This is a genomic window from Wolbachia endosymbiont (group B) of Philonthus cognatus (assembly GCF_947179345.1).
Lineage (GTDB): Bacteria > Pseudomonadota > Alphaproteobacteria > Rickettsiales > Anaplasmataceae > Wolbachia.
Window position 1 is genome coordinate 980,415 of sequence record NZ_CAMXBG010000002.1, and the last position, 115,343, is coordinate 1,095,757.

The 115,343-nt window shown below is 34.4% G+C and carries 91 protein-coding genes and 6 pseudogenes (1 of these 97 only partly in view); 56 read left to right on the forward strand and 41 right to left on the reverse strand.

All coding sequences use genetic code 11. The features are described 5' to 3' along the window. Positions 1-282 precede the first annotated feature (282 nt). From ONG78_RS07970 to ltrA (ONG78_RS06530), 4 genes and pseudogenes are all read right to left on the reverse strand, one after another. Positions 283-528: pseudogene (locus ONG78_RS07970) on the reverse strand (PD-(D/E)XK nuclease family transposase); the annotation flags it as partial. A gap of 180 nt (positions 529-708) precedes the next feature. Next, the gene (locus ONG78_RS06520) at positions 709-3,171 is read right to left on the reverse strand and encodes a TomO hydrophobic C-terminal domain-containing protein (protein ID WP_264377972.1); all 2,463 of its coding nucleotides are present in this window, start codon (positions 3,169-3,171) and stop codon (positions 709-711) included. A gap of 241 nt (positions 3,172-3,412) precedes the next feature. Continuing rightward, a complete protein-coding gene (locus ONG78_RS06525; RefSeq protein ID WP_264377973.1) occupies positions 3,413-3,574 on the reverse strand; it encodes a hypothetical protein in 162 nt (53 codons plus the stop codon). Positions 3,575-3,582: 8 nt separating this feature from the next. Further along, a complete protein-coding gene (gene ltrA, locus ONG78_RS06530) occupies positions 3,583-4,992 on the reverse strand; it encodes a group II intron reverse transcriptase/maturase (RefSeq protein WP_264377598.1) in 1,410 nt (469 codons plus the stop codon). A gap of 996 nt (positions 4,993-5,988) precedes the next feature. Between ltrA (ONG78_RS06530) and ltrA (ONG78_RS06535) the strand changes: the two genes are divergently transcribed. Both ltrA (ONG78_RS06535) and ONG78_RS06540 read left to right on the forward strand, forming a co-directional pair. Beyond that, entirely contained in the window at positions 5,989-7,572 is a 1,584-nt protein-coding gene (gene ltrA, locus ONG78_RS06535) for a group II intron reverse transcriptase/maturase (RefSeq protein ID WP_264377797.1), read from the forward strand. A 550-nt stretch (positions 7,573-8,122) separates the two neighbouring features. Further along, positions 8,123-16,768 (forward strand): ankyrin repeat domain-containing protein, encoded by an 8,646-nt coding sequence (locus ONG78_RS06540; protein ID WP_264377974.1) that lies wholly within the window; start codon positions 8,123-8,125, stop codon positions 16,766-16,768. A gap of 337 nt (positions 16,769-17,105) precedes the next feature. Here ONG78_RS06540 and ONG78_RS06545 read toward each other — a convergent pair whose 3' ends face one another. Continuing rightward, positions 17,106-18,047 carry an Rpn family recombination-promoting nuclease/putative transposase gene (locus ONG78_RS06545; RefSeq protein WP_264377799.1) on the reverse strand — a complete coding sequence of 314 codons (942 nt, stop codon included), beginning with the start codon at positions 18,045-18,047 and terminating at the stop codon, positions 17,106-17,108. Between the two features lie 113 nt (positions 18,048-18,160). On the opposite strand from ONG78_RS06545, the gene wmk reads away from it, so the two are divergent. Then, positions 18,161-19,069, forward strand: a complete 909-nt coding sequence (gene wmk, locus ONG78_RS06550) for a WO male-killing family protein Wmk (RefSeq protein ID WP_264377800.1) — start codon at positions 18,161-18,163, stop codon at positions 19,067-19,069. Between the two features lie 187 nt (positions 19,070-19,256). Continuing rightward, positions 19,257-19,952 (forward strand): JAB domain-containing protein, encoded by a 696-nt coding sequence (locus ONG78_RS06555; protein ID WP_264377801.1) that lies wholly within the window; start codon positions 19,257-19,259, stop codon positions 19,950-19,952. A gap of 44 nt (positions 19,953-19,996) precedes the next feature. Here ONG78_RS06555 and ONG78_RS06560 read toward each other — a convergent pair whose 3' ends face one another. Next, positions 19,997-21,235 (reverse strand): IS256 family transposase, encoded by a 1,239-nt coding sequence (locus ONG78_RS06560; RefSeq protein ID WP_019078875.1) that lies wholly within the window; start codon positions 21,233-21,235, stop codon positions 19,997-19,999. Between the two features lie 105 nt (positions 21,236-21,340). Beyond that, entirely contained in the window at positions 21,341-22,750 is a 1,410-nt protein-coding gene (ltrA, locus tag ONG78_RS06565) for a group II intron reverse transcriptase/maturase (protein WP_264377598.1), read from the reverse strand. A 510-nt stretch (positions 22,751-23,260) separates the two neighbouring features. Here ltrA (ONG78_RS06565) and ONG78_RS06570 point away from each other — a divergent pair. The 17 genes and pseudogenes from ONG78_RS06570 to ONG78_RS06650 form a co-directional block, all read left to right on the forward strand. After that, positions 23,261-24,259, forward strand: a pseudogene (locus ONG78_RS06570) (DNA-methyltransferase); the annotation flags it as partial. Beyond that, positions 24,247-24,723, forward strand: a complete 477-nt coding sequence (locus ONG78_RS06575) for a hypothetical protein (RefSeq protein ID WP_264377802.1) — start codon at positions 24,247-24,249, stop codon at positions 24,721-24,723. The pseudogene ONG78_RS06570 and the gene ONG78_RS06575, both read left to right, overlap by 13 nt. 2 nt (positions 24,724-24,725) lie before the next feature. Next, positions 24,726-26,186, forward strand: coding sequence for an ankyrin repeat domain-containing protein (locus ONG78_RS06580; RefSeq protein WP_264377803.1), 1,461 nt, complete (start codon positions 24,726-24,728; stop codon positions 26,184-26,186). Beyond that, positions 26,183-28,021 (forward strand): phage terminase large subunit family protein, encoded by a 1,839-nt coding sequence (locus ONG78_RS06585; protein ID WP_264378069.1) that lies wholly within the window; start codon positions 26,183-26,185, stop codon positions 28,019-28,021. The genes ONG78_RS06580 and ONG78_RS06585 overlap by 4 nt, the downstream gene beginning before the upstream one ends. Then, entirely contained in the window at positions 28,011-28,226 is a 216-nt protein-coding gene (locus ONG78_RS06590) for a gpW family protein (protein ID WP_253309294.1), read from the forward strand. The genes ONG78_RS06585 and ONG78_RS06590 overlap by 11 nt, the downstream gene beginning before the upstream one ends. Positions 28,227-28,252: 26 nt before the next feature. Then, the gene (locus ONG78_RS06595) at positions 28,253-29,284 is read left to right on the forward strand and encodes a PDDEXK nuclease domain-containing protein (protein WP_253309293.1); all 1,032 of its coding nucleotides are present in this window, start codon (positions 28,253-28,255) and stop codon (positions 29,282-29,284) included. After that, positions 29,284-30,702, forward strand: a complete 1,419-nt coding sequence (locus ONG78_RS06600; protein WP_264377804.1) for a phage portal protein — start codon at positions 29,284-29,286, stop codon at positions 30,700-30,702. The genes ONG78_RS06595 and ONG78_RS06600 overlap by 1 nt, the downstream gene beginning before the upstream one ends. Next, positions 30,699-31,736, forward strand: coding sequence for a S49 family peptidase (locus ONG78_RS06605; RefSeq protein ID WP_264377805.1), 1,038 nt, complete (start codon positions 30,699-30,701; stop codon positions 31,734-31,736). Before ONG78_RS06600 ends, ONG78_RS06605 begins: the two co-directional genes overlap by 4 nt. Before the next feature lie 67 nt (positions 31,737-31,803). After that, the gene (locus tag ONG78_RS06610) at positions 31,804-32,175 is read left to right on the forward strand and encodes a head decoration protein (protein ID WP_264377806.1); all 372 of its coding nucleotides are present in this window, start codon (positions 31,804-31,806) and stop codon (positions 32,173-32,175) included. A 32-nt stretch (positions 32,176-32,207) separates the two neighbouring features. Next, the gene (locus ONG78_RS06615; RefSeq protein WP_264377807.1) at positions 32,208-33,212 is read left to right on the forward strand and encodes a major capsid protein; all 1,005 of its coding nucleotides are present in this window, start codon (positions 32,208-32,210) and stop codon (positions 33,210-33,212) included. Beyond that, the gene (locus tag ONG78_RS06620) at positions 33,212-33,523 is read left to right on the forward strand and encodes a head-tail joining protein (protein ID WP_264377808.1); all 312 of its coding nucleotides are present in this window, start codon (positions 33,212-33,214) and stop codon (positions 33,521-33,523) included. Before ONG78_RS06615 ends, ONG78_RS06620 begins: the two co-directional genes overlap by 1 nt. Beyond that, a complete protein-coding gene (locus ONG78_RS06625; RefSeq protein WP_405197778.1) occupies positions 33,520-34,029 on the forward strand; it encodes a phage tail protein in 510 nt (169 codons plus the stop codon). Before ONG78_RS06620 ends, ONG78_RS06625 begins: the two co-directional genes overlap by 4 nt. Next, positions 34,026-34,502, forward strand: coding sequence for a hypothetical protein (locus ONG78_RS06630; protein ID WP_264377809.1), 477 nt, complete (start codon positions 34,026-34,028; stop codon positions 34,500-34,502). The genes ONG78_RS06625 and ONG78_RS06630 overlap by 4 nt, the downstream gene beginning before the upstream one ends. After that, complete coding sequence (locus tag ONG78_RS06635) at positions 34,489-34,953, forward strand: phage baseplate assembly protein V (protein WP_264377810.1); 465 nt, start codon at positions 34,489-34,491, stop codon at positions 34,951-34,953. The genes ONG78_RS06630 and ONG78_RS06635 overlap by 14 nt, the downstream gene beginning before the upstream one ends. Next, the gene (locus ONG78_RS06640) at positions 34,950-35,204 is read left to right on the forward strand and encodes a PAAR domain-containing protein (protein WP_264377811.1); all 255 of its coding nucleotides are present in this window, start codon (positions 34,950-34,952) and stop codon (positions 35,202-35,204) included. The genes ONG78_RS06635 and ONG78_RS06640 overlap by 4 nt, the downstream gene beginning before the upstream one ends. 2 nt (positions 35,205-35,206) lie before the next feature. Next, positions 35,207-35,542 (forward strand): GPW/gp25 family protein, encoded by a 336-nt coding sequence (locus tag ONG78_RS06645; protein WP_264377812.1) that lies wholly within the window; start codon positions 35,207-35,209, stop codon positions 35,540-35,542. A 2-nt stretch (positions 35,543-35,544) separates the two neighbouring features. After that, complete coding sequence (locus ONG78_RS06650; protein WP_264377813.1) at positions 35,545-36,345, forward strand: baseplate assembly protein; 801 nt, start codon at positions 35,545-35,547, stop codon at positions 36,343-36,345. Here ONG78_RS06650 and ONG78_RS08050 read toward each other — a convergent pair. After that, a complete protein-coding gene (locus tag ONG78_RS08050) occupies positions 36,326-36,550 on the reverse strand; it encodes an HU family DNA-binding protein (protein ID WP_405197779.1) in 225 nt (74 codons plus the stop codon). The two genes, ONG78_RS06650 and ONG78_RS08050, sit on opposite strands and share 20 nt — an antisense overlap. A gap of 90 nt (positions 36,551-36,640) precedes the next feature. On the opposite strand from ONG78_RS08050, the gene ONG78_RS06655 reads away from it, so the two are divergent. From ONG78_RS06655 to ONG78_RS06690, 8 genes and pseudogenes are all read left to right on the forward strand, one after another. Then, the gene (locus ONG78_RS06655; RefSeq protein WP_264377814.1) at positions 36,641-37,807 is read left to right on the forward strand and encodes a phage tail protein; all 1,167 of its coding nucleotides are present in this window, start codon (positions 36,641-36,643) and stop codon (positions 37,805-37,807) included. Positions 37,808-37,975: 168 nt separating this feature from the next. Beyond that, positions 37,976-38,716, forward strand: a pseudogene (locus ONG78_RS06660) (ankyrin repeat domain-containing protein). Positions 38,717-38,777: 61 nt separating this feature from the next. After that, positions 38,778-39,350, forward strand: coding sequence for an ankyrin repeat domain-containing protein (locus ONG78_RS06665; RefSeq protein ID WP_264377815.1), 573 nt, complete (start codon positions 38,778-38,780; stop codon positions 39,348-39,350). A gap of 184 nt (positions 39,351-39,534) precedes the next feature. Then, the gene (locus ONG78_RS06670; RefSeq protein ID WP_264377816.1) at positions 39,535-39,693 is read left to right on the forward strand and encodes a hypothetical protein; all 159 of its coding nucleotides are present in this window, start codon (positions 39,535-39,537) and stop codon (positions 39,691-39,693) included. A 65-nt stretch (positions 39,694-39,758) separates the two neighbouring features. Further along, the gene (locus ONG78_RS06675) at positions 39,759-40,115 is read left to right on the forward strand and encodes an ankyrin repeat domain-containing protein (protein ID WP_264377817.1); all 357 of its coding nucleotides are present in this window, start codon (positions 39,759-39,761) and stop codon (positions 40,113-40,115) included. 44 nt (positions 40,116-40,159) lie between these two features. Further along, complete coding sequence (locus ONG78_RS06680; protein ID WP_264377818.1) at positions 40,160-40,591, forward strand: DUF2924 domain-containing protein; 432 nt, start codon at positions 40,160-40,162, stop codon at positions 40,589-40,591. A 9-nt stretch (positions 40,592-40,600) separates the two neighbouring features. Beyond that, positions 40,601-42,094, forward strand: a complete 1,494-nt coding sequence (locus ONG78_RS06685) for a recombinase family protein (RefSeq protein WP_264377819.1) — start codon at positions 40,601-40,603, stop codon at positions 42,092-42,094. A gap of 64 nt (positions 42,095-42,158) precedes the next feature. Then, positions 42,159-43,562 carry a WD_0033/WD_0034 family tandem repeat-containing protein gene (locus ONG78_RS06690; RefSeq protein WP_264377820.1) on the forward strand — a complete coding sequence of 468 codons (1,404 nt, stop codon included), beginning with the start codon at positions 42,159-42,161 and terminating at the stop codon, positions 43,560-43,562. 109 nt (positions 43,563-43,671) lie between these two features. Here the strand turns inward: ONG78_RS06690 and ONG78_RS06695 are convergent, their stop codons facing one another. Continuing rightward, on the reverse strand, positions 43,672-46,800 hold the full coding sequence (locus tag ONG78_RS06695) for a host RNA manipulator TomO (RefSeq protein ID WP_264377821.1): 3,129 nt from the start codon (positions 46,798-46,800) through the stop codon (positions 43,672-43,674). Next, positions 46,776-46,979: a hypothetical protein gene (locus ONG78_RS06700; RefSeq protein WP_264377822.1), complete on the reverse strand. Its 204-nt coding sequence runs from the start codon at positions 46,977-46,979 to the stop codon at positions 46,776-46,778. The genes ONG78_RS06695 and ONG78_RS06700 overlap by 25 nt, the downstream gene beginning before the upstream one ends. A 501-nt stretch (positions 46,980-47,480) precedes the next feature. On the opposite strand from ONG78_RS06700, the gene ONG78_RS06705 reads away from it, so the two are divergent. Beyond that, positions 47,481-48,425, forward strand: coding sequence for an IS110 family RNA-guided transposase (locus tag ONG78_RS06705; protein ID WP_264377456.1), 945 nt, complete (start codon positions 47,481-47,483; stop codon positions 48,423-48,425). A gap of 278 nt (positions 48,426-48,703) precedes the next feature. Here the strand turns inward: ONG78_RS06705 and ONG78_RS06710 are convergent, their stop codons facing one another. After that, positions 48,704-49,990, reverse strand: a complete 1,287-nt coding sequence (locus ONG78_RS06710) for a Na+/H+ antiporter NhaC family protein (protein WP_211908158.1) — start codon at positions 49,988-49,990, stop codon at positions 48,704-48,706. Positions 49,991-50,163: 173 nt separating this feature from the next. Between ONG78_RS06710 and ONG78_RS06715 the strand changes: the two genes are divergently transcribed. Both ONG78_RS06715 and ONG78_RS06720 read left to right on the forward strand, forming a co-directional pair. Next, entirely contained in the window at positions 50,164-52,542 is a 2,379-nt protein-coding gene (locus ONG78_RS06715) for an ankyrin repeat domain-containing protein (RefSeq protein WP_264374676.1), read from the forward strand. A 108-nt stretch (positions 52,543-52,650) separates the two neighbouring features. After that, positions 52,651-53,574, forward strand: coding sequence for an RluA family pseudouridine synthase (locus ONG78_RS06720; protein ID WP_264378076.1), 924 nt, complete (start codon positions 52,651-52,653; stop codon positions 53,572-53,574). Positions 53,575-53,581: 7 nt separating this feature from the next. Here the strand turns inward: ONG78_RS06720 and ONG78_RS06725 are convergent, their stop codons facing one another. Both ONG78_RS06725 and aspS read right to left on the reverse strand, forming a co-directional pair. Then, positions 53,582-54,844 carry an MFS transporter gene (locus ONG78_RS06725; RefSeq protein ID WP_264377975.1) on the reverse strand — a complete coding sequence of 421 codons (1,263 nt, stop codon included), beginning with the start codon at positions 54,842-54,844 and terminating at the stop codon, positions 53,582-53,584. Between the two features lie 35 nt (positions 54,845-54,879). After that, the gene (gene aspS / locus ONG78_RS06730) at positions 54,880-56,682 is read right to left on the reverse strand and encodes an aspartate--tRNA ligase (protein ID WP_264377976.1); all 1,803 of its coding nucleotides are present in this window, start codon (positions 56,680-56,682) and stop codon (positions 54,880-54,882) included. A 133-nt stretch (positions 56,683-56,815) separates the two neighbouring features. Here aspS and ONG78_RS06735 point away from each other — a divergent pair, with 133 nt between their 5' ends. Further along, positions 56,816-58,192: an ankyrin repeat domain-containing protein gene (locus ONG78_RS06735; protein WP_264377977.1), complete on the forward strand. Its 1,377-nt coding sequence runs from the start codon at positions 56,816-56,818 to the stop codon at positions 58,190-58,192. A gap of 61 nt (positions 58,193-58,253) precedes the next feature. On the opposite strand, the gene mutS is transcribed toward ONG78_RS06735, so the two are convergent. Continuing rightward, positions 58,254-60,764 (reverse strand): DNA mismatch repair protein MutS, encoded by a 2,511-nt coding sequence (gene mutS / locus ONG78_RS06740; protein WP_264378077.1) that lies wholly within the window; start codon positions 60,762-60,764, stop codon positions 58,254-58,256. A gap of 113 nt (positions 60,765-60,877) precedes the next feature. On the opposite strand from mutS, the gene ONG78_RS06745 reads away from it, so the two are divergent. Then, positions 60,878-63,409, forward strand: a complete 2,532-nt coding sequence (locus tag ONG78_RS06745) for an ankyrin repeat domain-containing protein (RefSeq protein WP_264377978.1) — start codon at positions 60,878-60,880, stop codon at positions 63,407-63,409. 50 nt (positions 63,410-63,459) lie between these two features. On the opposite strand, the gene ONG78_RS06750 is transcribed toward ONG78_RS06745, so the two are convergent. Next, on the reverse strand, positions 63,460-65,532 hold the full coding sequence (locus tag ONG78_RS06750; protein ID WP_458694728.1) for a heme lyase CcmF/NrfE family subunit: 2,073 nt from the start codon (positions 65,530-65,532) through the stop codon (positions 63,460-63,462). Positions 65,533-65,687: 155 nt separating this feature from the next. Between ONG78_RS06750 and ONG78_RS06755 the strand changes: the two genes are divergently transcribed. After that, entirely contained in the window at positions 65,688-66,947 is a 1,260-nt protein-coding gene (locus tag ONG78_RS06755; RefSeq protein ID WP_264376491.1) for a hypothetical protein, read from the forward strand. Positions 66,948-67,160: 213 nt separating this feature from the next. Here ONG78_RS06755 and radC read toward each other — a convergent pair whose 3' ends face one another. Continuing rightward, positions 67,161-67,841, reverse strand: a complete 681-nt coding sequence (gene radC, locus ONG78_RS06760; protein ID WP_264377980.1) for a RadC family protein — start codon at positions 67,839-67,841, stop codon at positions 67,161-67,163. A 551-nt stretch (positions 67,842-68,392) separates the two neighbouring features. Between radC and ONG78_RS06765 the strand changes: the two genes are divergently transcribed. Further along, a complete protein-coding gene (locus ONG78_RS06765; protein WP_264374668.1) occupies positions 68,393-69,499 on the forward strand; it encodes a D-alanyl-D-alanine carboxypeptidase family protein in 1,107 nt (368 codons plus the stop codon). Between the two features lie 32 nt (positions 69,500-69,531). Here ONG78_RS06765 and ONG78_RS06770 read toward each other — a convergent pair whose 3' ends face one another. From ONG78_RS06770 to ONG78_RS06800, 7 genes and pseudogenes are all read right to left on the reverse strand, one after another. Then, positions 69,532-70,872, reverse strand: a complete 1,341-nt coding sequence (locus ONG78_RS06770; RefSeq protein WP_264374667.1) for a DNA recombination protein RmuC — start codon at positions 70,870-70,872, stop codon at positions 69,532-69,534. A 273-nt stretch (positions 70,873-71,145) separates the two neighbouring features. Continuing rightward, positions 71,146-71,625 (reverse strand): annotated as a pseudogene (locus ONG78_RS06775) (porin); the annotation flags it as partial. Between the two features lie 220 nt (positions 71,626-71,845). Further along, positions 71,846-72,790, reverse strand: coding sequence for an IS110 family RNA-guided transposase (locus ONG78_RS06780; protein ID WP_264377456.1), 945 nt, complete (start codon positions 72,788-72,790; stop codon positions 71,846-71,848). Between the two features lie 222 nt (positions 72,791-73,012). Continuing rightward, positions 73,013-73,696: pseudogene (locus tag ONG78_RS06785) on the reverse strand (porin); the annotation flags it as partial. Between the two features lie 100 nt (positions 73,697-73,796). Further along, complete coding sequence (locus ONG78_RS06790; RefSeq protein WP_264377981.1) at positions 73,797-74,588, reverse strand: hypothetical protein; 792 nt, start codon at positions 74,586-74,588, stop codon at positions 73,797-73,799. A 184-nt stretch (positions 74,589-74,772) separates the two neighbouring features. Beyond that, positions 74,773-75,444 carry a hypothetical protein gene (locus tag ONG78_RS06795; RefSeq protein WP_264376493.1) on the reverse strand — a complete coding sequence of 224 codons (672 nt, stop codon included), beginning with the start codon at positions 75,442-75,444 and terminating at the stop codon, positions 74,773-74,775. A 173-nt stretch (positions 75,445-75,617) separates the two neighbouring features. Then, positions 75,618-75,836, reverse strand: a complete 219-nt coding sequence (locus ONG78_RS06800; protein ID WP_264377982.1) for a hypothetical protein — start codon at positions 75,834-75,836, stop codon at positions 75,618-75,620. 186 nt (positions 75,837-76,022) lie between these two features. Here ONG78_RS06800 and secA point away from each other — a divergent pair, with 186 nt between their 5' ends. Further along, a complete protein-coding gene (secA, locus tag ONG78_RS06805; RefSeq protein WP_264377983.1) occupies positions 76,023-78,674 on the forward strand; it encodes a preprotein translocase subunit SecA in 2,652 nt (883 codons plus the stop codon). 177 nt (positions 78,675-78,851) lie between these two features. On the opposite strand, the gene ONG78_RS06810 is transcribed toward secA, so the two are convergent. The 4 genes from ONG78_RS06810 to dprA form a co-directional block, all read right to left on the reverse strand. Further along, entirely contained in the window at positions 78,852-79,097 is a 246-nt protein-coding gene (locus tag ONG78_RS06810) for a transposase (protein ID WP_264376495.1), read from the reverse strand. A gap of 274 nt (positions 79,098-79,371) precedes the next feature. Then, positions 79,372-79,569, reverse strand: coding sequence for an IS630 transposase-related protein (locus ONG78_RS08055; RefSeq protein ID WP_264375904.1), 198 nt, complete (start codon positions 79,567-79,569; stop codon positions 79,372-79,374). A 159-nt stretch (positions 79,570-79,728) separates the two neighbouring features. Next, positions 79,729-79,869: a hypothetical protein gene (locus tag ONG78_RS06815; protein ID WP_264374660.1), complete on the reverse strand. Its 141-nt coding sequence runs from the start codon at positions 79,867-79,869 to the stop codon at positions 79,729-79,731. Positions 79,870-80,123: 254 nt separating this feature from the next. Further along, positions 80,124-81,200 carry a DNA-processing protein DprA gene (gene dprA, locus ONG78_RS06820; protein WP_264377984.1) on the reverse strand — a complete coding sequence of 359 codons (1,077 nt, stop codon included), beginning with the start codon at positions 81,198-81,200 and terminating at the stop codon, positions 80,124-80,126. 61 nt (positions 81,201-81,261) lie between these two features. Between dprA and ONG78_RS06825 the strand changes: the two genes are divergently transcribed. Continuing rightward, entirely contained in the window at positions 81,262-81,636 is a 375-nt protein-coding gene (locus ONG78_RS06825; RefSeq protein ID WP_010405211.1) for a ferredoxin family protein, read from the forward strand. 32 nt (positions 81,637-81,668) lie between these two features. On the opposite strand, the gene ONG78_RS06830 is transcribed toward ONG78_RS06825, so the two are convergent. Then, positions 81,669-81,935: a hypothetical protein gene (locus ONG78_RS06830; protein WP_264377985.1), complete on the reverse strand. Its 267-nt coding sequence runs from the start codon at positions 81,933-81,935 to the stop codon at positions 81,669-81,671. 160 nt (positions 81,936-82,095) lie between these two features. After that, positions 82,096-82,419 (reverse strand): hypothetical protein, encoded by a 324-nt coding sequence (locus tag ONG78_RS06835; protein WP_264377986.1) that lies wholly within the window; start codon positions 82,417-82,419, stop codon positions 82,096-82,098. Positions 82,420-82,868: 449 nt separating this feature from the next. Between ONG78_RS06835 and ONG78_RS06840 the strand changes: the two genes are divergently transcribed. The 3 genes and pseudogenes from ONG78_RS06840 to ONG78_RS06850 all read left to right on the forward strand — a co-directional run bounded on the left by ONG78_RS06840 (position 82,869) and on the right by ONG78_RS06850 (position 85,754). Then, on the forward strand, positions 82,869-83,822 hold the full coding sequence (locus ONG78_RS06840; RefSeq protein ID WP_264374657.1) for a D-alanine--D-alanine ligase: 954 nt from the start codon (positions 82,869-82,871) through the stop codon (positions 83,820-83,822). Next, positions 83,803-84,561, forward strand: coding sequence for a cell division protein FtsQ/DivIB (locus ONG78_RS06845; protein WP_264374656.1), 759 nt, complete (start codon positions 83,803-83,805; stop codon positions 84,559-84,561). The genes ONG78_RS06840 and ONG78_RS06845 overlap by 20 nt, the downstream gene beginning before the upstream one ends. A 226-nt stretch (positions 84,562-84,787) precedes the next feature. Further along, positions 84,788-85,754: pseudogene (locus ONG78_RS06850) on the forward strand (IS256 family transposase). Between the two features lie 77 nt (positions 85,755-85,831). Here the strand turns inward: ONG78_RS06850 and ligA are convergent. Beyond that, on the reverse strand, positions 85,832-87,787 hold the full coding sequence (ligA, locus tag ONG78_RS06855; RefSeq protein WP_264377987.1) for an NAD-dependent DNA ligase LigA: 1,956 nt from the start codon (positions 87,785-87,787) through the stop codon (positions 85,832-85,834). Positions 87,788-87,943: 156 nt separating this feature from the next. On the opposite strand from ligA, the gene ONG78_RS06860 reads away from it, so the two are divergent. Further along, positions 87,944-88,810: a hypothetical protein gene (locus ONG78_RS06860; protein WP_264377988.1), complete on the forward strand. Its 867-nt coding sequence runs from the start codon at positions 87,944-87,946 to the stop codon at positions 88,808-88,810. A 542-nt stretch (positions 88,811-89,352) separates the two neighbouring features. On the opposite strand, the gene pyrE is transcribed toward ONG78_RS06860, so the two are convergent. After that, the gene (gene pyrE, locus ONG78_RS06865; protein ID WP_264374923.1) at positions 89,353-89,943 is read right to left on the reverse strand and encodes an orotate phosphoribosyltransferase; all 591 of its coding nucleotides are present in this window, start codon (positions 89,941-89,943) and stop codon (positions 89,353-89,355) included. Next, positions 89,940-91,124 (reverse strand): dicarboxylate/amino acid:cation symporter, encoded by a 1,185-nt coding sequence (locus ONG78_RS06870; protein WP_010402120.1) that lies wholly within the window; start codon positions 91,122-91,124, stop codon positions 89,940-89,942. The genes pyrE and ONG78_RS06870 overlap by 4 nt, the downstream gene beginning before the upstream one ends. A 120-nt stretch (positions 91,125-91,244) precedes the next feature. Between ONG78_RS06870 and ONG78_RS06875 the strand changes: the two genes are divergently transcribed. Further along, positions 91,245-91,715 (forward strand): hypothetical protein, encoded by a 471-nt coding sequence (locus ONG78_RS06875; protein ID WP_264374924.1) that lies wholly within the window; start codon positions 91,245-91,247, stop codon positions 91,713-91,715. 82 nt (positions 91,716-91,797) lie between these two features. On the opposite strand, the gene murB is transcribed toward ONG78_RS06875, so the two are convergent. Both murB and hemC read right to left on the reverse strand, forming a co-directional pair. Then, on the reverse strand, positions 91,798-92,682 hold the full coding sequence (gene murB, locus ONG78_RS06880; RefSeq protein ID WP_264374925.1) for a UDP-N-acetylmuramate dehydrogenase: 885 nt from the start codon (positions 92,680-92,682) through the stop codon (positions 91,798-91,800). Further along, entirely contained in the window at positions 92,673-93,551 is an 879-nt protein-coding gene (gene hemC, locus ONG78_RS06885; protein ID WP_064085264.1) for a hydroxymethylbilane synthase, read from the reverse strand. The genes murB and hemC overlap by 10 nt, the downstream gene beginning before the upstream one ends. A gap of 119 nt (positions 93,552-93,670) precedes the next feature. Between hemC and ONG78_RS06890 the strand changes: the two genes are divergently transcribed. Both ONG78_RS06890 and secD read left to right on the forward strand, forming a co-directional pair. Continuing rightward, positions 93,671-94,045 carry a hypothetical protein gene (locus tag ONG78_RS06890; RefSeq protein ID WP_264374926.1) on the forward strand — a complete coding sequence of 125 codons (375 nt, stop codon included), beginning with the start codon at positions 93,671-93,673 and terminating at the stop codon, positions 94,043-94,045. A gap of 72 nt (positions 94,046-94,117) precedes the next feature. Then, positions 94,118-95,632: a protein translocase subunit SecD gene (gene secD / locus ONG78_RS06895; RefSeq protein ID WP_264377989.1), complete on the forward strand. Its 1,515-nt coding sequence runs from the start codon at positions 94,118-94,120 to the stop codon at positions 95,630-95,632. 279 nt (positions 95,633-95,911) lie between these two features. On the opposite strand, the gene ONG78_RS06900 is transcribed toward secD, so the two are convergent. The 3 genes from ONG78_RS06900 to ONG78_RS06910 form a co-directional block, all read right to left on the reverse strand. After that, the gene (locus ONG78_RS06900) at positions 95,912-96,826 is read right to left on the reverse strand and encodes an outer membrane protein (protein WP_264374928.1); all 915 of its coding nucleotides are present in this window, start codon (positions 96,824-96,826) and stop codon (positions 95,912-95,914) included. 59 nt (positions 96,827-96,885) lie between these two features. Further along, on the reverse strand, positions 96,886-98,112 hold the full coding sequence (gene mtaB, locus ONG78_RS06905) for a tRNA (N(6)-L-threonylcarbamoyladenosine(37)-C(2))-methylthiotransferase MtaB (RefSeq protein ID WP_264377990.1): 1,227 nt from the start codon (positions 98,110-98,112) through the stop codon (positions 96,886-96,888). Between the two features lie 219 nt (positions 98,113-98,331). Then, complete coding sequence (locus ONG78_RS06910; protein ID WP_264377991.1) at positions 98,332-98,886, reverse strand: hypothetical protein; 555 nt, start codon at positions 98,884-98,886, stop codon at positions 98,332-98,334. Between the two features lie 363 nt (positions 98,887-99,249). Here ONG78_RS06910 and ONG78_RS06915 point away from each other — a divergent pair, with 363 nt between their 5' ends. After that, positions 99,250-99,498 carry a hypothetical protein gene (locus ONG78_RS06915; protein ID WP_007301923.1) on the forward strand — a complete coding sequence of 83 codons (249 nt, stop codon included), beginning with the start codon at positions 99,250-99,252 and terminating at the stop codon, positions 99,496-99,498. 372 nt (positions 99,499-99,870) lie between these two features. Here ONG78_RS06915 and ONG78_RS06920 read toward each other — a convergent pair whose 3' ends face one another. Further along, the gene (locus ONG78_RS06920; protein WP_264377992.1) at positions 99,871-100,839 is read right to left on the reverse strand and encodes a hypothetical protein; all 969 of its coding nucleotides are present in this window, start codon (positions 100,837-100,839) and stop codon (positions 99,871-99,873) included. Between the two features lie 144 nt (positions 100,840-100,983). Here ONG78_RS06920 and recG point away from each other — a divergent pair, with 144 nt between their 5' ends. Together recG and ONG78_RS06930 are read left to right on the forward strand one after the other, a co-directional pair. Next, on the forward strand, positions 100,984-103,023 hold the full coding sequence (gene recG / locus ONG78_RS06925; protein ID WP_319606851.1) for an ATP-dependent DNA helicase RecG: 2,040 nt from the start codon (positions 100,984-100,986) through the stop codon (positions 103,021-103,023). Between the two features lie 331 nt (positions 103,024-103,354). After that, on the forward strand, positions 103,355-103,543 hold the full coding sequence (locus ONG78_RS06930) for a hypothetical protein (RefSeq protein ID WP_264377994.1): 189 nt from the start codon (positions 103,355-103,357) through the stop codon (positions 103,541-103,543). Between the two features lie 212 nt (positions 103,544-103,755). Here the strand turns inward: ONG78_RS06930 and ykgO are convergent, their stop codons facing one another. Continuing rightward, the gene (ykgO, locus tag ONG78_RS06935; RefSeq protein WP_006015378.1) at positions 103,756-103,884 is read right to left on the reverse strand and encodes a type B 50S ribosomal protein L36; all 129 of its coding nucleotides are present in this window, start codon (positions 103,882-103,884) and stop codon (positions 103,756-103,758) included. Positions 103,885-103,953: 69 nt separating this feature from the next. Further along, positions 103,954-104,772 carry a pyruvate, water dikinase regulatory protein gene (locus ONG78_RS06940; protein WP_264375245.1) on the reverse strand — a complete coding sequence of 273 codons (819 nt, stop codon included), beginning with the start codon at positions 104,770-104,772 and terminating at the stop codon, positions 103,954-103,956. Between the two features lie 142 nt (positions 104,773-104,914). Between ONG78_RS06940 and ccmC the strand changes: the two genes are divergently transcribed. From ccmC to ONG78_RS06965, 5 genes are all read left to right on the forward strand, one after another. After that, complete coding sequence (gene ccmC, locus ONG78_RS06945) at positions 104,915-105,625, forward strand: heme ABC transporter permease CcmC (protein WP_264377995.1); 711 nt, start codon at positions 104,915-104,917, stop codon at positions 105,623-105,625. A gap of 300 nt (positions 105,626-105,925) precedes the next feature. Further along, positions 105,926-106,522, forward strand: a complete 597-nt coding sequence (locus tag ONG78_RS06950) for a hypothetical protein (protein ID WP_264377996.1) — start codon at positions 105,926-105,928, stop codon at positions 106,520-106,522. Between the two features lie 580 nt (positions 106,523-107,102). After that, the gene (locus tag ONG78_RS06955; RefSeq protein ID WP_264377997.1) at positions 107,103-108,563 is read left to right on the forward strand and encodes a type II secretion system protein GspD; all 1,461 of its coding nucleotides are present in this window, start codon (positions 107,103-107,105) and stop codon (positions 108,561-108,563) included. 227 nt (positions 108,564-108,790) lie between these two features. Beyond that, the gene (guaA, locus tag ONG78_RS06960; protein ID WP_264377998.1) at positions 108,791-110,353 is read left to right on the forward strand and encodes a glutamine-hydrolyzing GMP synthase; all 1,563 of its coding nucleotides are present in this window, start codon (positions 108,791-108,793) and stop codon (positions 110,351-110,353) included. 271 nt (positions 110,354-110,624) lie between these two features. Continuing rightward, positions 110,625-111,530, forward strand: coding sequence for an ankyrin repeat domain-containing protein (locus ONG78_RS06965; protein WP_264377999.1), 906 nt, complete (start codon positions 110,625-110,627; stop codon positions 111,528-111,530). A 232-nt stretch (positions 111,531-111,762) separates the two neighbouring features. On the opposite strand, the gene ONG78_RS06970 is transcribed toward ONG78_RS06965, so the two are convergent. Then, positions 111,763-112,455, reverse strand: a complete 693-nt coding sequence (locus ONG78_RS06970; protein ID WP_264378000.1) for a TerC family protein — start codon at positions 112,453-112,455, stop codon at positions 111,763-111,765. A 282-nt stretch (positions 112,456-112,737) separates the two neighbouring features. On the opposite strand from ONG78_RS06970, the gene ONG78_RS06975 reads away from it, so the two are divergent. From ONG78_RS06975 to lepA, 3 genes are all read left to right on the forward strand, one after another. After that, positions 112,738-114,114, forward strand: coding sequence for a malonyl-CoA decarboxylase (locus tag ONG78_RS06975; protein WP_264378001.1), 1,377 nt, complete (start codon positions 112,738-112,740; stop codon positions 114,112-114,114). A 277-nt stretch (positions 114,115-114,391) separates the two neighbouring features. After that, on the forward strand, positions 114,392-115,252 hold the full coding sequence (locus ONG78_RS06980) for a hypothetical protein (RefSeq protein ID WP_264378002.1): 861 nt from the start codon (positions 114,392-114,394) through the stop codon (positions 115,250-115,252). 81 nt (positions 115,253-115,333) lie between these two features. Then, on the forward strand, positions 115,334-115,343 hold the 5' end (the start) of the coding sequence (gene lepA, locus ONG78_RS06985) for a translation elongation factor 4 (RefSeq protein ID WP_213863771.1). It continues 1,787 nt past the right edge of the window; the window shows 10 of its 1,797 coding nt (coding positions 1-10); the start codon lies at positions 115,334-115,336; its stop codon lies beyond the right edge, outside the window.

The following is a 115,343-nucleotide window of genomic DNA, read 5'->3' on the forward strand; positions in this document are numbered from 1 at the left end:
ACGATACTTATGAAGCTTCACTTACGTTCACCATACCACTAGCCTAGCCCTCCAACCACATGATGCTTGTAGTTTATGCTCCTCTCACGATTGAGCATCTTCTTTTTCAAGAGGAGGTTCATTGTCCGCATCTCTTGGCACCAACCGGTTGACCGATTCGCACTGATGCGTAGACTCAGATGGCAAAACATCTGGTTTAATAAGTTTTAGAATCCTTTCAGTTTCTTTCTGAATGAATTCCTCTCCTTTTAAACAATATGACCGAAGACTTTCAGGTCGCACCATTTCGATGACAAATCTATTAACAATAGAATCTTTGCAAAGGACATCAACAATACTTTGTTTATCAGAGGCAATCTCAGGGTCCATGATAGTGCTTAAGAATTCAATTTCTTTTATTTCATTACTTCCAGAAAATCCTAAGATATCGTTCAAAAAGTGGATAAGAATATTTTTATTTTTTTCCGTTCCAAAGATACGACGAAAAGCTATATCATTGCGTGCATCAAGAAATTTAGAAATGGCCATAGTACTCAGAGAAAAATTAATAATTATACACTATTCTGCACAAATATTCAATATTTTTACGTCTAAAACCGTATTTGTTAAGCTTCAAATATAAAGAGTGACTTTTATGGAGTGGAATGTTAGGTAAGCAATTTCAAAAGAGTTTCTCTTTGCCACTCCAGTTCATTTAAGCGTAAGCCTCTAAACAATAGTATGTTCCTCATTAGTTACAAATTCTTCGACATTGCTATTTTCAAGTGAATTTGAAGGCCTATCATAATAGGATACGATTGCAGCAGCAATTAGACAACAAACTCCAACTGCTATTCCTACCGCTAACATTCCTGAGTAAACTGCAATAGCTATCCCTGAAACAATTCCAGCTATTGCTAATGTGAAAGCACATACAGTAGGCAGTTTATTTTTTTCTTTACTTCGTGGAGCATCATTATTTAAATTACTCGGCTGTTGATTATTATTTTGAATACCATTTGTTTGATCTGTTGCTACAACTGAAGTTTCTGAGTGTAATCTTCCTAAAACTAACGGTGTGTTATTTTCCTCTAGAAAAATTGACTCATTAACATCTTTAGATTTTTCATCTGTGTCGCTCTCTCTAATAGTTGCACGACTTTCATTATCATCTTCTGCATCAAAAAACTCATCATCACTGTTCTCATCAATTTGAGCTTCCGTTTCTCTTGTAATATTCTCTTGCTGATTAGATGGCTCTTGTGCAAAATCTTTCATTTCTTTTACCCCTGACAGTCCATTGATGATAAGTTTGTATTCATCCTTATTTGGTATAAGTCCATAGTAATTCGGTAAATCATCTTGAATATGTTCATAAAAATATTTATTTATCTCTGCTAAAATTTTTTGCCGTTCAAGGGTAATTTCTTCAGGATTATCAATATTTACATTGCATATAGCAAAATCTTCAAGAGCTTCTTTCAATTCTGGATGAGATTCCGCATGTTGAACTAGATTCTTAGCCAAATCTTCCAGAAATGGTTTAATGTTCTCTTCTGTAATAACATTTTTCTGTGCTTCTAGTTTTTGTTCTTCTTCTAAATAGCGATCATATTGATCCACGATCTCAGAGCTAATTTCGTTTATACTAATCATAATTTGACTCCATATACCTGGTGTACAAGCACTTTCATTTTCACCATATGTTGTTGACGCTACATATATTTGTTTTAGAAGAACGAACTCTTTTTGCTCTCTCCAGATCTTTTCTATATCTAAGTCACTGATTTCTTTAAACAACTCATCTACTTTTTTACCGTCATCTATAACATTTAATAATCCATGTAGTTCTTCTTTATTAAACTGTTCTTTATCGAGGATTACGCTATTTCCAAGTTTTTCTTTTACCTTAGATGATTTGTTCTTTACCAAATCTGGATTTTGTTCCATAAGAGTGACTAGCAACTCCTTTTTTTCTTCCAGTGGAACGGAAAAATTATCAATAAGTAGTTTTATATAACCTATAGATTCAGGTATAGTAATCTTTGCATCATCTCTCGTATAATCATATTGTAATGGTTCTGTAGGGTGTCCTAGGTCATATTCACCAAATTGATTTTTCCTTAAGTATTTAGTGTTTAATGCATCTTTAGCTTTGTCGATTACAGTTTTTATAAACTCTTTGTCATTTGGTACAGGATTATCACCTAATGTTTTCTCCATCACACTTCTTTTTTCACTGTCAGTTGAACTGAGAAACTTTAGTCTTATTGGATCATTCTGATATTGTTCAAGTAGTTCTATACTTTCTACGTAAGAAGTCGCTGCTTGCTTTAACTGTTCTTCACTGGCTTCCGTGGATTCAACCAATTTTTTAGTAAAAAACTTTATCCGCTTACTTACTGAACCTCTATGAACAGATTGACGGTCTCGTGCAATGTGCCAGTCATCTCTTCTTTGTTCAGGTATCATACCACGTTTAAAGAAAAAGTTTTGCATTTCAAGGTCGTCGTTATAGAAATGAGATAGTGTGTGTCCTTGCTCATTTCTTGAATTAATTAGAAAAGGATATTTATCATAGTCATCGAGCAAAACCTCTATTCCCCCTTTATAACCATGTTGTGCAAGATCAAAAAACAAACTCCTTATAGTGCTTTCATCTAGCTTGGGAACATTACTCTTAGATTTTGCTCTTGCTTGAGACCATGATTTTTTCAGACGTTTACAAAAATCCATAGGTTCGTTATTAAATTCTGTACGAGTAATTTTATCTATGAATTCGCAGTATTTCTCAGATTCGGCTAAAGCTTTTGCTTCTTCGTTACCAATCTTATTGAGACTTAAATCAAGTTGAGCAAGGTTTGTAAGATTACTATCAGCTAAAGCTTTTGCTCCTTTCACACAAATAATATTGGCACTTAAATCAAGTTTAGTAAGGTTTGTAAGATTACTCTTAGCGAAAGCTTCTACTCCTTCGTTACCAATATTATTGCCACTTAAATTAAGTTGAGTAAGGTTTGTAAGATTAACATCAGCTAAAGCTTTTGCTCCTTTGTTACCAATCATACACCAAATGAGAGAAAGTTCTGTAATATTTTTGTTCTCTTGCAAAAAGCTTATCAAATTATTGATATCTACTTGTTCACTAAAAACATATAATATGTTGCCTTTAACATACTCACTGAAATCCATTTTTATCCTACTAATGTTATTTAATTAACAATTATAATAAATGTTCTTAACAATCGTCAACTTTATGAATATATTAACTGAACTATATTATAGTTTGCAGAAAATACTGGATTCTATAGCGTTACAACAAATTTAATCATTTACTCTTTTAAAAGATGCAAGAAAAATGCCTACCTTTGTGAGAACACATTGCGTAAAAATAGGGTTGTGTAAACAAAAATGCAAAACTGTTGCAACAAAGCTAGGCAAGCCATTTCGTATATAGATATGGATAAAATGGGCTAATATGGCTAGTTTTAGCGTGTAATAAAATCACCATATAAAAAGTTCGTATGGTACAAATGGGTAGGGTCGAGAACTGGCGCGCCTCTTTAGGGTTTGGTGGCTGATCCATTATTTTCATGTTGGTCCTCAATCCAAAATTCCCATGTTTACGTTTCCAATTCCCGCCTCATCAAACGCAGCATGCGGATTTCCCGCACTACGCTTTCCTAGTAGATTCTTACCAAAGTTTATAACATATTGTGCTGGTAAGGCTTTCGGAACGTAATATCTTATTCTATAGTCCGAATATAGACCAAGGGTCTCATATATACATTCGCTACTCCACCTTTCCCAACCAAATCCTTTTGCTTTTCTGGCTTGCATCATATTGCGTCTTGTTTTCTTCTCTACCCACTGTTTAACGTAGCTGAAGCTTCGACTTGAGTTTCCTATTCTAAAGTAGTTTACCCACCCTCTCAATATTGGATTGATGATCTGAATCACTCTCCTTATTGGTTGCGATTTATAGTTACTGAATACCTTCTTCAACTTTTGAAGTAGGCTTGTTCGTGTTTTCATCTGTGGTGTTATCTGTACTCTCCACTTTCCTTGTTTTGTAATTTTCTTTCGAAAGTCAAATCCTAGAAAGCCGAATGTTTCTCCTCTCTTTAGATTGGCAATTTTTGTCTTTTCTTCATTTACACTTACTTCTAGTTTTGCTAATTCTTCTTGTAACCTTTTGTACACTAATTTCTCGAGCCATTCCCATCTCTGGTGCCCATCTATCAGTATCACTAAATCGTCTGCCCATCTGGCGTATTCTATACGTTGATATTTTTCTTCCCTGGTCACCTCTTTTGCTCTCTCTAGCATTTTGTCTACCTCATTGAGGTATATATTGCTCAACAACGGTGAGATCGGCGACCCTTGCGCTATTCCTCGTTTTCCTCCTACCTTAAGGATTAGCTTGATCAAGTGCATGATTTCTTTATCATTTATTCTCTTGGCAATTTTCTCCATGAGAATATGATGTCGTACGTTATCAAAATAGGATTTCAGGTCTACATCAATACATTTTGTATTGCCTTTGATTGCTGCTTTCGCTACTCTGCTTACTGCTTCATGCGCTTTTCTCTTGGGTCTATATCCATATGATCCGTCCTGAAAGTCAGATTCATATATCGGTTCAATTATTAGCTTTAGTGCACTTTGCACTATTCTATCCCGGATGCAGGGTATGTTCAACGTTCTGAGTTTTCCCCCAACTTTTGGTATTTCCTTTCTCCGGTTCCTATTTGGGCTATAGGTTTTGGTTATTAGTTCATGTCTTATTTGCTGAAGATACTTTTCTAAGCCTTCTGCCTCTATCGATTTGAATGTTACCCCATCAATTCCTGGTGCCCCATTGCTTTTCTTTGTTAGCTTATATGCTTCTTCTAGTGTCTCCATCTTGCAGACGTGTACATAGATTCCCCAGAATCGCCATTCCGGTTCTGCTTTCGCTTTGATATATATCTTTCTTCTCAGGTCTTGTAATTTTATTGGCATTTTTGTCATTTTTACCTTTACCTTCCTTTTGTTAAAAGATCTCTACTAGTAGGGTGCCTTTGCTCCATGGGCGTTACCCCACTTCTTCGCTACTACACACCCATCCGCCACCCTTTCATCTTCGGTTCATTTCCTGTTTTCCAGTTATAGAACCTACCACTCCAAGGTTTTTCTCCTTGGGATGAGGAGGGTTTCTCCAGTTGCTTTATATGTCCTTATTACCATGCTGCCACTATCACCCCGCTAAAGTAGGTATGCTGTATCATTCGTGTTTCAGCCTCCTATATTGCTTTCGCCCTGGTTCAGTGGGCTCGGCCTTTAGTACTTAGAGTTTTTCCGGGGCCACCCATGTGTTCGTTTTCACTGCGGCCTGGTAATTCGCCATTATCCTACGATAACGTTGTCGGTAGGCTTCAACATTTTGGTTTCCCTCCACATTGCTACCCTAGCTACAGGACTCCGACTTTTATCCTGGTGGGTCTGACTCCCACTGAACATCTTCACCTTCTCTGGACACACTAGACCATAAGATCCCAAAACAAACTCTTCTCGTGCGACCCGAAAGTCATGAAATCGTGATGGTTAAATTCCATCCGCCCTAACATCGGGTTGAAAGCATAATCCACACTTTAGAAAAGTGGCGACTTTCTAGGGTGCAAGCATGGATTAAAAAGGGGTAATATTAAACTTTGTAATAAATCCCCCTAAGAAAGTTAGATATGGTTACGAAAGGAACTTATGTCTGAATTGTCGTTATTCGTGATATGCGAAATAAAGTTGATACGCATAAACCAAAAGGTACGGAGGAATGAATAATTGGAATGAGAAGGTCTAATTAAGATGTTTTCAATCTCCCGGCAAATAGTAAGAACCTAAGTCTAACGTGAAACGATTTCATGGAACGGAGTAACCACATGGAAGCTCTTATTATCCTTTGTTTAAAAAGGATAACTAAGAAGGTGGCCCACTGAATGCTTCTATGTGGAGGGATTGTTTAAGAAGCTAATGCCTAAAGTAATATTTGGGATATGCAGACGTAAACACTGTAGTTTGGAAGGTAAAGTTGTGAATAGTAGTGAATATGTTATGAGCCAACAAAATGTTAGGTATGAATGGAATGAAACTCCCTGGCGTAAGCTGGAGAAATCTTCATTTAAGCTACAAAAACGAATTTACCGAGCTTCTAAATGTAATGATATCAAGAAGATGCATAAACTTCAGAGATTATTACTAAAATCAACAAGTGCAAGAATGCTCGCTGTTAGGAGGGTAACTCAGGATAACAGAGGGAAAAAGACTGCAGGTATTGATGGAAAGTCTAATCTTAATAAAAAGGAAAGATTGCTATTAGCAAATTCTTTAAATATAAGAGAAAAGGCAAAGCCATCAAGAAGGGTATGGATCCCAAAATCTGGTAGGCCATCGGAGTATCGCCCGCTCGGTATTTCTACAATAGCAGATAGAGCAAAGCAAACACTTGTCAAAATGGCACTAGAACCGGAATGGGAAGCAAAGTTTGAGCCTAACACTTACGGTTTTAGATCTGGTAGATCGTGTCATGATGCAATAGCAGCTATATTTATCGCACTTGGTCAGAAAACAGCATTTATATTGGATGCTGATATTTCCGGATGCTTTGATAATATTAAACATTCTGCACTGCTCGAAAAACTTAATACCACACCAACTCTAAAGAGAATTATAAAAGGATGGTTGAAAGCAGGCATTATGAAAGATAAAAAGTTTAATCCCACTAAACGTGGCACAATTCAAGGTGGAACAATTTCTCCATTACTTGCATGTGTAGCACTATATGGACTAGAACAAAATATCAAAGAAGAACTTAAGGAAGAACTTTTCCAATATGCGAAAAAGAAATATGGTAGAGTATCTCGCAAACAGGCACAAAATTCAGTTAGTGTAATTACGTACGCCGATGATTTTGTGGTTTTACACGAGAGCGAAGAACTTGTCTTGAAGGCAAAGGTTCTAATCGAAAAATGGCTAAAACCCGTCGGATTAGAATTAAAGTCATCAAAGACAAGAATTGCACATACACTAAAATCCCTAAATGGGGAAAAGCCAGGATTTGATTTTCTTGGATTTTCAATAAGGCATTATCAAACACGTCAAAATAAGAGTGGTTACAAGTTATTGATTAAACCAAGTCGTAAATCTATAAGCCAACACTTGTTATCTATTAAACATAAGCTTAAAGAGTTGCGAGCAGCACCACAAGAAGCTGTAATAAAAGAACTTAATCCAATAATAAGGGGTTGGAGCCAATATTACACCTCTGTAGTCTCAAGTAAAGTCTTTAACTTACTAGACTACTCTATGCATAACAAACTTTGGAAATGGGCTGTCTATAGACACCATGACAAAAGAAGGTGTTGGGTCAAAAGAAAATACTTTAAAAAGTATGGTAGCGACAATTGGAGGTATATGGTAAGTAACAAGCTATATCTTATTAGACATAGGGATCATGCTATTAAACGATATATCAAAGTAAATGGAAATAGGTCTCCGTATGATGGAGATTGGCCATACTGGGGGAATCGTTTAAGTAAACTACCAGATCACGAGTAATAAAATTACTGAAGTTACAGCAAGGTAAATGTAATTATTGTTATCTTTGGTTTAGGTTTAACACATGTACATCATCAAGATTGCAATAATAACATGAAAAATCTATCCTTGCTTCATAAGCACTGCCACGATCAATTACATGGAAGTATGCATACCAAATTAGAGAGAAGCCGGATGATGGGAAACTATCAAGTCCGGTTTTGAAGTCGAGTGGGGAGAGGTGACTTTCTCCACTTAGATAACACGCTAGCTGGTTTTTGGTGCTGGAAATGGCTATATTATTTAAGTTCTTAATAAAATATATTGTCAAATTAGCGCTAATCCATTCGAAAATCGTAAAGAAAATCAGAGTAAATTTATAGCAGAAATAAAATCTAAAAACAAAATGGGCAAGCTTTGTCACAGCACTGGAAGCCCAAAACTGTAAATAAAGCAGCCTAAAAATAAAATACCAAAATATGCATTATAACTTGCTTTGCCGATCTTGACTAATTACTATATGAGAAGCTTGATATAGTTAGATTTTTATGTAAAACAAGCGGGGGTTTTTATGCTGAAGGTAGAACACCAAATAGATTATTCAAAAAAAGAAGGGGTGAATTCACAGGTCGTTAAGCCACTGGAGGAAGAACAGCGTATAAGACAAGTTAAAAGATCTTCTCAATATAGCCAGGAGCAAGATTTACAGCAGCAACTTGATAGTAGGCCTAGCTTAAAGCGCTTTAAACGTTCAGATGATAACTTAAAGTTACCAAAGAATTTTAAGGTAGGACAAGCGATTGCAGATGGAAACTGTTTCTTTGATTCGTTTAGACAAGGACTAGAACAACAATTAGGAATAAAAGTTACCGTTAAACAACTGCGGCAACATTGTAAAGAGTTTGCACAAAATAATCCACCAGAATGGTTCATAAATGCTATTGCTAACAGTCATGATAATAATGGTGTGGTGCGTAAGGAAACTCCAGATTCTTATACAGGAAATATTCTAAATAGCAATAGATGGGGTGATCCTGAAGTTGAAGGTAGAATACTTTGTGAAAAATATAGAGTAAAGCTACATGTTATTGAGAAGCATAATGTAGATGGAGAAGAGGTACGTACAGATCAAATCATAGATAGTGAAAGTTCTAAGCCTGTAAATAGTATGAATTATAATGAAGAAAATACTATACACGTAGTAAACGGAGGTAATGCACATTTTGAACCAGTACTTAATAAAGCAAAAATAAGAAATGCAATCCAGCAAGAAAATCATCTATCTTCTTCTTATAATTACCAGCCTGTTGATTCTATTAATAATAGAGCTGATTCTTCTCAACCAGGAATTCCTAGTCAACAAACTTCCCTTGATAGTCAACCCAATCAGCCAAACATTGATAATCAAAGAAAATCTTACGTGTCACAAGTTAATACCAATAGTCATGAAAATATAGAATTAAATAGATTTTTACTGCTGTCATCTAGGGAATCATTCGAGAATGAGTATCAGAAACTTCATACTAAAAATGAAAAAATTATTCATTATGATACAGAGAGGAAGAAGTATTATTATATTAATAATCAAGGAAAAGTTGACATAGATGTAAAAGACATTGGTTATAAAAAAAGAAAAAATCTTTATCTTCAAACTTTAAGTGAGCTTGAAAAAACGATACAAGCAGGAGATATTAATAGATTAAGAAATTTAAGTAAATTAATTAGCTTCATACATGGAATAGAAGATAAGACATTGATAAAAACATTTTATAATGATGACAGTAACCCAATTAGAAATACCAATTTGATCATTTTAGCATGTAAATATAATCAGCCTAAATTGCTTGATTATCTGCTCAATCAATCTCAAATTTTACATTATTTATCTAGTGAAGGCCATATAAAACAAGTTGATATGAAGAAGACAGCATTCTATCACGCTATGTGTTCTGGTGATGTTAAATTGCTTGAAATGCTTTACGATTACTGGTCTGGTGACCTTCATTGGTTAGGACATAAAACAAGATATGATGAAAGTCATGTAGTTGAAAATTTAAAAGTATTGAATCAATTACTAATTAATGCTCGTGATGATTATGAGAAACAATTAGAGATTAGAAAAGGATTACCTCAACAAATGTTAGTTGATATTTACAGTATAATTAAATTTAATTCTTTTCAAATTGAGCTATATAGTGAACTTAGCAAGTTAAGAGCTAATAGTAAGATTGGTACCACGGATCCTTCTGAGGCTATCACTAGAAAACATGAGATTGAAGCTATAAAAAACATGATTCTTACTATTTTCCGTGTGTATGAAAAATATTCAAATGAAGACGAGGCTAGGTTACGAAAATCTTCACTTAAAGATGAAGCAGGAATAAAAGAGCTTTTGCTAGATAAAAGCACATTATACTCGAAATACATGTTATACACAATGTATGAATTATACTTTCGCAAACTAGATTTTAACGTATCCTTACTAATTTTAGATAATTTATACTTGCTAAAGCAAAGGTTAAAAATGCCAGGTAGGTCATATCAAAAAATAGAATCTAAGCTATACCATTTTATTTATCACGTTAGTGAGGGTTGGGGCTTTTACTTACCTAAGAGAAGAGAAAAATTAACAAGTATAGATATAGGGCTTCATAAAGGTTTTTTTGTTGGTGTAAAATCAACTATTGATCAAGACAGATTAGGTTATAGTGCAGTAATATATCTCGAAAAAAGAGATTTTCAAAAATGCTTATATAAATTTAAAGATGAGCTTGAGAAGACTAGTATTATAGATAATATCAGAGAAAAAGTAACTAAGATGCCTGATGAGGAAACGAACAGTTTGACGCTGTTGCCATATATGAGAGATGATTTTTCTCTTAAGAAAATTTTATATTATATGAAAGAACTATCATCAGTAGACTTAAAAATGGAAAAGGAATTTGGTCAGTTAATTATTGAGAGAATTTTGCAAGTAATTGGAGAATTTCTTAAGAGTACTGATGAATCTCTTCATTTATCACCTGCTACAGAAGCGTTACTTCAAGTAGAAATACCTATAGAAACAATTAGACAGCTAAAAAGCTTAAGAGATTTGTTATCTCATGTGGATAAAGGACAATTACTCACAAGGATAGAGATTGAAAAAAACAAAGGTGATATTTTTGATAAAGTTCATGAGGACTTACAGAAAATAAAAAAAGGAATTAATGAAGTTATTAAGATTCATAAACCGAGAGTAGATAAGGCATTAATTCAAAAAGGGATAGATCTTCTAAATGAAAGGATTAAGGAAATGCCTGAAGAAGTACGGAAGCCTGAGGTGCTTATTTATTCTAGCATGGTAGGAGATATAATAAATAATTATGGTTATTTTTTTAAGATGTTTCAGGATGGTTTTTTCAGGCGCACTTGGAGTCACACTGGTCTTTCAATGCAACTTCTGAAAGAAGTTACGTTAATCTCGGTTAATCAAAACATGCTGGTAAAAAAAAGAGAGAGTGCTAGGAAAAGTATTAACGGTATTATGATGAGTAAGTTTACACAATATATCAAAACTATACAACACATACTACAACGTATTGACAATCATAATAACAATTGGGATCATATTAAAGGTTTGTTACTTCAATTAAAAGTTAACATTAGTACACTGGATTATCCCAACGAAGAAGATGTAAATAAAATCAGGAAGGAATTGAAGGGTGGTGACATAACGTTGGAGAATAAGGAAGGAACCTTATCACCTATAAGGGAAAAATTGAAGCTAGTTGGAGATTTAAAGCCGCAGTGGAACTTTATTAAAAGATTACTAGAGTTTATAGTGAAAGAGGTTGATTTTTTTGATTCTAACCCTCTTGAAATAAAAGGTAGTTACTATACAGGTTATTTTGAACATAGCATTATTAACAGTTTCCCTAGCAAAGAAGGGGTGAGGAGTATTAATCTCCTCTTGGAAATGATAGAGGGAGAGTTGTATAGAAATGGTCATAGTCATAGTGTACCTCCAAAAACTGTATTATTACTTGAAAGCGATGAATTTAAAGGAATAAAAGAGTTAGAAAATATGCTAAATAAGAATAACTATGTCACTAAAGAGGAAAAAGATATTGTATTAAATAATATTTCCGCTGAAAAAAAAGAGGTTGGTTCTGCAAAATTAAGATTGATTAGCCATTATAATAAGAAAGTTACCTTGGAAAGAGATGAATACGAAAGGTTAGTCAATATATTGGAGATCAAAAAACAAAGTAAAGGGGAATTAAAATCTGGTTATAGTGATACAGAAAATTTTATAAGTCATCAGAGTGTAGTAAAAGACTCCCATAGTAATTATGAAAGCCTATTACAGAAGCTAAATGAAAATGTTCCTATTGATAGAAAAGATCACACAAAATTTGTTACATCACTTAAACTGAATAATAAATCAGAAAAAATACTGTTGAACCTAGTTATTGGAGAAAAGCGAGATCCTAAGCTTCTTGAGTGTTTAAGTAATAGGGTAACTCTATTAAAAAAAGTTTTATTAAACACGAATGAGACACCAAAAAATCAACTAGTATTACGCTACATGCATGACAAAAAGTTTCGAGCACTAGTAGAATTACTTCTTATTGATTTAATGAATATTTTGAAAGAAAGTAAGCAAAAGAAATCACTGAATAAAATTTCTAAGTTGCTGGCCGAGATTAATTTGCGTAATATCTTAGAGCATGGTAATCCCTTGCTTGAGATAGTTGGTAATGTATTAGATTCAAATGATTTACCAACAGAACTAATCTCTAAGGCTTTAACATTTACTGAGGATGAAAAATCAATTAATGCTCTTTGTGCATTAATCGGAGAGGATATAGATCCTGTTAAAATTAAAAACAATCAGATAGATATGCTGAGTCAAGAGCGGCAGAATTTAGTTAATGAATTAAAAAAAGCCAATAAGTGGCAGGATTATTTAAAGCTCATTCCCACAGATTATCAGCAACAGAGCCAGCAAGGAGGGAGCAAAGTATTGAATCAAGTTGATGATCAAAAAGCAAAAGATGAGGGATTACTTAAGGCTGTAAAAGAAAAAGATGCCAGTGGTACTCGAAATTTTATTGATCAAGGAGCAAACGTTAATTTTATTGATGGTCATGGTAAGGCATCTATGCACTATGCTGCTATGAGTGGTAACAAAGAAATAATTGAAGTGCTACTAAAAAATAATGCTAATATAAATATTGCTGATAAAAAAGATGGCAGAAGTCCGTTACACTATGCTGCTATGAATGGTCACGAAGAAGCAGTGAAAATTCTACTGGTAAAAGGTGCCAATATACGCATTACTGATAAAGATGATAGGGGACCATTATACTATGCTAATCAACGTAAACATGAAGATATTTTTTTTCTACTTGCTCGTGATTTAACTGTACAAGTTGGTTACTCTCTAAAAGAATGTTTACCAGGCTCAAGTCATAGGAAGAAAAGAAACGCTGAAAATGAATGTTTATTTACGTGGGAAGATGTAGATGAGTTTAACGAAGAAAAAGATGAAATAAGAGATCTCAGTAAGATTAATATAGATAGTAAGAAGTTCATTCGTTATCTTGAAAATCTACCAGAGGAAAAACGTTCTCAGCTTATTCAATTAGCAAGTGAGGTTAAAATTGGAGGTAATTCTCAAGGCCTTGTGAGTAAGCTTATCAGTAATCAAAAAGTTATGAGTCATCTGAGTAGAGTTGGAAGAATCTCAGGCATGACTATGCATGGCATGATGGCTAAAAATGTATTAGCTGACTTTTTAAATGGAGATTATCAAGGTGTAGCAATTAATGTTGGTTTTATAGCAGGTGGTCAAGGATTTGCTAAAGTTGCTGAAGCTGCATCTCTCAAAGGGCTTAAATTAGCTTCAGAAGGAAAGTTATTACTTGGTAGATCTTTAAGAGCAGCATCTCCTTTCCTTGCTCGTGGCACTTCTGCCTTTGTTGTCTATGACCTAGTAAATCAGGTAAAAGCATTTAAAAATGGTACTGAAGAAGCATTGGTTGGCGTAGTAGGAGATAGTATTTACTTAGGTGTTGATGCTGCAGAGATTGGTATAGAAATTGCTGAAGCTTTTGAGGTATTAGAAGGAGTATCATCTATTACTGGACCTATAGGAGCTACAATTGGCGCTGTAGTATTTGTTGGTACTGATATTTACATGGCAGTAAAAAGAGTTGATAAAATTGACCAGATTATTCATCTTAAGGGAAATGAAAGATTTATTGAAGGGTTGCGTGCATTTATTGGTATGCAACCTGAAAAACATATAGAAGAGTTAATAGAAGAAAAACAACTTTATAATCAATTAGTTAAACAAGGACTTGAGTATTTAAAACAACATAGTGATATTCAAAGCTATGTCTTTCCTACTGGTAAGTCGGTTGTAGATTCTTGTCGTAAAGTATCATATAAAACAAGTATATGTGACAGCGGTGGATTGGGAGGTAGATGTTTAAAAACACGTACAGTTACACGTTATGCTGAGGAATGTACAACCAAGTTTGAGGTAGATTTAGACAATACAGTACAGCTTGATAGAAAAAGAACTGATATAAAATGGAGCAGAGCAAAGCCAGATAATCCAAGTGGTGGAGAATTGTTTTGTTTACCTCGAGGAAATCATGAACGTGTTCCAAGTTATGGATCTTATTTATGTGAAAATGCAATTGGTTTATCTACTAAAACAGGGAATCATACTCTCATTAACTTGGGAGAAGGTACAGATCATGCAAAAGGATTTATAGATAGTCCGAATATCTTTGTAGTGAATAATGGATCTAAAAGATATTTCGGTGGTAATAAAGACGATATATTTATTTTACAGGGAAGCTCTATAACAGGATATTTTTATGGAGAAGGTGGAGTGAACACTTTAGATCTTACATCATTTGCTCCAGAAAAAGAATCTATAGATGTAAAATTACATATAGGACAGGTTGAAGATTATTATCGAAAAAACTTTTTTGGAATGAGTGGAATAAATAAGTTCTTAGGTAGAAAAGCTAAAGCAGATCAAGTGTTTATTACATGCGATAGTGATACTAGTGATATTAAGTTTGTAGATGGCCAAAGTGGTAGTGAAGGATTTGTAGATCACATAAACATACATGACAAGGATTGCGCTTATGAGATGCAAATAGTGGTAAGGCCTAATACCGTTATATACAATCGAGCATTGAAAGGAGATTTTCACTATATTGTACCATATGCACTTGGTAGCGCTAAAGTTGATTTCATTTATACTGCTGAAGCATTGAACTTAAATAATACTTTTGCATTTGAGTATGAGCCTGCTCAGATAAAAAATGTCGACGTGAGAAATATAAATGTACTAAATAAGACTTCACATATAATCACGTTCAATTTTTCACCAATGTCAGACAAGGAATTTAATATAACAATCTCTGGTGCATCTAATCCTTCTTATAGACTAGGTAATAATACTGAAATAAAAGTAGGAAATAGGGGCAACCTGTATATGCTTGAGAACATTAATAAATCAGTTGATGAAATTATAAAGGATTACTTAGTTGTAGCAAATCGACTAAATAGAATGTCATTCTTTATACAATCACTATTAAGCAATGAAACTGTTGCAATAGGAAGTGGAAATTACGAGGTAATACATAATAATCCACTACAAAAGAGTCACTTAGTGGGCAATGGTGGTGAAAATGTATATGTGATTGATTCTAAAAGGTTTGAAATTCCTCTACCTGAAGTGGTTATTTATGACCTTGATGTAGAAAGTTCAGTAGATACAATTGACTTGAAAAATTTAGTACAACAAGCAAAAGGTAAGTTCTCAAATAGTTTTGAATTACAAGTTCTAAAATCTGCAAATGATTTGTTATTAAAAGCAACAGTAACTGAAGTAAAGCCAACTGAAGATTTGCCTGTCAATAAAATAATAAAACATGAGTATTTTACTGTGAGATTAAAAGATGGGATTAATTGGTATAACAAGACTCATGTGATTATGGACAATGTTCCTATGAGAATTAACCTTGATAACAATGAGTGGAGTTTAAAACCATTACCTTTAGTATTTGAAAAGGATAAAGAAGTTATTATTGTAACAAGTCAAGATGTAGAAGAAAATACAGAATTAATAACACCTAGAAAAGGAGGAAACTATACGTTTGTTCGTAGTAATAGTAATGATCTAATGATAACGAATGCTTTTGATGCTAGTATTACTAAGAATGACCTATGTAGTATTACACTCAGTAAGTTTTATGAAGAACCTAAAATGGGAACATTATCAATAAAGTTTGCTGATAAAGAAGTAGTCTTGAAAGAGCATCAGGAAGAAATAAGTAGTGCAAGAGACGTGAATGTTGTGAAAAAAGAATATAAGGATCAAGTCTATAATGATGTCTTCAATCATACAAAAAGTAGTCCAGAAGTTATTATGTTATCTGACCAACCTATGGCTCACAAGCATAGACATAGCAGACGCAGACAGCAAACTCGTCATCGTCGCAGTGAGAATATTACAAGTAATGGTACAAGACCATCTTCATGGATAAATGATTTATTTGGTTGGGTAAAAAGCTCAATAAGTGGATTATTAAGTTCTAAATCTGAGGGAACGTCAAATACTAAGAGTTCAATCTCACAAGTTGATGCAAAAATGGATGTAAATGGTACAATAATGTTGCTTGACGTGCTTGTAAGAAAGTTTACGGGTAAAAAATATATATCTGGAGCAGATCAATCTGTACCTTTATTAGAAGCAAGAGGTTATGCACTCAATATTACAAAGGGATTTGAGAAAGTAGTAGAGCAAGCTGGATTAAAAAGTGGTGTATCAATGCATCGATTAAATATTGATTATATAGGAATGCAGAAAGAGATTACTAGAAAAGTCATGAGTGGTAAATTTAATGAAATTTCAGGGATTTTAAAATTGTATGTAGAGAAAGCATGTCCTGATGAAGAAGCTGGTAAATTAAGTCCGAAGAAATTTGACAAGTTTATAGCTCAATTTAATAAGGGTCTGCTAAATCAATCAATAGAGCAGATATTACACAACAGGGATGGTAGATTAGAAGTTGATGATGCAAAGCAAATGAGTTTAGAGCCTCAAAGTTATTTAAGTAATGCTTCAGTTCACAGCCATTCAAAAGTATCAACTTTTCTTTCTGAGATAGGAGTAACCAAGCTTAGGGGTAATCTCAATAGGTGAGTTATAATATAAGGGGTGGAGCTATAATATGCCAAGTAGTGGAAAATTTAAAGTGAGGGTAGCCAAAATAATTAGGGAAACCAGTAGCAAGTTTGATAGTCTTAATACTAAAATGGATGAAGTAGACATTAAATGCTAAGTGGTTAATGTGTTTTCCATATTGAACTTACAGCACATAGCTTTGATATAGAAGTTTGGGTAACGTTATGATAGTAATTTATATAATTCTATGTGCAATCTTTATAGCCATTTTAGACAGTTCACTAGATTCTTAATGAGGGGATATTTCTAACTTAGAGAAGGTTTTCATAAATGTTGAAGTGAATAAGTAGGAATATTATGTTTTTTCTTTGAGTTGTGAAATTTCAGAATGAGAGAGACCGGTAATTTGAGCTATAACATCTATAGAGACACCGGCCTTGAGTGAGTTTTTTGCAACTTCAATTTTACCTTCAATTTTACCTTCAATTTTACCTTCAATTTTACCTTCAATTTTACCTTTTTGATGGCCGATTAGAATGCCTTTTTCTTCTCCAACCCTAACACCTTCATCAAATTTTTGAGCAAAAGCAGCCACTTCATCCATTAGACGTTTTTTCCTTTGCTCGTATGCTAGTAACTCTTCTTCTGACCAATTAAACTTATTCATCTCTTCATAAGCTCGTTTTATTATTACGTCACTACCAACTATCTTATCTAGATCCTCTTCCCTTGTTTCTCCTGCATATCTAAAAAAGTAACACCATTTTTCTACTATATTTTCTAGTTGGTCTTCTTTTGTCTTTATAAATTTTGGTAGTTCTATGAATACGAAGTAAAAATCCTTTAAGTCATGTTCAAAGCTATTTTGATCTAAAATGACATGATTAGATTTGTACTCAGCCTTATCTGGAAAAATAATACAATCAGCAACAGCAATAAAGATAATTTCTTTGAGGTTATGATAATCATCACCTTGATCAGCTTGACTTGAGTAGGCTTTGGCAGCATAATATTGAGCACGTTTTTCGAAGCCCTTGGTCTTAGTGAACTGCATTTCTATAATATATCTTGAACCTTGAGAGTCTTTACAAAGAACATCGACAATACTCTGTTTTTTAGCGGCAATTTCAGGGTCTAAAATGGTAGCTAAGAATTCAACATCGTGAATAGCAGCCAAGCCAGTAAAGCCTAAAATATCGTTCAAGAAATGAATAAGAATATCTTTATTCTTCTCGGTGCCAAATATTCTTTTGAAGGCATAATCGTTGCGTGCATCAAGAAATTTAGAAAAAGCCATGAGAAAGTAAGATAAAAAGCATTAATGATTATACACAATTGTGAAGAAATATTCAACTAAAATGCAAACATTTTGTATATCTTTATTTTGTAGTATTAACCTATATAATATTTATGGCAAATATCTCGATAAGGTACCAAATAGCGCAAAAAGTAAGGAGCTGGAGGTTAAAAAGAAAATATACCCTAAAAGATTTAGCAGGCAAAGCAAACATAAACTATCATACACTGATAAGATACGAGCAAGGAACATGTGGCATTCCAACTGAAAAGTTAAAAATCCTAGCAGAGGCGTTATCAATTCCTATTAGAAATCTCTTTCCAAGACGAAAAGTGCTAAAAGAGAGCAGTTGTTTTGATGAAGCTAGGAGCCAGGAAATGTATAATTTTATAGAAAAATACAAAAGAATAGAAGGACGAAAAGCAATTTATGCATTAACCAAATCTATCCGAACTGAGGAAGAAAGTAATATAAAAGCAGCAAGAATAAGAATTGCAAAAGATCTAGTTAAGGCAGGGTTTGCTACTGAGATTATCTATCGAGCAACAGGCTTATCAATTGAAGAATATGCTGATAAAGAGAGATACGAGCCAAACAGAGGGCAAGAGATCAAGAAGTGGAGAATAATCAGAGGATATACACAAGAAGAGTTAGCAAAAAAGCTTAATGTGGGACCCTCGCAAATACATCATTATGAGCAAGGTAGCGTTACTCTTTTAAGTGAAAGGTTGTGGGAGATAGCAAGAGAATTATCAGTGGATACTGAAGATCTGATAAAGGAATACAAAAAAAATGATTGCAAGGATGGTGAAGCAGAAAATGAGTTATTAGGTTTGGCAAGAGAATATAGAAAAATTGACAATCAAGAATCACGAGATGAGCTAAATATATGGGTAGAATTTCTATTGCAAAGAAAGCAAATTTACAAAGAGAAGATTGATAAAATAGAGGGAATGAAAGTTGCAAATAATTTACTTCAGTTAGGTTTTTCTACTGATGTTATTTCTAAAATAATTGATTAACAACAACCTTTTTACATAACTTGAAAATAAATATGTATTAATATCTTTACCTATTCATGAAAAAATAAGTAAAAAAGATTGAAAAATTGATTTGACTTCACTCGGAAGCTATGGCTCTATGCCAATGCTGATAAAAAACAGCAGTAAACAATTAAAAACAATTTGTTATTAACGAGGAGTATATTTTATGAATAATAGTGAAAAACTTACAGAAGAAATAGAGAGAGTATTACAGAGTGGAGGAGGAAGTGCTCTGTTTGATCGTGAAATAATGGCAGTGCTTCTAGGAGCAGTTCATGACAGAAAGCAAGCACAAGATGTTACTAAAACTTTAATGGATAATTGCCCAGGAATAGGAGAAATTTTAGGACGAGAAATCGATGATCTGAAAATGATAGAAGGAATGACCGAACATGCAGCCGCAGCAATTGAATGTGTTAAAGAAGCTTACAAGAGGGCACTAAGAGAAGGGTTAAAGAGAGGCCCGGTAATGGATAGTCAAGAAAAGCTGATAGAGTATGTAAGGGTAAACATAGGCTTTTCAGCAAAAGAAGCTGTTCAGATAATATATTTGGATAAACAGAACCGTTTGATAAGAGATGAAGTTTATTTTGGTACAATAGACGAAGTACACCTATCTGAAAGGAAAGTGGTAAAAAAGGCGTTATCAATGGAAGCAGCATCAATAATATTAGCTCATAATCATCCAGGAGGGAGTTTGGAACCGTCAGAAGATGATAAGGTTATGACTAGAGAATTAGTATCAGCATGTCAAGGAGTGGGAATTGAACTAGAGGATCACATTATTATGACAGACAAAGGATATTGCAGTTTTAAGGAAAGAGAGCTGTTAGTAGGGTCGAGAACTGGCGCGCCTCTTTAGGGTTTGGTGGGGGAGTGTTAAATAAACTGTGTCAAACCGCATTTTTAATTCAACTCAATTTTCAATCTGTTCGGAAAGAAAATATCAAGTTGAGACACGGTTAATGCCCAATTTTGTACAGACATTGTCCATTTCTCTTCCACCTTTTTTATAGCACAATATACCTGTTTGTACAAGGCACTTATGCTGGTAAATGAGCCCTTGGTTTTGGTAAATTTTCTGATTTGTCTATGCAGGCCCTCAATTGGATTTGTAGTGTAAACCAGCCTTTTCACTGGGTCAGAATACTTAAAATAGCCAGACAAATTTTCCCAATTATTCTGCCAAGACTTTATAACCATTGGATATTTCGTGCCCCATTTTTCATCCAGCTCCAGCAAATAATTTTCAGCAATTTCCTTGTTTGAAGCCTGATATATTTTCTTCAAATCGCTCATAAAACTTTTCACATCTTTGCTAGACACATATTTCAGCGAGTTCCTTATCTGATGCACTATACATAGCTGCACCTCTGCATTAGGGAACACGCTATTTATAGCCGTAGGAAAGCTTTTCAGCCCATCTACACAAGCAATTAGAATATCCTCTACACCCCTTTCTTTGAGGTCATTTAACACACCGAGCCAAAAGTTAGCTCCCTCACTTTCAGCCAAATAGAAGCCCAAAACCTCCTTTTTGCCTTCTTGATCTACACCTAATATGTTATACATGCATTTGCTTACACACCGTCCGTCTTCTTTGACTTTGAAGAACATGCCGTCCATGAAAACTATCGGATATACAGACTGCAGCGGTCGACTGCGCCATTCATTTATCACTGGCAGTAATTTGTCGGTAATGCTTGATATCTCTGCCGCTGATATTTTGTGGTCATAAATTTCTTCAACATGCGATGCTATATCTTTGTAGCCCATGCCACTTGCAAACATACTCAGGATCTTTTTTTCAAGCTCAGGATGTAGATTAGTTTGCCTTTTCTTAACCGCCTGAGGTTCAAAACTCCCATTTCTATCTCTTGGCGTGAAGAGTTCAAATGATCCTGAACTTGTATTCAAAGTCTTTGAATTTCTACCATTTCTTCGGTTGTTTTCTTCGCTTTCAGTTGACAAATGGTTTTCTATCTCACCTTCCAGGCTCACCTCTAGCAGTTTTTTTATAAATGGTGTTAATGCACCATCTCTTCCTGTCAATGGTCTTCCTTCTCGTATAGATGATAAGATATTTGTTTCTAATTCTTTATAGTCTACCAAACCGGTAGTTCTATTTGCTATTTTTTGACTCATGTCAAACCTCCATTTTTTATATCAATTTATTACTTTACTTCTCGGTTTGACACAGTTTATTTAACACTCCCTTTGGTGGCTGATCCATTATTTTCATGTTGGTCCTCAATCCAAAATTCCCATGTTTACGTTTCCAATTCCCGCCTCATCAAACGCAGCATGCGGATTTCCCGCACTACGCTTTCCTAGTAGATTCTTACCAAAGTTTATAACATATTGTGCTGGTAAGGCTTTCGGAACGTAATATCTTATTCTATAGTCCGAATATAGACCAAGGGTCTCATATATACATTCGCTACTCCACCTTTCCCAACCAAATCCTTTTGCTTTTCTGGCTTGCATCATATTGCGTCTTGTTTTCTTCTCTACCCACTGTTTAACGTAGCTGAAGCTTCGACTTGAGTTTCCTATTCTAAAGTAGTTTACCCACCCTCTCAATATTGGATTGATGATCTGAATCACTCTCCTTATTGGTTGCGATTTATAGTTACTGAATACCTTCTTCAACTTTTGAAGTAGGCTTGTTCGTGTTTTCATCTGTGGTGTTATCTGTACTCTCCACTTTCCTTGTTTTGTAATTTTCTTTCGAAAGTCAAATCCTAGAAAGCCGAATGTTTCTCCTCTCTTTAGATTGGCAATTTTTGTCTTTTCTTCATTTACACTTACTTCTAGTTTTGCTAATTCTTCTTGTAACCTTTTGTACACTAATTTCTCGAGCCATTCCCATCTCTGGTGCCCATCTATCAGTATCACTAAATCGTCTGCCCATCTGGCGTATTCTATACGTTGATATTTTTCTTCCCTGGTCACCTCTTTTGCTCTCTCTAGCATTTTGTCTACCTCATTGAGGTATATATTGCTCAACAACGGTGAGATCGGCGACCCTTGCGCTATTCCTCGTTTTCCTCCTACCTTAAGGATTAGCTTGATCAAGTGCATGATTTCTTTATCATTTATTCTCTTGGCAATTTTCTCCATGAGAATATGATGTCGTACGTTATCAAAATAGGATTTCAGGTCTACATCAATACATTTTGTATTGCCTTTGATTGCTGCTTTCGCTACTCTGCTTACTGCTTCATGCGCTTTTCTCTTGGGTCTATATCCATATGATCCGTCCTGAAAGTCAGATTCATATATCGGTTCAATTATTAGCTTTAGTGCACTTTGCACTATTCTATCCCGGATGCAGGGTATGTTCAACGTTCTGAGTTTTCCCCCAACTTTTGGTATTTCCTTTCTCCGGTTCCTATTTGGGCTATAGGTTTTGGTTATTAGTTCATGTCTTATTTGCTGAAGATACTTTTCTAAGCCTTCTGCCTCTATCGATTTGAATGTTACCCCATCAATTCCTGGTGCCCCATTGCTTTTCTTTGTTAGCTTATATGCTTCTTCTAGTGTCTCCATCTTGCAGACGTGTACATAGATTCCCCAGAATCGCCATTCCGGTTCTGCTTTCGCTTTGATATATATCTTTCTTCTCAGGTCTTGTAATTTTATTGGCATTTTTGTCATTTTTACCTTTACCTTCCTTTTGTTAAAAGATCTCTACTAGTAGGGTGCCTTTGCTCCATGGGCGTTACCCCACTTCTTCGCTACTACACACCCATCCGCCACCCTTTCATCTTCGGTTCATTTCCTGTTTTCCAGTTATAGAACCTACCACTCCAAGGTTTTTCTCCTTGGGATGAGGAGGGTTTCTCCAGTTGCTTTATATGTCCTTATTACCATGCTGCCACTATCACCCCGCTAAAGTAGGTATGCTGTATCATTCGTGTTTCAGCCTCCTATATTGCTTTCGCCCTGGTTCAGTGGGCTCGGCCTTTAGTACTTAGAGTTTTTCGGGGCCACCCATGTGTTCGTTTTCACTGCGGCCTGGTAATTCGCCATTATCCTACGATAACGTTGTCGGTAGGCTTCAACATTTTGGTTTCCCTCCACATTGCTACCCTAGCTACAGGACTCCGACTTTTATCCTGGTGGGTCTGACTCCCACTGAACATCTTCACCTTCTCTGGACACACTGAACCACAAACTAAAGCTTTTCGGTTACTTGCCAATCAATCAGCTAATTGGGCAAAGTGGGATGATGATCTTTTAAAGGTAGAAATTCAAGAGCTAGAAGATTTGCAGTTTGATCTTAAAATGACAGGATTTGAATTGGAAAAAGTTCAACGGTTTCTCGATGATTTTGATGGTGAAAAAGAAGATCTTTCTGACTTAGCTATTGATGACAAAAAGGTAGAAATAACAAAACCAGGTGATCTATGGATTTTAGGTGATCATCGAATCTATTGTGGTGATAGCTCTGTAGTTGAATCATATAAAGCGCTTTTAGATGGTAAAATGGCAGATATTACTGTTTGTGATCCTCCATATAACGTTGATTATGGTAATAGCCAAGACAAAAAGATATTAAATGATAATCAAGGTGAAAAGTACGAACTTTTTCTCTATGACATCTGTTCCCATATTTTAGCATATACGAAAGGTGCAATTTACATCTGCATATCATCATCAGAGTTTTCAACGTTGCAAAAAGCATTTGAGGAGGCAGGAGGAAAATGGTCAACATTTATCATTTGGGCAAAGAATCACTTTACGCTAGGTAGATCAGATTATCAAAGACAATACGAAGCAATGCTCTATGGATGGAAAAGCGGCAATAAACGTGAGTGGCATGGAGGAAGAAATCAAAGTGATCTATGGTTTTATGATAAGCCAATACATAACTCACTGCACCCAACAATGAAGCCAGTAGAGCTAATGGAGAGAGCAATAGTTAATAGTAGTAGATCTGGAGACATAGTTCTTGATCCATTTAGCGGCTCTGGAAGTACACTGATTGCATGTGAGAGAACAGGAAGAATTTGTAGGACAATAGAGCTAGATTCAAAATTTGTAGATGTAACCATAAAACGTTGGCAAATATATACCAGAAGAGATGCCATTTTAGCCGGTACTGGCAAAACTTTTGCACAAATTCAAGAAGAAATAAAGGGGCAAAAAAAGTGGAAAAGATAACGCAAACAGAATGGGCAAGAGAACAAGGATTTTCAAAGCAATATGTCTGTTATTTAGTAAAAAAAGGAATAGTTGAGTTGGAGGATGGTTTGGTAAGTAGAGAACAAGCAAATGAAGCAGTGGCAGCAATAAGAGATCCAAGTCAACCACTGAGAAGAAAAAACTATTCAGAAAACGGAGAAAAACTTTCCACGATGTTGCTTAAAACGCGAATAAAAAATGAAATGGAACGTGGCAAATTGCTTGAGGCAAAGGCAAAAGCTGAGATTGGTGAACTTGTAGCAGTAGAGGAAGTAAAGCGCGAAGCATTTAATGTAGCAAGAGTTGTCCGTAATAATTTGCTTAATATTCCAAATAGAGTTTCAGCACTGCTTGCATCACTGAGTGACACTGAAAAGATTCATATGACGCTAACTGAAGAGATTACAAACTCACTTGAAGAATTATCTAACGCTAAATTTTAATAATGTCTGCTAACTTAAGTTTAGAACTAATAAAATGCCTCATTAATCAACCTGGATTAGATGTTAATGTTAGAGGGTTAAACGGAAAAACACCACTACATTGCGCTATAGAATTTGACGAATTAAGTATGGTGGACTTGTTACTCACGAAGAAGAACATTAATCCTTTTGTAGAAGATAATGATGGTAAAACATCTCTTGATTACGCCAAAGAGGGGAAAAAAGCAGAAATATTACAAGCACTAATTAATAACAAATACGGATCAGAACAAGATAACTTACTTCATTTAGCTGCAATGATAGGTGAAGTTAATGCAGTTAGATATTTGATAGGAAAAGGTATTGACGTTAATGTACGAAATGCTTTGCATCATACTCCATTACATCTAGCAGCAGGAATAGGACATGCAGAAGTTGTAAAGATCTTGATAAGAGAAGGAAAAGCTGAAATAGATGTCTTTGATGGACGAAATCAGACACCAATGCACTATGCAGTTAATAACAAGAAGTTGGAGATAGTAAAGTTATTACTGGAGCTAGGAGCAGATGTAAATAGCGCACGTGTAGGACAAAACTCGATGAAATTATCACCTGTGCATATAGCTGTAAGTAATACTAATTACGATGAAAGGGATTTATGTCTTGATATTCTCAAATGCTTAATAAAGGAGCCTAATGCTCAAGTCAATTTGCAGGACTACGAAAATAGAACACCTCTACATTACGCTGAAAGACTTAAAACAATAGAGGTCTTACTAACGCGAGAAGATATAGACCCTCTGGTAAAAGACGATAGCGGCAAGACACCATTTGATTACGCTAAACCTGAGATAAAGAAGGCTTTGGTGAGTAATAAATACGGTTTTGAAAAGAATAGTCTACTCCATTTAGCTGCACAAATGGGAGAAATTGAGATTGTAGATGCAATTTTAAAAGAAGAAATCAATATTGATATTGTAAATAATAAAGGTCTATCACCGATTTACCTTGCTGCGGAAAAAGGGCATTTACATGTAGTAAAGTTATTGCTGAAAAAAGGAGCAAATTATACACATGTTCTGCACTTAGCAATCAAGTCAAATAATTTAGAATTGCTAAAAACTTTATTTAAAGAAAAGAGCATCAAATTACCAGACGAGATAGGCAAGTCTGTACCAGTTTATTATAGGTGTATAGAACATAGAGATGCAAAAGTAAGAAAATACAATAGTGTGATCTGTGTTTTTACCTCAGTAAGTGCAGTAGCAATAGCGGTATATATAGGGTTAACAGCAACAACAATAAGCAGTGCAATCATTTTTGCAACAACAACAGGGATATTTGCGATTATTATAGCACTAATGATAAGTGAGATGAGCAAAAGATATATAGAAAACGAATTTCAGAAAAAGATGTTTATGGAATTGGAGGAGTGTAGTTCTACTGTTAATGATGTTGCAATTGTGAGTAGATGCAGACAATGATATACGCCACATCATTTTCTGAAGGTTTAAGACCAGATCCCCAGCTTAAAGTATCAGAGTGGGCGAATGAGTATCGAGTTCTAGCACCAACTGCAGCATCAGAGCCAGGTAAATGGAGAACGGAAAGAACTCCTTATTTAAAAGAAATCATGGATTCACTATCTCCATCTTCTCCAGCGGAGAAAATAGTATTCATGAAAGGAGCGCAGATTGGGGGAACAGAAGCTGGTAACAATTGGATAGGCTATATCATCGATCAAACACCAGGGCCAATGCTAGTAGTACAGCCAACAGTTGAAATGGGAAAACGTTGGTCGAAGGGAAGATTTGCACCGTTAATAGAGAGTACGCCATGTTTAAAAAGTAAAGTAAAAGACCCAAGGTCAAGAGATTCGGGCAATACTGTGCAAAGTAAGGAGTTTCCAGGTGGAATAGTAGTAATAACCGGAGCAAATAGCAGTGTAGCACTGAGATCTATGCCAGTAAAATATCTCTTTCTTGATGAAATAGATGCCTACCCAGGAGATTCAGGAGGAGAAGGAGATCCAGTTTTACTCAGCATAGCCCGAACTAATACATTTGCACGACGAAAGATTTTTTTAGTATCAACACCAACGATTCATGGAATAAGCAGAATTGAGAAAGAATTTGAAGCTACAGACAAGAGATATTTTTTTGTACCATGTCCGCATTGTAATTATTACCAAATTTTAAAGTGGTCACAAATAAAATGGGAAGATAAAAATCCAAATACAGCACACTATATGTGTATAGAATGTGGTGAAAAGATAGAAAATCATCAAAAGACAGAGATGCTAGACCGTGGAGAATGGAGAGCTACAGGGGCAAAAGAAGGGGAGAAAAAAGGATTTCATCTTTCAAGTCTTTATAGTCCAGTAGGCTGGTATAGTTGGCAACAAGCAGTAGAGGACTTTCTCCATGCAAAGGAAAGCGAACAATTACTGAAGGTTTGGATAAATACTACGCTTGGAGAAACCTGGGTAGATAAAGGAGAAGTACCAGATTGGAAGCAATTATTTAACAGGAGAGAATTTTTTCCCGTAGGCACAGTACCAAAAGGTGAAGTGGTTCTCACAGCAGGAGTAGATGTCCAAAAAGATCGGTTAGAAGTAGAAGTTGTAGCATGGGGAAAAAGCCGTGAAAGTTGGTCAATAGACTACCGAGTATTTGAAGGAGATACAGGAGGAGGAGAAGTATGGGGAAAGCTTTCGGAGCTCCTCAATCATCATTTTATTGGTGAAAATGGTCTTGAATATATGATAAGTATGATGGCGGTTGATGCAGGGTATGCAACGCAGGAAGTGTATAATTGGGTAAGGAGTCATCAAGGCTCTGGAAGAGTAATGGCAGTGAAAGGTGTAAATAAAGCACTAGTACCACTTAGCAGCCCAAGTAGAGTAGATATAACAGTTGGTGGTCAAAAGCTAAAGAGAGGAATAAAGCTCTGGCCAGTAGGAGTATCGATATTAAAGTCAGAGCTTTTTCAATTACTTAATATTTTAAAAGAAGAAGAGGGAAAATCTCTACCTGGATATTGTCATTTTCCAGAATATGCACCTGAATATTTTAAGCAGTTAACGGCAGAGCAATTGGTTAGCAAAGTGGTGAAAGGATACACCAAACAGGAGTGGCAAAAGGTAAGAGAAAGAAATGAAGTATTAGACTGTAGGATTTATGCAAGAGCTGCATCTATTGCGCTTGGAATCGATCGTTGGCCAGAGAGTAAATGGAATAGTTTAAGTGAAAAACCAGAAAGTAAAAAGCCTAAAAAAGTAAGACAGAGTAAGTGGCTTGGTAATCAAAATGTACAGTGAAGAATATTTAACTCAAGTTGAGAAAGCAATTCAAAAACTGCAAAGCGGAGAAAGAGTAGTATCAATTGCATATGGTGACCATGTTGTCCGTTATGCAGAAGTAGATATAAATGATTTACTAAGCTTAAGACAACGTATTAAAGCTGAACTGAAAACCGTAGCCAAAAGAAAGATTATTTTTTCAACGAGTAAAGGGATCATATAATAATAAAAATCGTTGAAAGGAATTTTATGACAAAAGTTATAGCAAAAGAATACACAGAATTTTTAGAGCAGCTAAAAGAGCAGATTGCTACTAGTCGTTATAAAGCAGCATTAGCAGTAAATAGCAAACTCATTGTGCTTTATCACTATATTGGTACAGAGATCTTAAGGCGCCAAAAAGAACATGGTTGGGGTGCTAAAATCATAGATCAGCTAAGTAAGGATTTAAGAAGCGCATTTCCAGAAATGAAGGGGTTTAGTGCTAGGAATCTTACGTATATGCGCCAATTTGCTGCAGAATATCAAGATACTGAATTTACGCAGCAGGTTGCTGCACAATTGCCTTGGTTTCATATTGTAGTTATTTTAGATAAAGTAAAAGATCGAAAAGAAAGACTATTCTATTTTCAAAAGGCTATAGAGCACGGTTGGTCACGTAGTATAATGGTGATGCAAATCGAACGTGAATTGCACAAACGTCAAGGAAAAGCTGTTACTAACTTCAAAGATAAATTACCTTCTCCGCAGTCAGATTTAGCACATTATACATTAAAAGATCCATATATTTTTGATTTTTTGAGTATAGGAGACGATGCTCACGAAAGAGAAGTAGAAAAAGGTCTTGTAGGCCATGTGGAAAAATTTCTGCTAGAGCTAGGGGAAGGATTTGCATTTGTTGGTAGGCAATTTCACTTAGATGTTGGAAATAAAGACTTTTATATTGATTTATTGTTTTACCATTTAAAGTTACGTTGCTTTGTAGTAATCGAGCTAAAAGACAAAGATTTCAAGCCAGAGTATGCAGGTAAAATGAATTTTTATCTTTCAGCCGTTGATGATTTACTAAAGCACGAAACAGATCAACCATCTATAGGATTAATTTTATGCAAGTCAAAGGATAACGTACTAGCTAAGTATACACTGAAAGACATAAATAAACCGATAGGGTTGGCAGAATATAAAATTACTGAAAATCTACCAAAGAATATAAAGGCAGCTTTACCAACAGTAGAAGAGCTAGAGGCTGAGTTATCCAAAGTTTCAGATAAAGAAAAGTAATGCTACTCAAATCATTCAAGCAACTATTCAATAAACCAAAACCAAAAAGTTCTGCATGGGACGCTGCAGGATCAGGAAGAAGGATAATGTATTGGCAAGAAGAAACAGGAAGCATAAACAATTTGCTGTCTCAAAGCCTTGAGCACTTACGTAGTCGATCACGTGATATGGTGAGAAAAAATCCATATGCAGCAAATATCATTGATACAATAGTAAGTAACTCTATTGGAACAGGAATAAAACCGCAATCAAAAGCAAGAGATGGAGAATTTCGAAAGAAAGTACAAGAATTATGGCTGAAATGGACAGATGAAGCAGACAGTGGCGGAGTAAGTGATTTTTATGGATTACAAGCTCTAGTATGCAGAAGTATGATAGAGGGAGGAGAATGTTTTGTACGTTTAAGAACGAGAAAGCTAGAGGATAGATTTTCTGTACCATTGCAACTGCAAGTACTTGAGTCTGAACATTTAGATAATAAAACAAATCAAACTTTAGCAAATGGTAATGTAATAAGAAACGGGATTGAGTTCAATAGAATTGGGCAGAGAGAAGCATATTACTTATTTAGAGAACACCCTGGTGAAAGTACCTTTGGAGAGTCAGTAAGAGTGCCAGCAAATGATGTTTTACATATCTATAGACCACTAAGACCTGGGCAAATTAGAGGAGAGCCATGGCTTTCTAATATACTACTAAAGCTTTATGAGCTTGATCAATACGATGATGCAGAGCTGGTGAGAAAGAAAACTGCAGCAATGTTTGCTGGATTTATTACAAGACTTGACCCAGAAGCAAATATTTTAGGTGAAAGTGAGGCAAATGAGCATGGAGTAGCACTATCAGGCCTAGAACCTGGTACTATGCAACTACTTGATCCAGGTGAGGATATAAAGTTTTCAGAGCCATCTGATGTTGGAGGAAGTTATGAAGCATTCATGAGACAGCAGCTAAGGGCAATAGCAATAGGCACAGGGATAACATATGAGCAGCTAACAGGAGATTTAACCGGTGTTAATTATTCATCAATCAGAGCGGGATTAATAGAGTTTCGTCGTCGATGCGCTATGCTGCAACATAACATTATAGTATTTCAGTTTTGCAGACCAGTATGGAGTAGATGGCTAGAGTTAGCAGTACTTTGTGGAGAACTCTGTATAGATGAAAAAGTAGTAAAAGCAGCGAAAGAAGAAGTAAAATGGATACCACAGGGATTTGATTGGGTGGATCCACTGAAAGACCAGCAAGCACAGCAAATGGCAGTAAGGAATGGATTTAAGAGTCGAGCAGAAGTAGTATCAGAAATGGGTTACGATGTAGAAGAAATTGACCAAGAAATAGCAGAAGATCAAAGACGTGCAAGCGAACTGGGCTTAAGTTTTGATTCTGAGGTTACTGCAAATCAAGAGGTGATATGAAACAACAATGGCTAAACAGATGTGTAATGGTAGAACCAAGGAGTTTTGAGTTACTGTCACTACAAACAGGAAAGCAGCCTATCTTTAAAAATATAAAACATGCAGTAAGAAATAGTGAAAGAGGAATAATACCGATACATGGCATTTTAACTAAAAAACCTGGTGCATTTGATGAAATGCTCGGAATGACATCATATGAGCAAATAGAAGAACAAATTACACAAGCATTAGCAGATAGTAGCATAGAGACAATTATGCTGGAAATAGACAGCCCAGGAGGGGAAGTAAATGGAGTGTTTGACCTAGCTGATTTTATTTATGAATCAAGAGCAAAAAAGAGAATTATCGCAATAGCAAATGATGATGCATACTCTGCTGCATATGCTATAGCTTCTAGCGCTGAGAAGGTATTTGTGAGCAGAACTTCTGGTGTTGGCAGTATTGGAGTAATAGCAAGTCATATAGATCAAAGTAGATTTGATGAAAAGCAAGGTATTAAGTACACCACAATCTTTGCTGGTAGTCGAAAGAATGATTTAAACCCACATGAGCCAATGACGTCTGAAAGTCTGGAAAGCTTACAAAAAGAAGTAGACCGACTATATGAAATGTTTTTGCAGCTAATAGCAAGGAACAGAGGTCTTTCAATTGAAAAGATTCGATCAACAGAGGCAGGGCTATATTTTGGGGAGAAAGCAGTAGAAATAGGCCTTGCAGACGGAATTACAATTCTTTCATCTATTAATAAAAACAGGAGTATTACTATGAATGAACAAACTACAAATGACCTAGAAACTGATAATTTAACCAAGTATCGTACTGAAGTTCTTGAATTAATACGTTTATGTAATTTATCGAAGGTACCAGAAAAGATAGAAGAATTTATTGAGCAAGGCGTAAGTGTTGAGCAAGCCAGGGAAGTTTTAATGGAATTACTTGCAGAGAGAACGAAGAAGACAGAGATACTGAGTGCAATACCACAGAATTCAGGAGAAGATTTAATGATACAGGTAGCAAGAAGTCGTAGGAGTTAAAGTATTTTTATAACCGCCGTATATAGCATTGATAAAAGCGGCGGTAAGCAGTTAAGGAGAGAAATTTATGAGTTGTATAAGCGAACAAAATAATCTGGGTGACTTATTAAAGTATGAGGCATCAAGTCTATATTCAAGAGATCAGATAACAGTAGCAAAAGGGCAGAACCTAAAGCTTGGTACAGTAGTTGCCAAAAAGACGGACGATGGTTTTATTAGAGTACTTAATCCCATTGGAACAGATGGCACACAAACAGCAATAGGTGTAATAACAAGTGATGTAAACGCAACGGAAAACACCAAAGCAGTAATCATTACTCGTATAGCAATGCTAGCAGATCATGCAGTGGTGTGGCCAGCAAATATCACTGAGGAGCAAAAGGCTGAAGCAATAAAGCAACTTGAAGGACGAGGGATCATCCTTCGCAAGGGAGTTTAACTAAAATTAATAGGAAAAAAGGGAGAGAAAAAATGCAAAATCCATTTACAAATACAGCATTTAGCATGACGGCACTAACAAATGCGATGAATATATTGCCGATAAATTATGGACGAGTTGAAAATCTAAATTTATTTCCAAATAGGTCAGTAAGATTTAGACATATTACCATAGAAGAGCATAATGGAGTTTTAAGTCTATTGCCAACACAAGTTCCAGGAGCACCAGCAACAGTAGGAAAAAGAGGAAAAAGAAAGGTAAGAACATTTACGATTCCACATATTCCACATGATGATGTAGTGTTACCAGAGGAAGTACAAGGAATAAGGGCATTTGGATCAGAGAGTGAACTTAAAGCGCTTGCAGATGTAATAACTGATCATTTGCAGCTAATGAGAAACAAACATGCAATAACGTTGGAGCATTTGCGAATGGGAGCGCTCAAAGGAATAATTTTAGATGCTGATGGGTCAGAATTATTAAATCTGTACAACGAATTTGAAATCACGCCAAAAGTAGTAAATTTTGCCCTTGGAACAGCAACAACAGATGTAAAGCGTAAGTGTCTGGAAGTATTGCGACATATTGAAGACAACTTAAGTGGTGAATATATGACGGGAATTCATGCACTCATAAGCCCTGAGTTTTTTGATGCACTTACTTCTCATACTAAAGTGAAAGAAGCATATGAGAGATGGCAAGAAGGAGCAGCGCTTCGGAATGATATGAGGTCAGGGTTTACGTTCTGTGGAATAACGTTTGAGGAATATAGAGGGCAAGCAACTGACCCTGAAGGAACCGTAAGAAGATTTATAGAAAGAGATACAGGGCACTGTTTTCCACTAGGAACAGCGAGCACATTTACAACATATTTTGCACCAGCAGACTTTAATGAGACAGTAAATACTCTTGGACAGCCACTATATGCAAAACAAGAGCCAAGGAGGTTTGATAGAGGAACTGATTTACATACACAGTCAAATCCTCTGCCAATGTGCCATCGTCCGGCAGTTTTGGTAAAAATTAGTTCTAGTTGATGAATATAGGGAGATTATTAGAAGATTGTTTTGATCATCTAGGAGTGGAAGCCATATATTGTAATCGAAATAAGGAAGGTATTCGTAAAATAAAAGTGCTAATTAAACGTCCTGAGACTACGTACTCTCTAGGTGCAGATGGAGCATTAACTCAGCAAATTGCTTCTGTAGAAATACGTGATCAGGACGTTACTTCCTTTAGCATAGGTGATTATATCAAGATTGAAAAAAGGTTCTACAAGATTTTTGAACCACCGTTAAAAGATTCTTCGAGTGAAATATGGAAAATTGAGGCAATAGAAAGTGTTTGATTAGTAACAATATTAATGAAATAATCTCCAATATTGAAAGAAAAGAGCAGAAAATAAAACTGGCAACTATAAAAGCGTTAAACAAAACGGCACTATGGTTAAAAGCGCAAGCAGCTAAGGAAATCAGTGAGGAAAAGAAGATAAAATTAAGTTTGATAAGAAAGAGATTAAGAATTTTTAAAGCAAAAACAAGCAGATTAGAAGTGTTAATTAGAGCAAATCTCTATGACATTAGAGCATCGACAATTGGCAAAATACAAAAAACAAGAAGAGGATCGAAAGTAGGAAAGCACCAATTTATAGGAGGATTTGCAGCAGTTATGCCAAAAGGAAATAGCGGTATGTTTAAACGTGAAGGAAGAGCAGCATTGCCAATAAAGGAAGTAAAACTACCGCTGGAACCAGAGGCTTCAAGGATAATAGGAAATCTTGTTAATTATGAGGTTGAGAAAGTATTTACAAAATTTTTTGAACGTGAATTAAGTTATATTACAGAAAGTGTATGAATTTCAAAGATTTGCATAACGCAATCTGCACTACGCTGAAGAAAGAAATTTCTGTGATACAAACATGCGAAGTATATCCAGCAATAAGGAAAGAATTAGTAGCGCCAGCGGTATTTGTAGAGCTTGTGAGTTTAGAATCGGGAAAAGATCCTGGAACAGAGGAATTAGCCCTGAAAGCAAGATTTGAAGCGAGAATTGTAGTTGATGGAACAGTCGAGTATTCCTCGTTAGTTGTAAGGTCATTAGCAGCAGAAGTAGCAAGAGTAGTAAATAAAAATACTTGGAACGTAAAAAATATTTCTCCTGCTGAATTTCTCTCTGCAGAGCCTGATGGATTTAGACCCGAATTAGATGCATATTTGGTGTGGATGGTTGATTGGAGTCATCAGCTTCATTTAGGTAAATCGATATGGACAGAAAATAAGATTAAGCCACATACCATAAACGTGGGAAATATAAATGTTGGATCATAATTTTGCAATTTCAGAGCTAAGTAGAAAATTAGCGAATATCATTCGTATAGGAGTTGTAAAAGAAATAGATTATGAAAAAGCAAAAGTAAGAGTTAAAATAGGAGATATTGTAACAGATTATCTGCCATGGATAACAAGTAAAGCAGGAAAAGATAGAGATTGGTCTCCGCCAGATATTGATGGACAGGTTATGGTATTTTCTCCTCTTGGTGAACTATCATTAGGAGTGGTGTTAGCAGGAATATATCAGGAAAAATACCATGCACCAGAGAATAAAAAAGAAATAAATAGTATAAAATTTCAAGATGGAACAAGATTGTTATATGATAAAGAAAGACATCATTTAGAGATTGAAGTAGTAGATAAAATAACACTGAAAGCTGGGGAATCGAGCATAGAAATGACAAAAAGTGGAATAAAACTGAAAGCAGAAAGGATCGACTTAAATTGAACAAAGGAATAGTGAGGTTAGGAGACTACTGTGGAGAAGCTATACCACATTTCTGCATTAGCGGCAGTAATAATGTTTTTGTAAACGGTAAGTCAATGTGTAGACAAGGAGACAGTTTTAGTGAAGGAAGAGCATTAACTGAAGGATCAAAAACAGTGTTTGCGAATGGTCTTAGTGTAGGAAGAGTAGGAGATATAGTTTCATGTGGTTTTAAAGTAATAAAAGGTAGTGAAAACGTGTTTGCAGGCTAAAAATGCGTGGGATGAGCAATAAAACTGGAAAAGCGTTAGAAGGAATAGAGCACTTAAAGCAATCGATAATTGATATACTAACCACTCCAGTAAACAGTAGAATAATGAGGAGAGATTATGGCTCAAGATTATTTGAATTGGTGGATAAGCCAATAAATAGAGATTTAACTTTGGAAATCTATTCAGCAGTAGCAGAAGCTCTACAAAGGTGGGAGGAAAGATTTAAGCTAGAAAAAGTAAAAATGACAGAGGTGAAAGAAGGAAAAGTAACGCTTGACCTAGAAGGATTATACTTACTAAGCGGGAAAAACATTCATTTTGATGAAATTGTAGTTTAAAGATGCAGCAGCTAAATATTGTAGAAAAGCTAAGTTATGAAGAAATCTTTTCGAGAATGAAGGAAGAGTTAGTCCGTAGAGATGAAACCTTTTCAGCATTAGTTGAAAGTGATCCAGCGATAAAGATTCTTGAGGTAGCAGCATGGAGGGAATTGTTACTAAGACAAAGAATAAATGAGGCAGTAAAAAGTAATGTACTGAAGTTTGCAATGGGAGAAGATCTTGATAATTTAGCTGAGTTTTATGGTGTAGAAAGGGAAAAAGGGGAAGATGATGAACGATTTAGAAAAAGAATTAAAGCAAAGATAGTAGGCTCAAGCACGTGTGGAAGCAAGGAGTATTATAGGTATTATGCACTGTCAGCAGATAGTAGAGTAAAAGATGCACTAGTGGAATCACCTATACCAGGGAAAGTACAAATTTCAATCTTATCAACACAATTATCCACAACTGGCATAGTGTCAGAAGAGCTACTAGAAATTGTAAAAAAGCAGGTTACTAGAGATGATATAAGGGTTTTAACAGATACAGTAACAGTAATTGGTTGCAATATTACGGAAATAGATATTCACAGCAGAATGAGCATAAGTCCTGTAATATCGAAGGAGGAAATCAAGAAGCAGTTCATTAAGAAGTTTGAAGCAAATAGAAGGCTGGGATGGAATGTTACAAGATCTTGGATAATAGCAAATTTGTTTGTAGAGGGTGTAGAAAACGTAGAATTAATCGAGCCAAGAGAGGATGTTGTGGTTCTGGGGAATGAGTGTGCAGTGCTTGGCTACGTCAAGTTAGATAGGATTTAAAACGTATTTTTTTGCTTTGTGGAATCATAAAAGTTTCACCAGTGAGAGGATTACGTGCAATAAGTGGTTTAAGGTTTACTGGATAAAAATGACCAATGTTAGGGAGACGAAAGTATTGATTTTCTTCCAGAAGTTGTAACTTATTTTTTAAAGTATGGATAATATGGTTAAATATTATGGAAAGTGTTTTCGATATTAAGAACATCTTTATTTTTGATCAGTTCTGCAATGATCTCTTGCTTACTCATAAGCTACCTAAATAAAGGAAATTAAAGCAACTTGAAAGAAAAGACAAATGAAAAGTTTATTACCGCCAAACGCAACAAAGCAAGAGCGAGCACTGGTTAATGCAATCGATTATAAAGTTGATCCAAGCAGGATAAGAGGATTTAAATTTAGCCTAGGGGAAAAAGTATTGCCGTGGTTGGTTGAAGAATACGGGTTAGAAGAAATTCTACGCTGGGCAAAAGACAAAAGAAGAGCGATAAAAGAAGGGGTAGAATTTCAGCGTTTAAGAGGAACACCAGCATCCCTGAAAATAGCATTAAAATGGGCAAATATAGATGATATTACAATCATTGAGGAACCTCCAGGAAAACATTTCTTTGAATTACAGATAGGGATAAGAGACGTACCAAATGATTTCTTTGTAGATGCAGTAGTAGAGCTTGCAAAACTATCATTGCCTGCAAGATCGAGACTAATGAGAATTTTTAACGATCACTACAACATTGGTAGGTTCATTTTAGATGAAAGTTTTTTTGGAAATTTGTTATCGGATTACTCAGGTGTAAAAATAGAAGAAGATGGACCGGTGTTATCATTTGGGAGAGTAAATTTTTTCAGGTCTAGTGGTCCAGTTATTAGGATTATAGAAAACTATCTACGCGATCATTATGAACGAGCTTTAAGCAATGATATATATCGCCTAGATGTAGCAATACTTGGAGAAACCGAGCCTCACACAAAGAATTATAACGGTATTTATGAAAGAAATCATGTGTGGTATAACTTCAAAGCGCTATATCCGCTACCACAGAGCTTATTACCTGAGATTAAGTTTGCGAAAGCGCAGATAGTATTATCAGATAGCTGGAACTTGGGGGAAATAAACGCATGTTTTCCAGTTGGTAGTGTGGAAGAAAAAGGAAGTAAATTTTTACTAGGAAGTAGCAAACTATCTGAACAACTGTGGAATTTAAAATACAAGCCAATTTTAGAAAGGTTTAGCGTTACTCACCACTACAAAGTAGAAGATTTTACCAACCAGAAAGTTATAAGATTTGGTGTGGCAGAACACTATGTTCATTTTGAAAACAATTTAGATTTAAAGCAAAAGGACGCAATACACGAGTTAGAAAGTTACATTTTGGTATTTTACCCAGGCGTACTAACGTGGCACGAACATCGACATTTGAACAGAAGTTGGAAAAATAGTCAAGTAATATCTATAATAAGTTAAGTACTTATATTTATATCCTCATATATTATGTTAATAATAGGTAAAAGTGTATGAAATAAAAAGAAAAAGACTTGCTTTCTCATGCTAAAACGGACATGACTTGAATAGCAGCAGGTAAACATAAGAAATTTGTCTGGCGCTAGAAAAGCTAATTTTGTGAGGTATGCAATGGGGTTCAACGAAGAAAAGAGAGAATCTTTTAGTAAGTTTTTTAAAGAAGTATCAAGTAACGGATTTAAAAATATTAATAAAAGAAATGAAGAAGGAGAGACGATATTACACCAAGCAGTAGAAATCTCTGATTACAAAACAGTAAGGTTATTAATAAATAAAGGAGCAAATGTTAATGCAAGAGATAAAAAGGGTTATACACCACTACACTGTGCAGTATTTGCGAAAAGCTTAGAAAATGTAAAAGTACTGCTAAGAGAAGGAGCAGAAGTAAATGCCACTCAATATGTCAGTGGATGTACGCCATTGCACTCTGCATGCAAAATAGGAGGAGCAGGAATTGAAATAATAAAAGAGCTAGTAAAGGCCGGAGCTGAAGTTAATCAACTGAATAAGTAAGGTGCAACACCAATGTATTACATATGGGAAAGTGAAAAGTATCGTCTATGTGATAGCAAAGAGAGTGAAAAGGCAAGTAAATTCTTAAGAGAACAAGGAGGAATAACAAAAAGTAGAGAACTGACGTGCTATGGAATAGAGATGCTAGTGAGAGAAATAGCAGACATGTTGAATAGGAGCTATTTACCTGAGTTAAAAATAATAGAGATAGGAGAAATAAGGAAGAAAGATAAGTCACTAATAAAGGAAGAATGTAAAAATTTAGCAAGCAAGATAATGAGCCAAGTGAACGAAATGATAGATGAAGTGTTGAAGGCAGACTTAAGCAAGATGTGGTGAGGAGGGAGCTCAAAAAAAAGAGTTTGGTTGCGAAAATTTCAAAGGGAAAGTGAGGTATGTTATGTCAAGGAAAGAAGCAAGGAATGTTTTTGATAGGTTATTGAAAGCATTATCAGAAAACAGGTTTCAACAAATAAATGAAAAAGACGCAGCAGGTTGCACAATATTGCACCGAGCAGCACAGGTGTCAGAGCCAGAAGTAATAAAGTTATTAATAGAAAAAGGAGCAGGTACAAACGATAGAAACAATAGAGGCGAGACACCGTTGCACCTAGCAGCGTTTTTAGGAAGAAGAAAAAATGTGAAAGTGCTGATAGAAGGAGGAGCTACAGTAAATGCAAAATCAAACAATAAAGCAGTACCACTACACTTAGCCTGTTTAGCAAGAAGAATAGGAACAATAGAAGAGCTGATAAATGCAGGAGGAGATCTTGATACAGTAGATAAATTTGGATGTAGCCCACTAAACTATGCAAAAATTTACCCGAAAGTGACAAGTTATCTAGAAAAGAAGGGAGTGAATATGAGAGATGTAGAAGTGATGTATGGAGAAGCAAACAAGGCAATAGAGGAGGTAATGGAGAAACGAAACGTAAATGAATTACAACTAGAGGAGGTAGATTTAACAGATTAAGCATGTAGATTTATATCTTAATATAATATGTGGAAAAAATGTGTAAATTTAGCAAAAAAAACTTGCTTTTTATGCCGAAACAGCCCTAAGTGAAAAAGTAGCTGGTAAATAAACAAGATTTGCTAAGCGCTAAAGTGAGCCAAATTGGAGCCACTTTATATTGCATTAATAGCTGAGGAAAGTTATGGTAAAATTTAGTCAGAAAGAAAGAGAAGAGTTTAATAAGGCGTGGAAAGAAGTATTAGATAACTCAATAGAAGATATTAATAAAAAAGACACAAAAGGAAGGACGATACTACATTACGCGGTGGGAATGCCAGATCCAAAAAAAGTGAATTATTAATCAAAAAGGGAGCAGATGTAGATGCAGCAGATGCCGGGAAATATAGACCACTACACCTAGCAGTGATGGGGCAACGTCTAGAAAATATAAAAGAGCTGATAAAGGCAGGAGTCGATGTAAACGCAGTGGAACGAAGTAGCAAATTTGCTCCGTTGCATCTTGCCTGCATGGTGGCAGAGATAAAAATAGTAGAAGAGCTAGTAAAAGCGGGAGGGAATGTAGAGCAAAAGGATAAATCTGGCAAAACGCCAATGGATTATGCGAGAAATAGTAAAGAGATAAAAGAAGTGTTAGAGAACGTAAAAATGGCAAATAAGCAGAGAGAGTTTATAGAAAGAGTAAGGGTTGTATCGGAAAGCACGGCAGCAGGTGTGATAGTGGCAAAGGAGGAGCTAGAAACTGTGGATGAAAAAGTGCTATAGCGTTTTTAAAAATTCAGAAGTGCTGTGTTTGAAAAGGTGATTATATGGAAAAAAAAGTAGAAAAAGAGGTAAAATGTTTAGAGAAAAAAGCGTTGGAAGAGCTGAGGAAAATATGGAAGAAGGTATTTGAGGAAGAGGCACCTAGATACTCAAAGAAATATCTGATACCAAGATTGGCGTATAGGATACAGGAGAAAGCGTATGGAGAAATGTCAAGAAAAGGTGCCAAAAGACTGGAATACCTAGCAGATCGGCTAGAGAAGGGAAAAAGAATAAGTAGCGATAAACTGCCAGCAGTGGGAACAGAGCTGATATTAGAAAGGGGTGAAGAAACGCATGCAATAATGGTAGTGGATACAGGATTGATCTACAGAGAAGAATTTTACACGTCATTATCAGCAGTGGCAGGAAAAATAATGGGAATGAGCTACAACGGACCTTTATTATTCGGGATGCGTGATAAAAGTGGAAATTGAGGAGAGAGAATGCTAAAAGAGGTAAGGTGTGCGATATATACAAGAAAATCAAATGAGGATGGGCTAGAACAAAAGTTTAATAGTCTTGATGCGCAGCGAGTAGCATGTGAAAAGTACATAAAGAGCAGAGAAGGGTGGGTAGTATTGCCCAAAAGGTACGATGATGGCGGATTTTCAGGAAAAAATTTAGAAAGACCAGCAATAAGGGAGTTGTTTGAAGATGTAAAGGCAGGAGAAGTGGACTGTGTGGTAGTATATACGCTAGACAGGTTATCAAGGGAAACAAAGGACAGCATCGAAGTAACGTCATTTTTTAGAAGGCACCGAGTAAATTTTGTAGCAGTAACGCAGATATTTGACAATAATACGCCAATGGGAAAGTTTGTACAAACAGTGTTATCAGGAGCAGCACAACTAGAAAGAGAGATGATTGTAGAGAGAGTAAAAAATAAAATAGCAACATCAAAAGAGCAAGGATTATGGATGGGAGGAACTTTGCCATTTGGGTATGATGTAAAAGATAAAGAGTTAATAATAAATGAGAAAGAAGCAAAAACAGTAAAGCATATATTTGAAAGATATTTGGAGCTGAAGTCAATGGCAGAGTTGGCAAGAGAGTTAAACAGAGAAGGATACCGAACAAAATCAGATATCTTTAAAAAGGCAACGGTGAGGAGAATAATAACAAATCCAATATATGTGGGAAAGATAAGACATTATGAGAAAGAGTATGAAGGAAAGCATGAAGCAATAATAGAGGAAGAAAAATGGCAAAAAGCACAAGAATTAATAAGGAATCAGCCATATAGAAAAGCAAAATATGAGGAAGCGCTGCTTAGAGGAATAATTAAGTGCAAGAACTGCGGTGTAAATATGACGCTGACATACTCAAAAAAGGAGAATAAAAGGTACCGATATTATGTGTGCAATAACCATTTAAGGGGGAAGGATTGTGGATCAGTGAACCGAACAATAGTAGCAGGAGAAGTAGAAAAAGAAGTAATGAAGAGAGCGGAGCAGCTATATGAAAATTGGAAAGAAAAGACCGAAGAAAAATGGAAAAATTTAAGTTTTAGAAGACAGAAAGAAGTAGTGAAAAAGTTAATAAAGGGAGTGATGGTAAAAGAAGATGAAATAGAAGTGTGTTTAGAGGATAAGGTGGAATTTATACCAATGTGGTTAAAAAAGAAAGGAAAGAAATGCACAGTAATAGAACCAGAAGGCAAAACAAACAATGCGCTACTGAAAGGAGTGGTAAGAGCCCACCTATGGAAACGGCAACTAGAAGAAGGGAAATATGCAAGTGTAGGAGAACTGAGTGCCAAAATTAATATAGGTACAAGACGTATACAGCAAATTTTAAGGTTAAATTATTTAGCACCAAAGATTAAGGAAGACATAGTGAATGGGAGACAGCCAAGAGATTTGAAGTTGGTTGACTTGAGAGAAATACCAATGCTATGGAGTGAGCAGATGGATAAGTTTTACAAATTGGTGCCTTAATTAAGCAATTAATAAGTTATTAATGTAACTAATTTATAAAATTAAATGTTGTAGAGAAAGAAATATGATGCCAAAGTTCAAAAAGACCAAGAACGAAAAAAATATAACCTATAAGCTGGCAGGTGATCAGGATAATTTTACAAATGAAGATAAAAAAAAGCTTTTCAAGCTATTAAAGAAGATAGAAAACGGTGAAAATATTAGTGAGAAATTTAATAAATCTAATTACAACACACAGAAACTTCTTACAAAAAAAATAATTTACAAGGATGAGGAAAAGGAAGGGACTCTGACGCTACTGTGCCAATCTATGTTCTATAAAAATAATCAAGCTTTTGAGGAGCTTTTACAAGAAGCAATAAATCAAGGAATTTTACAGGATGTTCTTAGTGAGAAATTGACCCAAAAATTGCCAAATGGTCTAACAATAACTTACACGGCACTGGTATCCTGCATGGAAAATAGTAAAGCTATTAGAACAGTTCTAGAAGCTTCTAAAAAGAATGGTATTTTAGAAGAAATTCTCAACCAGAAAGTGAAAGTGGAGAAAGCAGAAAACCAAGAAATAAGCTATACACTACTTGACTATGCTAATAAACACAATTGCAAAGAAAGTGCAAAGATCCTCAAGGAATTTGAAGAAATTCTAAATATAGAAGTTAAAAATGATATGCCTGTAAGTGATAATGCTGAAACTAGATGTGAAGATGTCAATAAAGACTATGAAATACATGAATCTAGGATTGTAAGCAGTGAAGAAGCTCGAAATATTTTAATAGAAAGTGAAAATCCTCTCATGTGTGAAAGCAACAAAGAAGCTGAGAACTCTTTTGATGAGCAAGAGCTAAACGCTTCTGACAACCTATTTCCCAAACTATGTTGTGACATCGATGCTGCAGGCAAAGAGAAAGAACCATTAACGATTGCAAAACAGCAAAAAGAGGCAATTACAATTGATTTAGAATCAAAAGAGAAACTTATGCGTGACTTAGTATATGAGGAAGAATGTAAAGATAATCTGAATACATCGACTATAGAGCATAAAAGTGCTGTTGACTTTGTACCTTTAATAGGAGATTATGAAGATGACAATCAATTAATATACGAAAAAAGTACCACTGCTTCAACAGAAACTGTTGCACAAGGTCTAAATGCCTCTGATAGCCTTTCTTCTTCCAAACCATATTTTTATAGTGAATTTGGCAAAGGAAATACTGCAGATGAAAAAGAAAAACTGCTAATACAACAAAGACAGGCAATCGTGGTCGGTAGTGCTGGTGTAGTGTTACTGGTAAGCAGCATTGCATTGTATATCATGAAAATGCCTGTAGTAGTAGCAGTTGTGGGAATAGCTGGATTGGCGTGTATAGGTTTTGCGCTGTATAATGCCATAAAGCCCGGCACAAAGCTAGAAAAAGTGGAAGATATAGAACAACCAATTGTTAAGTTTTCTTTAAACCAGATATAAATTCAAAAGAGTGGTAGAATATTCATGATCACCAAGCAAAAACTTTAAAAAACGAAATAAGATAATCTATTTAGAAGAATCTCTGAATTATTATGGAATCACTGAATATTTAAGTAACATCTCTCGCTATTTTTTCTTGAACATTGCTATTTTCAAGGGAACTTGAAGGCCTGCTATGGCAATATACAATTGTAGCGGCAACCAGACAACAAGCTCCAACTGCTATTCCCACTGCTAACATTTCTAAATAAACTGCAATAGCTATTCCTGTAGCAACTCCGGTTATTGCTAACATAGAAGCAGCTATCACAGGCAACTTACTTTTTGCATCTTGTGGAGCAGGGTTGTTTTTGTTTGGATAACTAGGTTGTTTGCTGTTGCCTTGAGCATTTTTTGACACAGGTTCAGTAGGCTGAACAAGAGCTTGTTTTTTCTCATCACCCTCAACACCTGTATTGCTAGGCTTGCTGTCAACAACTAAAGTTTTTGGTTGCGTGTTTTGCATAGCAGCATCATCTTGGTGCTCTTCAGGCATGACTTTATCATGTTCACCATCATTTTGGCTGCCTTGTGTAATTACTACAGACTCTTTTCCATCACTTCTAGATGTCGAAACATCCTCACTTACAGAACTTGATACTGTAGGTACTGTTAAATTTTGCTGATCATCTTGCTCGTCATTTAGGTTATCAGGCTCGGATTTAGATTCTTCAGTGGCCATTGAAGGCATTTTTGACGCTATTGCAGTAGCTACAGACCCTATTGTTTCAATTACAGATATTCCTACTTCATTAATTTCTTCAAATGGATAATTAATACTAGAACCTGAAGAATCCCCAGCAGACTTATCACTTTCAAGCTTAGAATAACCATCATCCTCAGAATTCGGTGAATCTGATTCACTTTCTTTAAGCTCTACCACAGGGACTTCTTGGCTACCTGCAGCAGCACCAATACTTTTACTTTCTACTGTAAGAAATTCTCTGATTTCTTTAATCTTATTTTTAGACTCTTGATCTTTCTTCCCAACTTGTGTCTCATCAGCTTTCTCCAAAGCCCAATTAATGATTCGTTCTGCATTATTGCCCTCTTGCTTTATCCGTTCTACTAAACATTTTACTGCTTGAGAATCAAGACTGAAGATAGCATCAGACAACTCTTTTCTTGTATTTTGGTCACTACTATGCATTCTATCCTCCTTAAAATTATCACTTATAAGCCCCATTATTGAAACCACCATGCTATCTAGTATATCACTTTCTCCCTTTTGTGTAAGAACATCTTTTGTTATAACTGGAATTTCTAATTCATCTGCAACGTTATTACTTCTTTTTCGTATTATAAAAGTTCCAGGAGTTTGGTACATTTCATCCCACAAATCTTGACGTTCATGACAGGAACATTCTTGCACATCAATGGAAAATTGTAGAATATTTCTAATTTGCATTAAACTGAATATTAGATTAATATTCTTTTGACGTTTATTGTTTTTTGGATCTTTAGTGTATTCATCATATGCTATGTAAGCAGTCTGAGCTAATCCATTTACAATACCTGGCAAATAGCTGTAATTATATTCACGTAAAGCTTCAGATTGTAATAATTTTTTTTCCTTTTCCAGGTCTTCTATGCGCTTTTCTATGCTAGATTTAAAAATCCCACACTCCTCTTGAAAAATTACGTTAATTGCACCCTCTTCTGTGTATAAGTAACATGCTTTCTTGATTAAGGAGTAATCTTCTTGGCCTGTTGAGTAGTGTGTTGCACTTCTCAGTATATTCCGTATGGCTTGCCTGACTACTTGCTTATGTGATACGTTTTGATAGATTTTTTTAGTGTAAGAAAGTGCATTGACTATAACGTTTATGTTTTCAATATTAGACAATGCAACTAGAACCGATTCATATGTTTCATCAAATTCGTTATTTTTAAGTTTATGATCAAGATAATTAATAACATCATTGACGCTTTCAGCACATTCTTTGCATATGTACTCAATAAATGTAACATTGCCAGCATCCAATGCGGTTTTCAGAATTAAATCATAAATTTCTTTTCTGCCACGAGTTCCTATGTTTTTCAGGATCTGTTGCCTTAGTATTGTAATAACTTTATCATCTGTAAATGCTTGTTTATATACATTATAAATGGCACGATCTGCACTATTAGTGTATCGTTTACACAAGTATTCAACGACAGATATGTGTTCTTGGCTTATCGCAGTTTCTAACAAAGTAACAAAACTGTTTTTTAACAGATCTTTTTTATCCGGATTATTAATATATCCTTCAAACGCACCTAGCACTATCACGATAAATTCTTCATTTTCGATCAGAGATGCTGTTTCAAGCACACCATACAAAGGATCAGGATTACTTGTTTTTAATACTTGTTCAAGATCTTTTAAGATGAATTCAACAAAAACTGTGTCTAATAAATTTCGTTCTTTTCTTAATGCTATAGCTGAGAAGAAGCCAATCTTATTAGGTTCAATAAATTGTATGGCTTGATCTTTTAATCCTCTATAAATCCAATCGGTACCATGGAATTTTCCTATAAAAGCTTCAATATATTTTTGACCACCAACAAGTAAAGGTAAAAGACTCAAATTTCCTTCAGCAAAAAGTATGCCCTGATATTGTTCTATCAGCTTATTATTAGCTGCAATTGCCATTAATACCAATTCTTTTACTAAATAATCACACTTGAAATTCTCCTGATCAAAATTATACTGTGATAGTATATTTGAGTATATATGCTGGTGATCGCTTCTACCTCGTAAATCTAAGTTAAGTTGTTGCTCACAAAAACTCTTTAAATTTACATTATCCAGAATAATAGACCTGCCTTCATAATTTTCAATATTTTGTACAACCCTGTCTAATTCTTCACAATCATCTTCCCTTATAGCTTGATTTAAGATATTTATTATTTTAGTTAAAGTTAAATTTTTAGGAATAATGTCATATGAATCTTCATCTTTCGACTCTACAGTAAATGATCTATCACAACCATCAGGAAAGTTTGTAAGTATTGCATTCTCTAGACTCAGATCTTCAGGGAGTGTATCACATAGATTAGCTTGTATCTCTTGATTTTCGCCATCTAAAACTTCAAACTCTTCCTTTTCTTCGATGCCTGAATCTCCAGAATAGCGACGATCTTTGGTTATTTCTTGATTTTCTTCTGTGCCCAAATTAACACAACTTAAATCTAGAGAGTCAGTTTGATTAACCATATCTTATCTCCTATTAATAACCAATTAAGTATAGCGCCAAACAATAATCTTGCCAAGCAAATCATTAATTCCTTGACAAATAGGCTATCATTATCATCCATCTCTCCGCCTTCCACGATACAAGCAATATTTTTTGAATGAGCATTTTTTAGGTAAAATATTGCAATAACTAGTAGCAACAACAATTTAATTATTTACTTGTCCAAAAATCTAAAAAAGTACGTATATTTGTGAGAATAAGTTGCACAAAAACAGGGTTATGAAAATAAGAGCCTGGAATTTTTGCAACAAAGTTAGGCAAGCCAGTTCGTACGCAGATTTAGAGAAAGTGAGCCAATATAGCTAATTTTAGCGTATAATAAAATCACCATATAAAAAAGTTCGCACGAATCAAGCGGTAGACCATGCCATCCCAAAGAAAAGTGTTCTCACGGCCCTTGGTTTTGAACGCTGAAAATTGTAAGTTAAAAATGTGATATAAAAGAGATAAGAGGGAAAGATAACCCTACTCACTATAGGAATAGGGCTATCACGGGCGTGTGCGACCGAATGAAAATTGGTATTACAACCGTAGCCATCAAGGTACACTAGCCCTATCCCTCGATACGTTTGAATAGTTGTGTGGGACATATATGTGCACCCGTTTACAATCTTAAATTAATTAAACTATCGAGGTTATTATGATTGCATCTTATCAAAATTTTATTGGCATTGATATTGGAAAATTCAAAAATGTTGCTGCAGTGTACAACCAAAAAAACACTATCAAGTTCAATAATAATGATGCTGGTTGGCAACAATTGTTTCAAGAATTTTCAAATATTCTACCTAATTCTTTTGTAACTTTAGAAAATACAGGAAAATATGAGCTTGGTTTAGCACGTTCTCTTGTTGATATGAATGTTGCTGTGCATCGAGCTAATACTCGTAAAGTAAAAAGTTTTATCATATCACATGGAACTTTAGCAAAAACTGATCAATCAGATGCAAAAGCCCTTGCTCAATATGGTTTTGAACGCTATAGTGCTCTATCTCTATTTGTGCCTATGTCAAAAGAACAAACTGCCTTAGTTGCACTCTGTCAACGTCGTGATGACATTACGCAAATGAGAACTCAAGAGAAATGTAGGCTTGCAGCACCTGAAAACGACTATATAAAGGAAAGTTGCCAAAAAACAATAGACTTTTTTACCAATCAGATAAATGAGTTCAACGATGCCATACAAAGAATTATTGATAAAAATCCAGAGTTACAAAAGCGTCAAAAGATCCTGAGAACAGTGCCAGGAATAGGTCTCAAGCTATCTCAAGTTTTTGTGTGTCTAATGCCAGAACTTGGCTACCTAAACAAAAAAGAAGTTGCAAGTCTTGCTGGGGTTGCTCCACATCCAAAAGAAAGCGGTAAAACTATTGGTTACCGAAGGATAACAGGTGGTAGAAGCAATGTTCGTGCAAAGCTTTTTACAGCTGCTATGGCCGCTGCAAGATCTAAATCTGCACTTGGTGCTTTTTACTCTAATCTTATTGGTAGAGGTAAAAAGAAGATGGTAGCTATAACAGCTCTAATGCGAAAAATCATAGTAATTGCCAATGCAAGACTTAAAGAAGCAATTAATATGAAATAAAAAAATCTGCATAGAAAATAGGTTAACGGATATGTGCGTCTACACACATTTAAAGCACATATTCGTTAACCATAAAATCTAAGCAGTGGTTGCTGTTTGATATAAATTTCTTTCTGTATAAACTGGGATCTTTGTTGCCAAAATACATTTTTCAATTGAATAAAAATGCAAAATTATGAACAAATGAGACTAAACTCAAAAAATTTTAAAAAACATAGTTGATGGCAACTCGTTTCTTATGGGCACAAAAATGTAATATGAAGAGAAATCTTCGTACATTAAGTTGTAGCCGCGCAACGTCTGCCATTGATGATTATTTCACCTACTGTAACTGCTGCTAAAATAAAGCAGTAATACACTTGTGTTAACAAAGAAATAGGTGAGACAGAAGCAATGCTACCTGCTAGCAGCAGCTGGGAACCATAAGGCAAAATGCCTTTTGTAACGCAAGCAAAAATGTCTAACAAGTATGCACTACGGTATGACGGAATATTATGCTTTTGCGCGAGCCTTTTTGCAATATCGCCACTTAATAAAATAGCAATGGTATTATTAGCAACTAAAACAGTAAACATAGATGCTATGCCCGCTATTACAAATTCAGCTTTAGTTTTTGTGATATTGCTTTCATCGATAAGTTTGTGTAATGCCTTTTGACCCTGCTTGTACATTATATGACTCAATCCGCCAATAAATAGAGCAAATATCACTATCTCGTTTACTTTTTTGAAACCGTCATATATGTCATGAGAGAGTTGAATGATAGTATAGTCAAAAAAAGTCATCCCTAATACACTAGCAACAATTATATTTATAGTTATTGTTACTAAAGTAGTAACTTCAAATAACCCCATGATTATTAAAGAAATATAAGGAATAATCTTTATTACTGATAAATAATCTAAATTTGATGTAGGAATAATTTTTGTACTATCTGCCATAATTGCCAGATAGACAAGCGTTATAATGCTGGCAACAAATGCTACTTTAGAATTCACTTTAAGTTTATCCTTTATCGTGGCCCCCTGTGAAGAAACAGATGCAATAGTAGTGTCAGATATCATTGAAAGATTATCACCAAATACGGCACCTCCAACTACAGTTGCAGTTCCTATTTCAAGACCAAAAGCCCCACTTTTTGCTAAGTTAACAGCTATTGGTACCATTAATACAACAACTCCCATAGACGTACCAATTGCAGTTGATATAAAAGCGGAAGCCAAAAATACTCCAGGCAGTAGTAATCTTGCTGGAAGGAAATTGAGAATTAAATCAGCAACAGTATCTGCACTACCAATTGATTGAGTCACCACAGAAAATGCTCCAGAAAATAGAAAAGTTAAACACATAGTAAGGGTGTTTTTATCGCCCATACCCTCGATGACAGTATCGATGTTACGTTGAATTTTACCTGCACTGCATGCAACAGCAAAAAATAGCGCCGGTAGTAGGCAAATTACCGGTGAAACTTGGCGAAGCGGATTATCAATTCCAATAAAGGAAAAATAGACACCACTTCCAAGGTATAAGATTAAAAAAATAACCAAAGGAAAAAAAGCTGTTATTTTACTGCCTTAAAACTTATGATTATAATCAATTAAGTGGTTTCAGGCAAGCTTGGTTTTCTGTAAGTTAATAACAGTCCTTTTAGACTCTCAAGTTACGCTATGGAAAATGCGTTGACTATTCTACCATAATATATAGCATCAAAAAATACTCTGTAGTATGAGGTAAAGCTATGGTAATGACATATGAACAGTGGAACATAATATTAGGTGTAATTGATCAAGAGGTAAATTTAAGTAAAGACAATGTAATTGAAAGAATAAAAGAGCTATTAAAGGAAGTAAAGATACTAGGGCAAGCAGAAACATCAAGAATGTTAGAAGAGATATCGCATGGATTAGAAGTATCAAGCAAGATTCCAAGAGTAAAAGAGACACAAGAGCCATCAAAAAAGAGACTAAAGGTGGTAAATGTACCGCAGACAAAAGAAGAAGCAAAAAAGATACTAAAGGAGTCAAGGGTATCAAATGCGCAACAGATGGTAAAAAGAATGCTAAAAAAGTTAGGTGTACAAGAGACATCAGAAGAACCAAAAGCAGTGGCGCTAGAGGATGTGCTAAATGCACGAAAGATCTCAGAAAAGGTACCAGTGATGCTAGATACACAAAAGATACTAGAAACACTAAATAGACTAAAGAAAGAAAGTGGAAATGTGTATAAAGAGTGGGAAGAAAATGAGTTTAATATAAATTATTGGTTTGAAATAGATTGTTTGCATGAACGCTTTTCATACACGTTATTATATTTAGCTATTGATTTTAAGCTGAACAATTTAATCAATTCTATGCTTAAAGTAAAAGGAATCGATATTAATGCACCAAGTCCGTTTTCCGAATGGACTGCTTTACATTGGGCTGTTGAAAATAGGAACACAGAAGTAGCACGCAAGCTAATAGAAGAAGGGGCAAATGTTAATCAGTTGGATTCATCTCAACGGACTACTTTATATCAGCCAGCTGTAAATGGAGATATAGAAATAACAAAAATCTTAGTAAAAAATAATGCAGATGTTAATGCAGAGGATCTAGCGAGATTGACTGCTTTATATGAGGCTGCCAGGAATAGCCATAAAGAAGTAGTAAAGTTCTTAATGAATAGTGGAGCAGATGTTAAGAAGAATGGGGCGCTTAAACTTACTCCTTTACATATTGCTGTTGCAAATGTTGATGAAGCAATGGTGGATTGTATAATACAAAACGATAAGAATATTGACGAAAATATTGAGACAGTGGATGTATTTGGATGGACTCCTTTATATTGGGCTGCTGCAAGGAATAATACATCAATATTAGGGAGCCTATTACAGGCCATATTACGATATAGAGCAAGTGTTGATATAGAGGATATGTTAATTGGGCGATCTCCCTTACATATTGCTGCTACGAATGATAATGTGGAAGCAGTAGAGCTCTTAATAAACTATGGAGCAGAGGTTAACTATAAGGATGCATGGGGATGGACTCCTTTTAATTGTGCTGCTGCAAGAGGCAATATAGAAGTAATGAATTGTCTAATAGCCAATGGAGCAAATATTGAGACGAATGATCCACAGAAAATATTATTTTCTATTCATCCATATAATTTTCTAAAAGCAGTAAATACTATGATACAACTTGAAATATGTAAGGATGTGATAAAATTGGTGGAAACTGATCTTTTACGTTATGCTTCCAGAAATGGTAATATACTAATGGTATGTGCTTTATTAGAAGCTGGAGTAAATGTTAATGCAAGTGACGATTTAGGATCAACTGCTTTACATAAAGCTGCCAAGTATAACCATCCGAAAGTAGTAATGACCTTAATTTCATATGGAGCAAATGTTAATGCACAGAATAACTCAGGCGAATGTCCTTTAAGTTATGCTATCGAACGTAGACACTGGATAGTAGTAATGACCTTACTATTTTATTGCGCAAAAACTTCATTGCCTGATCACTGCGGTGAAACTGTAAAAGATTTAGCTGAACGTCAAGGTATAAGTAATCTTCTAATAGAAGCAGAAAAAAGAGCACTAGATATACTTACGCGGCTTAACTTAGAATTAAGTATACTCAGAAACAAAGCATTAATGACAGTGCAACACACAGATTCACATATGGTGCAACACATAGCATCACATATGTTGAGAGAAATAGAATTACATCTATCTATCAGCTTTGAATTTATGATAAGAGATCAAGCTAATCAAATTGAACAATTACAGTATAACGCTAAACTTAATGAAAAAGGAGTAGTACTTATAACTGACCCCATTAAATGTATGCAGTTAGGAACTAACACTAAAGCGTGTCCAGCTGAAATGGATGGAGTAAAAGAACAAATATTACATAGTCCTTGCAGGTGGTCATATCGCACTAAAAATGTTAATGTAGGAAGAGTAACATCTTTAGCTAACGGCATTGAGTGTATGAAGTTAGGGCCTAACACTGAAGCGTGTCCAGGCCCTAGTACTAAAGAGCCTAATACTCACCTCTCTATGATCGAGAAACTATCATTGTTACCACTTTACTCAGCTGTAGGAAAATATGAAGCTGTTATAAATAGTTAAATAATCCTCTAAATTCCAGCACGTAGCACTCGATGCAAGTAGCTGAAACTGAGGAGTACATTAGCTATGTTAGATTTTAGTTTACACAATAAAATTTTTATAAGTAAGATGTCAGAAGGTATCAAAACTATATTAGTAGAAGACAATAACGTTAGGCTCGATAGGTACATCAGAAGAATTTTTCCCAATTTGAAACAATCTGCAATTGAGAAGTCTTTAAGGAAAGGATTAATCAAGGTTGATAATTGCACGGCAAAATCCAGCGATAGGGTAAGCTCTGGGCAAACTATAATGATAAGATACTTAGACTATATTGAGAACACTAATTCTGACTGCAAATATAATGAAAAGTTAGTGAATCTACTAAGAGAGAACATATTATATGAAGACGAATATATACTAGCTATAAACAAACCCGCAGGGGTCATTGTTCAAGGCGGCATAAAGGTAAAAATTAGCATTAGTGATTTGCTTGATCAAATAAGAGAAGGGGAAATATTCAAAATTGTCCATAGACTTGATAGAGATACAAGTGGAGTAATAATATTCGCACGCAATGCTAGTGTTGCAAGATATCTTATGGAAGAATTTAAAGGACGGAGAATAAAAAAAACTTACCTAGCATTGACTTCTGGTATACCAAGCAAAGATAATGGAACAATAGACTATCCGTTGGTGAAAAAATATATTTCAGGGCAAGAAAAAGTAGTCGTTGATGAAGATTCACCTCAAAATGCCACTACACATTTTTCAACTATAGCAAAGCTAAAACACAATACAGCTTATTTAAAATTACAACCAATTACGGGTAGAACTCATCAGTTACGTGCACATTTAGCTCATATAAATTGTCCTATTCTTGGTGATGGTAAATATGGTGGTAAAAAAGCTTTTATTGATGGGGTAGTAAATCAGATCCACCTTCATTCGCATTCTTTATCTTTAAAATTGCCAAATAATAAAGAAATCACTATTACTGCTCCTATCCCTAGGCATATCGAAAAATCTATTGAAGTGCTATCTTTCAACTAAAACGATTTCACCAATCAACTTTTCTATCTTTGGCTTTAATTTGAAGTACAGATATTAGGCTAATTAATGCACAGATAGTAAGATAAATGCCTGCTGCAAGTTTTGTTTCAGTTTTTTCTATAAGCCACATGCATATCGATGGAGAAAGACCACCAAAAATACCTGCAGATATGTTATGTGCTAGGCTAAAGCCAGTGCATCTAACTTTTGTTGGAAATAACTCGCAGGCGAGAGAATTATATATTCCAAAAGATGCGCCTATCGGCACACTTATTAATAGAAAAGTGAGCGTTACAATATAGTGGTTATCATATGATAATAGTGAAAGTGCCGGCAAACTGACACAAGCTAAAGCTAATAACGTAGGAATGATCACGTTTTTTCTTCCAACTTTATCAGACAGTATTGCAAACAGCACTGCAGACGTCCCAAATGTAATTTCAACCATAATCCTTACTACATTTTTAATATCAATATCTGAAAGAATAAGCTCTTTTACAGATATGTTGTAAAACATGATTACTGAATAAACAATTGCGTTTTGAGCAATGCCAAGTCCAATTGCTATCACAAATGCTCTTTTATAATTCTTGATTAATTCTAAAAAGGGAGAATTAGATAAGCTTTTATTTTGGTCATGAGTTTTATATGCTAGACTCTCTTCCATTATGTACCTTATTAAAAAGCCTATTACACCCATAACAGAGCAGAAATAGAAGAGCAACCTCCAGCCCCAAATTTCATAATTTTCACCTGTAAACTTTTTGCAAACAGCTATCATTACAAAGCATGTAATAGAACCAAGAGCACCACTAAAAGCTTTCATGCTACCTAAAAAGCCTAGATTTTTTTTGTCGCTTGAATGCTCTATTAAAAAAGCTGAATTGATACTTGTTTCTCCACCTGCTGCCATTCCTTGTGTTATTCTACAAAGCAGAAGCAGTATAGGAGAAAATATTCCTATTTCTTTAAAGCTTGGTATAATCGCAATTGCAGTAGATGATATCGAAGCTAATATTACGGAAGTCAGCAAAATTTTCCTTCTGCCGTATTTATCTCCAATGTAACCAAAAATAAATGCACCAAGTGGTCTAAATCCAAATCCAATTGCAAAACTGCCAAGAAATTTGATTGTGCTTAAATAATCACTTTCTGAAGGAAAAAAAACGTTGCTTATTATATGCGTTAAAACTCCAAACAGAGTTACTTCATACCATATAATCATATTGCAGATTATGCTTGATAGTATTGCTTTTTGAATATTGTTCATAACTTCCAGTTTACCACACTCCGCTATAAAAATTTTTATTCAACAACCTTTAAAGACAACTCACGTAAATGCTTATCCTCTACTTTAGAAGGAGCACCCATTAGAACATCTTCACCTTGCTGATTCATAGGAAAACAGATTACTTCACGAATGTTCGGCTCATCAGCAAGCAGCATAACCATTCTATCAACCCCTGGTGCTATTCCACCATGAGGTGGCACTCCAAACCTAAATGCACGCACGAGCGCACCGAATTTTGTATCAACTTCCTCTTTACTGTAGCCTGCAATGGCAAAAGCTCTGTACATAATATCTAGTTTGTTATTACGAATTGCTCCACTTGACAGCTCTATTCCATTGCAAACAAGATCATATTGGTAAGCAAGGATATCCAGTGGATTCTTTTCTTCTAAATCTTTCAAGCCACCACGTGGCATAGAAAATGGATTATGAAAGAAATCAATTTTTTTACTTTTATCGTCATACGCAAAGTAAGGAAAATCAATCACCCAACAGAATTTGAAGATATTGTCATCTATAAGACCTAGTTCTGATCCCAAAAGAATACGCACTTTCCCTGCAATTGTTGCTGCCTCATTCTCTTTGTCAGAAGCAAAAAACACACTATCTCCAGGTTCTATATTTGTTATTTCTTTTATGGAATTTAACCTATTGTCATCAAGGAATTTAGCAATTGGTCCTTTTGCAATTCCATCTTTATCGAACGTTATATATCCAAGACCTTTAGCACCGAATTCTCTTTGCGCATGTTCTATTTTTTTATCAAAAAAGCTACGAGGTTCCTCTGCTGTTTTAGGAGCAGGAATGGCTCTCACTACCATACCGCGTTCAATATTGCTTTTGAAAATATTGAACTCTGAATCACGGAAAATTTCTGTTACATCGCTAATTAATAATGGATTACGCAAATCTGGCTTATCAGATCCATATTTGAGCATTGCTTCTTTGTATGTAATACGTGGAAAATCTTTATCGACAGACTTGCGAGAAAATTTCGCGAACACTTTATATAAAGTAGATTCAATAACCTGAAATATATCTTCTTGAGTCACAAAAGACATTTCAAGGTCGAGCTGATAAAACTCCCCAGGAGAACGGTCAGCCCTTGCGTCCTCATCACGAAAACAAGGTGCAATTTGAAAATATTTATCAAACCCTGAAACCATAAGCAACTGCTTAAAAATCTGTGGAGCTTGTGGTAATGCATAGAATTTACCAGGATTTAGTCTGCTTGGCACTAAGTAGTCACGTGCACCTTCAGGAGAAGAGGCAGTAAGTATTGGAGTTTGAATTTCCAAAAATCCTTGCTCTATCATGAGCCTCCTGAGCTCTGAAATGATCTGTGAACGCAGAATAATGTTGTTACGGGCTTTTTCACGTCTTAAGTCAAGAAAACGATATTTAAATCTCATGTTTTCTGGGTATTCTTGCTCACCGGCGATACTTGCTAATATACTCCTTTCTTCTTTTGCTATTTCTTCATCACAGTGGAACTCAACTTCCGATTCAACTTGTAAATTACTAACTATAACTTCAATTTCTCCTGTGGAAATAGAGCTGTTTACCGTATCTTCAGTTCTAGCTTTGACTATTCCTGTCACAGTAATCACACTTTCTGATTTTAAATTTGAAATTTCATCAAAAAAGTCTTTGTCATTATTGAATACCAGTTGAGTAATTCCATAAAAATCTCTTAAATCAACAAAGATTAGGTTACCATGGTCACGTTTACGGTACAGCCACCCAGAGAGAGTAACTTCCTTTTCTACATCATTCTTCCTTAATTCATTACACGCGTGAGTTTTATAGCAGTTCATTTAATTGAAATTTCTAGAATACAGAAAGATTATAAAATAAATTAACCTTTGGGCAAGCTAATATCTAAAAATCCTTTACAAACAATTCTGATTTGGATATAATTTTTTTGATTGTGTGTGTTGAGGTATACTTATGAATTCTGAAGAATTAGAGGAAATGTTGGCTAAAAAAAAGAGGGTGGATGCTGTAATAAAAGATCTTGTTGATACTGTTACCAAAAATGATTCAGAAAAAGTAAAGTCAATTTTTGAGAAAAATAGTTCCATTATTCGAGATGTTGTTACTGACGTTAATTCCCAAAGCGGTACAAATTTATTAGGTGATGCTGTTGATGAAGAAATAGCTAAGTATTTAATAGAGCAAGGTGTAAGTTTCAGCGCTGCAGTCAAAAAGGCGATTATGAAAAGAAATTTAGGATTAGTAAAATCAATCTGTGAGATAAATAAATCAATAGCTAAACATGAGTTACAGCAAAATCCTGAGCCACTACAATCTGCAACTTATGATCACAAATTTAATGATAAAATTGCAAGGTATTTGATTGAACAAGGTGCAAATCCTAATGCAACTGATCATCTTGGTCGTTACTTACTTCATCTGCAAATTGCAAAAAGCAATTTCAAAGGAGCTAAGGCTTTAATAGAAAACGGCGCGGATGTTAACTTAATAAATCAAGAGGTAAAAAGCTATCAGAACTTAATTATTGGTGGTAGTGCGTTAAAGGGTGAAACTGCGTTGAATTTTGCAATTAGAATATATTACAAATATAAAGACATAGACGATCAAAAATCTGATGAAACCTTAAAATTTATAAGTTATTTAATAGAACAAAAAGCAAACTTAAATATTAAAGATTGTAATGAGATGGTCCCTTTAGATATTGCTATATTTCATAATTCTCCAAAGATAGTAGAATTATTGATAAAAGCTCGTGCTGATCTTAATGTTGGAAGGGAAAAAGCAGAAGGTGTTTTAAAGTATGCAATTACTGAAGGGCATATAGATATAGGGAAAGCTACAATTCGATATATTTTGGAACATGACTCACACTGGTTAACAACTTCAAATAAACCAGATCTTCTCAATGACCAACAAGAGTTATCAGTCTACTGGGAGGAATATAAAGCTCAAGTTAAAGAACTTCATGATATAGTGGAAGATAGAATTGACTTGACTGGTGACGGCTCTACCCGTCCTATAATGAGAACAGTGAGTGGCTTTTTAGATCATGAAAGTAGAAAAAATCTAGTAAAATCATCATTCATATCTAGTGCTGAGGCACCAGAAAATTTTTGTCCGAGAAAGCTGGCTGTTATAAGTGTAGCTGCAATAACCTGTGCTTTAGCGATATACTTTCTTGCTCCATTAATAATGGGTTCCTCTATTGGGGTTGGCACTCAATTGGCATTAGGAGCTGTAGGTGCAGTTGTAGGTGGTGGAATTGGAATCTTGACCAATGTGGCAATAGATCAATGCTACGTTAATTTAGCTGCTCAGAAAGCTGACTAAAATTAAAGCGTCATAGATTGCTAAAACTCCATGATTGTGTAGTAATATAATATTACTTTCCTCAAGCCTTTAGCTCCTCAAATACTTCTCTTGCTCTGTTTAAAACAGAATCAGGAAAACCGGCAAGTTTTGCTACATGTATTCCATATGACTCATCTGCAATGCCTTCAATTACTTCATGTAAAAAGATGACTTCTCCTTTCCATTCTTTTATTTTCATACAAAAACATTTCACATTTTCTAAGTATTCACCTACTTTAGTCAATTCATGATAATGAGTTGCAAAAATGGCGCGGCACTTATTTACATTGTGAATATGTTCAATCACCGCCTGTGCAATAGATAATCCATCATACACCCCTGTGCCCCTACCAATTTCATCAAGTATCACCAAGGAACGGTCCGTTGCCTGATTTACTATCGTTGCTGTTTCGATCATCTCTACCATGAAGGTAGAATAACCAGCTGTTATATTATCCGTTGCGCCAACCCTGCTGAATATCTTGTCAATCACTCCAATATGCGCACTCTCTGCTGGCACAAATGACCCCATGTGAGCTAAAACTGCAATGAGAGCGTTTTGCCTCAAGAAAGTGCTTTTTCCAGCCATATTAGGACCAGTAATTAGATGTATACCAACTAAATTGATGCTATTTGCAATGAATTTATCGTTAACTTCAACCACTGGATGTCTTCCGCTACAGATATTGAACTCTTTGCTGTCATCAATGATGGGTTTTACGTAATTATTTTGCACTGCAAGCTCTGCAAACGCGGTTCTAATATCAAGTTTTGCCAAAGCATTTGCAGCAAGAGCAATTTTTTCAGATTCTTTAGCGACTTCACTACACAGTTCACTAAAAATTTTCATTTCTAAGCCGATTGCAGCATCACGTGCCGTAAGAATTTTATTTTCTAGTTCTTTCAACTCATTAGTAGTGTAGCGCATGCTATTTGCTAAGCTTTGTCTATGAATAAATATATCCGAAGTTATTTTGTGATTTGCCGACACTTCAACGTAATAACCGAGTATGTTGTTATGTAATATTTTAAGTGCGGCAATACCAGTTAGGTCGCGATAAGATTCACGGAGTTTGGTTATTAGTTTATTACTATTATTTAATATGTAGGATAACTCAGATAATTCTGAGTTGTATTTTGAGTGAATAAATCCTCCTTCTTTCATGGAACTGAGGTTATTATCGAGTATAGCACTATTTAACAGTTCAAATAGGTCTTTATGATTGCCAAGGCTTTTATGTATTGTGCTTAGTTCACTTTCGTCACTACTTATCACCTGAGTAGTAGACACTGGTTCCTTTTCTCTGGTCAAGCACTGGAATGACATCTGAGAGTTAATTTCTGATTTTTCACTTAAACAATAATTATGCAAGGTAGACAGAAACTCAGACAACTCTAAAGTTTTTCCTAGGCCTATTTTTAATAGGTTCATATCCTTTGGTGAACCACGCCCTAGTATTAAGCGCGATAAAGACCTCTCAATATCTGGAATGTTAGATAATATCTCTCGTATTTTTCTGCGTGGCTCATGATTATTTACAAAAAATTGAGCGGTGCTGAGCCTCAAATTAATTGCCTTAGAGCAAGCAAGGGGTGAAGCGAGCATTTGTTTGAGCAGGCGTCCACCAGAGGCTGTTACTGTGTGATCAATAACTGAAATTAGTGAACCTTTCTTTTCACCAAATTGAGTTGAAAACAACTCAAGGTTTCTCCTTGCTGAAGCATCAATAAGCATGAAATTTTGTTGCTTATAGGTTTTTGGGAATTCAAGCCTTGGAATGGAGCCCCTTTGTGTTACTCTGACATATTCAAGCAGTGCACCACACGCCATGATTTCTACTTTGCTGAAATTTCCTATACTCCCAAGTTCCCTGATTTTATAAAACTCGCATAACGTTCTGTGAGATTTACTATACTCAAAAAAGCTCTGTGCGTGTTGCGTAATTGATATTTTATAATTTTTTAAAATCGATCTAATTTTTTCGTCCTCAGTGAATTTTTCAGAAATTAATAATTCTCTTGGTGATATACGCAATAAATCACTATCTAGAGCTTTCAAACTCGTTAAAATGTGAAAAAATTTTCCCGTCGATAATTCAAGCCAACTAATAGCATATTCGTCATTTTGTCCAACTATGGATGCGAGATAATTATTGCTTTTATCCTCCAGTAGTGAATCTTCTATAATTGTACCTGGAGTTACAACTCGCACTACATCACGTTTTACTATGGATTTATATCCCCTCTTTTTTGCTTCATCAGCAGTTTCTAATTGGTCACAGATTGCTACTTTGAATCCTAAATCTATTAGCTTGTGCAGGTAAGACTCACTACTGTGTGCTGGCACTCCACACATTGGTATTTCTTGCCCATTTGAATTGCCTTTCTTGGTTAGCACTATATTCAGCAATTTCGCAGCTTTAATAGCATCATCGAAAAACAATTCATAAAAATCGCCCAGTCTATAAAACAATAGATGATCCGTGTATTGAGCTTTCAAATTTAAATATTGCTCCATTACAGGGGTATTTTTTTCTCTTATTAAGTTCATAACATTTTTAAACATGTTAGCAGCAAACCACTTACTCTGGTGTTGGTTATTTTATTATGGATCAATAATTTTTTTTAGCTATAGTACAAAAACAAATAGTTTGAGGTAGAATTATGGAATATGAACGGTTGTTAAAAATATTAAGGACAATAAGTGACTTAAATGAGAACAATATAATCGAAAGGATAAAAGAGGAATTGGAAAAAGAAGATCCAGACACGTATAAAAAGTGGCAAGATAATGGATTTAACATAAATTATACATTCGATGATCAAAGTACATTGTTACATATAGCTGCTAGAAATGATCTTGTAAAGATAGCAGAGCTTTTAATAAAAAAAGGGGGTAATGTTAATACAGCAGATCAAGATGGATGGAATCCTTTACACTTTGCTGCCGCAAGTGGTAGTATAGGAGTGGTAGAGATTCTCATAGCAAACGGGGCTAATGTTAATGCAGCAGATCAAGATGGGTGTACTCCTTTGCATTGTGCTGCTCACAATGGACATAAAGAGATAGTAGAACTCCTATTAGACACGGGGGCTAATGTTGATGCAGTAGATAAAGTTAAGATAACTCCTTTACACGCTGCTGTTCGCTTTGGTTATACAGAGATAATAAAAGTTCTCATAGCAAACGGGGCTAATGTTAATACAGCAGATCAAAATGGGTGTACTCCTTTGCATTGTGCTGCTCACAATGCAAATAAAGAGATAGTAGAACTCCTATTAGACACGGGAGCTAATGTTGATGCAGTAAGTCAGGCTGAGAGTACTGCATTACATCATGCTGTTTCTGCTGAAAATTGCCAAGTGGAAATAGTAAAAGCTATCATAGAAAAGGAAGCTGCTGTTGACATAGCGGATAAATACGGGCGTACTCCGTTATGCTGGGCTATTAGAAATGGCTATTCAGAAATAGCAAGAATTCTACTTGAAAACAAAGCAGATCCTTTATTGGGACATAAAAGTTTTAACACATTAAAGCTCTTGATTGAATTAATAAAAAATGATTTTAAGCACTCTAAGAAAGCAGAAGAAACACAGCAACAAGAGGATGATGAATATGAATTGATTAAATACTCACTGGTACTTCGCAATGACTGTTCTTTAACTGATATTGCTGAAAGAGGTGCATTTGGTAAGCTGATATCTACGTGGCTTGCTGACATGTCCAACTTAACAGAGAGTCAGAAGGAGTTGAATAAAAAATTCTTAAGTACTTTTAAAGACTTTCCACATGTTACTTATAAGGATTATAAGAACGATGTTGAAAAAATTAAAAAATTTTTACTGGATCATAAAAGTAATCAAGATCTAAAAACCATCCTCAACCTTAAAAGAGGAGAATCTAAACTGACAATACTGCATATTCTATCAAGTATGGAATGTAGCAATGCGGGAGAATTCATAGATTTACTGTTGAATTCAGGTGCTGATCCTAATGAAAAGGACGACACAGGAAGAACACCTTTACATTATGCTACTCGTTCTGGTCATTGTGATACAATTATCAAATTGCTTCTAAGGAAAGGAGCTAATCTTGATATAAAGGATAAAAAAGGTAAAACCCCAATAGAATTTGCAGTTAATAATCCCAACCTTAATATTAAAGAGTACTTTTTAACTGATGATGTTATTTATGGAACTTTTCGTAAAAAAACACAAGTTGACTATAATGGAAAAAAGTATTTGTGCAAAAGTGTAAATCTATGGGGAGAGGATTTTCTACTAGATGAGCAAGATCCAGATAAATATTTTTGTAAATTAGATGAAGTTCAAGACATAAATCAGCTAGAACAGGTTGTAAATGAAGCTATAAAATCTAGGGTAAGGTTCAATCTTACTTGTGAGGGAAATATATATGAAAATACTTATGAGAATAAGTATAATTTTACAGATTATGTAATAAGAAGAATTAGTGAATTAAAGATTTTTCAAGTTGAAAGGGACATAGAAGTTGCTAGTCGCATAGTATGTAATTTGGTAAAAAGAGGTGCAGTATTTGAAACTTTAAGTAGTATAATTGTAATTGATAAACTAGAGAAGTTTAAAGACCACAAAGCTAATCTGAAAGAAGCACGTAAAAGCTATATACATTATTCTCTAAGGTTTTTGGAAGCTGCAAAAAACGCAACTACTGGTAAGGTAAAAGAGGCAAAAATGGACAACTTCACTTTCTACTTAAAATATTCAAAGAATAGTATAGTCGAGGTTGCAAAAATCATAAATGGAACAGATGAAAGCACAGAATTTCGAAGAGACGTGATAGCAATAGGTGAAAGCGAGATAGAAATTTTAACGGAAGGTGGGGTAAGAAATTATACTGACCTTATAGGTAATATAGTACTGACTTTTCATACTGATTTGGGAAAAGTAGATGCTAGATTGTATTCTGATGTGCAAGATGAAGGAAAAATTATAGTAGAAGTGAGTAACAAGGAGGAAATATTGGAAAAGTTTAAAAATTATAAAGAAGAGTTAGGTGAGAACTGCTTGCTTGGTGGTTCTTCTGTCTACGACGCTATTAAGCAGGGATATTTTAAAAGGCCTGAGGAAGTAGATTCCATATATCATGTAAGCTCTTCATTAGAAAATATATCTTTATTGCCTATTGTACAACAGAACATAGAGAAAATTCGCTAGCAAGGTTAGTGTTGCTTAGCTTAAGTTTAAATTGCCAAAAAATGCAAACTTTATGATACTGAAGGAACTACTTTTTTGCTAGAAGGCAAAGCAGCAAGGAGCGAACCAAAAGCAATAAGAAAGGATCCAAGCCAGATTATAGACATTCCAGGTTTATAGTGCACTTTAGCTGCGATTTTGCTCTTACTCTTATCAATCTCTCCAATTACAACATAAATATCAGAAAATAAATTGTGGTAGATACTGCTTTCAACATTTTTCTGACCTTCCGCAAGGTAAAATCTATATTCAGGAGTTACATCACCTATTACCTTACTATTAAGCAAATTCCTGATATCCATTGTACCCCTCACTGCATGGAAATTTTTTTCTTTTATTAGCTCAATATTTCGTAAAGTAACTTTAAATTTATTGACTGTTATGCTGTCTCCTATTCCCAAGTAGTTTTCTTTTTTCTCCTGCCAACCAACTGAATAAGATATACCAAGCACTAGAATTGCCACTCCAGCATGAGCAAGCATCATTGCATAGTAGGACTTAGAAACTCTTCTTGCTAATAAAATTGATTCACCAAATGCTACCTTAAACAAACAAATTCTTTTACTATATGCTTCTAAAACAAAGATTAATAATGCTATGGAGATGGTAATTGATAGCACAATCATTAGCTCCATGTAAAAGATAAACGGCAAAATAGCTGCAGCACTACAAAATGAAAATCTATATTCACGGAATATTGGCAATAGACTATTTCCCTGCCAACTGCAGTATTGCCCTATCATGGTGAGCACTAGAATAGCTAGTGCAATAGAGTTAAATAAAGAATTGTAATATGGTGCTCCAACTGAAATTAATTCACCGGTTAAATACTCAAGCACTGTAGGGTATAAAGTGCCAACGAACACGATGAAAAAGGCAGTGATGAATAATAAATTGTTCATCAGCATCATCGTAAGGCGTGAAAAGAATCTTCTACCTTCTGTCACTTGAGTAGCAGATTTCTTTTCAGATTCCAATATCGAATACTGGAAAGATGTGTTATTCTTTCTCGTAAACACTACAAATATTACTAAGCTACTGACTGTAATTACACCAAGTAGAGCTAATATATACAGTCCATATCTTGGGTCATCTGCAAACGTGTGCACTGAGGTAAGTATTCCTGAGCGGACTAGAAATGTTCCAGTCACACTCAATATAAAAGTTGTAAGCGTAAGTAAAATAGCGAAATTCCTTAAAGTATTGAAATTTCGTACAATGAGCAACAAATGTGTCAGCGCCACTGCAATTAGCCACGGCATCAAAGAAACGTTTTCCACTGGATCCCAGAACCAAAATCCACCCCAACCGAGTTCACGATATGCCCACCAGCTACCCAAGCTGATGCCCAAAGTGAGCAGCGACCAAGAAATAAGTACCCAAGGCCTGACAATTTTAGCCCAAACATTTCCTTCAGTATTTGCAATTAATCCAGCTATAGAGAGCGAAAAAGGAACGCTAAATCCAAGGTACCCCAAATATAATATCGGTGGATGAATAGCAAGGCCTATATCCTGCAATATCGGATTAAAACCCAGTCCATCTGTTTCAATGCCTGGCATTTTAGTGAAGGGGCTGGATTCAAGTAAAGTGAACAGTAAAAAACAAAAGCAAATCAAGCCTTGGGTGATAAGAGATATTTTTTTTAATTTACTACTATTAGTTCGTTCTGGTGTCATGCAAGTAGCTGACACTGGAATCCAGTTTTTATTACACTGCCATTTGATGTACTCATTTGCAATTAAATTCCAGTGTCTGGGCACTGGGATGACAGAAGGTATATAAATATCCATTAGTAATAAATACATGACAAGCACTAAGGTCCAAAGCAACATAGACCCTTCTTTATTTCCCCAAACACCACAAATCTTATAGATTAAAGGTTTTGTTGTGTGTGAGTGGTAATATACGTTTTCAAGTGAGAAATCATTTTTAATGTGGCAGTAGATCAAAATAGCCATTGATGCTGACACAAAAAAAAATATGGCAGAGGAGACGAATCGGTAAGAACTAAACGGTAGAAACAAATACGTTAAAGATAACAAACAGGCTACCAATAACAATATATTCCCAAATTCAGGCATAAGATTCATATAATGATATTACTAATAATAAATTGGGAGTTAAAGTTTTAATATAGGAACAAAGTTAATCTTCAATTATATTAATAGTAAGTAAAAATTAAGCATTAAGCTTTTATACTTTATATTATATAACATTAATATTGTGAGGTAATATTATGGGCACAACTAAGATTAGTGAATTTCTATTCAATATAAAAGGTAAAGTGGCAAAACAACATGCTGAACCAATAATTGAAAAAAATCTCTATACTATTTTAGGATTCAAAGATGTAGAAGATTTAGAACATAAGACAAGTAAGTCCGTTAACAAAAAAATTTGGCAGCTATTTATTGATTGCTTTACAAAGGAAATAGATTATGTAGCAACTAAGCAAGTTGTAAAAAACGTTGTTTGTAATATTGCCAAAAGTGCCCAAGGCAATGCTTTTACTGAAGCTGAAAGCTTAATCTTAAACGAAAAACAAGATAATAAAAAGAGAGAAAGAGCGATTAAAAAAGCTACTAGTATTTTAAAAAAAATCAATCCAGAAAAAGCCTTCAATGAACTTTCAGTAATAAAAAAACAAGCCGAAGATTTTTTACAAACCGATTTTTATAAGGCGCAGAGCAAACCACTGCCAGGATTTGCTACATCTGGTGCACAGCTTTTTGCGGAAACTTTGAAATATATAGAAACACTAGAAAAATTATCAGAAGTTAAAAAGGAAGATTTAACTAAGAGTTTCCTATTAAATTATATTAGTTCACTGAACAAAAAGTATCCTAAATCACAAGGTAAAAGGGAAGATGCTATACGAATACTATCAAGCGATGAGTTGAAGAATTTTTACAATAAATGTATAGAAGAAGGAATGTTACAACCAATGGTATCTTATAAAGAATGCAAAAACCTATTTGATAAAATGAACCAGGCGAAGAATGAATCCAAAAGTATAATTGGAAGAAAAGAACAGGAAGGAAACTTGGAGAAAATAGATAAGTCGATAGTCAGTGCAATTAATGACATAAAAAAACATAGAGAAGCAATCCTTAACTGTAAAGATTTTCAAAGTTCTTACATAAAAGAGAAAAAAGAACATCCATTTAGAGGTACCTCATGTCAAAAAATGATTGATATATATCAAGAGAGAATTGCTGGATATCAGGAAAAAATTCGTCAAAACCTAAACCAAATAAGAGCAATATTAAAAGATACGCCGCAAGATGTGGAAGAATTTAAGGAAATAATCAATTGTGTGCATGAAGCAGAGCAGTATGATGAAATTTTTGATTCGGCTTTAATTTGTTTACCGAACATACAGAATAAGCTAGATATTCAACCAGAAAATCCCCTAACAGAACTCAGAGCTTCACAAATTAACGTTGAAATTGAGCTAACTAGGCTCTGTGAACAAAATATTAGAGTAAGCATGTGAGTGCTTCAACAAAATTCAAAAACCAATAAAGACCTCATAAGTCTTATCAAAACAGGAGATTTCTAATAGTGGCAAATACCATGTATTTCTTTCAATTTGCCACTACCTAAATCACACATTGTCTTCCAGAAGGAAAATTTTTGTTCCACTGGCAACCACCTCATGTATAGCTTTACTTCCATAATAAGAAAAATGGCAAAAGCAATTTTAGATCTACTCTAATAAAAGCCTATTTTCCTTGAAACTAAAATAGCTACTAAATGTGATAATAATATGATCTATTAATTCTATTCCTATGCTTTTGCAAGCTTCTGCAAGCTGTCTGGTGAGAAACATATCGCTACTTGAAGGCTGTATATCTCCACTTGGGTGATTGTGGGATATTACAATCGATGTTGAGCCAATCAAAAGAGCGCGTTTTATGATCTCTCTAACATAAAGAGGAGTTTGATCTATTGTACCAAAGTTTTGTAGATCTTCTGCTATTAGACGATATCTTTTATTCATATAGATAACGCGAAAATTTTCTTTATTAAGGCTTCCTATACTTGCTTTTAAATAATCAAGCAATTTTTCCCAATTATTGATTATAGGTAAGTCCTTTATTTCTTCTCGTGCAGAACGAACAAAAGCCTGTTTCACACAAAAGATAGCAGATATGGCTGCATTATTAACTCCTTTAATATTTTGCAGTGCTTCTAAATCGGCATTAAAAACCTTATTTAAACTACCAAAATTTTCTATCAAACTCTTTGCTACTGGCTTTACATCGATTCTACTATATGCTGAATATAAAATGTGTTCTAAAATCTCATAATCAAGTAATGATTGTCCGTTATCTAAAATAATTCTCTCTCTTAGGCGCTTTCTATGACCTTTTTTGTAATCTTTCATTATTCATGAATTGCTTATCTCTTATAATAAGAAATTGAATTTTTAAGTAAAATATTTAATAAAACACATGAAGCATAATTGTAAATTTTTGAAGACAGCAAATGAAAGTAGCCCCTCTATTGTCATCTCCTGCTCCCTCCTTCTTGTCATTCAAGTAGCCTCTATCCCAGTGGGCTTTGTTGCAAATATTAATAAATTTACCAAGCGAAAAAAAGGCAAAAAAATCCCCATGTAACGAGTTTTAATAATGTAAATTGGCGCTGTAATAATGTGCTAACGCTTAAAATAAGAGCGTTTTGGCTGAATGTAGAAAAAATAAAAAAGACATGCAGCCGCTATAATTTTTATGTAATTTGCCAATAAATATCTGAGTTTTTTACTGAATTTTTGTTGTTGAACCCGCGCGGATCGAAAACAAGGATAAATACTCTTATTGTCATAATAAGGGGGCTGGCGCAGTTTGTCAAGGAAGTTTTATGCGAGAGATCTATTGAAATACTCGTGCAAAATCATACTATTAATTAGTACACTATAAATTTAAAATTATAAATATGTTAAGCAAATTAGTAACTTTGCTATTAATTTTTATACTCCCTTTTAATTCGTACTCATATCAGTTTAGAACTAAAGCAAAGCAAGCAGTTGTTTTAGATTTAGCTTCAGACTCTTTCATTTTTGACCATAATTCCAGTGAAAAAATGGCCCCATCTTCAATGAGTAAGTTAATGACTTTATATGTAGCTTTTGACTATCTAAAAGCTGGAATAATAAAAATGGAAGATAAATTTCGAGTAAGTAGAAAAGCATGGGAAAGGAAAGGCTCTTCTATGTTTTTGAAAGAAGGTCAATTTGTTACGGTAAAAGAATTACTTGAAGGAGTTACAATCGCCTCAGGTAATGATGCATGCATAGTGCTAGCCGAGGGTATTGCAGGATCAGAAGAGAATTTTGTTGCTGAAATGAATGAAGTTGCACAAGATTTAAATCTTAATGATAGTCATTTTGTTAACTCAAGCGGTTGGCCAGATGAAAACCATTTTATGAGCGCAAAAGACTTGGTAACACTGGCAAAAAGGATTTTTACTGATTTTCCTGAATACTATGATCTATTCTCTGAACAATATTTGACATATAACGATATTGTACAAAAAAATAAAAATCTTTTACTTTTCCATGATATTGGAGTTGATGGTCTAAAGACAGGTCATACAAGTGCTGGTGGTTATGGCATTATAGCATCTGCAAAACGGAACGATAGGAGAATTTTTGCTGTTGTGAATGGTTTGGACACCGAGAAAGAGCGAATAGAGGAAGCAAAAAGACTAATACAATATTCCTTAAATCATTTTAATACTAAGAAAATATTTGCTAAGGATAGCGTAGTTGAAGAAATAAATATTGTTTATGGAAAAGATAAAAAAGTGCCCGTTACAGTTGCAAACGATGTTACCATAACTTATAACCGCAGATTACATGATAAAATTAAAGTGCGTATTGAGTATAAAGATATGGTACCCGCACCAATTAAAAAAGGTCAAGAAGTGGGCAAAATTTTTGTAGAAATACCTGGTACTGAGCAACAAACTATACCTGTTTATGCAGCAAATGATGTGCAGGAATTGAGCTACATAAAAAAAATTTTTAGAAAGTTGTTTTAATCAGCAAATGTAAGTTAAGTAGACCTGAAATACTAATCTACTTTCAACCCCTCAGCATGTAAACTGCGTGGTAAAGATTCCAACTCTTTTGCAGCAGTGAGTTCTTTATTTTTTGCATGTATACCAAGCTTATTGAATTCTCGAGCAGCGGGAAATACTCTTGCCTCAAGCGAGCCAGCAGTTTTATTGTAATGGTCGACAGCGCTTTTTAAGCTCCTGCGTAAATTGTCAAAGTTTTCGCCCATTGTGCAGATTCGCTCATATAAAATATGGCCTAGTTTACTTATTTTCTTTGCATTTTCTGCTATCACCTCTTGCTTCCATCCATAGGCTACTGCCCTAAGCAGCGCAATTAAAGTTATCGGTGTTGCAATAATAACTTTTTTTTCTATTCCAATTTCTATCAAAGCTGGTTCACACTCCAGTGCTGCGCTGAAAACTCCTTCTCCTGTTAAGAAAAGTACTACAAGTTCTGGCGTATTTTCAAACTGATTCCAATATTCCTTTCTGCCTAGATCGTTTATATGTTTTTTTATTGCCAGAGAATGATTCTTCAATTTTTCCCTTTGTATCTGCAAATCATTTTGCGACATAGCATCCATATAAGAATCAAGTGGTACTTTAGCATCTATTATTATTTGCTTTCCTGATGGCATTTTTATTATCAAATCAGGACGCAACAAATTGTCCTCATTTTTATCAATTACTGAGGCTTGAGTCAAAAAATCGCAATATTCAATCATTCCCGCCATTTCTACTACTCTTTTTAGCTGCATTTCACCCCATTTGCCCCTAATGTGAGGCTTCCTCAGAGCGTTAGCAAGGCTAGAAGTTTGACTCATTAATGCTCCAATTTGCTCCCTTAAACCTTCATAGGCCCCTACCCTCTCCTTCTCTAGGTCACGTATTTCACTATCGAATTTTTCTAACTTTTCTTTTATTGGAGTGACAACTTCGTTGATCGTTGCTTGCCTTTTTTTGAAATCACTTTCTGTTTCTTTTAGTTTACTATCGATTACTTCCTTCGCTAAATTCAGAAAATTATTGTTGTTTACCTGCAAAGCATCAAGAGAAAGCGCTTTAAAAGTATTTGTAAGCCTCTCCTCTGCTTTTGTCAGTAATTCTATTTCCTTTTTCTTTTCCTCACGCTCTTTTTGTAGAATTACTTCAAGCTCTGCTTTTTTGACTTTCAACCCAACTATCTCTTCATCCTTATTCAGTAAAGTTCGCTTTGCCTCTTGAAGCTCACGCTCTAATTTAAGTTCAAGATTTGCTTTCTCCTCACTTAGCTTTCTATTCTTTTTTACGACGAAAAAGAGAAATAACAGTAAAAAAAGAAAATTTAACCCGAGAACTATAGAATTGAGAAGCATCAGAATACAGAAAAAACCGCACTCACAATACTATCTAATTTTTCTATATATAAAAAAGAAAAAAGAGCATCAAATGAGGTACTCTTTTGTGAAGGATTTGGTTTACTAATTAATAATCGCCTACACTTGGATTAGTGACATAATGTCTTTTTATTAAAAATCTTATATAATAGTTATTTTTATCATATCAAATAGCACATATATTAACAACTCGATTTTACTCTCATTGCTTACTATTTACCACATTACAACACTTACAAACCGGTTATTTCATTAAAAACTTAGCTTCAGCCCAGCCAAAAGCACATACCCGGAGTTATTACTTTCGATTTCAGGTTCTTTGGTACTAAATTTTACAATATCGAAGTAGTATGAAGTGCCAAGAGCTAATGGATATTCAAGACTGAAAGCCTGTGATGTTAATTCGTTTGTACCTTTGCCTACAATATCCCTGCTACTACTAAAATATGTTAAGCTCACTTTACGAGAATCAGAATGATAAGCAACACCTGCATTTATATAATTCATATTACTTGTTTCAGGACTACGTTTCTCACCAGATTTACCGCCATTACCGTACGAAAAAATGCAATCAAGTTCAAAAAGTTTTAGCTTCAAGCCAAAATTCCAGTGTAGCAATTGATTACGGCATTTATAATTTTCAGAAGTACCATCCGAGCAATCAGTTAAATTTTCTCTTGCAAACTCACCAGTAAAAGCAGTAGTAAAATTTATTTCATCTGATAAGCCATCAACTATGTTTTTTAAAATTTTTTGAGTTTAGTCTCATTTGTTCATAATTTTGCATTTTTATTCAATTGAAAAATGTATTTTGGCAACAAAGATCCCAGTTTATACAGAAAGAAATTTATATCAAACAGCAACCACTGCTTAGATTTTATGGTTAACGAATATGTGCTTTAAATGTGTGTAGACGCACATATCCGTTAACCTATTTTCTATGCAGATTTTTTTATTTCATATTAATTGCTTCTTTAAGTCTTGCATTGGCAATTACTATGATTTTTCGCATTAGAGCTGTTATAGCTACCATCTTCTTTTTACCTCTACCAATAAGATTAGAGTAAAAAGCACCAAGTGCAGATTTAGATCTTGCAGCGGCCATAGCAGCTGTAAAAAGCTTTGCACGAACATTGCTTCTACCACCTGTTATCCTTCGGTAACCAATAGTTTTACCGCTTTCTTTTGGATGTGGAGCAACCCCAGCAAGACTTGCAACTTCTTTTTTGTTTAGGTAGCCAAGTTCTGGCATTAGACACACAAAAACTTGAGATAGCTTGAGACCTATTCCTGGCACTGTTCTCAGGATCTTTTGACGCTTTTGTAACTCTGGATTTTTATCAATAATTCTTTGTATGGCATCGTTGAACTCATTTATCTGATTGGTAAAAAAGTCTATTGTTTTTTGGCAACTTTCCTTTATATAGTCGTTTTCAGGTGCTGCAAGCCTACATTTCTCTTGAGTTCTCATTTGCGTAATGTCATCACGACGTTGACAGAGTGCAACTAAGGCAGTTTGTTCTTTTGACATAGGCACAAATAGAGATAGAGCACTATAGCGTTCAAAACCATATTGAGCAAGGGCTTTTGCATCTGATTGATCAGTTTTTGCTAAAGTTCCATGTGATATGATAAAACTTTTTACTTTACGAGTATTAGCTCGATGCACAGCAACATTCATATCAACAAGAGAACGTGCTAAACCAAGCTCATATTTTCCTGTATTTTCTAAAGTTACAAAAGAATTAGGTAGAATATTTGAAAATTCTTGAAACAATTGTTGCCAACCAGCATCATTATTATTGAACTTGATAGTGTTTTTTTGGTTGTACACTGCAGCAACATTTTTGAATTTTCCAATATCAATGCCAATAAAATTTTGATAAGATGCAATCATAATAACCTCGATAGTTTAATTAATTTAAGATTGTAAACGGGTGCACATATATGTCCCACACAACTATTCAAACGTATCGAGGGATAGGGCTAGTGTACCTTGATGGCTACGGTTGTAATACCAATTTTCATTCGGTCGCACACGCCCGTGATAGCCCTATTCCTATAGTGAGTAGGGTTATCTTTCCCTCTTATCTCTTTTATATCACATTTTTAACTTACAATTTTTATAGGAAAGACCAGCGGCTATTAGATTGTTATATTGCAAATTATTTTTTCCTGGAACATAACTGAGTCCAAGTTGAAAGTTATAGATTTCAGGAGAAATATAGTTTATCGTTGGTTGTTTTAACTTCAGCTCTAGTCCATTATAGTCGCTGTAAATATTGGGTTTTACCCAAAATACCTCATCTTTATCATACCCAGGATCATTATCTTTTTTTTCATTACCGCGCAAATTTGAGTAATTTGTCCAATGACCATTTATTCCTCCGGCAGCTGTGTAAATTTTTGAAGTGTTAATTAACATACTCTGACTAACTAAACTTCCTTTACCATATTCAATTGATCCAAATTCCTGGTTCTTTATGATAAAATACCACTTCTCCATTTCTAACTTTTCTATGTCTAGTGCCTTTAAGTTTGCAATACCAGAAACTCCTACCTTAACATTAAACCCCATTTGTGTATTTGGATAAACTTGCTGCAAATAAAGAAAGCGCAGGTCTGAATAGCTTGAGGTCTTGTCTTTTGTAGGGCTAAAAGAATCTCTGTTGAAAGCGTAGCCAAATCTTAAATCTATTTTTCCATCTAGTTCTGCATAAAATATCTCCTTATCTAGAATTACCCTAGCGTTAGCACTCCCTACCACGAATAATAATGAAAATAGTGTGATCAGTAACCTCATAGGCAAGCTTAAATTTTTAATATAAGCTTAACAGAAATAAAAAACAATCCTTATATTGTGTAGAACTTAGATACTACAAAGCAATTAATGACAAAAGCGTTTAAGCATTCTTCACACTATGTTTTTGAATTATATTTCCATAAATAATTGATATACTTGATAGTTTTCGCTTTAATAACTGCTTGTTAATGGAAGAATGTATACGATTAACTATTTTAGATGTGTTATTTGCATCACAGTTCATCAAAATAAAAAGTACCTTATTCTCATCAATACATCCTAGAAAATCATCACTACGGCAATTTTTATAAAAATGCTCTATGATCAAACTCAATGCATTGTTTGTCTCATTCAATTTACTATTAAAACCTATTATCCCTATAACTGCATTAATTTGATATTCAAAGGCAAAATTCAATACAACATATAACTCCAAAATAGTGGACTCATTGTCTGGTATATCAAACAAGTTGTGTTTTTTATATTTCTTACCCATCAGATATTTATCCCTAAACATTGCTAGCTTATGAAACAGGCTAATGTCACGTATCAATAGCTCATAATTAATCTTGCTATTAGTAAATTGCGTGGTGCGAAAAACTTTTACCTTTGTTTTTATATCTTCTCCTTTAGCATCAATTAGAGAAAAGCCTATCACTTTTGGCAATATATCGGGCAAATCGCGCCCATCTTCAGTATACTCCAAATAGCTTTTCATATCTTCAGCTGCTCTTTTACTTAAAATATTGATTAACGGCTTATTAAGTAAATTCCCTTCCTCACATTTTAATAAATTCCTTGCAGCTTGATTGAGTCCCGAGATTAATACGTTCTTTTTCTCATTATCCTGACAAACAGATATCACAGCATCATCTTTCCTTCTTGCAGTCATAAAATCTTCCATATCTTCTCACATATAACGTATTTATAAGTATAATAAGATTGTATTAAAATTCATTTACCCATTAATATACTTGATAAAGCATAGACAAATCGTCATGTTGCTGCATGTTCTAAGTCATGATAAAGGAAGCAAAATTATAAATATAATTTTGCTTGTTCTCTTTATACCTTCACTACAACAACTTATTTTGCTGTATTGGATTAGATGGTTGAATATAACCTAAACTACTGTAACACGATTCTTCGTATGAAGGTAGTAGTTCCTCAAGCGGTGCTGAAGGTTGTACTTTTTCATAATTGTCAGAAGGAAAATTGTCTAATTCTTTATTATTAGTTGCCTTATCCATACATTTTATTGGTTGCTCTATATAGTCTTGTATTTCTTTTGTAAAACTATGATTTAGATAACAACTTGTTAAGTAAGCTACACCTGCTACTGTTAGTGCTAATGCTGCAAAAACTAAAGGTGAAGCTCCTATACACCTAAAAACCTTTACTTTATACATACTCATATGAGCAGGTGGATCAATGGTTGTTGCTAAAAAAATAAAAAAACCAAGTGAAAAAAATATTAATACGCAAATTCCACCCAATGAACAAGATCCTAACGCTACTTCTTTTAATGATTCTTCGTTTTTCTTTTTACTATTAAGGCTTCGATACATTTTATTAACGTTAGTATTGCTAATATAATCTTCTAGTTCTTTTAAAATTTTAGTCTTTAACTCTTCAATCTCATTATCTATTGACGAATAGTATTTTTTATACCGCTGCTTCAATTGAACGTCTAATACTGATTTACCACCATTTAGAAGATTTAAAATGTCTTTTTTTGCATAACTCAATCTCCTGAGAAATTTTAGAATCGTTTTGTTCTTTTATATCTTGATCCATTTTAGCCTGTAGTTTTTGACCAAAATCTTTAAATACAGTTCTGCAAGAAAGGTATTTTAATATAATAGGTAAAGCCAGCTCATTTCCCTTACTAAGCAAAGATAAAAGCTTCAAAGCGAAAGAATTAAGGTACTGCTTCTCTTGGTAGAATTAAGGTGAAATCTTCCCATCCTTGGCAAACTAATTTTATTGAAGAATCTTTAAACCCTTTTGTACCAAATTTTAATGAAGCAAAAAATTCTTCTAATTCTTCAAAAGGACAACTATTTTTCTCTAATTTTACTTTTATAATATTGCTTGATATTGTAACTCCACTAACCGTTTTATAAATGTAGCTTAACACTATTTTAATAATTTATCAAGAAAGTTTAATTATTAATTATAATATTTAATAAAATAAATAGACTCTTTTACATTTCATCTGCAAGAATCTTTTCCTTAGTTTGTAAATAAAGATTTTCTGAATCTAATTGCCGCAGGTTACGTTTAGTAATATAATCTCATATTAAATAAAACTTTACCTAAGTTTATGCCAGACTCTACGTTAGTTTTAACAACTATTCTTATATTCTTCATCTTTACGTTGTCACTTTTTTTTATAAAAAGGATATTTGGATCAACGAACAAGAAGATAATAAAATCCTTCAGAAAAATTGCTCAGCAGATTAATGCGCTAGAGCCAGAAATGCAGAGCTTATCTGATGAGGAGCTTGCTGGTAAAACCGCGAAATTTAAACGAGAACTGAAAAACGGAAAAACACTCAATGACCTTCTTGTACCTGCATTTGCGGTTGTACGCGAAGCATCGCGAAGATTCCTTAACATGAGGCATTTCGACGTTCAGCTAATTGGTGGAATGGTGCTCCATAACGGCATGATATCAGAAATGAAAACAGGAGAGGGGAAGACACTTGTTGCAACTTTAGCTGCATACTTAAATTCCTTAGAAGAAAAAGGTGTGCACGTCGTCACTGTTAACGACTATCTTGCAAAACGAGATACAGAGTGGATGAGTAAATTATATAATTCTCTTAGAGTTTCTGTTGCATTTATTACAAATAATTTGAAAGACGACGAGAGAAAAAAGGCTTATAGCGCAGATATAGTATACTCAACAAATAATGAACTTGCCTTTGATTATCTACGAGATAATATGAAATTTTCTCAAGAAGATATGGTTCAGAGAGGCTTCAATTATGCAATAGTAGACGAAGTAGACTCCATACTGATTGATGAAGCGCGTACTCCGCTCATTATTTCTGGCCCACTTGAGGAAAATAATCAGATATATAAGCATATCAATAAAATAGTAATCAAATTAGTTGATTCTGACTATGAAGTCGATGAAAAGAGTAGAGCAGTGTTCCTCACTGAAAATGGCATTTCACGAGTGGAGGAATTACTAAAATCGTATAACCTCATTCCTGAAAATTCCTCGCTCTATGATACTAGCAATATTATACTGACTCATTATATAGATCAAGCACTTCGTGCACATAAGCTGTTTACTGCTGATAAAGATTATATAGTGAAAAACGGTAAGGTGGTAATTATTGATGAGTTTACTGGGCGCATGATGGAAGGTAGGAGATATTCTGATGGTCTTCACCAGGCACTGGAGGCAAAGGAGAATCTTGAAATTCAGCATGAAAGTCAAACTTTAGCATCAGTCACATTTCAGAACTACTTTCGTATGTACAACAAACTTTCTGGTATGACAGGAACAGCAGCAACAGAGGCAGAGGAGTTTCGTGATATATATAGATTAAATGTAGTAAAAATTCCAACTAATGTGCCTGTTAAGAGAATAGATGTTGATGATGAAATTTATGGCACAGAAAAAGAAAAATTTAATGCTGTATTGAAGTTCATAGAAGAATGCCACAAACGCCTTCAACCAGTGCTTGTTGGCACTGTGAGTATTGAAAATTCTGAAAAACTTTCCGATCTTTTGAAAAGCCATTCTCTTAAGCATTCAGTATTGAATGCTCGTTATCATGAACAAGAAGCGTATATAATAGCGCAAGCTGGAATACCAGGCAGCATTACTATAGCAACAAACATGGCAGGACGTGGAACTGATATTCAGCTTGGTGGAAATGTTGAAATGATTGCAAAAATAGAGCTCGAGAAAATAAAAAATGCTGATGAAAGAGAAAAAAAATATCAAGAAATAGTCGAAAGAGTAAAAAAAGATAAGGAAATTGCTATAAAAGCTGGTGGCTTATGTGTTATTGGAACCGAAAGGCATGAAAGCAGGAGAATAGATGATCAACTGCGTGGCCGTTCTGGCCGTCAAGGTGACCCTGGACTTTCTAAGTTCTTTCTATCACTTGAAGATGATTTAATGAGGATATTTGGTTCTGATAGAATGAGGAATTTTTTGCAAAGAGTGGGACTAAAGAACAACGAGGCTATTCATCATCCATGGATTAATAAAGCACTTGAAAAAGCACAGAAGAAAGTTGAAGTTAGAAATTATGATGTGCGGAAGTCTTTGCTAAAGTTTGATGATGTAATCAACAATCAACGTAAAGTTATTTTTAAGCAGAGAAATCATATTTTAAACAATGAAATCAATGATTTAGTTGAAGTATATAGTGAAGTAAATGAGGATATAATAGAAGGTATAGTACAAAGTGGTTATTACGAAGATTATGTTGAAGATATTGCAAAAGAATTCCACATAAGATACGGGATAACGCTTAATCTAGAAGAGTTTTTGAATAAACAAGAAGCCTTGGATTATATAAATGACAAGATACAAGAATTTTTTACTGAGAAAGAAAAATATTTCAATAGTCAACAAACTACAGATTTGTGGAATACGATAGTGAAACAAGTGATGATCATGACACTTGATCATTTATGGAGGGAGCACCTTTCGGTCTTAGAGAGCCTAAGACAAAGCATAAATTTGCGTGCCATGGGGCAAAAAGACCCACTGAATGAATTTAAACGCGAAGCTTTCTTAATGTTTGAGTCGATGCTTGAAAAGTGGGGGGAGCTTACCATTCACCGCCTAGCGCACTTTAAGTTGCTAGACAATCAAGAAATAGGCAATAGGTCACGCTCTACTAAAAATAGCAGACTTCCAAAAGTTTCAAGAAATGACAAGTGCCCTTGTAACTCTGGAAAAAAATACAAACACTGTCACGGTGCAGTTGCCGTAGTGAATTAGTTGTTGCAAGAACATTATAGCTGCTATAGCTAACCGAAGTAAGATTTGCCCGAGCACTAAAAAACAAAATCAATAGCCGAATTAATATTGGGCCAAAAGGTTTGTAGAGCCTTTCTTATGTCGTGCTTGATCAGAATCGGATTTAAATCTGGCGAGTATGGAGGCAAGAACAAAATTTTACACCCAATATTTTCTATCAAATTTTTCGTCCTTGCAGATTATCGCATTGTCGAGAACAATAGTCTGTCCAGGTTTAAATACAGGGACAAGTACATTTTCTACATAAGCATCAAAAATCTCGCTGTTGCAGTAGCCATCAATTATCCATGGTGCTTTAACTTTTCCTTCATTCAGTGCTCCAATTATGCTTACCTTCTTTCTTTTGAACCCTGGGCAAATAACCTCTTGCCTCTTTGAGACCACCCATATTCATAAAATTCATTGTCCTCTATTCCAGACTCATCTATGTATATCAAGTTTCCTTTATTTATTTCTTCTACTTTTTTTATGAACTCTTTGCGTTTCTCTTTATCTCTTTCTCGATAAAGAAAAGTTTTTTTTATATGTATAGTTTACTTTGCTAAGGTAGTTATATACTGTGCTTCTACACATATTACCAAATTCTTCAATTATCTTTTCAATTCTAATATCCTGATTTCCATTCAGAAATTTGATAAATCTATCCATATCTTTAATCTTATGGCCATATCCTTTGCGATAGCCTGAAGATGGTTTCTGTTTCTTTTTTCCTTTTCCTCCACAAATATATTGGTTTTATGCTCACTTTGAATATTTGACTGATTTTTTTTATCGTCATTGTTTTTTTATCGACTCCTTTGAGAACACGTTCTTTCAGATCCTCACTATATGGACTTGGCATCTTCTTCTTTCTCATTACTTATTATACCATTCTAACCAATTTTGCCATATAGCTAAACCTTTCTTGGGTTAGCTATAGATGATAAAATATTTGATTCTAGTTCTTTATAGTCTACTAATCCGGTAGTTCTATTTGCTTGACTCATTTCAAACCTCCATTTTTTATATCAATTTATTACTTTTCTTTTCGGCTTGACACACTTTTTTGAACGTTCCCCACTTTTTCTATCACCTTTTCAAATTCTTCTACAGTTAAGCCTGTTATATTACGAAAATTTCTTGGGTGTTTCTTTATATTGTGGTAACTAAAGCTCATTTTTTTACCTTACTCTATCTGCTTATTCCTCTTCCATCATTTTATCATTACCTTTTGCAGCAGGTCTATTGATGCATGAGTCTGGAATCTAGGAATTCTGATTATATATTAAGTTAGTAAGTATAAAAGTTATGTAAAAATACAACGTTTTTAGTGAGATTACGGAAAGCCAGCGTCACACGCTGGAATGACATCTTTCTTGGTGGACTCAAATCATAATGTTTGTACGGTTGTGGATTTATAACTAAAGCAATCTAGAAAATTAATGATATTTTATTCCCCGGCGAACGCTCTATTTTATTTTCCGTCTCTAGTTCCAAAAGAGCCATTAGAGCTATGTTGGTAGAAAGTCCGCTTGCTAATATAAGTTCATCTATATCAACAGGTACAGAGTTAATATGATCAACTATAACAGATTTTGCCTGTTGTAATTTTTCTTGTTTTTGGTCAGCAACGGTATCAAATAGATTTTTTTGCTGAAGAGGTAAACTAAATCTCACGCTCTCTACTATATCATCAGCGGATTCAACAAGTTTAGCGCCGTTCTTAATTAAATAATTACTACCACTACAGCGTGAATCTAAAGGGAAACCAGAAACTGCAAACACCTCTCTTCCTTGATTCAAAGCAAAATCTGCTGTGATGAGAGAACCAGACTTTTTTGATGCTTCAATTACCACAACACCGAGTGAAAGGCCAGATATAATTCGGTTTCTTTGGGGAAAATACTGAGGCTTTGGTTTAGTAGCAAATGGAAGCTCAGTAATTACTAACCCGCCATTTTCAGTGATTCTTTTGTATAGATCAAAATTTTCTCTTGGGTATACTACGTCAATTCCGCTTGCTGTGACAGCAATGGTTGGGTGATTTTTGTATATTACACTGTTTGCTGCAGTATCGATCCCTCTTGCAAGTCCAGAAATTACGATGAAACCAACTTCGCTTAAATCAAGTGCCAACTTATTGGCAAAATTTCTTCCATTGATTGAAGAATTACGTCCACCGATTATTGCAATTATCTCACGGCTTAACAATGATATATCACCAAGTGTAGTTATTACAGGAGGACAACTCGGTATATTCCTTAAAATGTCAGGGTAATCTGGATCACATGCTGGTATTATTTTGGCTCCAATTTTTTCTGCATTCTTAATTTCTTCTTGTACATTTTTAATTCCATAATCCTTGTTAGCCAATTCATTAAGATACTTAAGCACTTCATCTAGTGAGCCACATGCTCTTAGTATACTAAAAAACTTTACTGGTCCCACAGTTCTAGCCAAGCTTAGCCATATTTCTAATTCTTCGTTATTTAATTTATTTATCTTCATAAAAGGCTTGAATTTCTTATCAGTTTAGTGTACCCAAGATAATGCAAATATACAGTATTTTATGACGCATTTTGTTACAGATAAATGCATAAAATGTAAATATACGGACTGTGTAGAAGTATGTCCCGTTGACTGCTTTTATGAAGGTAAAAATATGCTCGTGATTAACCCAGATGAGTGTATTGATTGTGGAGTGTGTATACCTGAATGTCCAGTAGATGCAATTGTAACTGATGATTCCATAAAAGATATTCTAGAGCTAGATGAAGGCTTACTGAACAATGAACAAAAAATCTTTAAATCATTTTACAACATAAATGTAGAATATTCGCAAAAGTGGCCAAATGTCACAGCTAAAAAGCAACCCCTAGATACAGCAGAAGAGTATAAAGAAAAAAAGGATAAAACAGCTTATTTTGACGAAAATTTAGGGTAATAGAGTACGAAAGTGGACTCACACTTTTTTGATTAAATAGACATTGAACTGTAAGCATCTATTTCATCTGCCATAGACAATAATTGTGCACTCTCAAAACGGAGATTGTTTGCAATGTCTATTAATTTCTCACTAATTTGTGAACGAGGTTCAGGCACTGGAAAGAAAGCATCACATCTAGCCTTGCACAGAGGTTTGTCTGTTTCATTGAACGCCTCTTCACAGTTTTTGTGGCAAATATGAGATAGGTTGCGTGCCTGAAACGTTAATGAATTCGAGTTTTGTGTAGACATAACCATAATATACTCCTAAATTAAAAAACTAACTCCACGGTAGCATTTATGTGTTAATAAAATTGTAATATTTATATTAGCATAATTACTTTTCAGATACGTTTATTACTTTATTGAAAAGTTCAGAATAAATAGAGAGTACAAAAGAAGCCTCACATCTTTTTGGTTAAATAGACATTGAATCGTAAATGTGCGTTTCATCAGAAAATATATCAGCAGATGATATATTACTATCAATATTGTCTGGTTTAAGTTCATTGTTCAGATTCTCGAAATCTTTTTGAATTGTTTCAATTGTCTTCTTTAAATTACCATACTCTCCCCATAACTTGGTATTGGTTAAATGAATATTATTGCTTAGATTCTTGAAATCTTCTTTAATTGTTTCAATTGTCTTCTTTGAGTTATAATGCGCTCCCCATAACGGTCCAGTGATTGATTTAATACAAACTTCACTTAATAAACATTGATTATTATCTTTTTCTGACATAATATTCTCCTTAATTAATATTATATTTAATATAGTATTAAAGTATTAATACTATATTAAATATGGAATCAAAAGTAAATAAAGCAATACAGGAACGTCTTACAGTTGATTCAGTGAATCTTGCACCATAGCTTTAAAGGGTTTAGAAGACTAAGAGTTGGCGATGTGTATTATACAGACACCAAAAACATGAAGTAACTATCGTTACAATAGGATATAGGGACACCATTTACGTTTGAAGGAAATATGTTTTGCAATAACCCTATTCTATAATGCAAAACCCAATGTATTACTTGCAATCTGGTGTCTGATCACAAAGGAACCAGTTTACATAAAACTACTTGCCACCTGCAAATTGCAATATCTGTACAGCTGTGGAATTTTTCAAAGCGTTTTTTCTATTGAAGATAAAAGTATCTTTTATATATGATATATAGCAAAATATTAGGGTGCTTATGGTTCCAACTATAGCAATTTTAAGTGGTGGATTTTCTTGCGAAAGAGAAATATCGCTTATGAGCGGAAAAGCAGTAAAGAAGGCGCTTGATAGCCTTTCATATAATGCAATAGAAATAGATGTTGATAGCAACATTGCTCAAAAGCTTAAAAAAACTAATCCCGCTCTTGCTTTTATTGCTCTACATGGACCTTATGGTGAAGATGGCTGTATTCAAGGTTTACTGGAGATTTTAGGTATAAAATATACACACTCAGAAGTTATGGCTTCGGCTGTTGCTATGAATAAAGTGATGTCAAAGCATATATTCCATTCTCTTAATATCGACACTCCAAGAGGTTATGTAATTAGTCGAGAAGATGTGCTAAAAAATAATATTAAAGTTGATTATCCGTACGTCTTAAAACCGATTAACGAAGGCTCAAGCATTGGAGTACACATGATTTTCTCACATGAGGATTACTTAGAGCTGAAAAATAACAGTTCTACTATAATGGAAAAGATGATCATAGAAGAATACATACCGGGTATAGAGTTACATACTGCTGTGTTGCTGAATGAAGCAATTGGCACTATGGAAATACGACCAAAAAATAAATTCTATAATTATGAAGCAAAGTATACAGATGGATTTGCAGAACATATATTTCCTGCTAAAATTCCTGACAACATATATAGAATGACCTTGGAACACGCACTAAAAGTTCATCAATTTTTAGGATGCAAAACTGTTTCCCGCTCAGACTTCCGTTATAATCCCCAAAATAACACTTTAAAAATGCTTGAGATTAATACACATCCTGGCTTTACTGAATTATCGTTAGTACCAGAAATTGCAAAATTGACAAAAGGAATTGATTTTAATGAATTAATTAAAATTATTGTCAAAGACAGTTTACACCACAAGAATATTAAAGATCAAGCCGATGTTGAACAATGTTACTAGAAGCCAAAGGAGTTTTTTGCGCAAGTGTGCTTTCATGATTATAACTGCACTTTTCCTTACACTAGTACTTTATAGTTCACTTGATAAAATAACAAATCGATTCAATTACTACTTTACTTGGTGTAATGATCGCTTATCGAGCTTATTAATTAGCAATGGATTTTCAATCGACAAAGTAACCGTTACTGGAAACAAATTTACAAATGAACAGGACATTCTAAGTTTAGTAGATAGAACACAACCTATCATGTATGTATCACTCTCAAAACTAACAGATAATATACAATCTGTAAGCGAATGGATAAAACATGTAAGAATTTATAGGATTTTACCCAACACCTTACGCATTGATGTAAATGAACACAAACCTTTTGCTCTTTGGAAAGATGATAACAGAACTTCAGTAATTGACTCTGAAGGTAAAGTAATCGTAGATGATTACCAGATAGATAACCTCGTTATAATCAAAGGACAAAATTCGTTATCAAGCCTAAAATTCATTAAAGATATACTAGAGAGGAAAACTCAATTAAGTGATCATATTTCTTCTTGTGTTTATGTAGGCAATAGAAGATGGAATATCATACTCGATAACAGTGCCACAGTAAAATTGCCTGAAGATAATCCTTATAGCGCATGGGATTATTTAAGCCACTTGCAAAATACAACCGACTTTACTTTTAGCAATTGGAGCGTAATTGATATGCGTGTTGCTGATAAGATCTTTGTGAAGAAGTGATCTGCTCGGTGCTCCTTTTAATTTCATGCAAGTAGCCCTTTCTCTGTCATCCGAGTAGCTTAAAACTGGAATCCAGATTACAAGTAATTGATTGGGTTGGGTGAGTATGGGTTTTGCATTATAGAAGGAAGCATTAACCATTACTAAACAAAAAGGGGAGTGTTAAATAAACTGTGTCAAACCGAGAAGTAAAGTAATAAATTGATAAAAAAATGGAGGTTTGACAATGAGTCAAGCAAACAGAACTACCGGTTTGGTAGACTATAAAGAATTAGAAACAAATATCTTATCATCTATACGAGAAGGAAAACCATTGACAGGAAGAGATGGAGCATTAACACCATTTATAAAAAAACTGCTAGAGGGAAGGCGAGATAGAAAACCATTTGTCGGCTGAAAGCGAAGAAAACAACCGAAGAAATTCAAAGACTTTACGGACAAGTATTTGAACTATTGACACCAAGAGATAGAGAAGGAAGTTTCGAGCCACAAGTAGTCAGAAAAAGGCAAACAACCGAACTTGAAGCAAAGGTTTTAAGTACATATGCCAGTGGCATGGGATATAGCATCGCATGTAGAAGAAATATAAAATATCTGCAGCAGAGATATCAAGTATTACTGACAAATTGTTACTGGTAATCAACGAATGGCGCAGTCGTCCGCTGCAATCTGTATATCCAATAGTGTTCATGGTTTTTTAAGGTCAAGGAGGACGGGCATTGTGTAAGCAAATGTATGTATAACATATTAGCAAAATGGCAGAAAAGAAGTTTTAGGCTTTTATATAGCAGAAAGTGAGGGAGCTAACTTTTGGCTAGGGATGTTAAATGACTTAAAAGAGAAAGGAGTAGAAGATATCCTGATTGTATGTGTTAAAAAGCTTTCCTAAAGCAATAAACAGTGTATTTCCTAAAGCAGAAATGTATAGTACATCAGATAAGAAATTCACTGAAATATGTATCGAGCAAAAGTTTTCATGAATGATTTGAAAAAAACATACCAAGTAGAGAAATAGCCGAGAATTTACTAAAACCAAGGGCTCATTTACTAGCACAAATGCCTTGTATAAACAGGCATATTGTGCTATAAAGAAGGCAGGAGAGAAATGGACTATGCCTATACATGATTGGGCTTTAACTATCTCTCAACTTGATATCTTTTTTCCTGGTAGGTTAAAAATCGAGTTGAACTAAAAATGCGATTTGACACAGTTTATTTAACACTCCCATTCTTCTATCAGTTAATTCATTCCCGTCAGATTAAGTTGTGTTTAGCACAATTTGTTCCACTGTTCTTCATCTAAAATTTCCACACCCAATTCCATTGCTTTTTTATATTTTGAACCCGGATCTTCTCCTGCAATTAAATAGTCAGTTTTAGTAGAAAGGCTTGAACTGATCTTTGCCCCTAAAACTTTAGCTCTTACTTTTGCCTCCCCTCTGCTCATAGCACGTAGCTTACCAGTAAACACTATAATTTTGTTATTCAAAAAAGAATCGCTAGAGTTGGAGCTCACGGGAAGAATTTGCAGATATGCAGTAAGATCATTTAACATTTTAATGTTACGTTCCTGAGAAAAAAACGATTTTAAAGATTCAGCTACTTTTTCTCCTATACCATCTATACCTACCAACTCAACATCATTTGATGACATCGAATTATACCAGTTATCATAAGATACATAATAATTTGCGAGCAATTCTGCTGCAACTTGGCCGATAAATCTGATACCCAAAGAAAATATGAACCTATCTAGAGTGATTACTCTTCTGTTTTGTATAGCACTTAATAGATTAGCTATTGACTTCTCGCCCCAACCATGATGCTCTTTTAAGGAAAACTCTTTTAATCTTTCCTCTAAAATAAAAATGTCTGGAATTTGTCTTATTAGTTCCAGGTCATAAAAAAACTTTATTTGTTTTTCACCAAGGCCAACAATGTCAAATGCATCTTTTGACACAAAATGTTTTAGTTTTTCTACTATTTGAGCCTTGCAATTAAATTCTTTAGGACATCTTACTGCAACTCCTTCAATCTGCACTTTACTACCACATTCAGGACATATGTCAGGAAACACAAATTCAGGCATATTTGCATGACGAGAACCTTCATCTACTTTGACAATTTGAGGAATTACATCTCCAGCTCTTTTAATTGTTACAACATCTCCTTCTCTTATGTCTTTACGTTTTATCTCATCTTGGTTATGTAGACTTGCTCTGCTAACTAGCACTCCGCCAATATTGACTGGTACCAAATCTGCAACTGGAGTTAAAACCCCCGTTCTACCCACCTGTATAAATATTTTATTTAACTTTGTCTTTGCATAAACCGCAGAAAATTTATATGCAAGCGCTGAGCGTGGCGCTTTGTGTGTACTTCCCAGACGACTTTGTAGCACCAAATCATTCACTTTATAGACTATCCCATCGATATCATAATCCAAGTTATAACGATAATCATAGATCTCGTTATAGAACTTTAGCATTCCATTCAAACTACTTGTTAAGGAACGATGCTCATTTACGAAAAAACCAAGTTTCTCAAGTTTTTCTAGTACTTCACTTTGACTTTTCTCTATTCCACCAATTAAAGAATAAGCAAAATATCTAAGAGGCCTTTTTGCTGTAATGTTCGCATTCAATTGCTTTAAAGAACCAGCAGCTGCATTTCGAGGATTAGCGAATTCATTATTTTCATTTAACTTTAAAAAGTCGCTGTTACTGATATATATTTCACCCCTTACTTCTAGTCTTCCTTGCACATCTTGTAAAAACTTAGGAAAGCCTTTTATTGTTGCAACATTGTGAGTTACATCCTCTCCTACAAAACCGTCACCTCGAGTTGCAGCTTTAACAAATTTCCCATCTTCATAAATTGCAGAAAATGACAATCCATCAATTTTTGGCTCACATAATATCTCTATTTCATCTGCAATTAAAAATCTCTTTATTTTAGACAAAAATTTTTCTACACCTTGTTCATCATAAGCATTCTCAAGAGAAAGCATAGGTTCTTGATGTTCCACCTTAGAAAATCTCTCATCAGGCGGAGCACCAACACTATCTTGTGTTGCATAAGCTTCTGGCTCTATTGCAGCTAACTTTTTTTTCAGTTCATCATATTCAGCATCACTTATCTCTGGCTTACTTTTTTGATAATATAAGATATTATGATAATTAATTTGATTTTGCAGTTTTTCTCTCATCTTTTCCAAGTCAGTCATGATACCAATATAATGCTCTTTGTCGTCAAGTCATGAATTTTTTCAAAAGGTACTATAAATTTATACTACTGCCCTGAAAAGCAATACTAATATTAATATAATTTTTGTACTTGTATATTAATATTAGTATAGTTTTTAAATTAAGGAGTATATTATATGGCAAAATATAGTAATAATTCGAACGATCAACCAAGCTATTATAGTCTAAGATCAAATTTTGACCTGTTCAATTCACTACCAAAAAATTCGGAAAGTCAATCGAGTTACGACACACAGAATACAGTATGGAAAGTACACAGGAACCAGCCACAAAATTCAGAAGGTCAATTGAGTTCTGAAACTTTAGCATATGGTGTGAGTGATACATTAGGAGGCTGGTTGGGCATAGATAAAGCAGCAAAAAATGCAGCAGAACAAGTAATATCTAAAATGGGTAACGATTTAAAACTAGAAGCTAGAAAAGCAGCTCAAGATGAAGTAAAAAAAATAGAAGGAAAAATGCTAACTTTAGCTGAAGAGAAAGCTAACAAAATAGCTACCGAAAAAGCTAATCAAATAGAAAAAAAAATATCGACTTCAATTGATAAGACAGTAAAGTCAGTAGAAGCAAATGCTGAAAAAGCAGCAAAAAATGCAGCTGAAAAAGCAGTGAAAAAAGTAGGACCAGAAGTTGCAGATTTGCTAAAGCCAGAAATAAAAACTCAGGTAGAAGAAGAAGTAAAAAAATATACTGAAGAAAAAATTGAAAGCCTTATCAAACCTGAAATCACAAGCAAAATAGATTATATTGTCACTTCACAAAACAAAGAAGTAAGGAAGCTTTTAGAAGATGAAATGAATAAATTAATCGAAGATGCACATAAAAATTTGAATGGGAAAATAGATCAGATTAAATGTGAACTTACAAAAGTAAAATCTGATCTCTTAGAAGCTAGTGCAAACAGTTTCCTTGAGAGCGCAAAATTATTGTCTTTTGCTGCACAAGATGAAACATGTGAAAACCAAGATTTAGTGTATTTTTAATCACAACAGGGGTTTTATATAAGGTTTTTATGGGTTTTTTAACCCATAAAAACCTTAGGATAAATGAAGAGAAAAGTATCTGTTAAGTTGCATGGCTACTGTGCAAAATATTGAAGCAAAAAGGTTTCATCCCAGTGCTTACTACCTTGTCATCCCAGTGCTCAGACACTGAGATCCATTGTTCTTTTCTGGATTCCAGCGTCACGCGCTGGAATGACACCTATTTGTTTTAGTAGTTCCTTTCCTGTCATTCAAGTAGCCTTTTCTTGTCATTCCAGTGCCCAGACACTGGTGCTCACAAGCAAACTAATCATAGGAGGTATTATAATAAAAACAACGTTTTCAATGAAACTACATAAAGCAAGTGTCACGAACCGGAATGACACCTATTATTGTTTTTACTTTATATCTTTATTTGTCTATCTTATTTTGCCATTCTGTTGAACGAATACAGGAAAATAAACTGTAATATCTAACTTTGATGCAAAAAGATCAACATATAACACGTAAAAGTTACTGAATCACTTTAGCCATATATAGAATTATTTTGTTAAATATTCTCTACTCCCAGGTTTCATTATAGGTAATTGTTTTAATTCACTTGGCAGTTCTTCCTCGCTATAGTTTTTGATATTTAGTTCAATCAAAGATATTACAGGAAAGGGCAGTTTTGTTTCACTATTTCTCTTGATCAAAGAAGCTCCAGCAACAACTTTACCTCCCTTCTCTTCTGCACATTTTACTGCTTCAAGTGAAGATTTACCTGTGGTAATCACATCTTCAATTAGTAAGATTTTCTCACCTTGTTTAATCTCAAATCCACGGCGTAATTCAAATTTACCATTAACACGTTCGCAAAATATTGTTCGGATTCCAAGCTGTCTACCAATCTCATAACCCACGATTATTCCACCAATCGCAGGAGATAGTATTAAATCTATGGGTTCAATAAGCTCTTTTCTTATTTTATTCGCCAATAGCTCACAAACGTTCATTGCTCTGCTTGGATTTTCAAAAATTTTAGCGCATTGTATGTAAGTGTTGCTGTGCAGCCCTGACGAGAGTACAAAATGTCCTTGCAAAATCGCACCAGCCTCTTCAAATTCTTTTATTATTGTATTATCTAATATCATTCTTGAGTTTGAAATTCTTTATTAATTATCTGCGTTATACAGATATCAGACCACACATTTATTGCAGTTTCAAACATATCAATGATTGTATAAATAGGTAAAATCAATCCCATAATGTACAAAGGAACATTCATTGATACCAAATAACTAGTTGCCATAAAATAGCACCCCATCGGCACTCCAGCGTTACCAATTGCAGCTCCTGTAGCTAAAAAAATCCATATGAACATCTCACTTAAGGAAAATGTGTGCCCATTCATCTCTGCAACAAACATCACTGTGATTAAAATAAATGCAGCACACGCATTCATATTGACTGTTGTGCATATTGGTAGAATAAAAGATGACAATTTCTTTGGTACCTTTAGCTGATTTTGCACACATTCTATAGTTGTAGGCAGCGTTGCACTAGATGATTTAGAAAAAAACGCAAGTGTAAGTGCTGGCATAACACCTTTCATCGTTTGAATTGGTGATATACCTTTATACCACATGAGTAGTGGCAAAATCACAAATGCTTGCACGAAATTTGCAGACATTATGCAAGCAAAATACCAAAAAAGACTATGGAATTCGCTGCCACCTTTTAACTCGTATAAAAAACATGTGATAAAAGACCATACAGCAAGAGGAATAAACTTTAATAACCCTTGAGCAATTCTAAGAAGTGTATCAAATAGTGCAGAAAATATTTGGTGTAATATATCTTGTTTTTCTTTTGAGAGCGAAATAATAGCTCCACCCATCAAAAAAGCAATCAATATGCTACCAATAACATTATTTTCAAGAAAAACTTGCACAAAATTCGAAGGAATGAGTGATTTTAAGTATGAAAAGTAATTGTGGTTGCTGTCACTCACACTTTCTATTGTGTTACTTATGAAATTTTTTCTTACTGGATCTATGAATAAATAGAAAGATAGCGCAACAAATGCAGCTATAATGGTTGTAAGCAGCGTATAAAACAGCGTCTTCTTAAGTAATACTTTAATTTCAATTGAGTCTTTAAGCCCTGAAATTGTGGACACTATAGATAGAAAAACTAAAGGTAAGCTAATCAATTTCAACAGACTGATGAATATATCGCTAAATAGCTTTGCTATTTCAAATATTACTTCATTGTTTAAATAGTAAGCAATTACCGCAAACAGTATAGAAAAGAGTATTGCAAGTTTGCGCATTGAAAATAAAACCTCAAAATAACATTATATAACAATTTTTGGAATTAGGTTAGATAACTTTACAGATGAAGGAAAAATGAGTAACATTTCATTATTAATTAAATATACATAGAAGAAGGTATGGGTCCAGAAATTAAAAAGCGTTTAAAGTCTTATGGGATAGCAGCTATAATAGGAACACTTATAGGCTTTAGTTTAAACTTTGCAGCTTTATCACCTTTAATCATAGGCGGAATTATTTCTTTGGTTTCTACATACTCATTTCTCATTTTAATTACTTCCAGAGAAGATAGTCTTAAGCATTATGAAAAAACAAGCCAAACAAAGCTAATAGCTTATTTTTTATGTACCTTAGCTACCACTGCCGCAGTAGGGATTGGTCTTGGTACAGCTATAGGTACTATTTTTCCTGCTGTAATGTTAAATATGGAATCAGCAGCTTTGATGAGTGCAACAATAGGAGTTATTGCACCAGTTGTAAGTCTTTTTGCATTAGGTTTATTAGCATTGACGGCTGAAAAAATAAATGAATGTATTATAGAACCTACAGTCGAAAAAATAAAAGAATGCTTTTCTTCAAAGGAAGCATAAATTATCCTCGCAAAATAGTGTACCTTGGACTTAAATTGAAGTGTACTCAATTGAAATAGGTCATATTAGAGAAGGTTAGAAGTTACCTACCCAAAACCCTTATCTCCCACTCAAGTTCAATGTTAAATCTATCTTTTACTGCATCTTGTACTCTGTTGCCAAGGTTTTCTAAGTCAAGTGCAGTTGCATTATTGTAATTGAGTAGAAAATTACAATGTTTCTTAGAAATTTTAGCTACACCATTATCTAATCCTCGGCAGCCAGATTCATCAATCAGTTTCCATGCCTTGCAGCCTATTGGATTTTTGAATATACAACCAGCAGTTTTTCCTCTTACTGGTTGGCTTTTATTTTTTTTATCAATAACTTCTTTCAATCTTTGAAATATAAGCTCATACTCTGAACTTACTCCTTTAAATTCAGCTTCAATAAAAATCCACCTGCCTTTTAGACTGTGTCCACGATAAAAATATCCCATTTCTTCGCTGGAGAATTCATATAAATTTCCATCTTCTAGATTCACTGCCCTTATAAATTTTACAACACTCGCAATATCACTACCATATGCACCTGCATTCATCTCTACCCCACCGCCAACTGTTCCTGGAATTCCAGCAAGAAACTCAAGCCCACTAATTTGCTGTTCCCCTGCAAAGTAGGCAAGGTTACTAAGCAGTGCAGCACCACCTGCAACTATGGAGCTATTATCTTTACATTTAATATACGCAAATTCCTTACCTAATTTCACCGTTATTCCTCGAATGCCACTATCTCGAATTATTATGTTGGATGTTGCACCGATAACGCTAATTGGTAACTCCGCATCTTTTATCAAGCACATTAGATCTTCAATGTCACGTGGCTTAAATAGTACATCAGCTTGGCCACCAACATTTAACCAAGTCATTTTAGACATTGAAACATTATAACGGTAGATTCCACATACTTTAGGTAAGCTTATAAGCATTTTGATTTTAACTCTAATCCTGCATCCATACCCATTTTTTCTGCATCTTCTACAAACGAAGTGCGTTCAGTAAAGTATATAACTCTCTCGCCCGCTAACATACAATAAAGATGTAGCATGTTTTCACTCACATATTCTGCTAAAGCTGCAAGCGGTGTAAAGCATGAACCATTTACTGTCTTCATGAAACTGCGCTCTGATTTTGCCCTTATAAAAGACATATTATTATTAATTTTCTCTAAAAGATCGATAACTTTTATATCATTCTTTCGGCATTGAATGCAAATTGCCCCCTGCCCTACTGCGCTTAACATGACTTTTGGTGGCAATACCTCTGTAATTAAGTGATATTTTTTTAATCTTATCAGCCCTGCTTCAGCTAAAATCATTCCATCAAAATTCTGATTTTGCAGTCTAGTTGTCACATTTCCACGCAGTGTCACTACATTTAAGTCTGGCCTGAGATTTAACAGCTGAACTTTTCTTCTTATTGAAGAAGTTGCAATTGTAGCCTGCTGTGGCAAAGTTTTTAGGCTCTTATATTTATGAGAAATAAATACATCACATGGACTTATCCTCTCTAAAACACAAGGAATTGTTAAGTCCTTCGAGAAAAACGCAGGTACATCTTTTAGCGAATGAACCGCCATATCTATATTATTTTTGAGTAATTCAGCCTCAATCTCCCTGAGGAACAGTCCTTTACCTCCTATTTCAGCAAGGGTTACATTAGCATATTTATCACCAGAAGTTTTGATTTTAATGATCTCAACGGATAGATTAGGAAAAGACTCTAATAATCTTTGTTTTGCTTCCAAAGCTTGGATGATCGCAAGGTCGCTTCCTCTCGTACCTATTTTAACTAGCATATATCCTTCATATTATATGTCTATATTCTATGTCCATTTTTTATTATCTCCAGTTTAGTTATTGAATACTTTATAATTAGTGCATAGTATCACGAACATTTAGTAATCGACGAGTATGTATGTTTGATATTTTAAAAGATTCTAATGGCAGATTTAATAAAAAGAATATTTTACCTCTTGTAGGTGCCACTGTCGCTATTATTCTAACAGCATTAAGTTCAGTAGTAGCAATTCCCAGATTTTCCTCTCATCCTTCTCTATCTAGTCCTCTCGGTTGGAAAGATCCAAGTTATAGTGAATTTCTTGCTATTCACATACCAGCTACCATAGTTACTTTCTCAATACTTGGTTTATGCATTTACCTTCCGATTGATAGCATTAGAAAAAATAAACAAATAGAGAATCTTAAAGCTACCTCTGAACCTCATTCATGGATTTATAATGATATTTTAGAAAAACAAACGCAGACCATCAATTATAGATCAGGGCTTTAGGCGGTCCTAATCTTTTAGGTGCTTGTGATTAGCAACTATTCGGTCTACAATGCACTAATATAGTTTAAATTTATGCCAAACAAGATAATAGTTAAATCTCTTTCAGTGTTACTAATTTTTTTGCTGTCCTTATATATAATACTGCCAAATTTTATTGATAATAAGTTCTTTACCTCAAAAAAGAGAATAAATTTAGGGCTTGACCTGAAAGGTGGATCATCTCTGCTTCTAAATGTAGACTTAGATTTTTACTTCAAAGAGAAACTAAGCATGCTAACCGATGAAATAAAAGAAGGTCTGTTAACACAAAAGATTGAATTTAGCGCAAAAAACGATAAACAAGTGGTTGTAACTTTAAATAATATTGATGATTACAAAAAAGTTTCAACGTTAATACATAAAATAAACCCAAATTTAGAATTGAGTAGAAAAAATACTGCAATTTTCATTTCATATAAACCGCATTATAAGAATTCATTAATCAATGAAGTAGTTTCAGAGTCAATAGTTAATGTTCAAAGACGCTTAGATAAGCTTGGTACTAAGGAAGTAAGTGTGCAAAAACAAGGACAAAATAAGATATTAGTCCAAGTTCCTGGAGTAGAAGACACTCAGCAGATAAAATCTCTGCTTGGCAAAACAGCCAAGCTGGCCTTCCATTTGGCAAACACCAATGTAGCTAAAATGCAAGATATCGATCATGACACTACGATTATGCTCAAGGATTCTTTGGGTAATTCCTACCCGATATTCCGCAAAACTGAAATAGGCGGTGATTCATTAGTTAACGCATCAGTTAGATTTGGCAATTTAGGTAAACCAACAGTACATTTCAAATTCGACAGCATAGCAAGCAAAAAATTTGCAAAAATTACTAAAGAAAATGTAGGAAAGCCTTTTGCAATTGTTTTAGATAACACAGTCTTAACTGTACCAACAATACGTGAACCTATTCTAAATGGAGAGGGAGAAATTAGCGGTAATTTCACTGAAAAACAAGCGAGTGAACTTGCAATACTTTTAAAATCAGGTGCACTACCTGCACCACTTAAAATAATTGAAGAAAAAAACATTGGTCCAAGCCTTGGAGAAGAGTCAATAAAAGCAGGAGAAATTGCAGCAATAATCTCTATCATAGCCGTTGGTTTATCTATAATCATTACTTACGGCAAATTAGGCTTATTAGCGTCTGTTGCACTCGTTTTTAATGTAATCTCTATACTACTCATTCTTACCTTACTTGAAGCAACTCTTACTCTCCCTGGAATTGCTGGCATTGCTCTAACTGTTGGCATGTCGGTAGATGCAAATGTTTTAATATTTGAACGCATTCGCGAAGAAATAAGAGCAGGAAAAAGAACGGTTCGTGCAATTGAAGAAGGATTTAAAAACGCAATAAAAACAATCCTTGATTCAAACCTCACTACACTAATTGCTTCAGGAATAATGTTCATTATTGGTAGCGGAGCAATTAGAGGATTTTCTATCACTTTATCGATAGGAGTTTTATGCTCGATGTTTTCTGCAATTATAGTCACAAAACTTCTGATAGAATTGTGCATCAACCCACAAAAGCTAGTACTTTAGTATCTGTTCAGCAAAGTGACAAAATAAGATAGACGAGAAAAGACAACTAAATGGTTGTCATGAAAGTAGCTATCCAGTCTTTTCGTCGTCAAAAACGTTGTAACATGCTCACCAATTTAGTGAGCATAAAACCAATATATTTGTGGAGGAAAAGGAAAAAAGAAACAGAAACCATCTTCAGGCTATCACAAAGGATATGGCCATAAGATTAAAGATATGGATAGATTTATCAAATTTCTGAATGGAAATCAGGATATTAGAATTGAAAAGATATTATTACTAAAAATTAAACATCAAACCAACTTCAATATTATGAGTGGATATATCGTCTGCAATAGGTGTTGGAATATTAAAGTAACGATAGCCGAGAAAGGTTTTAACTTCTGGAATTACTGAGTAATCAACACCAAGCTTTATTTGATAAACAAGCCAAGGAACATTCAGTGGCATTAAATTTTTAGATGATTTATCAATCCTTTTTAATCTAAAAACTGTTGATCCTATACCAAGACCAATATACGGAGCAAATTGAGTATTTTGAACATTAGGGTTATAGTAAAAATTTAATAAGAATGCAGATACACTTGCTGATTTATCAAATACCGGAGGAGAGTTACTATCTTCAATATTGACTTTAGAATACATGGTCTCAAAATCAACTCGGCCATTTTCTCCAGCATAGTAACCTACAGATATGCTGCTAAGCCACTGAAAATCAATTTTACCGTTAAATTTTTTTATGTTTTTAATTTCATCTCCTAAGAATAGGTCTAAAAGAAAACCACCATAACGGCCCTCAGCTAAAGCAAGAACTCTTTTTCCTATTGCACGTATACCCTTCACAAATACTTCTGAGCTATCAGAATATATCTTACCACCATTAGCACTAACATAGAAACCAAGTTTTTTTGATTTTTCCTTTGTAGGTTTAGCTTGATCTGCAATACTTGGCCACATATTTTTCTGATTAGCTACTTGGAAAACAGAAGGTGAACTACTTTCAAGTTCTTGACATTTTATTGGCACTTCTTTTTCAGTAACTTCTTCAGAATGTATCACACTTTCATTATTGTCCGTTTCTAATTTTAAGGGCTGCACTTGCTCAATGTGTGTATTGTTACTGATATAAGTAATAAAAAAATAGACACACGGAATGAAGATGAAAAATAAAGCAATAGATATTCTAATTATCATAAATGAATTATCACTTATAGTATAACTACTATATCATATATTCCTTTAATGTACAAAAATTAAGAAATAATATTTCCAATTAAACAATTATTTTCTATTCCTTTAACATGAGCTTTCACAATACTTTTAGCTTGAACTCTTGATGTAAGTTTTATTAATGCAAAATTTTCTGTTCTACCAATATTATTCTGCTCAACCAAAACGCTTTGCTCAGTGCCGAGCAAAGATTGATAAAAACTGCTCATCATTTCTTTATTTATTTCTCTTAGATGCTTTACTCGTTCTTTACGTACATTCTCTGATATTTGTGGCATCCGTGCAGCAGGTGTGTTTTTCCGCTCTGAATATGGAAAAGCATGTAGATAAACTACATTTATTTTTTTCAGTAAATCAACTGTATCCTGAAACATTTCATCAGTTTCTGTTGGAAATCCAGCAATAATATCAGCGCCAAATGCTATATTAGGTCTTAAGGTCTTCATTTTATGACAAAATTCTATCACTTGTTCTCTATTGTGACGACGTTTCATTCTCTTTAGTATTAAATTATTACCAGACTGTAGACTCAAGTGTAAGTGAGGCATAAGTCTTGACTCATTAGCTATTAAATCCATTAGTTCATCATCAACTTCAGCAACATCAATAGAGGAAAGTCTTAGTCTCTTTAACTGTGGTATATCCTTTAAAACTCTTCTAATCATTGAACTGAGTGATTGCTTACCAAACAAATCTGTACCAAAGTCAGTAATATCAACACCTGTAAACACCACTTCTTGATACCCATTTTCTATAAAAATCTTAATTTGCTCTATAATATTGTTTACTGGCACAGATCGATTATTTCCTCTTGCCTCAGTAATTGAGCAAAATGTACAACTATGATTACAACCATTTTGAATTTCAATAAATGCCCTTGATTTATCTTCAAATCCATTAATGAGAATAGGTTCTACTTGGTTATCAATGACTAAGATTTCATCATTATTTAGTAGATAATTTTCAGCTCTGAGCTTGTCTTGATTACCTAGCACTTTACTTACACCAGGAATATCACTATATGATTTAGGATCTAATTGAACGGCACAGCCAACTACGATAATTTCTTTACTTGGGTCGTTTTTATAGATCTTACGTATTTTTTGCTTCACTTGGCGTTCTGCTTCGTTTGTCACTGCACAGCTATGCACTACAACAACATTTTCTCTCTTTGCTTTTTTTAATGCTTCTTTGATTAACTCACTCTCGTAGAAATTTAGACGACAACCAAATGTTATTACTTCATTCATGCTTTTGCTTTAATAGATCTAAATTATATCAAATATCCAAGCAAAATGACTATTTTTTTGGTAGATATTATAATTTAAGCATAACTTCTAGAATTGAAAATCACAGGAAGAATTTGTAGATATACAGTAAGATCATTTAGCATTAAAAAAAGCTTAATGCCAATGATGTTAACCTCAAGCAAATATAAACCAAAAAACATTTTGCTAAACCTTGAAGCTCTACCATGCAAATTCATCTATATCATTTGGTACATAAGTGTCAGAATAAGCTTCATCCAAACTTTCTGCTTTCCATGGAAGCCATGAAGAAGGTTTTATCTTCTCTAAAACTTTACCTGGTATTGATGTTATCTCTTGCTTCACGTCTTCTTTTAATTTTTCTATTTGTAACCGAGCAAAATCTTCCACGCGAACCATGAGTTTATCTGTTAGCTCTTTTATCATGTCTTGATTTTGTTCTGCAACTTTCTTTGTAATAGGTACGACAATTTTACTTATAATCTCCGTTCCTAATGGAACAACGATTTGCTTTGCAACCTGATCACTAACAGGTTTAATAAGGTAATCTGCTATACTCTTTGCTGTATCTCCAGTCAGATTTGTTATTTTTTTTAAACTATCACCAATAATACCATAGTTTTTTTGGTACATCATATCTTCATCAGCAACTTCATATCTCCCTAAATCATCATACATTCCCATTTGTTGGTGAGACAATCCATTTGCATCAGATACATATCCGTATTTATTAAGTGAATTGGAATTAGACCGCATAACATTCTCCTAATTATTTATATATGCCTATTTTAGTATGAAACAACTAACAAAACATTAACTTTTAAGAACTCTTCTCAATTAATACATCAATAAAGGTAAGACCATATAATTTTCTCCTTTCTTGATACTATTCTCCTCCGAACTTAGTTCACACAGTTATTCAGACACTTCTGAATTTACCACCCCCAATTCCACTGCTTTTTTATATTTTGACTAGGTCTTCTCCTACAATTAGATAATCAGTACTCTTATCTGAAATGTACCATATAACTACACCAAGCTACAAATATGACACAAGAGTTTAGATTATTTTAGTTATTCTCTTGTATAAGATACTCTTTATATCAAAAAGAGGACCATATGAGTGAAGCAACTTTTTCTGAAAAAAATCAGCTTTCTAGAGAAGACATAGCAGAGTTAACAGAACTTATGTGTCTTGAACGAAGTGAAGTAAGTGAAAGTGGAACAGGGCTATTAGAACTTATAGCTGAACAGGAACAAATACTTGAGGATTTAGGAATAGAATCAAAAGAGCTTTTATGTTCTCAGCATACAGGAATGTATGAGAACCTTAGTCAGCCCTATTCTACGGATCTCGAGGTTTTATAGCAGATATATAGATTATCATTATTATTGATACCTACTCAAGAGTTGCTATGGCAAACAGAGAAAACTGCAATTACTGCCGCTAATCTTTTTAATATATCTTTCTTTGATGGTGCTATTATCGCACATTTTGACTGATATGGGCTATGATAAACCAGAAAATCACAGCTATATTTAGGAATTGAGACAAGGCCTCATTTAGGTAAATATTGCTATGCAGACTTTTCTTGATAGCAAGCATATTGCTTTTTAGAAAAATATTAGTAGCATCAAACATAGAGATTGACATTAGTTTTTCTGTCAGATTAAGTTGCGTCTAGTACAACTGACTATGCAAATAAGCTAACAGAACTTGAGATATTTTAATTGTTAGTTTTAGGGTGTATTTTTGTGTTCATTGCTATGAATGGGCAGAGCTACCTCTTCGAGGTAGCTCATCGGATCACCTAAATCATGCTCTATTTCTACTTCAAACTTGAACCCTAACTTCTCGCAGAATTTGTAGAAATATTCTTTAATAATATCAAATAAACTTATGCCATCAGTTTTATAATCTCTCAATTTTCGAGGTACAGTAAGTGACAATTTGCCATCTTGATATACTACATCATCTTTCCCATCTTGATACTGAAGTGTGAATTTGATTGAACTTTGTATAGTAGCTATAGCTGCATCTTTTGAGTTTTCATATTCCTTTGTCTTGTTAGAGTCTAATACAGATATAGACATTTTAGATTCAATTTTTGTATAACTTGATTCAGTGCAATTAATATTTATTGTTTTCTTGAGAACCCCAGTTACGAGGTTGTGGCTTGCCAACGCAGGTGTATCAACATGAAAAGATAAATTACCATCATAACCAAGTTGGTTACAACTGGTGATTAACTCTTCCAAAATAGGATCACTTGGAACTTTTGCTGCAGCATATTTGAACATTTCCCTGAAAACTTCTTTTGCAATTAGGCGATAATTATTGTTTTTATCTCCTTTTTTTGGTAATAGATGAGTGTACCCTTTACCTAGATTGTAAAACCTTTCAAACTCCTCTTTATATTGGTCGGTTTTTTTATTGCCAGGTATCTCTTGCTTTTTATAATGTCTATCCCAAACTTCATCAAAATTATGTTGATCTACTCCATCTATCAATGCACCAATTAAAATTTCGTCTAGACTTTTGCTGTTAATAACAAACCTCATTCTTCGAAAATCGTCATACATCTGTTTTCCAGTAGTTGCTAACTTGTTGTTTTTGTCAGCTCTTAACCTGCTAAAATCAAACTTTTCTGCCTGAGCTTTTAGTGTAACGACTGGATTTCCCTTTTTTTCCTGTATAGAGTTGTTCATTGTTAATACTTTGATATGAATTGCTGATAGTATAATAATACATAAAAATAGTTAATATGTCAATAATATACTTAACATAGACAGTCATAATAGGGTGACAGGATTTTAGTAAGGCTCTATTATGAATAAACGGTTTTACACAGTATGAATGTTGATGAGCAGTCAAGTGTGCTGACTTTTCTAAATAGTAAAATTGAGAATATACCAAGGTTTCATTCCGCAATATTGCCTAAACTTTGCGGTGGAGACAGAGTAATGGACTTGCTGTTTTATAGGCCGCTCAGTTATGTGGATAGAAGTAAATCACTACCTGATGCTCAAGTAGGAGAATTTACAACTTTTATGGCAAAAGTGTATGAGCACCAGCGCCCCACTGTTAGAGGTAGGCCATATAAAATAATCGTTGAAAGTGAAAGTCAGTATTTATTTATAGTTTTTTTTAATTACTCAGTTAAATATTTGTATAAATTATTTCCAGTTGGAACAGATATAGTAATCAGTGGTAAACTTGAAAAGTTTGCCGAACATTGGCAAATTACTCACCCAGATTATATGTTATCTGATATCAATCAATTTAAAGAAATAGCCTGCATAGAGCCAGTTTACCAATTATGTCGCGGTATTACTAACAAGAGCATTAGAAACATAATAAGTTCTAATCTAAAAGATTTGCCTGATTTGCCAGAGTGGATAGATGAAACATTAATCAAGCAAAAGAAATGGCTGAATTGGAAAGAAAGCATCATAAGATTGCACAGACCGAGCTCACTCGCAGAAGCAGAAGTTTGCAGAGAAAGACTTGCTTATGATGAGCTATTTGCGTACCAGTTGGCACTAAAGCTTGCAAGGGAAAATCATGTAAAAAAAGAGGGAAAAGAATTTATAATATTGAGTAAATACAAAGAGCAGGTCTTAAATGAATTACCGTTCCAATTAACAAATGATCAAATTCGAGCGATAGATGAAATCTCAGAAAGACAAAAATCCAGATACCGCATGGTAAGTCTGCTGCAAGGTGACGTTGGGAGTGGCAAAACTGTAGTTGCACTCTTTGCGATGCTGAATGTGGTAGAAAATAACATGCAAGTAGCTCTAATGGCACCAACTACTATCTTGGCTGAGCAACATTATAATTGGATCGAAGAAGCTCTATCTTGTACTGATATAAAAGTTGCTTTGCTTACCGGTAAAACTGCGCGCAAGGAAAGAAAGATTATTATGAACGAACTTGCAAGTGGTATTTTAAATATAGTAATTGGTACTCATGCATTATTTCAAGCCAACGTTACATTTAAAAATTTAGGACTCGCAGTCATAGACGAACAACAGCGATTTGGAGTGATACAGAGGAATCGGTTGGTAGGAAAAGGAGAAAATACCGATATACTTTTTGTTACTGCAACTCCCATTCCAAGAACCTTGCAGCAAGCTATGTATGGTGATGTTGAATGTTCTATTTTAAGGGAAAAACTAAAATCTAGATTGCCAATAAAAACCGTTATTATGAACGTTAAAAAAGTATCAGATATTATTCAAAGACTGAAAGATGCTATAAATAGAGGCGAAAAAGCATATTGGATTTGTCCATATATAGAAGAAAACGAAGAACTCAATATTGCCGCAGCAGAAATGCGCTTTCAGGAACTACAAAAGACATTTTTTGATAGAGTTGGAATAATACACGGAAAACTAACTCAAGAGCAGAAAGATCAAGTGATGTTTTCCTTCAAGAGGAATGAATTTTCTCTGCTTGTTGCAACTACTGTGATAGAAGTTGGCATAGATGTACCAGATGCAACTATTATGATTATAGAGAATGCAGAGCAGTTCGGGTTATCGCAATTACATCAGTTAAGAGGTAGAGTAGGACGAGGAAATAAACCGTCTTTTTGTGTATTGTTATATGACAATCTCAGTAAAAGTTCGTATTCAAAGTTAAAGATTATGTGTGAGTCACAAGATGGATTTTATATTGCTGAAAAGGATATGATGCTGAGGGGTAGCGGAGATATTCTAGGCACAAAACAATCAGGGTGCATGGAGTTTAAATTTGCTGATTTATATGAGGACAGAGAATTGCTCAACCTTGCATATAATAGTGCAAAAGGTACAATAGCTAATTTTGAATTACTGCTTGATATATTTGAATATAGAAGTAGGCTACATTTTTCAAAATTTCAGTAATCTTTCAAGCCATAACCTTCATGAGTAGAAATTCCTTGACAGACGGGAGTATTTAACAAACCATATGCGTCAAGTTAAGGAAAAATAAGAGTGAAGAAGAAGTTTTTACCATAAGAATAAATTGTGCAGAGTTAATAGCAGGCCCTGTAAACAAAATGTTAGCAGGTCAAATTAATCAAGGGCAGGAAGTATAAAAATGGAAAAAAAGCGGTAACTTAGCCTAATGACAATAAATATATATATATAGAAGGTACCGTTTTAAAGAGCACAAAAGGAATACACAGTAAAAGCGAGAAGAAGTTGAGAATATGTATGGAAGCAGTGTGGAGAAGTGGTTGCCAATGATCAAAAATTTACCACAATTACAGAAGTATACACAAGAGGTTTAAAAGGTGATGCAAAAAGGGAATTTTGGCAAAATGACTTAAGTATGCACAACAAGATTTGCATAATTGATGATCAGATGTCATTCATGCTCAGCCTATATATAGAAAAAATTCTCAAGCTCAAGAGGGCTTAGGGTGGAACTAAAATTCATGGACTTGTTGACGCACGTAATTAATTTCTTTTTTTTAAGTTAATTAATGTTAACAAGCCACGTCTGCCTGTAATCATGTTAATACCAAAATATAATGTAAGAGAAGAAATGGGCAGTGCTATGCAACAATTTTTGTTTCTTTCTAACCATGCTTCCATATGAAAAACATATGACATAAAAAGGAAAACAAAAAGCTAAGAACCTTGACGCGCTTTACATCTTGGCTTTACCTTATTTATAATATAAACCTTACCACCCCTTTTCACAACTTTACAATTTTTATCTCTGTTACGATGAGATTTTAGTGACCCTTTAACTTTCATATCTACAGTAAGAATAGAATTACCTTACATTATGATCACTGACAGAGAGTTAGTCAATTGATAAATTTTTCACATTTTATTAAAATACTGTATAATTGTTGCTGATACTTCTTCGATTGACCTTTGCGTGACATCAATAATTGGCCAGTTATTTTGCTTAAAGAACTCCTCTGCTTCTTTAATTTCCTTTTCTACTTTTCTAGGGTCAGCATATATATTATTACCTTCATTATTAATTGAAGTCAGTCTATTTTTGCGTATTTCTATTAGCCTTCTTACGTCTATTGTTACTCCTATAGTCAGTTTATTTTTTAATTTTGCTAAGTCGACGTAAAAGGGTATCTCGCTAACAAAAGGAACATTTGCAACTTTATAGCCTCGGTAAGCTAAATACATACTGGTGGGAGATTTTGATGTGCGTGAAACTCCAACCAAAATTATATCGGCTTTATCAATATCTTGAATATTTTGTCCATCATCATGATTAATGGTATAGTTTATTGCCTCAATGCGCTGAAAATATTCGTTATTTATCTCAGCATGTAAGTCAAGTTTTTCGTCTTTTTCAATTTCAAGATAGGATGAGATTTCCCTAATAATGTGTGATAATATCGCTCTGTAGGGAATTTTTAGCTTTATACAATTATTTTTTAGATATTTTCTTAGCTCATCATTAGTAATAGTGCATATAACAAAATTATGCTCATCACTTTTTCTATTAATTTCCTCTAAAATTTTGTCAATCTGCTCTTCTCCTTTTACGAAAGACCAAACATATTCGATCGTTTCTACAGAACGAAAGTGTTTCAGAGCTGATTTTGCAACTGATATAACAGTTTCACCACTTGAATCTGACACTAAGTGTAGGTTAAGCTTTTTAAGGGTCATCAACGTTATAATAAAAATAATAGCAAGCAATCTGCTACTGAAATTGTGCTAATTTATTATACTACGTAAATATAGAAAAACTATCTTGTTGATAAAACTCAAACTAATTGATAAATTCTTAACACAATTATTCTCAAAACGAATGTTTTTATTAAAGCCTACAAATTTCACTTCTTTTGCTAAAAAAGCTCTACCTTGGCTTGGGGTTATTTGTTTCGCATGTTTTTTAATTGGAATGTTCTTGGCATTATTCTTCTCCCCAGGAGATTATAAACAAGGAGAAATTGTACGAATTATGTATCTTCATGTGCCTTCTGCATGGCTTGCTCTTGGAATATACGGACTCATTGCATCACTCAGTTTCATTTCGTTGGTATGGAACAATAGTGTTGCTAGTGTCTTAGCACATGCCGCTGCTCCTGCAGGGACAGTCTTTTCGGCAATATGCTTAATCACAGGTAGCGTCTGGGGAAAAGGAACATGGGGTACTTGGTGGGTATGGGATGCAAGGCTTACTTCAATGCTGATTTTGTTTTTTCTGTATGTTGGTTATCTTTCATTGTGGAGCGCTTTTGATAATCAAGCAAGAGCAGAGAAATCATCAGCAGTATTTGCCATTTTTAGTGCTATAAATATTCCCATAGTAAAATTTTCTGTGAATTTATGGTCTACTCTTCATCAGCCAGCAAGTATTTTTAGAAAAGGTGGAGTAGCAATAGAAGGTTCTTTACTGCTGCCACTCATTGCAATGTTTATATTTTGTACCACACTTTTTTTAGTAGTGTGGATACTTAATGCCCTTCATTTAATTAATTTGCAGAAGATAAAGAGAGAAATCAGCATGCGATATTAGGTATATAGTTCCAGAGTGTAATGTTGTGAACAGCAACGGAAATTAAAATGTAGAGCAATCATCAGCAGAGACTAAGTGGTATAAAAAATAGCTGAAGAATGTAAAAAAGGAAATGGTATAGATAAACCTGTTACTGATGAAGGAGGGAATGAAAATGGAGAAATTACATCTCGAAAAGTAACCTCAGATTGTTCCAAGTATGAAAATTGTGGGCCATATTCTCATTTTTATAAAGTTGATAATAAGATAGGTTGTCAAGGTTTTAGTTCATCTGATTTACTAAAGGAATTATATCCCGAGATGTACAGCAATTCTAAAATTGCAAAATATATAGAAGAGGGAGCAAATGGTAATTATGGTGCAGTAAATTTTAAATTTGCCTTTACAGAGGATCTTAATTCAATATCCTGGCTTGGTAATATAGAATGTGAAAAATGTGTCGATGATCAAATAGAGTTAGCGTGTCAAGAAGAAGAGATTAAGAGTTTCTGCTACCCGAACGTTTACCGTAGTAATCCAGAATTCAACAAGAGCTTTTTTTCCAGAGGAGCATGTCCTAATCTCTTTAAAGAGTCCAGTGAAACAAGTGTTGTAAAAGCAAAACAAGTTGCACCATTGATACTTGTTAATACCTTAGGACAAATGATAGATAAAGAAGGTAATAACACTAAAGTATACTATGATGCATTGAAGCGTTATCTAAATGATGATGGTAAAATCAAGGATTGTGGAGACAATCAAAAGTGTAAGGATTATATTCCAATTATGGAGAAAGTTGCATGGAATAGTGATAAGGAAGTACTATTAAAAACTGTTGTTAATAATACGCAAGAAGCAAATCTTTACTATTATGACAATGAGGATAATTTTGTTTCCGTTGATAATTATCCTATATAAGGTTGAATGTTATCTAGTCTTTTCTGCACTAGACGCAGCTTAATCGTATCTGAACAGATACATAATCTATATAAAGAGGACATAGGTACCATCTGTCCTTTTAAGGCATTTATGTCAATGATATGCGTAATCCATGATTTTAAACATGATGATCCTCCTAAGTAATACAAAAAAACTCAGAAAAATGTATATAGCTATGATAGAAGTTATCTATACATAAGTACAATATACTTTAACTAGAGATTATAGATTAATGAAGTTGAAAAGTCTGCAGACGAAGATAGATTTCGAGCTCTAGAATATCTTCACTATCAAAATAACAAAGCTGTCAAAATTTGTCAAGTAATTTTTATCGCAACTGTACAAACATTGCACAGGACAAATTTAAAATGCTGTAAAATGGTGTCTGTTCAGACGCATGTGAAACCAGTGCTTCTTTTCATCCCACTTCCATACGGCTAAACCCTTTTCATAATCTCCTATCTATCATTTCTTAAACCACTCCCCTGAACGGATACAATTAAATACATTTTTAACATTTTTATAGAAAACTATTAGTATAGATTTGTATGCTGCCCTCATGGCTATTTTAAAATGTTTAATACTCCTTTTCATTATTTCTTGTACACATCTACCTAACAAGCAACATTCTGTTAATATAGACAATTATAAGCACGATTATTCGTTGCAACAATATAATACTCCTTTGAAGAATAACGAACCAGCAATACCAGAAATGATACCTTTACCGGTAGAGTTTCCCGATCTTACAACCAGTAATCAGTTTCTTTCGATTAATGTTGATGAAAAAGTACCAGTAAAGGATTTACTGATTGAGATAGGAAAACTTTCTGACGTTAACTTAGACATAGATCCCAAAATATCAGGTAATATTATTTTAAAGCTAAAAGATAAGAACATAAACGAAGTAATTCAGAATATAGCCAACAGCGCCAAATTGCGTTACTCAATGAATAATGGTGTAATTAGAATTGAACAAGATTTGCCATATGCACAAAATTATTACGTAGACTTCATCAATATTCAACACTCTGCGCAAAGGAGTTTTATCATTGGTAACAATATTACCGACAGTGATGGTGATAGAAACTATATGAAATCTCAATATAGTAGTGATTTATGGAATTCATTAGAAAAAGGCTTAAATGCAATAATGGATGTTAACGGAGTAGATGATGGTGAGTTTCTTTCATCCAACAGAGAAGCTGGTGTCATTATTCTAAATGCTAGAAAAGATATTCACAAAGCTGTTGAAGAATATATTAATAAAGTTAAGAAATTGGCGTCTTCTCAAGTAATGATCGAGGCCAAAATAGTTGAAGTTTTATTAGACGATAAATACCTTTCTGGTATCAACTTAAATGATTTGCATAATGAAACCAAATCTATAACAAATCAAGGTAACTCTATTATTGACCTAGCAATTAACTCTAGTGTGAGTGATTTAGGAGATTTAGTAAAAATTTTAAATAAATTTGGCACTTCAACCGTAATTTCAAGCCCTAGAGTACATGCTATAAATAATCAGCAAGCAATGATTTCATTTACTAAAAACCATATCTATTTTACTTCCGATATACAGAAAGATACCGGAAACTCCAATCATGCCTTAATTACCAAGATGAATAGCACTCCAATAGGTGTGGTGTTAATAATCCACCCAAGCATTAACATTGATACTAATGAAATATTCATGGATATACACCCAACCTTATCAAGAATTAACGATTACACTAAAGACCCAAATATAGAATATGTCGCACAACAGAATAAAATGAAATTAAATAGTGACATTCCAATTATTGAAACCAGAGAAATGCACTCTACGTTAAAAATTAAGAGCGGCGAAGTTATGGTAATTGGTGGGCTTATAGAGCATAGAAAAGATAACCAAAACTTATTGCATCAAAAGTCAAAAAAACTGGCTAAGACAGTAGAAAACGTCATCTTCCTGAAAGCAACAATCGTACCAACACTTGGTTTATTAGATATAAAAGATAGGAATTTATATATATATTAAACGTATCCGTTCAGGCAATGGCATCAACTTAAGGAAAGATGTTGGGGTTGCTATTATGATAAGAAGAGAGTATCAGAATGATAATTAAGACAGCTTAATCACAAATCTGTTGCGGTAAATTTAAGTTGCTTTAGTCATATATTAAAGTTTTTAAACAGGTCTTAGTTTACTTACTTTATTGTTTTCTTTATTATCAAATATTGCTTTAAATAATATGGAGGAGCACATTGTCAGCAATTGCCGTTATTGATTTTGGTTCACAGTTTACACAGCTTATTGCAAGACAAATCAGGGAAATGGGCGTTTACTGTGAAATATTTCCAAGCAATATCGATTTCGAAACAGTATCAAAATTCAATGGATTTATTTTTTCTGGAGGACCGCAATCTGTAAATGACAATTGCTCTGAAGTAAGTGAAGTAGCACATAAAATTATAAAACTTAACGAAACAATAAACACTCCTATACTTGGAATATGTTATGGACAGCAACTCATTTGTCATTATTTCGGGGCAAAGGTAAGAAAAGAATTCAATCAGGAATTTGGCAAAACTAAAATCAAGATACTAAAAGAATCCCCAATTATAAAGGATACTTGGAACGTTAATTCCGAAGTCGATGTGCTAATGAACCATGCAGACAGTGTCGAAACTATACCGCAAGGATTTACTGCTATTGCCTCAGGTATAATAAATCAAACAATCTCAATAATTGCCAACGAACAGCGGAAGATTTACTGTACTCAGTTCCATCCTGAAGTTAAACCTACGACAAATGGTAGTAAACTTCTCTCTAATTTCTTAGATATTGCAAATTGTGAGAGAGATTGGACAATGAAGTCATTCATTGAAAAACAGAAGGAAAAAATTCAAAACTTAGTAGGGGAGAAAAAAGTAATTGCTGCAGTAAGTGGGGGGGTTGATTCAAGTGTTGCAGCAGTTCTTACACACAAAGCTATAGGAAAACAATTAAACTGTATTTTTATCGATACTGGGTTATTGCGTAAGAGCCAGACCACTGCTATGTTAAAAGAAATTCCAATAAATTACGTTGATAAATCAAACTTGTTTTTAAGTAGGTTAAGGGGAATAACTGATCCGGAAGAAAAGCGAAAAATTATCGGCAATACTTTTATCGAAGTATTTGAAGAAGAGGCAAAAAAAATAGGTGATGTGGATTTTTTAATGCAAGGCACCATTTACTCTGATGTAGTTGAATCAGGGCACGCTTCAGGAAACACTAGTACAATTAAATCTCATCACAATGTTGGTGGGTTGCCAGAAAAAATGAATCTGAAACTAGTAGAACCTTTACGCTATCTCTTTAAAGATGAAGTAAGGCTGCTTGGCAAAGAAATTGGGCTTTCAGATGAGATAATATTTCAACATCCATTTCCTGGGCCTGGACTTGCAGTGAGGATCATAGGTGAGGTTGATGAAGAAAAGGTACGAATATTGCAAGAAGTAGATGAAATATATATCAACACAATGAAAAATTATGATCTGTATGATAAAATATGGCAGGCTTTTGCTGTACTGTTACCAGTAAAAACTGTGGGAGTTATGGGAGATAATCGTACATACGGATATGTTTGCGCTTTAAGGGCTGTGACTTCATCTGATTGCATGACAGCTGATGCATTTCCATTTGAAAATAAAGATCAACATTCGTTAGTATTTTGGAGGTTTTTGCAAGACGTCAGTAGTATAATTGTTAACAAAGTTTCCGGAGTAAATCGAGTTGTGTATGATTTAACTTCCAAGCCACCAGCAACTATTGAGTGGGAGTAGCAATAATTTCATTCCAGTTTCAGCTACTCGAATCATACCAAAGAGGCTGCTTGCATAACTCAAATTTTAAGGAAAACTATTTAATGTCATTCCAGCGCGTGACGCTGGTTCCTGGATCCCATTACTGGGATGACAACGAAGTTGAATGACACCACAGAGGCTACTTGAATCTAATTTACTATTCACAATCCCAGTTATTAGCTTGTTTTAATTGACTTTTTATCATAATCATGAATAATTAAACATATAGTTTGATATTGAAGGTAAAATCATGACAGGAGAATATGAATCACTGAAAACAGTACTGAGGACGATTGAGGCTAAGAAAGATTTAAATAAAGATAATATAATTAAGAAAATACAAGAAGAACTAAAGAAACAGAATCAAGATCTATATCAAGAGTGGGAGAAAGGTAATTTTGATGTAAATCATGTATTTGATATGTACCCATACGAAAAGTGGACGTTATTAATTATAGCTGCTGAGAATGGTTACAAAAAGACAGTAGGGTTTTTAATCGGAGCAAAAGCAGATGTTAATGCGAAAGATGGGTTTGATCGCACTGCTTTGCACTCTGCTGCTATTCGTGGTCGCAAAGAGATAGTAGAGGTTTTAATCGGAGCAAAAGCAGATGTTAATGCGAAAGATGGGTTTGATCGCACTGCTTTGTACTATCCTGCTTTGTATGGTTTCAAAGAGGTAGTAGAGGTTTTAATCGGAGCAGGAGCAGATGTTAATGTGAGAGATAAAAGTGGGTACACTGCTTTGCACTTTGCTGCTTACACAGAGATAGTAGAGGTTTTACTCAAAGAAGGAGCAAAAGTTAATGCAGTAGATAAAGATGGAAAGACTCCTTTAGATCATGCTAAGAGTCAAGACGTAGTAAAAGCTCTATTAGACGCAGGAGGAGGCTCTTTTGTAAAAGCACGTAATAAAGCAAAGATTGCCGGTGGAGTAACTGGATTATTAGGCACTGCTATAGCAGTGGCACTTTTTACAACTGGAACAATTACAGCTCAGTTGACACCTATCGTTATAGCAGTGGTTGCAGTTACAGCAGCAGCACTGGTAGTTGGTTGTGCTACATATGCATTACTAAAGCCTAGTACTAAAGTTGATGGAGCAGAGAAACCATCTGCCGTTTTAACAACAAATGAACAGCAAGGAGCTGCTTGACAGTAGAGCGTGTGACGCACAGCTGTATGAACATTATCTGTAGGATGCCAGTGTCTGGGCACTGGCATCCAGTTAAGTTGGTAAGCATAAAAGTAATGTAAAAATACAATGTTTTTGATGATGGAAAAATGGATCCCAGTGTCAAGCATTGGGATGACACCTTCCTGCTAGAAAATGTTCGCACAGTTGTACGTCACGCACTGATTGGATTTTTGCTTCGTGTAAAATAGTTTCAAGGCTGTATTTTCTTTATTTTGCTTATAACTTCCACAAGCAATGCAAACATAAATGAAGAATACAAATATGCTTTTGGTAGTTCTATGTGAAGCCCTTCAAGTGTTAGATATACACCGACGAGTAAAATAAATAGAATGGCAATTACTTTTAAGCTTGGGTTGGATTTTATTACCTGAGCGGTATAACTTGATGAAAATAGCATCGCTAGTATGGAAAATGTAAATGCTATGGCAATGATTATCATATTGTGGGTTAATGCTATGGCAGTTAATATCGAATCAACCGAAAAAACTAAATCTATTAATATAATTTGTAGCACAACTAAAAAAAATTGTGATTTAACATTTGCCTTTGTTTTGTTCTCCTTATGTACAAAAATTTCGCTCCATAACTCTATAGAACTTTTAACAATAAGGAATAACCCTCCTGCAATCATAAGTAAATCCTTTACTGAGATATCTAGCGATACAGCGTGAAATATAGGCTTTTGCATTGATAGTATATATGATGTAAAAAATAGTATTACAAAACGCATCAATAGCGCTAAGCCAAAACCTATAAGGCGGGCTCTTTCTCTCAGCAGATTTGGCACCTTATCTATTGCTAGAGAAATAAAGATTAAATTGTCTATGCCAAGTATAGTTTCAAGTAGCGTAAGTATCAATAAAGTCCAAGCATCAGCTAGCATTTTCATTCCAAAGTCAGATTTTGTACTTTACAATAGATGTGTAAAAATTAAGTAACTTCGCCTAGGTAATTAAAAAATCAGCCTTACCCGAAAAAGGAAGAGAAAAAAGGTCATTTTTATAATAAAAGTACTTTTATAAGAAGAATAATAAATTTAAAAATCTAACTCTCTTTACGAAAATTTTAAATAGATTATAAAATAGTTGTACCATGAAAGTATATGCCTTCTTTGTAGACTAAGATTTTTCTTTAAATTAAGATAGATACATAGTAAAAGGAATTTATGACAAAAGAATCATTAGCAAAAACTGATATAGTGAAAGTTGAAGATCAGAAAGCACCAAAGAGCTTTTTTAAGATACTAGGTGAAGTAGCAAACGCTGTAAGATCATGGGTTGGCAATATTAACCCTGATTTAAGTAGTAGTCGCGATGTCGATAGTTTAGTCTTGAAGATGAACGAATGCTTAAACCCAAAGGGGGGTGAAGTCTCAGCACGTAAGAACACCGTATCTCTTGGTAATTTGTACTTGAGTTTATCAGAGGCAGGTCAAATAAAATTTTTACAAACCCTGGCAGAAAAGTTCAATCCGGATAAAACGAAAATAGATGAAGAAATAAAAGTATATAAGAAAAATCAAGATTCTGAGTCGAGCTATAAGTTTGAACAAGACTTAATAAAAGTCCTTGAATCACCACGCTCTAAAATATTGAAGCAGTTTATCTCCTTACCAGAAGGTCTTAAGTTTATTGTTGATATGCGTTCTGATGTGCTTAAGCTAAAGAACCAATATGAAAATCTAAACCCACTAGAAAATGAATTAAAAAATATACTCTGTACTTTGGTTGATGTTGATCTACTTGATCTTCATCAAATCACCTGGGATTCACCTGCATCATTGTTGGAAAAACTTATAAAATATGAAGCTGTACATAAAATTTCTTCTTGGGGTGACCTAAAAAATAGGCTAGATTCTGATCGTCTCTGTTTTGCTTTCTTTCATTACAAAATACCAAACGAACCTCTAATTTTTGTAGAGGTTGCATTGATGAATGAGATTTCAGATAGTATTCAACACCTTTTGGATGAGTCAGTGCCCTCAAGTGACCCAAGCAGTGCAAGTACTGCTATATTCTATTCAATATCAAACACTCAAACTGGTTTATCTGGAATTAGCCTCGGTAACTTTTTAATAAAGAGAGTCGTAGAAAAACTATCGCAAGAATTTAAAAGCGTAAAAGTGTATGCAACTCTTTCTCCAGTTCCTGGATTTACAAAATGGCTAAAAAATCAAGACGTAGCTTTATTAGGTAAGCTTAATATAAAACAATCAGGTACAGAAATTTTAGAAAGCATAAAAACTAACATTGAATGCGAAAAACAGTCCCTACTGAAACTTTGTGCACATTATTTACTAAAGGTTAAAAGCAGTGGTGGGGGTGCTTATGATCCGGTCGCACACTTTCATTTAAGCAATGGTGCATCAATCAAACAAATCAACTGGATGGCTGATACTTCTGAAAAAGGCATTAGTCAGTCAGCCGGAATAATGGTGAATTATTTGTACGAATTGCCTAAAATAGATAACAATCATGAGAATTATATGATCAATAAAGTGGTTTCTCATTCAAAAAAAGTGTCAGCTATGTTAAAGGAATAATAGGAAGTGCGCAAGCATATAGAAAGTGCTAACATTCCCTAATGTTTATGTATATAATATTGAATAGTTTTATGAGGTAAAATGTATTAGTAGTGAGATATTAAAAAAAATAAAACAAAAAATACAAGATAGAGTAACACGTAAAGAACTGTACAGTGTCTTTACATATTCTGAAGAAATAAAGTCATTTAATGATTATGTTAGTAGTATTAAACGTGATGGAATAAACTCAGAGAAATCAAGTCTATTGAAAGATATTTATGAAGGCCTTAATTCTATGTTTACTAACATTGCTATCGACTGGGATAGCAATCGAGGTAGCCTAAGTAGTGAAAAAATTAATATACATTATCAAAACTTAGGGTCTATCTTAGAGATGGTAATCATAATTGAAGGATTGAAGACAGGATTGGGCCAAGAATACGTGATACTCGGCATTGATGAATCCACGTTAATTTGTGATATCGAATCACTTCAGAAAAAAATGAAAGAAGCGCTGGAAAAAATGCAACAACAACAAAGTGCATCAATGCAAAAAAAGTTAGAAATGCAACAACAAAATGAAGCAAGGCAAGAAGAATTAGAAAAGAAAATTGAAGAAAAGTTTAGAAAGTACATAGAAAACGGCATTATTGATGCAGTATCAATTGCAAGTTATGAGAATTCAAATTTTCTTTATACAAAAATCAAGCTAAAAGACGACAATAAAAACACAGATATTAGGGTAAGCGAATTTTTAAATAGTGAATTTTGTAAAGAAAACAATATTGCCGGTTTTCTTCTTTCAAGTGGAGATCAAAAAGAAGTTGTCCACGGTTTTGTAGACGAAAATGGAGTGAGGTGTTATAGTTTAGGTACTACAGCTCAATATGGAATAAAGTTTAACTGGTATGTAGATGGAAAAGAATTTAGCATTACATTAGGTGCTAACAGTGATGGCAGCATTAGAGTAATAGGCGATAGACCCACTGATAAAGATTTAGAAGAAAATAAAGATGTAAGAATTAAAGTTGGTAATGATTACCTAAGCCTTGCTGATGCAGTAAAAACATGCAAGCAGGAAAAGAATGAGGCAAGTAGCAAACTGAGTCAACCATCAACTACTGAATACTTCCGACCAGTACAGACACCAGCTTAATGTTTTCAGCAAAAAGGAAGATAAGTAATTGCTCTTGTAATACTTAAAATGTAAAATAGATCTACTTAAATAAGTAGATCTATGAACAATA

What these genes read in the sequence shown, in the direction of transcription:
- ONG78_RS06860 (WP_264377988.1), top strand. Translation starts at nt 87,944, where the DNA reads ATGGCAAAATATAGTAATAATTCGAACGATCAACCAAGCTATTATAGT.
- ltrA (WP_264377797.1), top strand. Translation starts at nt 5,989, where the DNA reads ATGCCTAAAGTAATATTTGGGATATGCAGACGTAAACACTGTAGTTTG.
- ONG78_RS06745 (WP_264377978.1), top strand. Translation starts at nt 60,878, where the DNA reads ATGGAATATGAACGGTTGTTAAAAATATTAAGGACAATAAGTGACTTA.
- ONG78_RS06735 (WP_264377977.1), top strand. Translation starts at nt 56,816, where the DNA reads ATGAATTCTGAAGAATTAGAGGAAATGTTGGCTAAAAAAAAGAGGGTG.
- ONG78_RS06520 (WP_264377972.1), bottom strand. Translation starts at nt 3,171, where the DNA reads ATGGATTTCAGTGAGTATGTTAAAGGCAACATATTATATGTTTTTAGT.
- ONG78_RS06890 (WP_264374926.1), top strand. Translation starts at nt 93,671, where the DNA reads ATGTTTGATATTTTAAAAGATTCTAATGGCAGATTTAATAAAAAGAAT.
- ONG78_RS06750 (WP_458694728.1), bottom strand. Translation starts at nt 65,532, where the DNA reads ATGCCTGAATTTGGGAATATATTGTTATTGGTAGCCTGTTTGTTATCT.
- ONG78_RS06825 (WP_010405211.1), top strand. Translation starts at nt 81,262, where the DNA reads ATGACGCATTTTGTTACAGATAAATGCATAAAATGTAAATATACGGAC.
- ONG78_RS06715 (WP_264374676.1), top strand. Translation starts at nt 50,164, where the DNA reads ATGGTAATGACATATGAACAGTGGAACATAATATTAGGTGTAATTGAT.
- ONG78_RS06875 (WP_264374924.1), top strand. Translation starts at nt 91,245, where the DNA reads ATGGGTCCAGAAATTAAAAAGCGTTTAAAGTCTTATGGGATAGCAGCT.
- ONG78_RS06970 (WP_264378000.1), bottom strand. Translation starts at nt 112,455, where the DNA reads ATGCTAGCTGATGCTTGGACTTTATTGATACTTACGCTACTTGAAACT.
- ONG78_RS06845 (WP_264374656.1), top strand. Translation starts at nt 83,803, where the DNA reads ATGTTGAACAATGTTACTAGAAGCCAAAGGAGTTTTTTGCGCAAGTGT.
- ltrA (WP_264377598.1), bottom strand. Translation starts at nt 22,750, where the DNA reads ATGACAAAAATGCCAATAAAATTACAAGACCTGAGAAGAAAGATATAT.
- ONG78_RS06690 (WP_264377820.1), top strand. Translation starts at nt 42,159, where the DNA reads ATGATGCCAAAGTTCAAAAAGACCAAGAACGAAAAAAATATAACCTAT.
- ONG78_RS06560 (WP_019078875.1), bottom strand. Translation starts at nt 21,235, where the DNA reads ATGAGTCAAAAAATAGCAAATAGAACTACCGGTTTGGTAGACTATAAA.
- ONG78_RS06665 (WP_264377815.1), top strand. Translation starts at nt 38,778, where the DNA reads ATGTCAAGGAAAGAAGCAAGGAATGTTTTTGATAGGTTATTGAAAGCA.
- ONG78_RS06975 (WP_264378001.1), top strand. Translation starts at nt 112,738, where the DNA reads ATGACAAAAGAATCATTAGCAAAAACTGATATAGTGAAAGTTGAAGAT.
- ONG78_RS06915 (WP_007301923.1), top strand. Translation starts at nt 99,250, where the DNA reads ATGAGTGAAGCAACTTTTTCTGAAAAAAATCAGCTTTCTAGAGAAGAC.
- hemC (WP_064085264.1), bottom strand. Translation starts at nt 93,551, where the DNA reads ATGCTAGTTAAAATAGGTACGAGAGGAAGCGACCTTGCGATCATCCAA.
- mtaB (WP_264377990.1), bottom strand. Translation starts at nt 98,112, where the DNA reads ATGAATGAAGTAATAACATTTGGTTGTCGTCTAAATTTCTACGAGAGT.
- secA (WP_264377983.1), top strand. Translation starts at nt 76,023, where the DNA reads ATGCCAGACTCTACGTTAGTTTTAACAACTATTCTTATATTCTTCATC.
- ONG78_RS06835 (WP_264377986.1), bottom strand. Translation starts at nt 82,419, where the DNA reads ATGTCAGAAAAAGATAATAATCAATGTTTATTAAGTGAAGTTTGTATT.
- ONG78_RS06790 (WP_264377981.1), bottom strand. Translation starts at nt 74,588, where the DNA reads ATGACTGCAAGAAGGAAAGATGATGCTGTGATATCTGTTTGTCAGGAT.
- ccmC (WP_264377995.1), top strand. Translation starts at nt 104,915, where the DNA reads ATGTTTTTATTAAAGCCTACAAATTTCACTTCTTTTGCTAAAAAAGCT.
- ONG78_RS06940 (WP_264375245.1), bottom strand. Translation starts at nt 104,772, where the DNA reads ATGACCCTTAAAAAGCTTAACCTACACTTAGTGTCAGATTCAAGTGGT.
- pyrE (WP_264374923.1), bottom strand. Translation starts at nt 89,943, where the DNA reads ATGATATTAGATAATACAATAATAAAAGAATTTGAAGAGGCTGGTGCG.
- ONG78_RS06955 (WP_264377997.1), top strand. Translation starts at nt 107,103, where the DNA reads ATGGCTATTTTAAAATGTTTAATACTCCTTTTCATTATTTCTTGTACA.
- ONG78_RS06615 (WP_264377807.1), top strand. Translation starts at nt 32,208, where the DNA reads ATGCAAAATCCATTTACAAATACAGCATTTAGCATGACGGCACTAACA.
- recG (WP_319606851.1), top strand. Translation starts at nt 100,984, where the DNA reads ATGAATGTTGATGAGCAGTCAAGTGTGCTGACTTTTCTAAATAGTAAA.
- ONG78_RS06675 (WP_264377817.1), top strand. Translation starts at nt 39,759, where the DNA reads ATGGGGCAACGTCTAGAAAATATAAAAGAGCTGATAAAGGCAGGAGTC.
- ONG78_RS06600 (WP_264377804.1), top strand. Translation starts at nt 29,284, where the DNA reads ATGCTACTCAAATCATTCAAGCAACTATTCAATAAACCAAAACCAAAA.
- ONG78_RS06950 (WP_264377996.1), top strand. Translation starts at nt 105,926, where the DNA reads ATGTACAGCAATTCTAAAATTGCAAAATATATAGAAGAGGGAGCAAAT.
- ligA (WP_264377987.1), bottom strand. Translation starts at nt 87,787, where the DNA reads ATGACTGACTTGGAAAAGATGAGAGAAAAACTGCAAAATCAAATTAAT.
- ONG78_RS06555 (WP_264377801.1), top strand. Translation starts at nt 19,257, where the DNA reads ATGAATAATAGTGAAAAACTTACAGAAGAAATAGAGAGAGTATTACAG.
- aspS (WP_264377976.1), bottom strand. Translation starts at nt 56,682, where the DNA reads ATGAACTGCTATAAAACTCACGCGTGTAATGAATTAAGGAAGAATGAT.
- ONG78_RS06695 (WP_264377821.1), bottom strand. Translation starts at nt 46,800, where the DNA reads ATGGTTAATCAAACTGACTCTCTAGATTTAAGTTGTGTTAATTTGGGC.
- ONG78_RS06655 (WP_264377814.1), top strand. Translation starts at nt 36,641, where the DNA reads ATGAAAAGTTTATTACCGCCAAACGCAACAAAGCAAGAGCGAGCACTG.
- ONG78_RS06580 (WP_264377803.1), top strand. Translation starts at nt 24,726, where the DNA reads ATGTCTGCTAACTTAAGTTTAGAACTAATAAAATGCCTCATTAATCAA.
- murB (WP_264374925.1), bottom strand. Translation starts at nt 92,682, where the DNA reads ATGCTTATAAGCTTACCTAAAGTATGTGGAATCTACCGTTATAATGTT.
- secD (WP_264377989.1), top strand. Translation starts at nt 94,118, where the DNA reads ATGCCAAACAAGATAATAGTTAAATCTCTTTCAGTGTTACTAATTTTT.
- ONG78_RS06590 (WP_253309294.1), top strand. Translation starts at nt 28,011, where the DNA reads ATGTACAGTGAAGAATATTTAACTCAAGTTGAGAAAGCAATTCAAAAA.
- ykgO (WP_006015378.1), bottom strand. Translation starts at nt 103,884, where the DNA reads ATGAAAGTTAAAGGGTCACTAAAATCTCATCGTAACAGAGATAAAAAT.
- wmk (WP_264377800.1), top strand. Translation starts at nt 18,161, where the DNA reads ATGGCAAATATCTCGATAAGGTACCAAATAGCGCAAAAAGTAAGGAGC.
- ONG78_RS06815 (WP_264374660.1), bottom strand. Translation starts at nt 79,869, where the DNA reads ATGAGCTTTAGTTACCACAATATAAAGAAACACCCAAGAAATTTTCGT.
- ONG78_RS06920 (WP_264377992.1), bottom strand. Translation starts at nt 100,839, where the DNA reads ATGAACAACTCTATACAGGAAAAAAAGGGAAATCCAGTCGTTACACTA.
- ONG78_RS06910 (WP_264377991.1), bottom strand. Translation starts at nt 98,886, where the DNA reads ATGCGGTCTAATTCCAATTCACTTAATAAATACGGATATGTATCTGAT.
- ONG78_RS06620 (WP_264377808.1), top strand. Translation starts at nt 33,212, where the DNA reads ATGAATATAGGGAGATTATTAGAAGATTGTTTTGATCATCTAGGAGTG.
- ONG78_RS06755 (WP_264376491.1), top strand. Translation starts at nt 65,688, where the DNA reads ATGGGCACAACTAAGATTAGTGAATTTCTATTCAATATAAAAGGTAAA.
- ONG78_RS06965 (WP_264377999.1), top strand. Translation starts at nt 110,625, where the DNA reads ATGACAGGAGAATATGAATCACTGAAAACAGTACTGAGGACGATTGAG.
- ONG78_RS06685 (WP_264377819.1), top strand. Translation starts at nt 40,601, where the DNA reads ATGCTAAAAGAGGTAAGGTGTGCGATATATACAAGAAAATCAAATGAG.
- ONG78_RS06980 (WP_264378002.1), top strand. Translation starts at nt 114,392, where the DNA reads ATGTTTACTAACATTGCTATCGACTGGGATAGCAATCGAGGTAGCCTA.
- ONG78_RS06585 (WP_264378069.1), top strand. Translation starts at nt 26,183, where the DNA reads ATGATATACGCCACATCATTTTCTGAAGGTTTAAGACCAGATCCCCAG.
- dprA (WP_264377984.1), bottom strand. Translation starts at nt 81,200, where the DNA reads ATGAAGATAAATAAATTAAATAACGAAGAATTAGAAATATGGCTAAGC.
- ONG78_RS06900 (WP_264374928.1), bottom strand. Translation starts at nt 96,826, where the DNA reads ATGATAATTAGAATATCTATTGCTTTATTTTTCATCTTCATTCCGTGT.
- ONG78_RS08050 (WP_405197779.1), bottom strand. Translation starts at nt 36,550, where the DNA reads ATGTTCTTAATATCGAAAACACTTTCCATAATATTTAACCATATTATC.
- ONG78_RS06725 (WP_264377975.1), bottom strand. Translation starts at nt 54,844, where the DNA reads ATGAACAATATTCAAAAAGCAATACTATCAAGCATAATCTGCAATATG.
- ONG78_RS06630 (WP_264377809.1), top strand. Translation starts at nt 34,026, where the DNA reads ATGAATTTCAAAGATTTGCATAACGCAATCTGCACTACGCTGAAGAAA.
- ONG78_RS06770 (WP_264374667.1), bottom strand. Translation starts at nt 70,872, where the DNA reads ATGCTTCTCAATTCTATAGTTCTCGGGTTAAATTTTCTTTTTTTACTG.
- radC (WP_264377980.1), bottom strand. Translation starts at nt 67,841, where the DNA reads ATGAAAGATTACAAAAAAGGTCATAGAAAGCGCCTAAGAGAGAGAATT.
- mutS (WP_264378077.1), bottom strand. Translation starts at nt 60,764, where the DNA reads ATGAACTTAATAAGAGAAAAAAATACCCCTGTAATGGAGCAATATTTA.
- ONG78_RS06680 (WP_264377818.1), top strand. Translation starts at nt 40,160, where the DNA reads ATGGAAAAAAAAGTAGAAAAAGAGGTAAAATGTTTAGAGAAAAAAGCG.
- ONG78_RS06635 (WP_264377810.1), top strand. Translation starts at nt 34,489, where the DNA reads ATGTTGGATCATAATTTTGCAATTTCAGAGCTAAGTAGAAAATTAGCG.
- ONG78_RS06670 (WP_264377816.1), top strand. Translation starts at nt 39,535, where the DNA reads ATGGTAAAATTTAGTCAGAAAGAAAGAGAAGAGTTTAATAAGGCGTGG.
- ltrA (WP_264377598.1), bottom strand. Translation starts at nt 4,992, where the DNA reads ATGACAAAAATGCCAATAAAATTACAAGACCTGAGAAGAAAGATATAT.
- ONG78_RS06645 (WP_264377812.1), top strand. Translation starts at nt 35,207, where the DNA reads ATGCGTGGGATGAGCAATAAAACTGGAAAAGCGTTAGAAGGAATAGAG.
- ONG78_RS06545 (WP_264377799.1), bottom strand. Translation starts at nt 18,047, where the DNA reads ATGGCTTTTTCTAAATTTCTTGATGCACGCAACGATTATGCCTTCAAA.
- ONG78_RS06650 (WP_264377813.1), top strand. Translation starts at nt 35,545, where the DNA reads ATGCAGCAGCTAAATATTGTAGAAAAGCTAAGTTATGAAGAAATCTTT.
- ONG78_RS08055 (WP_264375904.1), bottom strand. Translation starts at nt 79,569, where the DNA reads ATGAGAAAGAAGAAGATGCCAAGTCCATATAGTGAGGATCTGAAAGAA.
- ONG78_RS06525 (WP_264377973.1), bottom strand. Translation starts at nt 3,574, where the DNA reads ATGAAAATAATGGATCAGCCACCAAACCCTAAAGAGGCGCGCCAGTTC.
- ONG78_RS06870 (WP_010402120.1), bottom strand. Translation starts at nt 91,124, where the DNA reads ATGCGCAAACTTGCAATACTCTTTTCTATACTGTTTGCGGTAATTGCT.
- ONG78_RS06605 (WP_264377805.1), top strand. Translation starts at nt 30,699, where the DNA reads ATGAAACAACAATGGCTAAACAGATGTGTAATGGTAGAACCAAGGAGT.
- ONG78_RS06705 (WP_264377456.1), top strand. Translation starts at nt 47,481, where the DNA reads ATGATTGCATCTTATCAAAATTTTATTGGCATTGATATTGGAAAATTC.
- ONG78_RS06765 (WP_264374668.1), top strand. Translation starts at nt 68,393, where the DNA reads ATGTTAAGCAAATTAGTAACTTTGCTATTAATTTTTATACTCCCTTTT.
- ONG78_RS06720 (WP_264378076.1), top strand. Translation starts at nt 52,651, where the DNA reads ATGTCAGAAGGTATCAAAACTATATTAGTAGAAGACAATAACGTTAGG.
- ONG78_RS06595 (WP_253309293.1), top strand. Translation starts at nt 28,253, where the DNA reads ATGACAAAAGTTATAGCAAAAGAATACACAGAATTTTTAGAGCAGCTA.
- ONG78_RS06610 (WP_264377806.1), top strand. Translation starts at nt 31,804, where the DNA reads ATGAGTTGTATAAGCGAACAAAATAATCTGGGTGACTTATTAAAGTAT.
- ONG78_RS06780 (WP_264377456.1), bottom strand. Translation starts at nt 72,790, where the DNA reads ATGATTGCATCTTATCAAAATTTTATTGGCATTGATATTGGAAAATTC.
- ONG78_RS06540 (WP_264377974.1), top strand. Translation starts at nt 8,123, where the DNA reads ATGCTGAAGGTAGAACACCAAATAGATTATTCAAAAAAAGAAGGGGTG.
- ONG78_RS06830 (WP_264377985.1), bottom strand. Translation starts at nt 81,935, where the DNA reads ATGGTTATGTCTACACAAAACTCGAATTCATTAACGTTTCAGGCACGC.